Here is a 112,437-nt window from a genome sequence, read left to right as displayed (position 1 = left end):
CAGAACGCGGCGCGCGGGGTGGCCACCACCGCGAGGGTGAAGAGCACCATCGCGGCGATCTTCACCTCGGGCGGGAGGCGGTGCACCGCCGAGTCGGCGTCCCGGTGCAGCAGGTGGGCGTGACCGGCTCCCATCGGCGACGCGCCTACCGACCGTTGGTGACGGGAGTCGCGTCACCGTCGGCGCGGGGGCGCTGGCTGGCCGACCCCGGATCGCCGGTCTGCGGCCCGTCGCCCGGCTGCACTGCGTCGCCCGGCTGCGGGCCGTCGCCCGGCTGTGGGCCCCGGCGGCGCAGCAGCCAGAAGATGCCTCCGCCGACGGCGAAGGTGAGCAGCACCCCGAGGACGCCGGAGAGGCCGGTGGAGAGGAAGTCGTTGTCCAGCCCACGGACGCCGTAGTCGGCCAGCGGGCTGTCGCCCAGCTCGTGGTCCCGTTCCTGCTGGGCCGGGCAACTGCCGCCGGTGATCTCGCCCTCGGCGTCGACGGTGCAGCCCTCGCGGAGCGAGGAGTCCAGCCCGTCCGGGTGCGACGAGGCGTAGTTGCTGACCACCCCGGCCAGCAGCAGGGCCACCAGCAGCCCGCCGATCACGAAGGCCCAGGGACGCTTGCTCATCGGGCACCTCCGGCGACCGGGACGACGGGAGCCGGAGTGGCCGGCTTGCGGGCGCGCAGCGCGTACACCAGGTCGGGGCGGACCTTCGCGACGGTGAGCACGGTGGTCGCGGTGATCAGGCCCTCGCCGATGCCGATCAGCAGGTGCGCGCCGGCCATGGTGCCGGCCAGGCCGGTCAGGTTGCCGCCCAGGTCGGTGGTGCCGCCGAGCCAGTACTGCAGCACGAAGCCCTGGGCCGCGACGACGACGCTGACCAGCGCCGCGACGAAGGCCGTCGCGCCGAGGCCGGCCGGCGTGCGGGGCAGCACCCGCAGCAGCAGGGCGATCAGCAGGTACGCCACGGCGGTGCCGAGGATCGCCATGTTGGTGATGTTGAGCCCCAGCATGGCCACCCCGCCGTCGCCGAAGACCAGCGCCTGCACGACCAGCACGACCGCCACGCAGAGGGCACCGACCCACGGGCCGACGAGCAGCGCGGCCAGCGCGCCGCCGAGCAGGTGACCGCTCACCCCGGCGGTGAGGATCGGGAAGTTGAGCATCTGCACGGCGAAGATGAACGCGGCGACCAGGCCGGCCATCGGGGCGAGCCGGTCGTCCAGGTCGCGCCGGGCCCGCAGCACGCAGAGCGTCAGCACCATCAGCGCGAACGCGGCGAAGAGCGCGGCGACGGGACCGTTGATGATCCCGTTCGAGATGTGCATCGCCAGGGCTTCCACTCGACCTCCCGAGGCGCGGCGGGCAGGCCCACACCGACCAGGTCAGCTTATTTCCACGAAGACGTTGTTGCAAATACTTGGCAACAAGCTCATTGCCTGGTCCTGCCGCGGGACGGCGCGGCGGGGTGCGGCGGCGGGACGCGGCGGTAGGGTTCGGCCATGACCGCGCCAGCCCGCCTCAACCCCGGTGACCCCGCGCCCGAGTTCACCCTGCCGACCGACACCGGCGAGACCCTCTCCCTGGCCGCCCTGCGCGGTCGGAAGGTCATCCTGTACGCCTACCCCGCCGCGATGACCCCCGGCTGCACCAAGCAGGCGTGCGACTTCCGCGACTCCCTCGCCTCGCTCCAGGCGGCCGGCTACGAGGTGATCGGCATCTCCCCCGACAAGCCGGAGAAGCTGGCGAAGTTCCGCGAGCGGGACGCCATCACCTTCCCGCTGGTCGGCGACGCCGACCGGGCGGTGCTCACCGCGTACGGCGCGTACGGCGAGAAGCAGTCGTACGGGCGGACGGTGACCGGGGTGATCCGGTCCACCTTCGTCATCGACGGCGACGGCAAGATCGAGCGGGCGCTCTACAACGTCAAGGCCACCGGACACGTCGCCAAGCTGCGCCGCGACCTCGGTCTCGACTGAGCTGTCACACCCGGCCACTACGCTGCGCTGGTGGCTCGTTACAAGTATCCGCCGGAGGCGCTGGCCAGCGCGGCGGCACAGGCCCGCAGCGTCACCGAGGTGATGCGGCTGCTGGGCGTGCGCCTCAGTGGTGGCTCGCACGCCCACATCAGTCGGCAACTCAAGCGCTTTGGCATCGACACCTCGCACTTCACCGGGGGTGCCCACAACCGAGGACAACACAACATCCGGGTTCCGGCGGCGGCGCTCCTTGTCCAGCGACCCGAGGAATCGCGCCGGATCGCCGGTAGCCGGTTGAAGCGGGCACTGGCGCTCATCGGGCTGCCGGAGGAGTGCGAGGTGTGCGGCACCGGCCCAAGTTGGCAGGGGGCACCCCTGACCCTGCATGTCGATCACATCAACGGCGATTTTCTGGACAACCGGCCGCACAACCTGCGGCTACTGTGTCCCAACTGTCACAGTCAGACCGCTACCTATGCCGGGGCCCGCCGCCAGGCTGTGGTCGCACCCGACGTGGTCTACGATCCGAAGGCCGTGACACCAACGGGTTTCCCGATCGGCCGTCAGCTTCGTCGACCGCCTCAGTGGTCGTGGAAAATGACGGTCTACGCGGTTAAGGGGCCGTAGCCCAACTGGCAGGAGGCATACGGTTTAGGTCCGTACCAGTGCGGGTTCGAGTCCCGTCGGCCCTACTTATCCACATCTGACACCATCTATCGGGCATGGTGTCAGGCTCATCACGCTCAGGCGGTCGTCCGGTGGTGGCCGCGTCAGGATGAGGGCGTGAGTCTGCGTTTCGTCCTCGACCCCACCCTGACCCCCGAGCTGCGCGCCCAGATTGCCGCCCTCTGGGTCGACGCGACCAACGCCGGTGGCGCGGTCGGCTTCGTCGCGCCCGTCACCGCTGCCGAGGTCCGTCCCGTCGCGGAGGCCGCCTTCGCCGGGATCACCGACGGCCCGGACCGGCTGCTGGTCGGATACGACGGCGCGCGCCCGGTGGCCGTGCTGATCTTCGTCGACAACCGGTTCCACCTGGAGACGCACTGGTGCACGCTGAAGCGGGTGATGGTGCACCCCGACGCGCAGGGCCGGGGGCACGGGGTGGCGCTGCTGCGCCAGGCGGAGCGGCTCGGCCGCGAGCTGGGCCGGGAGGCGTTGCACATCACCGTGCGGGGCGGGTTGGGGCTGGAGCGGTTCTACGCGCGGCTCGGGTATCGGGAGGTGGGCCGGCTGCCGGGCGCGCTGCGGCTCGCCCCGGGCGACGACCGGGACGAGATCATCATGTGGCTCGACCTGACCGCCGCCGGGCACCCCGACCCCGCCCCGGCCACCTGAGCGCCGTCGCTCGACACGCCACCACCCAATAGGCCCGCGCCCCGACCGGTCAGTCCGGTGCCGTCAGCGGGTCGCCGACGCGCAGCTCACCCGGCCCGTCGGGGACCAGGTGCAGCCCGAACGGAAGCTTCCGGTCGACGGTGTGGTGCCGGCCGAGGGCGCGCAGCGGCTCGGATCCGCGTACCCCGGTCTCCTGGTCGGTGGTGGTGACCACGCAGCGGCCGCAGGGGCCGGCGGCGCGGAACCGGACCGCGCCGATGCGCACGGCACGGCCGGCCCAGCCCTCCTCGGCCCAGGCGGGGGTGCCGTCGACGACCAGGTTGGGCCGGAATCGGCTCATCGGCACCGGCGCCTCGCCGGCCTCGGCGAGCCAGCCGTTGAGGGCGGCGAGGGAGGCGGTGGTGGTCAGCAGCAGGGGGTACTCGTCGGCGAAGCTGACCTGGTCGCCGGTGTCGTGGGCCCGGTCGCCGGGGGCCAGGTGCCGGGCGGGCCGGGCCAGGTGGACCAGGCGGGCCGGTCGGCCGAGCAGGGCGGTCAGCCAGTCGTCGGCGGCGGGCCCGGCGGGGAGCGCGGGGACGGCCAGCCGGCTGCGGAACACCCGCACGGGCAGCGGCTCCACGTCGGCCGGCTCGGCGACGTCCAGGTCGGGGCGGCCGGCGGCGCGCAGCAGCAGGCCGCCGTCGCGGGGCGCGGCCCGCAGCCGGACCAGCGCGGTGGTCTCCCGCTGGGTGACGCCGACGCCGTCGGCGTCGACCACCATCCAGCGCCGGTCGCCGGCCAGGCCCCACGGCTCGACGCGCGCGCCGTCGTGGTCGATGCGGTGGCAGCCCTTGACCGGGTACGTGTGCAGCGCCGCGAGCCTCATCGGAGGGTTGTACCAGGTTCGGGGCCGCGACGGGGGGCGGGACGGTTGCCAGTGAAATTTTTGATGCATAGAGTCTCGGCATGAATGGCAGCGGCACCGCAGCGGCGTCCGCCGAGCCGGTGCTCGACCTGTTCCGGGGGGTGCGGCTGACCCCGACGCAGCGCCGGATCGCGCACTGCCTGGTGCAGCACGCCGCCGCCGCGGCGTACCTCTCGGCCGCCGAGGTGGCGGAGCTGGCCGGGGTGAGCCAGCCCTCGGTGACCCGGTTCGCGGTGGCGCTCGGCCACGACGGCTACCCGGCGCTGCGCCGGCGGCTGCGCGAGCTGGTGGGCGCGTCCCCGGTGGGCACCGCCGACGGCGACAACGAGTTGCAGCGCGCCGTCCGGGCCGAGGCGGGCAACCTGGAACGGCTGGCCGGGCAGCTCGCCGACACCGGCCGGATCGCCGAGGCCGGCGCGCTGCTGGCCGCGAGCCGGCCGCTGCCGGTGGTCGGGCTGCGGGCCGCCGCGCCGCTGGCCGCGTACTTCGCGTACTTCGCGGCGAAGGTGCACCCGGACGTGCGGGTCCTCGACGATGGGGGGAGCCTGCTCACCGACCGCCTGGAGCAGGCCGCCTCGGCCGGAGCGAGCGCCCTGCTGGCGTTCGTGCTGCCCCGCTACCCCCGGGAGACCCTGGACGCGCTGCGCGCGGCGCGGGCCGCAGGCCTGACCGTGGTGGCCATCACCGACTCGCCGGTCAGCCCGGCGGGCGAGTACGCCGAGGTGACGCTCGCCGCCGCCGTCGGCACCGACCTGGTCTTCGACCTGCACACCGCGCCGATGACCCTGGCGATGGTGGTCCTGGAGGCCATCTGCGACGCCGCGCCCGCCGAGACCCAGCGTCGGCTGGAGGCGTTCGAGTCCTCCGCCGCCCGCCGTCAACTGTTCCTCGGCTGAGAGGAGAGACGAGATGTCCCAGCCCGTCCGCGCCCCGCGCGGCACCGCGCTCACCGCCCGGGGGTGGCCGCAGGAGGCCGCCCTGCGGATGCTGATGAACAACCTCGACCCGGAGGTGGCCGAGCGCCCCGACGACCTGGTCGTCTACGGCGGGACCGGGCGGGCGGCGCGGGACTGGCCGTCGTACCACGCGCTGGTGCGCACGCTGACCGACCTGCGCGACGACGAGACGATGCTGGTGCAGTCCGGCCGCCCGGTGGGGGTGCTGCGCACCCACGAGTGGGCGCCCCGGGTGCTGCTGGCCAACTCCAACCTGGTCGGTGACTGGGCCACCTGGCCGGAGTTCCGCCGCCTGGAGTCGCTGGGCCTGACCATGTACGGGCAGATGACCGCCGGGTCGTGGATCTACATCGGCACCCAGGGCATCCTGCAGGGCACGTACGAGACCTTCGCCGCCGTGGCCACCAAGAGGTTCGCCGGCACCCTGGCCGGCACACTGACGCTCACCGCGGGCTGCGGCGGGATGGGCGGCGCGCAGCCCCTCGCCGTCACCATGAACGGCGGCGTCTGCCTGATCGTGGACGTGGACCGGTCCCGGTTGGACCGCCGGGTGCGCGACCGCTACCTCGACGAGGTGGCCGACTCGCTGGACGACGCGGTGCGGCGGGTGCTCGCCGCGAAGCGGGACCGCCGGGCGTTGAGCGTGGGCGTGGTCGGCAACGCGGCGACCGTCTTCCCCGAGCTGCTCCGTCGGGGGGTTCCGGTCGACGTGGTCACCGACCAGACCAGCGCGCACGACCCGCTGTCGTACCTGCCGGAGGGGGTGGAGCCGGCCGACGCCCGGGAGTACGCGGGCGCGAAGCCGGCGGAGTTCACCGACCGGGCGCGGGCGTCGATGGCGAAGCACGTCGAGGCGATGGTGGGCTTCCTCGACGCGGGCGCGGAGGTATTCGACTACGGCAACTCGATCCGGGGCGAGGCGCTGCTCGGCGGGTACCAGCGGGCGTTCGACTTCCCCGGCTTCGTGCCGGCGTACATCCGGCCGTTGTTCTGCGAGGGCAAGGGGCCGTTCCGGTGGGCGGCGCTCTCCGGCGACCCGGCCGACATCGCCGCCACCGACCGGGCGATCCTCGACCTCTTCCCCGAGAACGAGTCGCTGGCCCGGTGGATCCGGTTGGCCGGCGAGCGGGTCGCCTTCCAGGGCCTGCCGGCCCGGATCTGCTGGCTCGGCTACGGCGAGCGGGACCGCGCCGGGGTGCGGTTCAACGAGATGGTCGCCTCCGGCGAGCTGAGCGCGCCCGTGGTCATCGGCCGGGACCACCTGGACTGCGGCAGCGTGGCCAGCCCGTACCGGGAGACCGAGGCGATGGCCGACGGCTCCGACGCGATCGCCGACTGGCCGCTGCTCAACGCGCTGGTCAACACGGCCAGCGGCGCGTCCTGGGTCTCGATCCACCACGGTGGCGGGGTGGGCATCGGCCGGTCGATCCACGCCGGTCAGGTCTGCGTGGCCGACGGCACCGCCCTGGCCGGGCAGAAGATCGAGCGGGTGCTGACCAACGACCCGGCGATGGGCGTCATCCGGCACGTCGACGCCGGCTACGACGCCGCCCGCGAGGTCGCCGACGGCACCGGCGTACGGGTGCCGATGGCCGAGGGCCGGCCGTGACCCCGGGGCGTGACGCCGAGGGCGAGCTCGCCGGCCGGTTCCGGGCGCTCTGGGACGAGATCGCCCCGATCGGCCGGGACCCGGACAGCGGCGGCTACCTGCGGTACGCGTTCACCGCGCCGGAGCTGGCCCTGCGCGACTGGTTCCGGGCGCAGGCCGCGAGCCGGGGCATGCCGGTCACCGCCGACGGCAACGGCAACCTCTTCGCCCGCTGGGGTGACCCGGAGGCCGGCGACGCCGTGCTGACCGGCAGCCACTTCGACTCGGTGCCGCACGGCGGCGCGTACGACGGGCCGCTCGGCATCGTCAGCGCCTTCCTCGCCGTGGACGAGCTGCGCGCCGCCGGGGTCACCCCGGCCCGGCCCCTGGTGGTGGCGGCGTTCGCCGAGGAGGAGGGGGCGCGCTTCGGCGTACCGTGTCTGGGGTCGCGGCTGTTCACCGGCGCGCTCGACGCCGACCGCGCGGCGGGCCTGCGCGACGCCGACGGGGTGCGTTTCGCCGAGGCGCTCGGCGACCGGCCGGCGGGCGCCCGCCCGGACCTGCTCGGCGGCCTGTCCTGCTTCGTGGAGCTGCACGTCGAGCAGGGCCGGGCGCTGGTCGAGGGCGACGCGCCGGTCGCGGTGGCCAGTGCCATCTGGCCGCACGGCCGCTGGCGCCTGGACTTCCACGGCGAGGGCAACCACGCCGGTACGACCCGGATGGCCGACCGCCGCGACCCCATGCTGACGTACGCGTTCACGGTCCTCGCGGCGAACAAGGAGGCCCGGCTGCGCGGCGCGCACGCCACCGTGGGCCGGGTCCGGGTCGCCCCGAACGCCACCAACGCGATCCCGTCGCGGGTGACGGGCTGGCTGGACGCCCGCGCCGCCGAGCCGGAGACGCTGGCCGCGCTGGTCGAGGCGGTACGCGCCAAGGCCGCCGACCGGGCCGACCGGGACGGCACGCGGCTCACCGTCACGGAGGAGTCGGTCACGCCGCTGGTCGCCTTCGACGACGGGCTCGGCGGCCGGCTGGCCCGGCTGCTGGACGCCCCGGTGCTGCCCACCGGGGCGGGCCACGACGCGGGGGTGCTGGCCGGTCACCTGCCGACCGCGATGCTCTTCGTGCGCAACCCGACGGGGGTGTCGCACTCCCCCGCCGAGGCGGCCACCGACGCCGACTGCGCCGCCGGGGTGCTCGCCCTGGCCCGGGTCCTGAAGGAGCTGACGTGCCCCCGCCCCTGATGTCGCAAACGAATCAGCTCCAAAGGGGGCGGAAGAGGTGACCGGGGGCCGCTGGCTCGCCGAGTACGCGTGGCTGCCCGGCCACGCCGAGCCCACCGCCGACGTGCTGATCGAGGCCGCCGACGGCCGGCTCACCGCCGTCACCCCACTCGCCGCCGCCGGGCGGGAGCCGACCGGCGACGTCGTGCGGCTGCCGGGGCTGACCCTGCCCGGGTTGGCCAACGCCCACTCGCACGCGTTCCACCGCGCCCTGCGCGGCCGCACCCACGCCGGCACCCACCCCGGCGGCCGCGCGGGCCGGGGCGACTTCTGGAGCTGGCGGGAGGCCATGTACGCCGTGGCGGCCCGCCTCGACCCCGACTCCTACCTGGCCCTGGCGCGGGCCGCGTACGCCGAGATGGCGCTGGCCGGCGTCACCTGCGTCGGGGAGTTCCACTACCTGCACCACGGCCCCGACGGCACGCCGTACGACGACCCGAACGCGATGGGTGTCGCGCTGATCGAGGCCGCCGCGCAGGCCGGCATCCGGATCACCCTGCTCGACGCCTGCTACCTGACGGCCACCGTAGACGGTGCGCCCCTGGCCGGGCCGCAGCGGCGCTTCGGCGACGGCGACGTCGACGGCTGGTCCGACCGGGCCGACCGGCTGACCGCCCGGCCGCACGCCCGGATCGGGGCGGCCCTGCACTCGGTGCGCGCGGTGCCGGCCGACCAGATCGCCACCTTCGCAGGCCGCAACGAGGGGCTGCCGCTGCACGTGCACCTCTCCGAGCAGCCCGCCGAGAACGACGCCTGCCGGGCCGTGCACGGCTGCACCCCGACCCGGCTGCTGGCCGACCGGGGGGTGCTGACGCCGACCGCGACGGCCGTGCACGGCACCCATCTGACCAGCGCCGACGTGTCGCTGCTCGGCGACGCCCGCACCGGGGTCTGTCTCTGCCCGACCACCGAGCGGGACCTGGCCGACGGCATCGGGCCGGCCCGGCGGCTGGCCGACGCGGGCGTACCGCTGAGCCTGGGCAGCGACAGCCACGCGGTGGTCGACCTCTTCGAGGAGGCCCGCGCGGTGGAGCTGGACGAGCGGCTGCGGACCCGCCGGCGCGGTCACTTCGCCCCGGCCGAGCTGCTGGCCGCCGCCACCGGCGCCGGGCACGCCGCGCTGGGCTGGCGCGACGCCGGCCGGCTCGCCGTGGGGGCCCGCGCCGACCTGGTCACCGTGCGGCTGGACAGCGCCCGCACGGCCGGGGTGCCGCCGGTGGGGGCGTTCTTCGCGGCGACCGCCGCCGACGTGGTCTCGGTCGTGGTGGACGGCCGGCAGGTCGTCGCCGACGGGCGGCACCGCAGCGTGGACGTGCCGTGCGAGCTGCGCGCCGCGATCGGGGCGGTGACCCGGTGAGCGGCAGCCTGCTGGTCGACAACATCGGTGAGCTGGTGACCAACGTCGCCGGCACCGGCGACGGCGGCCCGTTGGGGCTGCGCCGCGACGCGGCGGTGCTCGTCGAGGCGGGCCGCGTCGCCTGGGTGGGTGCCGCCCGGTACGCCCCCGCCGCCGACCGGCGCGTCGACGCCGAGCAGGCGGCGGTGCTGCCGGGCTTCGTGGACAGCCACGCGCACCTGGTCTTCGCCGGGGACCGGGCCGCCGAGTTCGCCGCCCGGATGGCCGGCCGGCCGTACACCGGCGGCGGCATCCGGACCACGGTCGGCGCGACCCGGGCGGCCGGCGACGACGCGCTGCGGGCCACCGTGCGCCGGCTGGTCGGCGAGGCCCTGCGGCAGGGCACCACCACCATCGAGATCAAGAGTGGGTACGGCCTCACCGTCGCCGACGAGGCCCGGTGCTTACGGATCGCCGCCGAGGCGACCGACGAGACCACCTTCCTCGGCGCGCACGTCGTCCCCGCCGAGTACGCCGACCGCCCCGACGACTACGTGGGTCTGGTGTGCGGGCCGATGCTCGCCGCCGCCGCCCCGTACGCCCGCTGGGTCGACGTGTTCTGCGAGCGGGGGGCGTTCGACGCCGACCACACCCGGGCCATCCTCACCGTCGGGCAGGCGGCCGGGCTGGGGGTACGGCTGCACGCCAACCAGCTCGGCCCCGGCCCGGGGGTGCGGCTCGGGGTGGAGCTGGGCGCGGCCAGCGTCGACCACTGCACCCACCTCGACGACGCCGACGTCGACGCGCTCGCCTCCGGGCAGACCGTGGCGACCCTGCTGCCCGGGGCGGAGTTCTCCACCCGCTCGCCGTACCCGGACGCGCGGCGGCTGCTCGACGCCGGTGTCACCGTGGCGCTGGCCACGGACTGCAACCCCGGGTCGTCGTACACCTCGTCGATGCCGTTCTGCGTGGCGCTGGCCGTACGCGAGATGCGGATGACCCCGGCGGAGGCCGTCTGGGCCGCGACCGCCGGGGGCGCGCGGGCGCTGCGCCGCGACGACATCGGGGTGCTGCGGCCCGGCGCGCGGGCCGACCTGACCATCCTCGACGCACCGTCGCACCTGCACCTGGCCTACCGGCCCGGTGTTCCCCTGATCCGCCAGGTCCTGCGCAACGGAGTGCCGCAATGTCGATCGTAGTAGTCCAGCCCACCGGGATCTCCCCCGCCGACGTGCTCGCCGTGGCCCGGGGGGCCGCCAAGGTCACCCTCGACCCCGCCACGATCGAGGCGATGGCGGCCAGCCGCGCCATCGTGGACGGCATCGAGGCCGCCGGCCGGCCCGTGTACGGCGTCTCCACCGGCTTCGGGGCGCTGGCCAACACCTTCGTCGCGCCGGAACGCAGGGCCGAGTTGCAGCACGCGCTGATCCGCTCGCACGCCGCCGGGGTGGGCGCACCGATGCCCCGGGAGGTGGTCCGGGCGATGATGCTGCTGCGGGTCCGCTCGCTGGCGCTGGGTCGCTCCGGGGTGCGCCCGCTGCTGGCCGAGGGCCTGATCGACCTGCTCAACCACGACGTCACCCCGTGGGTGCCGGAGCACGGCTCGCTCGGCGCGTCCGGCGACCTGGCCCCGCTGGCGCACTGCGCGCTGGTGCTGCTCGGCGAGGGTTGGGTGCTCGGCCCGGCCGGTGAGCGCCTCGACGCCGCCGCCGCGCTGCGCGACGCCGGGCTGACGCCGGTGGCGCTGGCCGCCAAGGAGGGGCTGGCGCTGATCAACGGCACCGACGGGATGCTGGGCATGCTGCTGCTGGCGATCCGCGACGCGGCGCACCTGTTCACCATGGCCGACGTGACCGCCGCCCTGGCCATCGAGGCGATGCTCGGCTCGGAGCGGCCGTTCCTGCCGGAGCTGCACGCGATCCGCCCGCATCCCGGGCAGTCGGTGTCGGCGGCGAACATCCACCGGCTGTTGCAGTCCTCGGCGGTGATGGACTCGCACCGCGACGACCTGGCGCACGCGGTGCAGGACGCGTACTCGATGCGCTGCGCGCCGCAGGTCGCCGGGGCCGCCCGGGACACCCTGGAGTTCGTGCGCACGGTGGCCGACCGGGAGCTGGTCTCCGTGGTGGACAACCCGGTGGTGCTGCCCGACGGCCGGGTCGAGTCGACGGGGAACTTCCACGGGGCGCCGTTGGGCTTCGCCGCCGACTTCCTGGCCATCGCCGCCGCCGAGGTGGGGGCGATTTCCGAGCGGCGGGTGGACCGGCTGCTCGACGTGGCCCGCAACCGGGAGCTGCCGGCGTTCCTCACCCCCGATCCGGGGGTGAACTCCGGGCTGATGATCGCCCAGTACACCGCCGCCGGGATCGTCGCGGAGAACCGCCGGCTGGCCGCCCCCGCCTCGGTGGACTCGCTGCCCACCAGCGGGATGCAGGAGGACCACGTCTCGATGGGCTGGGCGGCGACGAAGAAGCTGCGCACGGTGCTGGACAACCTGACCAGCCTGCTCGCGGTGGAGCTGCTGTCGGCCGTGCGGGGCCTGCAGCTGCGGGCCCCGCTGACGCCGTCGCCGGCCGGGCGGGCCGCCCTCGCCGCGCTCGGCGAGGCGGCCGGGGAACCCGGGCCGGACGTCTTCCTCGCCCCGCTGCTGGAGGCCGCGCGGGCGGTGGTGGCCGGGCCGCAGCTGCGGGCCGCGATCGAACGCGAAATCGGCCCGCTGGGCTGAGCCCGCACCGGCCGGGCCGCCGCGACCCAGGCGGCCGGCGCGGCCCTGCCCAGGCGGCCGGCCCTGCCGGCGCAGGCCGGGCCGGCCGCAGCCGGTCGGCCCGGCGTCGGCGGGTCAGGGCGTCGGCGGAAGGACCTTGGCCAGCAGCTTGGCCAGCTCGCGCAGCGCCTTGCCCCGGTGACTGATCGCGTCCTTGCCCTGGGGGGTCAGCTCCGCGTTGGTCTGCTCCTGCCCGTCACCGAGGAAGATCGGGTCGTAGCCGAAGCCGCCCTCGCCGCGCGGGGCGCGCAGCAGCCGGCCGGCCTGGCGGCCGTCGACCAGGTGCTCCTTGCCGCCGGGCAGCACCAGGGCCACGGTGCAGACGAAGGACGCGCCCCGGTGGGCGTCGGGCAGGTCGGCGATCTGGTCCAGCACCAACTGGAGGTTGGCGTGGTCGTCGCCGTGCCGGCCGGCCCAGCGGGCGCTGAACACCCCGGGCATGCCGTTGAGGGCGTCGACGGCCAGGCCGGAGTCGTCGGCGATGGTGGGCAGGCCGGTGCGCCGGCAGCCCTCCCGCGCCTTGATCAGCGCGTTCTCGCCGAAGGTCAGGCCGGTCTCCGGCAGCTCCGGATATTCCTCGACGTCGTCGAGGCCGAGCAGCGCGACCCGGTGCGCGCCGAGCGCCCCGTCGAGGATGCGCTGGAGCTCGACCAGCTTCTTGCGGTTCCGGGTGGCCAGCAGCACCTTGTTCACAGCAGCACCTTCCGCTGGGCCTCGGCCAGTTCCACGCAGCCGGCGACGGCGAGGTCGAGCAGGGCGTCGAGCTGGTCGCGGGCGAAGACCCCGGCCTCACCCGTCCCCTGCACCTCGACGAAGTCGCCGGTGCCGGTGCAGACCACGTTCATGTCGACCTCGGCGCTCACGTCCTCGTCGTAGCAGAGGTCCAGCCGGGCCTCGCCGGCGATGACGCCGACGCTCACCGCGGCGACGGAGCGGTGCATCACCTTCTCCGGCTTGCCGGCCAACGACTTGCGCCCGGCCAGCCAGGTCACCGCGTCGTGCAGCGCCACGTACGCGCCGGTGATGGCGGCGGTGCGGGTGCCGCCGTCGGCCTGCAACACGTCGCAGTCCAGCACGATCGAGTTCTCGCCGAGCGCCTTGAGGTCGATGCTGGCCCGCAGGCTGCGGCCGATCAGCCGGGAGATCTCGTGGGTCCGCCCGCCGACGCGGCCCTTGACGCTCTCCCGGTCCGAGCGGGTGTTCGTGGCCCGGGGCAGCATCGCGTACTCGGCGGTCACCCAGCCGAGCCCGGAGCCCTTGCGCCAGCGGGGCACCCCCTCGGTGACGCTGGCCGTGCAGAGCACCCGGGTCCCGCCGAACTCGACGAGCACGGAGCCCTCCGGGTGGGTGCTCCAGCCCCGGGTCAGGGTCACCGGTCGGAGTTGGTCGGGCTGCCGCCCATCAGGTCGCACCATCCCTGCACCCTATGCGGTGCCGGGTGCGGGCACCTCCGGGGTGCCCCGGTCGCCGCGCCGGGGCGTCAGACCTCGTAGCAGGCGCCCGCGCGGACCACCTCGAGCGGCCCGTCGTACGCGGCGCCCGCCGCCTCGAGGGTGACCGCCTCGCTGCCCCAGGCGGCGACGAGGTGGGTCAGCAGCAGCCGGCCCACGCCCGCCTTGGTGGCCGCCTCGCCGGCCTCCCGACCGGTCAGGTGCAGGTCCGGCGGGTTCTCCACCCCGTCGAGGTAGCTGGCCTCGCAGAGGAAGACGTCGGCGTCCTGGGCCAGCCGCAGCAGCGCGTCGCAGGGCGCGGTGTCGGAGGAGTAGCAGAGCACCCGGCCGTCGTGCTCCAGCCGCACCCCGTACGTCTCGACGGGGTGGTTCATCCGGTCGACGGTGACGCTGAACGGGCCGATGGGGAACGTGCCGGGCTGGAGGCCGTAGAACTGGTAGACGTCCTCGACCGTGTTCTCCCCCTGCCCGTAGGCCAGCGCCAGCCGGTCCGGGGCGCCGGACGGGGCGTACACGGGCATGACCGGGTAGGGCCCGTCGGGGGCGTACCGGCGCACCACGACGTACGTCGCCGCGTCGAGCATGTGGTCGCAGTGCAGGTGGGTCAGGAGGATGGCGTCGGGGGCGTGCAGCCCGGCGTAGCGCTGGAGGGTGGAGAGCGCGCCGGAGCCGAAGTCGACCAGGAGCCGGAAGCCGTCGGCCTCGACGAGGTAGGCCGAGCACGGCGAGTCGGGGCCGGGGAAGCTGCCCGCACAGCCGAGGACGGTCAGTCGCATGAGGTCGTCCCGCTGTCACGTACGGTAGTCGCCACGTCGGTCGCCGCGCTGTCGATGATCTCTACCGACGCGTACGACACGCTGCGCAGCCTACGCGCACGCGCGCCGGGCACGAATCATCTGTGGGAAGTTGTCACCAACGTGACACCCCACCGGCGTTGCGGGGCACCGGCCGACGCGACGGGCCGGCCCGGTCACCCCGGGCCGGCCCGCCTCGGGCGTCGGCGTCGACCCGACGGCTCGCCGTCAGGCCCAGAGCTGCCCCTCCAGGGACTCCTCGGCGTCGGCGAGCGTGCCGCCGTACGCCCCGGTGCTGAGGTACTTCCAGCCGCCGTCGCAGACCACGAACGCGACGTCGGCGCGGCGGCCGTCCCGGACCGCCTCGTGCGCCACGGCCAGGGCGGCGTGCAGGATCGCCCCGGTGGAGAAGCCGGCGAAGATCCCCTCCACCTCGACGAGCTGCCGGGTACGCAGCACCGCGTCGCGGGTGCCGACGGAGAACCGCCGGGACAGCACGGTGGCGTCGTAGAGCTCCGGGACGTACCCCTCGTCGATGTTGCGCAGCCCGTAGACGAGCTCGCCGTAGCGGGGCTCGGCGGCGACGATCTGGATGCCCTCGACCTTCTCCCGCAGGTAACGTCCGGTGCCCATGAGGGTGCCGGTGGTGCCGAGGCCGGCCACGAAGTGCGTGATCGTGGGCAGGTCCGCCAGCAGCTCCGGGCCGGTCGTCTCGTAATGCGCGCGGGCGTTGGCCTCGTTGCCGTACTGGTAGAGCATGACCCAGTCGGGGTGCTCGGCGGCGATCTGCTTGGCGGTGGCCACGGCCTGGTTGGAGCCACCGGCGGGCGGCGAGAAGATGATCTCCGCGCCGTACATCCGGAGCAGTTGCACCCGCTCGGTGGAGACGTTCTCCGGCATCACGCAGACCAGCCGGTAACCGCGCAGCTTGGCCACCATGGCCAGCGAGATGCCCGTGTTGCCGCTGGTCGGCTCCAGGATCGTGTCACCCGGCCGGAGCCGGCCGTCGGCCTCGGCCCGGCGGACCATGTACAGCGCCGCCCGGTCCTTGATGCTGCCGGTCGGGTTCCGGTCCTCCAGCTTCGCCCAGAGCCGCACCGGCGGCGCCCCCTCGGGCACCGCCGGCGAGAGCCGGGGCAGCCCGACCAGGGGGGTGCCGCCGCAGGCGTCGAGCAGGCTGTCGTGCCGCGCCATCGCCGCCGGGCCTCAGCGGGCGGCGGCGCGGGTGGCGACCGTGTGGGCGGCGATGGCGGCCGCCGCGGCGAAGCCGAACGCGCCCCCGGCCACGGCGGGCAGGACGGTCACGCTGTCGCCGTCGTTGAGCTTGGCGTCCAGCGCGCCGAGGAAGCGGACGTCCTCGTCGTTGACGTAGACGTTGACGAAGCGGTGCAGCGCTCCGGCGTCGGTGACCAGCCGGCCGCGCAGGCCGGCGTGCCGGGAGTCCAGGTCGGCCAGCAGGTCGGCGAGCGTGTCGCCGGTGCCCTCGACGACCTTCGCGCCGCCGGTGTAGCTGCGCAGGATGGTGGGGATGCGAACCTCGATGGCCATGGTGTCGTGCTCCTTGTCCGGGTGTGTGCGTGGGCTCGGTGACGGGAGAAGGGAATGTTGCGGTGCCGCTGGGGTCAGCGGTCGAAACACTCGTAGTCGACCGTCGCCGGGGCATGCCCGAACATGTAGGACTGGACGGCGTTCGGGTCCACGGCGGCGTCCAGGATCCGGACCGGCTCCTCGGTCACCACGCCGTCGACGATCCGGAAGGAGCGGATCTCCTCGGTGTCGGGCTCGCGGGTGGAGACGAGCAGGTAGTGCGCCCCCGGCTCACCGGCGAGGGAGACGTCCGTGCGGGACGGGTACGCCTCCGTGGCGGTGTGCGAGTGGTAGATGACGACGGGCTCCTCGTCCCGGTCGTCCATCTCCCGCCACACCCGCAACTGCTCCATCGAGTCGAGCTCGTAGAAGGTCATCGAGCGGGCGGCGTTCGCCATCGGGATGTGCCGGGTGGGGGTGTCGCTGCCGACGGAACCCGCGACCACGCCGCACGCCTCGTCCGGGTGGTCCCGACGCGCGTGGGCGACGATCGCGTCGATGATCGACCGGTCGATGCTCAGCACGTTGACCAGCCTAACGCCTGACCCGCACCACCCACAGGTGGCAACGGTCACGATCAGTCGATCATGGCGTTGAGCAGCGACTCCTGCAGGTACCCGAGGTAGGCGTAGACCGACAGCTGGAACACCCGGCTCGACGACGGGTCGGCGGCGACGGCCTCGTCCAGCTCCGCGCCGAGATCCATCTCGTCCCTGATCTCCAGCCGCACGCCCATCGCCAGGCGGGCGTCGTTGAGCGCCCGCAGCCACGCCTCGGCGGCCTCGGCATCGAGCTGGACCTCGCCGCCGGCCGACTCCGGCAGGGCGGCGAGGATCGCACCGGCCTGGTCGATCTTGCCGGTCTTCAGGTCGCCCTCGGTGTACTGGCGGAACTCCGCCGTGTCGGCCGAGTCGTCCGGGTAGACCTCGGGGAAGAGCCGCCCCACCACCGGGTCGGAGTGGTCGAAGCCGTCGGTGAGCAGCCCCACCACCTCGGAGGCCACCTTGCGCAGCACCCGGACCTCGTCCACCGCGAGGCTGGCCACGTACCGGTCGCCCCGGCGTCGGAACATGCTCACGACCGCTCCACCGTGGCCCAGAGCCCGTACGCGTGCAGCTGCGCCGCGTCGTGCTCCATCCGTTCCCGGGCGCCGGTGGAGACGGCCGCCCGGCCCTTGTGGTGCACGTCCAGCATGAGCTTCTCGGCCTTCTCCCGGCTGTAACCGAACAGCTTCTGAAAGACCCAGGTCACGTACGGCATCAAATTGACCGGATCGTCCCACACGATCGTCACCCATGGCCGGTCGGAGACCGGCACCTCTTCGGTGTCCGGCGTCTCGACCGGTGCAAGCTGCGGAGCCGCCATGCCCCCCATCGTGCCACCGGTGTCGGCGAAGCGAGGAACCGGAACGCCGTACGGCCCCGGATCACCGGCCCACACCCGCCCTCACGCCCGCAGGGTGCCGTGGTCGACCGCCTCGGCGAGCACCGTGCCGAGCGCGAGCCGCACGGCCTCGAACCGCCGGGACACCTCGCGGGTCAGCTCCAGCTCCACCTCGCGCAGGGCCCGCTGGGCCCAGTTCCGGGCACCGCCCTGGTCGTCGTCGGCCAGGCCGCCCGGGCTGTTCCAGCGCTGCCAGCACCCCCCGGAGAGCGCCACGCCGACCGGCGTGAGCACCTCGAACCGCTCGCCGCGCGGATAGCTGGAGAGCGGGTCCATGGCGCCGGCCCCGGTCACCTCGGTCACCCCGGCGGCGCTGGTGACCAGCAACACCCGATCCAGCTCCTGGGCGACCGACCCGTCGGTGATCTCCCAGCGGACGGCCCGGTCGATGCGCCGGCGCAGCCCCTCGGGGAGGGGAACCGGGGTCTCCAGCACCCGCCCGGCGACGTCGTCGACGATGCCCCGCACGGCCGCGTCGCACTGGGCGGTGGCCAGCACGGAGAGCGCCTCCAGCTCGCGGTCGAGCAGTTGCGGCAGGCTGGCGGGGCCGGCCCCGAAGACGACCTCCTGCACCGCCCGCAGGTGGGCCTTGGCCAGTTCCAGGGCGAGGTCCTGGCGGATCCGCTGCGCGCAGCAACGGGTCTGCCGGTCCAGCAGCCGCTGCCACCCGCGGTCGTCCGCGCGGGCCGAGACCGGCACCCGGCCGTGCCATCCGGGCAGCACCGGCGACTGGGCGCTGGACCGGCGCAGCCCCTCCTCGGCGGCCCAGCCCACCAGGGCCCGCCGCAGCGCGCCGGGGTCGCCCGGCCGAGCCCGGTACCACGGCGCGTCGACCAGCGCCGGCACGGCGGCCAGCAGGGTCGCGCGGTGCGCGGCGAGCACCAACTCGACCGGTTCCACCGTGCCGGCCGGGCCACCGGCGACGGCAGCCGGGTCCGGGGCGACGGCAGCCGGGTCCGGGACGGCGGCGGCCCCGTCGGGTGGCGCACCGCCCGGCGGTGCGGCCCAGCCCGTCCCGCCGGGCGTGACCACGAAGAAGACCTCGACCGCGGAGTCGGCGACCTCGGCCAGCAGCTTCAGCTCGGCGGCGCTGAGCGCCTGGTCGGCCGCGATCACGAAGAGCAGCGCGCCCGCCCGGCCGACCGCGTCGCGCAGCAGCCGCCCGCCGGCGGTGCCCAGCGTGTCGGTGTCGGGGGTGTCGACCACGGCGAAGTGCCGCAGCAGCGGCTCGGCGACGGCCAGTTCCACCCGGCGCGGCGGCCGGGCCAGCGCGGGGCCCGTCCCCGGGCGGTCCGGCGCGTACGAGTGCGGCTGTCGGTAGCCGGGCACGTAGGCGGCCCGGGTGGACACCTTGGCGTGGCTGAGCAGCAGCCAACTGCCGGCCGGGACGACGAGCAGCTGCGGGGCGAGGCCCAGCAGGTCGGCCAGCACCTCCCGCCGGGCGGCCCCGGCCGGGCCGACGGCGACCACGCCGAGCGGGTCGTCCGGCCCCGGCTCGGTCACCCCGACCCGCAGGGGCGTGGGAGCGCACCGCGGCGGGCCGGCCGGATCGTCGGACGGGTCGGCCGCGGGGAGAGGACCTGGCTGCATCAGGCGGCCTCCCGATGAGGGCGGCCGTGTTCGGACCCGGCCGCGTGGAGTCCGGCGGGACACCCCGGATGCGCAAAAGAGTACGACGGCCCGTCGAGACGCCCACGACCTTCGAATACTCAGCGCTAATCGGCGGATTACTCAACTTCACTGCGTGACGGCGCGCACACGCCCGGCTCCCGATCGATATGCTGCGCCGATGAGTCGGTGGGAGTTCGTCGGCCGCAGGGCCGAGCTCGACCGCCTGCTCGCGGCGGCGACGGGGGCCGACGAGCGGGGGCTGTTCTACGGCGGCTCCGCCGGCGTCGGCAAGAGCCGGCTGCTGCGCGAGGCCCTGGCCGCAGTCCCCACCGACGGGCACGCCGTCTGGTCGGTCTCGGCCAGCGCCACCACGGCGGCGCTGCCGTTCGGCGGGCTGGTCCAGGTGCTCCCCGCCGAGCAGCCGCAGGGGCTCTCCCCGGCGGGCGTGCTGCGCTGGGCGGTGGACCAGCTGCAACAGCGCGCCGCCGGGCGGCGCATCGTGCTGGCAGTCGACGACGCGCATCTGCTCGACCCGCCGTCGGCGGCGCTGGTGCACCTGATCTGCCGCGCCGAGAACGCCACCGTGATCGGGACGCTCCGCGACGGCGAGCAGCTCCCGCTGCCCATCCGGGCACTGTGGACCGACGGTCTGGTGGACCACGTCGAGTTGGCCCCGCTGGGGCTCGCCGACACCACCGACCTGCTCGCCGCGATCACCAAGGGCCCCGTGGACCCCTGTTCCGCCGACCGGCTGTGGCAGCTCTCCGGCGGCAATCCGCTGCTGCTGCGCGAGCTGGTCATGGCCGCCCCGCCGAGCGAGCTGAGCCGCCCGTACGGGATGTGGCGGTGGACCGGCCGGCTGACGTTGGCACCCACCCTCACCGAGCTGATCGACACCCGGATCGGGCAGCTCACGCCCGGGGTCCGCGCGGTGCTGGAGCTGGTCGCCTTCGGCGAGCCGCTCGGGCTGCACCTGCTCAACCAGGCGGTGGTGCCCTCCGACGTGGAGCTCGCCGAGGAACGCGGCCTGATCACGGTGGAGACCACCGACCGGCGCACGGACGTGCGGCTGGCCCACCCGCTCTACGGCGAGATGATGCGGCGGCGCTGCCCGGTCAGCCGCACCCGGCGGTTGCGGGCCCGGCTGGCCGAGCTGGCGCAGGCGGTGGGCACGCGCCGCCGCGACGACCTGCTGCGGGTGGCGGTGTGGCGGCTGGACTCCGGCACCGCGCAGGACGCGGCGCTGCTGCTCGGCGCGGCGGCGCAGGCGTTCACCCGCTACGACGTGCCGTTGGCGACCCGGCTGGCCCGCGCGGCGCTGGACGCCGACGGCGGCTTCGACGCCGCAGAGCTGCTGGCCACCATCCTGATGTTCGCCGACCGGCCGCAGGAGGCCCTCACGATGCTCGACGCGGTGGCCGGCGACGCGGCGGGGCCGGGCCGGCGCAGCCGGTGGCTCACGGTGCGGGGCATGGTCAGCTACTGGGGGCTCAGCGACGAGTCCACGGTGGACGAGATCGCGGCGCGGGGCGCCGAGCTGCCCGACGCCACCGACCAGGCCCGGGTGCACGCCTTCGAGGCGATCATGCGGCTGCACCGACTGGACGCCACGCGGGCGGCGCGGCTGGCCGAGGCGGTGCTGGACCGCCCCGCCGCCGGGCTGAGCGCCCGCGAGCTCGCCCGGTGCACGCTGGCCCATCTCCAGGCCGCCCAGGGGCAGCTCGACCGCAGCGGCGCGGCGATCGACCGGGTGCAGGCCGAGGTGACCCACTGGCGTGGCGACATGCCCTACCTGCAACTCGCCCTGGAGCTGGCCCGGGGCACGCGGCTCGCCCTCGTCGGCGACCTGGCCGGCATCGACGCGATCGTGGCTGACGAGTTCGCCGACCTGGCCGGGGCGGGCGACTTCCGGCTCGGCACCGGCTACCTGGCCATCCTCAGGGCGTACGCGGCACGGCTGCGCGGCCGCAGCGGCGCGGCGCTGAAGACGAGCCTCGGCGCGTGCGCGGTGCTGGCCACCAGCCGGGTGTACGCGGGCCTGGCGCACGCCGAGCGGGCCCAGGCGGCGGCGCTGCGGGGCGACAGCGGGCACGCCGCCGAGGCGATGGCCGAGGCGGACCGCACGCACGCACCGGGGATGGCGGTGCTCTACCCGTGGCTGGAGCAGGCCCGTGGCGCGGTGCTGGCCGCCGGCGGCGATTCGGGAGCAGCCGTCAAGCACCTGGTCGACCTGGCCGACCGGCTCCGCGACGACGGCTTCGCCGGCCACGAGGTGTTGGTCCTGCACGACCTGGTCCGGCTGGACGCCGCCGCCGCGCCGGTCGGGCCGACCTGCACCGACGGGGGCCGGCGGACGGTGGCCCAGCGGCTGACCGAGCTCTCCGAGCGGGTCGACGGCCCGCTGCCGCCGCTGCTGGCCCGGTACGCGCGGGCCTGCGTCGACGACCACACCGACGAGTTGTTCGCGGTGGCCGACGGCTTCGCCGAGCTGGACCTGCGGCTCTACGCCGCCGAGGCGACCGCGGCGGCGGCCCACCGGCTGCGGTTGCGCCGATCCGGCGCGGCGGCCGAGGCCCACGAGCGCCTCGGCGAACTGCTCGGCCGCTGCGACCACGTCGACACCCCGGCGCTGCGGCTGCGTCGGCCCGCCCTCAGCGACCGGGAGTGGGAGGTCGCCCGGCTCGCGGCGCGGGGCGTGACGAGCCGGGCCATCGGCGAGCGGCTCTTCCTGTCCAGCCGCACCGTGGAGAACCACCTGCAGCACGTCTACCGCAAGCTCGGGGTGACCGGGCGGGCCGAGCTGCGCTCCGCCCTGCGGTCGTTGCCGGGGCAGGAGGGCGGGTCGGGCCGCTGAACCCTAGGCTGGCCAGGTGAGCACCTTTCGCCCCGCACTGCTGACCGACCACTACGAGCTGACCATGGTCAGCGCCGCCCTGCGCGACGGCACCGCCGACCGTCCGTGCGTCTTCGAGGTCTTCAGCCGCCGGCTGCCCACCGGGCGTCGCTACGGCGTGGTCGCCGGCACCGGCCGGTTGATCGATCTGATCCGTGACTTCCGCTTCACCGCCGACGAGGTCGACTTCCTGCGCCGCACCGGCGTCGTCGACGACGCCGCCGCCGAGTGGCTGGCCGGCTACCGCTTCACCGGCGACCTCGACGGGTACGCCGAGGGCGAGCTGTTCTTCCCCGGCTCCCCCATCCTCACCGTCTCCGGCGGCTTCGCCGAGTGCGTGGTGCTGGAGACGCTGATCCTCTCGGTGCTCAACCACGACTGCGCGGTGGCCGCCGCCGCCGCCCGGATGGTCACCGCGGCCCGGGGCCGCGCGTTGATCGAGATGGGCTCCCGGCGGGCCCACGAGGAGGCGGCGGTCGCCGCGGCGCGGGCCGCCTACCTGGCCGGGTTCCGGTTCACCTCCAACCTCGCCGCCGGCGAACGGTACGGCGTGCCCACCGCCGGCACCGCCGCGCACGCGTTCACGCTGCTGCACGACGACGAGCGGGCGGCGTTCGCCTCGCAGGTCGCCACGCTGGGCAAGGAGACGACGCTGCTGGTCGACACGTACGACATCAGCCAGGGCATCCGCAACGCGATCGCCGTCGCCGGGCCGGAGCTGCGCGCGGTCCGGATCGACTCCGGCGACCTGACGGTCATCGCCCAGCAGTCCCGGGAGCTGCTCGACTCGCTCGGCGCCACCGAGACGAAGATCATCGTCTCGGGTGACCTCGACGAGTACGCCATCGCCACGCTCGCCGCCGAGCCGGTCGACATGTACGGCGCGGGCACGGCCGTGGTCACCGGCTCCGGCGCGCCCACCGCCGGCCTGGTCTACAAGCTGGTCGAGGTGGCGGGGCGGCCGGTGGTGAAGCGCTCCGAGCACAAGGCCACCATCGGCGGGCGCAAGGTCGCCGTCCGCCGGCACAAGCCGACCGGAACCGCCACCGAGGAGGTCGTCGTCTCGCAGGGCGTGCCGGAGCGCCGGCCGCACGACCGGCTGCTCCAGCGGTCGTACGTGGTCGGCGGCGAGCCGGTCGCGCTGCCGACGCTGGACGAGTCGCGGGAGCACCTGCGGCAGTGCCTGATCTCGATTCCGTGGGAGGGCCTGAAGCTCTCCGCCGGTGACCCGGCCGTCCCGGTGACCGTCGTCCCGGCCGGCTGACTATCCACCGCTCGCATCGCGAAGGAGCATCCCTGACATGGGCAACGCACTCATCATCGTCGACGTGCAGAACGACTTCTGCGAGGGCGGTTCCCTCGCGGTGGCCGGGGGCGCCGACGTCGCCGCCGGGGTCTCCCGGCTGCTGGCCACCGAGCCCGACCGCTGGGCGCACGTGGTGGCGACGAAGGACTACCACGTCGACCCGGGGGCGCACTTCGGCAACCCGCCGGACTACGTCGACTCCTGGCCGGTGCACTGCGTGGTGGGCACCCCCGGCTCCGAGTTCCACCCCCGGCTGGCCGTCGACCGGGTGGAGGCGATCTTCCACAAGGGCGAGCACGCGGCGGCGTACTCCGGCTTCGAGGGGCACACCGACGACGGCCAGTCCCTGGCCGAGTGGCTGCGCGCCCGGGGGGTGGAGCGGGTGGACGTGGTCGGGGTCGCCACCGACCACTGCGTCCGAGCCACCGCGCTGGACGCCGCCCGGGAGGGCTTCGCCACCACCGTGCTGCTGGACCTGACCGCCGCCGTGGCCCCGGCCACCCTGGACGTGGCGCTGCGCGCCATGGAGGGTGCCGGGGTGACCCTGGAAGGCGAGCCGGTGCTCCGGTCCGCCTGAGGGCGCTTGATCAACTTCGTGTGCGGACATCGCGCGAATCCCCGGCATACGATCCGCAACATGCCGCACATGGCAACGGGCGCCGTACCCCGGTGGGGTGCGGCGCCCGTCGTGCGGTCGATCAGTTTCTCAGCGCTGGTCGGCGTTGCTGGCGGTGTCCTCCTGGTAGCTGGCGCCACCGTTGGACTCGCTGGTCAGCGGCTTGGCACCACCCTCCGGCGGGCCGGCCAGGCTCTGCCCGCCGGCGGCCAGCTCCGGGAACTTCGCGTCGAAGGCCGGGCGCTCGGAGCGGATCCGGGGCATCCGGTCGAAGTTGCGCAGCGGGGGCGGCGAGCTGGTCGCCCACTCCAGCGAGTTGCCGTGGCCCCAGGGGTCGTCCACCTCGACCACCGGGCCGGTCTTGTACGACTTCCAGCAGTTCCAGATGAACGGCAGGGTCGAGATGCCGGTGATGAACGCGCCGACAGTGGAGATCATGTTCAGCGTGGTGAAGCCGTCGCTGGGCAGGTAGTCGGCGTACCGGCGGGGCATGCCCTCGTTGCCCAGCCAGTGCTGCACCAGGAACGTGGTGTGGAAGCCGATCATCGTCAGCCAGAAGTGGATCTTGCCGAGCCGCTCGTCGAGCATCCGACCGAACATCTTCGGGAACCAGAAGTAGATGCCGGAGAAGACGGCGAACACGATCGTGCCGAAGAGCACGTAGTGGAAGTGCGCCACCACGAAGTACGAGTCGTGCAGGTGGAAGTCCAGCGGCGGGCTGGCCAGCAGCACGCCGGTCAGGCCACCGAAGAGGAAGGTCACCAGGAAGCCGATGGCGAAGAGCATCGGCGTCTCGAAGGTGACCTGGCCCCGCCACATGGTGCCGATCCAGTTGAAGAACTTCATGCCGGTCGGCACGGCGATCAGGTAGCTCAGGAAGCTGAAGAACGGCAGCAGCACCTGGCCGGTGGCGAACATGTGGTGCGCCCAGACGCTCATCGACAGGGCGGCGATGGTGATGGTCGCGGCGACCAGACCCTTGTAGCCGAAGATCGGCTTGCGGGAGAAGACCGGGATGACCTCGGAGATGATGCCGAAGAACGGCAGCGCGATGACGTACACCTCGGGGTGGCCGAAGAACCAGAAGAGGTGCTGGAAGAGCATCGGCCCGCCGGTGGCCGGGTCGTACACGTGCGAGCCGAGCAGCCGGTCCGAGGCGACCGCGAGGAGCGCGGCGGCCAGCAGCGGGAACACCAAGATCACCAGCAGGCTGGTGACCAGCATGTTCCAGGTGAAGATCGGCATCCGGAACATGGTCATGCCGGGCGCGCGCAGGGTCAGGATCGTGGTGATCAGGTTGACCGCGCCGAGGATCGTGCCGAGGCCGGAGATGACCAGGCCGACGACCCACATGTTCGCGCCGACGCCCGGCGAGTGCTCGGCCAGGCTCAGCGGGGCGTACGCCGTCCAGCCGAAGTCGGCCGCGCCACCGGGGGTGAGGAACCCGGCGGTGGCGAGCGTGCCACCGAACAGGAACAGCCAGTAGGCGAAGGCGTTCAGCCGCGGGAACGACACGTCCGGGGCGCCGATCTGCAGCGGCACGATGTAGTTCGCGAAGGCGAACACGATCGGCGTCGCGAAGAACAGCAGCATGATCGTGCCGTGCATGGTGAAGAGCTGGTTGTACTGCTCCGGAGAGAGGAACTGCATCCCCGGGCGGGCCAGCTCGGCCCGCATGACCAGGGCCATCAGGCCACCGATCATGAAGAACACGAACGCGGTGACCATGTACATGATCCCGATCTGCTTCGCGTCCGTGGTGCGCAGCAGCCGCGCGAGTGCCGACCCCTTGACCGGCTCTCGGACCGGCCAGGGCCGGGTCACGACCGGCTTGGGTGCGACGGTGGTCACGAGTGGCCTCCGGTTCTGGGTTGTCCCGCTCGGCACGCGCGATTCAGCGGCGGGCCGTCATCCGTAGGGAGGATAGTCCCCGGCAGGTGGGGGTGCTGCGTGGGGTGGCGGGCTACGATGCCCGCCGCCGTGGTCCGGGCGCTCGCGCGCCCGTCGGAGCGGGTCGACCGACGCCGGTCAGAGCGGGTCCACCAGCAACCGGTAGTGCTCGCCGAAGATTCGCTCGCCGCGCCCGCGCAGCAGCGGGTCGCGCAGCGCCGGCGGCACGTCGCGGGTGCGGTTGCGGTCCCGGGTCCGGTCGCGCACCCAGCGGGTACGCGGCCGGCGGCGGCTCTCGTACGCGGCCAGGGCCGCCTCGACGCTCTCGGCCGCCTTCAGCGAGTCGGCCAGCACCACGGCGTCCTCCAGCGCCAGCGCCGCGCCCTGTGACAGCGTCGGGGCGGTGGCGTGCGCGGCGTCGCCGACGAGCAGCACCCGCCCGCGCGACCAGCGCCCCAGCTCCACCTCCTCGGTGGTGCCCACGTGCACCCGCTCCAGCGCCTCCAGCACCTCCGGCACGGGCCCGCCGTAGCCGCCGAAGAGCTCGCGGAGCCGGGCCTGCGGGTCGGCCGGCACCACGCTGCCCGCCTCGTCGGCGTAGCAGTGCAGCCTCCCCGCGCCGAGCGGCACGACGAGGAAGCCGGCCCGCTGGCCGAGCAGCGCGGTCCACTCGGCGACCCGGGGGCCGTCGCGGACGATGGCCCGGTAGACCACCTGACCGGCCGGCCGGGGCGGCCCGCCCAGCGCGGCCAGCGAGCGGACCGCCGAGCGGGGGCCGTCCGCGCCGACGACCAGGTCGTACTCGGCGGTGGTCCCGTCGGCGAAGGTGACGCCGACGGCGGCGGGCAGCAGCTCGACGCCGGAGACCTCCGCGCCGTGGCGGACCGCGCCGCCGGCGCCGGTGAGCAGCACCCGGTGCAGCTCCGACCAGGGCAGCGCGCGGCAGTCGCCGACGGTGCCCCAGAGCCCGTCGAGGTCGACCTCGCAGAGCGGCGCGCCGGCGGCGTCGAGGAAGCACTGCCGGTGGATGACCTGCCCGAGGGGGCGTACCGGGCCGTCGAGGTCCAGCCGGCGCAGCGCCCGCGCGGCGTTGCCGGGCAGGTAGAGGCCGGTGTCGACGAGGCCGGACGCGGGGCGCTTCTCGGTCACGTCGGGTCGGAAACCCGCCAGCCGCAGCGCCCGGGCCACGGCCAGGCCGGCGATGCCCGCGCCGACGACGAGGATGCGCAGGGGGGAGCCACCCATCGTGGTGTACGCCTCCGGAGGGGGGTGCGGCACGCGCTGGAGGCAAGACACTACTAGGTGCGATCGGCGCACGCCAGAGCCGTCCGCCCCGGGCGGGTCACCGGCCGCCGGGGCGCGGCGACGGGCGGGGGCCCGCCGGGCCGGGCGCGGGCCGGGCGCCGGAGCCCGTCGGGCGGGTGCAGGCCGGGGGGCGGTGCGGGCCGGCGAATGCGGCCCGGGGCGAAAAGGCGGCCGGCCCGGTTGCGGAAGAGTTTCAGGCATGTGAATGTGTTCGTGGTGCTTGGGAGCGCTCCCGCAGCACCTCCGGACCGTTCCGACGCCCGAAGCCAAGGAGCATCATGAAGCGTCCACTCCGCGCCCTGGCGGCCGCCGGCCTGCTCGCCGCCGGCACGCTCGTCGCCGTCGCCCTCGGCGGGACCGCCTCCGCCGACACCCAGATCTGCGAGCAGTACGGCTCGACCGTGATCGGCGGAAAGTACGTCGTGCAGAACAACCGCTGGGGCACCACCGAGCAGCAGTGCCTCAACGTCACCGGCAGCGGTTTCAGCATCACCAGCCAGCGCGGCTCGGCCCCGACCAACGGCGCCCCGGTGTCGTACCCGTCGATCTTCGTGGGTTGCCACTACACCAACTGCTCCCCCGGCACCAACCTGCCCGTGCAGGTGAGCCAGATCAGCAGCGCGCCCAGCAGCATCAACTACACCTACGTCGGCGGCGCGATCTACGACGCCGCGTACGACATCTGGCTGGACCCGTCGCCGAAGCGGGACGGGGTGAACCAGATGGAGATCATGATCTGGTTCAACCGGCAGGGCTCGATCCAGCCGATCGGCTCGCCGGTGGGCAACGCCAACATCGCCGGCCGCAGCTGGGAGGTCTGGCGCGGCAACAACGGCGGCAACAACGTCATCTCGTACGTGGCCCCGTCGGCGATCAGCAGCCTGAGCTTCGACGTGCTGGACTTCATCGCCGACACCCGCAACCGGGGCGCGATCACCAACTCGTGGTACCTGACCAGCATCCAGGCCGGCTTCGAGCCGTGGCAGGGCGGCGCGGGGCTGGCGGTCAACTCCTTCTCCCAGTCGGTGAACACCGGCGGTGGCGGCAACCCCACCACCCCGCCGCCGACCACCACTCCCCCGCCCGGGGGCAGCGGCTGCGCGGTGAAGTACACGCCGAGCTCGTGGAACAACGGCTTCACCGCCGACGTGCAGATCACCAACACCGGCTCGTCGACGATCAACGGGTGGACCCTGGCGTACACCCTGCCGTCCGGGCAGCAGATCACCGGCTCGTGGAACGCCACGGTGACCCAGAGCGGATCGGCGGTAACCGCGCGCAACATCGGCCACAACGGGACGCTCGCCCCGGGCGGCACGGCCAGCTTCGGCTACCAGGGGACGCTGAGCGGGACGTACTCGTCGCCGACCAACTTCACCCTCAACGGCCAGACCTGCACCCGACGCTGACCCCACCCGGCGCGGGGGTGGTGGCACGCCGGCCACCACCCCCGCCCGATCACCGATTGCTCGCCCCACCGGCGGCCCGGCTTCGGATTGCGGGAGCTCGCGGATCTGGTCGACGGCCCCGCTCGGAGTGGCTGAAGAGCGCTCTCTACACTGGCTCGACAAGCATCGACATTCGACTCTCCCGGCTGTTCATCCGTCGGATGAACGGCCGCTCGCGTTGCTGCCGCAGGCCGCCATCACCCGATCCCACAGACGGTAAGGACCCGCCGTGCGACACCGCCCTCGAACATGCACTCGCCCTCGGCGTCGGGCGTACGCGCCCGGGGCGGTCACGTGGTGACGCAGACAGCGCAGGCATTCTCGTATCTCCGGCCTTCCGAGGTGTACTCCGGGCGCGAGAGCAAGGTTGTCGGCCTGGAGACCTCCGGCGGTAGGACACCGAAGGGGGCCGAGGCGAATCCCGGTTTCTTCTCCGGCTTTCTCGCCGAGCCTCGGGTCGCCGCCTCCGGGCTGCTCGCCGTGGCCGACGTCGCCGCCACCCGCTATTACCAGCCGACGCTGAAGAGCTCCCTCGATCCTGTGGTCACCGGAAACGGCGACCGGCTGCGCTTCGAATCCTTCTCGGGCTGTTGCGGGGTGTATGCGCGACTGGACATCCTCGGCGAGGGTCTCGACGGCGGCGAAATCGGTGAAGGCACGACCAACGTCGACGTCAACACCCCGCTTCGCATCGCGCTGTCGCGGATCCAGGCCAATGACCCGCTGTACCTGCGGGTCGGCCCGGACGAGCTCGCCGTCACCACCCTCGACGGACCGCTCGTCGAGAAGAAGGTGCCCCTTCCGCAGCGCTGGCTGCGCGGCTTCGCGGAAACGCAGGTGATCGCCTCGGCGTTCGACCTGCGTGCGGAGGTGCCGGCCGGCGACGCGGCGCGGTTCCTGCGGTCCCTGCCGACCCGCGGCCGGGCACCCGACCTCTGGGTCCTACCCATCGGGCAGACCCTGAGAACGACGACCGGCCCGGCTCCGGGCGCCGTCTGCCTTCCCGGGCCCGGCCGGCTGGCGACACTCAATCGCGTACTACGACACGCTCGGACCCTCCGGCTGTACGGTCCGGCGGTCGCTGCGGGCAGCCCACCGGTGGCCAGCGCCTGGGAAGTGACGCTAACCGGCATGCGGCTGACGCTGATGCTGTCGCCGCAGGTGTCACGCGGATTCTCCGGCGAGGGCGCGGTGCTGGAGGCCCTGGCGGCGGACGAGGTGCAGGCCGATGCGGAGCTGATCTCCGTGCTGCTGGCCTGGGAGCCTCGGATCGACGTCGGTGATCTCGCGCAGCAGGCCGGGTTGACCACGCACCGGGTGCGTTCGGCGCTGACCCGGCTGGCGACCGCGGGCCGGGTGGGCTACGACGCCGCGGAGGCCGCGTACTTCCATCGCGAGCTGCCGTATCGCGTCGGTCAGGCGGAGCTGCACAACCCGCGCCTGCGCGACGCCCGGGAACTGGTGCGGGCAGGGGCCGTGACGATGGTCGGCGAGACGGCGTCGGTGCGCTCGGGAGACGACGTCTACCTCGTCGACCACCACCGCGCGGTCATGGGGTGCACGTGCCAGTGGTGGGTCAGACACCGCGGCGGCCGTGGCCCCTGCAAACACGCACTGGCGGTACGGATGACCACCCAGGGAGAGAACCGTTGACCATTGAGTGCGAGGCGCTGCTCGAAGCGATCCGGGCCGGCGACAGGGAACTGAGCCTCACTCTCATCGAGAAGATGGACGCCAGGGCGCGGAGCCAGTGTGTGCCCGCCATCAAGAAGTTCCTCCGCGGATTGCGCTTGGTGGAGACCACGTCGTTCCGCACGGGCCGGGACGCCGGCCTGGCCTGTCAGGACACCCCGGCCCAGGCGGCGCAGTGGGTGACCTGGTTCATTCGGCTTACGAGAGACTACTTCCCGCTGCATTTAGTGCAGACGCTGACCGACCGCGGCCCGGACTGGCTCGGCGAGCTGGCCCACCGGCTCGCCGCCAACATGGACAACGAAAGTGAGCGGGTCGCCGCGTATCTCTACAACACGGCGGAGAGCCTGGTGCGACTGTCGGGCTGTGCGACGCCGACCAGCTCCCGCTATGCCGCCCGGCGGCTCTGCTTCAAGGGCCCGACCGACCCGGACGCCCCGACGCTGGTGCCGATCGCCTTGGAGGTCGAGGGCTTCGGGGCTTATATAAGCCAATGGGGAACGGGCCTGGCAAGCATGGCAGAGTCCGGAAAGCTCGACCGTGCGGCGCTGATCGACCAGTGTGTGGGACGGTTGTTCCGCGGCGGACGACCGAGTGAAGTACGCGGCTTCCGGCTCGTGCTGGACCACCTGGCATTGACCGACGATGAACTCGCGGATCGGGCTGCCGATTGGGCCCGGCTGGCTGCGGACGCCGATGCGCCGACCGCCGGCGACGCCCTGAAGAGACTGCGCCGGTTGATCGACGCCGGCCGGCTCGGAACCGAAATCCTGGCGGACGCGTCGCGCGACGTGCTGGCGCGGCCGGAGAAGAACTTGGTGACCGGGCAGCTCAAGCATCTCGGTCAGGCCCTGAAGCTGGGCACGGAGGGCTCCGGTGAGCTGCTGACAGCGGTGACGGTGGCCTTCGGGCACGAGGACAACGCCGTGCAGGAGCAGGCCTGGAAGCTGGTCGCCCGGCACATCGGCGCCGCGGATCCGGTGGTTCGTGCCCAGATCGTCGAAGCGGTCGCCGTGCTCACCCCGGATTTGCGCGAGCAGGCGACTGCGGCGCTCGGCGCGAGCCGGCCCGACGGCGACCGGGCGGAAGCGCCGTACCAGGAGACGTTGCCCCCGGTGGCGGCGCCGCAACGCGCCGCGGCGCCGCCCGAGACCCTGCCGGAGCTGATCAACGAGATCGTCGCGATCGTCGCCGCGCACTACACGTCGACCATCGAGTCGGAACGCGCCCTCGACGGCCTGGTCCGTTTCGCCCACCGGGACCGGGCGGCCCTGGCCGCGGCGCTGCGGACCGTCCCCGCCAAACAGTGGCCCTGGCAGTACCGCGCGGAGCAGACGTCCCCCAGCTTTCCCGAAGGGCTGCCCTTCCCGGTTCCGGGGATCGGCGTCATCGTCGTCGCGATCCTCGTCGGCGGTCTGGACACCGACAGCCTTCCCGTCGTGCCTCCCGAGATGTCCCCCGACGACCCCGGCTTCGCACCCGACTGCGGGCACTGCGTGTTCCGCGCCGCCTGGCGGGCGCGGGTCTTCGAAGTCGCGCGCCGCATCACGACCGATCCGCCCCCGTTCCTGCTGTCCGCTCCGGGCTGGCGTACCGGCGTGGTGGATGCCGAGGTCCTGCTGGAGCGGCTGACCGAGTACGCGAGACTCGGGGTGACGGCCGGACCGGCCGACCTCGACCAGGCCCTGCTGCGGGTGCGGATCCCGCCCGGCCCGCAACGCCACCGGCTCTCCGGTGCCGCCGCCGGACTGGGCACCGCGGACGGCGGCAGATTCGCCGACTGGCTGTCCTCCGGAGGCCTCACGGTGGTCGAGGAGCCCTCCGGCCTGACCCTGCCCGCCCTGCGGAACGGCTTCACCGACCCCTTCCGGCGACTGGACGTCCTCCTGACCAAGCACCACAACGGCGGCCGGATCACCCAGGACCTGCCCGACCCGATGCTCTACTACCGTGCGGGCCGCCCCCTCGACCTGCCGCAATGGGTCGCCACGTTGCCACTGGTACGCGAGTACATCGCGGCACAGCTGCTCCACACGAAGGCCTGGCGAGAAGACTCCCACTACGACCCGGACGTGCCACTGCTGGCGGCGGCCGACGGTCCGACCGGGCCGGCGTTCTACCAGTTCCTGGCCACGGCACTGACAAGGGGTCACCTGGGCAGCCGGGTGGAAGCGCTGCTTCATCTCGTCGCCCGCAAGGATCTCGACGCAAGGCAGTGCGGCGAATATCTGGGCCGACTGCACCTGCAGAGGGAATGGTATCCGAAGGCGGACGTGCTCGACCTGCTCACCGAGGTCGCCCGCATCGGCGCCCACGCCACCGCCTGGAACATCCTGGCCGGCGCACTGCCCGGCCTGCTCAGTGGAGATGAGGTCCCCCGCCGGCTCGGAGCCCTGCTCTCCCTCGGCGCCGACTGCGCGAGCAGATCCGGCGCGACCGGTGCCATCCCCGAAGTAGACGCCATCGCCGACCGCAAAGGCAGCTCCCAGACCATCAAACAGGCACGACGCCTACGCCGAATCCTGACCGAAGCGGCCCGATGAACACCTGAGCGACCGTTCGATTCTCGTCATTGAAACATGGTGCGGGGGCCGGAGCCGATCAGCCGCCCAGGGCATCGATGTCGCGCATCTCCTCGGCGGTCAGCGCGAAACCCCAGACGTCGAAGTTGGCGCGGATCCGCTCCGGGGTGACCGACTTCGGGATCACCACGATCCCGTGGTCGATGTGCCAGCGCAGCACCACCTGGGCCGGTGACACCCCGTGCTCCGCGGCGATCCGGGTCAGCACCGGGTCCGACAGGTCGCTGGCCTTGAACGGGCTGTATCCCTCCAGCACCACGCCCCGCTCGGTGTGCTCGGTGTGCCGCTGCCGGTCGTAGAGCGCCGGGCTCCAGCGGATCTGGTTGACCGCCGGGGTCTCGCCGGTGGCCTCGGTCAGCTCGTCGAGCTGCGCGGTGCTGTAGTTGCTCACCCCGACCGCGCGGGTCAGCCCCTCGTCGCGGGCGGCCAGCAGTTCGCGCCAGACCGGGACGCTGTCGGCCGGCGAGGACGGCGGCCAGTGGATCAGCCAGAGGTCGACGTGGTCGGTGCCGAGCGCCCGCAGGCTCGCCTCGATCGTCTCCCGCTCCCGGCCCACCCGGTCCGGCGGGAGCTTCGTGGTGATGAAGAGGTCGTCCCGGCGCAGCCCGCTCTCCTTGACGGCCCGACCCACCTCCTCCTCGTTGCCGTACATGGTGGCGGTGTCGAGGTGCCGGTAGCCGGCGTCGAGGGCGGCGAGCACGGCGTCGTACCCGGCCTGGCCGGTGGCCTGCCAGGTGCCGAAGCCGAGCAGCGGCATCCGCACGTCGCCGGGGAGCAGGGCGGTGGGCTGGTCGAGGTCGTCCATGACGGCTGTTCTACCCCCGATCCCGCCGCCCATGCCCGCCGGGAGGCCGCCGTCGGACGACGCGGCGGGCTGCGTCGGCGGGCCGGTTCGACGGAGAATGCGGGCATGGCCGTCCGCCCGGGAAGCACCGCCGCCGGGGAGCCGCCCGGCGGGCCCCGGGGCGACCGACGACAGCGCGGGCCAGGCAACCGCGCGCAGACCCGAGGAGCAGCGTGTACCTGACCCACCTGGAGTGCCCGCGCTGCGGGCGGTCGTATCCGGCGACCGAGCCGCAGAACCTCTGCGGCTGCGGCTCGCCGCTGCTGGCCCGCTACGACCTCGCGGCGGTCGCCCACGCGGTCACCCCGGAGCGGTTCACCCTGCGCCCGGCCGACCTGTGGCGCTACCGGGAGTTGCTGCCGGTGGCCGACCCTCGCTACGTGACCACGCTGGGCGAGGGCTGGACGCCGCTGCTGCGCGCCCCGTCGTACGGCGCCCGGATCGGCATTCCCGACCTGATCGTCAAGGACGAGGGGCTGATCCCGACCGGGTCGTTCAAGGCGCGCGGGGCGGCGGTCGGGGTGAGCCGGGCCCGGGAGCTCGGCATCGCCCGCATCGCCATGCCGACCAACGGCAACGCGGGCGCGGCCTGGGCCACGTACGCGGCCCGGGGCGGGATCGGGTCGACCATCGTGATGCCGCTGGACGCGCCGAGCATCTGCCGGCGCGAGGTGCTGGCCGCCGGTGGCGACCTGCGGCTGGTCGACGGGCTGATCGGCGACGCCGGCCGGCACGTCGCGGCGCTGCTGGCCGACTCGGGCGGCGCGATCTTCGACGCCGGCACTCTGCGCGAGCCGTACCGACTCGAGGGCAAGAAGACCATGGGGTACGAGATCGTCGAGCAGCTCGGCTGGCAGGTGCCCGACGTGATCGTCTACCCGACCGGCGGCGGGGTGGGGCTGATCGGCATCCACAAGGCGATGCACGAGCTGCGCGAGCTGGGCTGGATCGGCGACAAGCTGCCCCGGCTGGTGGCGGTGCAGTCGACCGGCTGCGCGCCGATCGTCCGCGCCTTCGCCGCCGGGGAACCCCGGGCGGAGCCGTGGGCGGACGCGCGCACGGTGGCGTTCGGCATCACCGTTCCGGCCCCGCTCGGCGACGAGCTGATCCTGGCGGCCCTGCGGGCCAGCGCGGGCACCGCGCTCGCCGTCGACGACGCGGAGATCCTGGCGGACCTGCGCGACTTCGGCGCCGACGAGGGGCTGCTGCTCTGCCCGGAGGGGGCGGCCTGCCTGACCGCCGCCCGGCACCTGCGCGAGGGCGGGTGGATCCGGGCCGGCGAGCGGGTGGTGGTGCTCAACACCGGCGCGGGCCTGAAGTACCCGGAGACGGTGGACGTCTCGGCGGTCCCGGTGCTGTCCTGACCGTCCCCCCGGCCCGACCGGGCCGGGGCGATCGTCGATCGCCCCGGCCCGCCTTCGGAGGGGTCCCGCCGGTCGGCGGGGTCCGCCCGATTCAGGGTCCCGCCGGCCTTCGGCCGTCCCCTACCGGTAGGTGATGTCGGAGGCGGAGTAGAGGCAGTTGACGCCGTCGGCGCCCTCGCCGATCTCGGTCGGCTCGCTGCCCTTCGGCACGCCCTTGTACTTGACGCAGATGCGGGTGCTGCGGCTGGAGTCGTTGAGAATGGTGATCCTGGTGAACCGGGCGGTGTCGCCCCAGTTGGTGTTGATCCCGGCCAGGACCTTGGTGGAGGTGGCGGTGACGTTGTCCAGCACCACGTGCCGCTGGTACGACGTCGAGCAGTTGCCGCACGCCCGGTAGAGCTTGCCGGAGTTCTCCACCCGGAAGTTCTTGATGTAGACGGTGCCCGCGCCGTTGTGCTGGAACACCTTGTCGCTGCCGGAGCGCGCGCCGCCCCCGTCGACGGTGTACGTGGTGCCGCCCCGGAAGGTGGCCGCGTCCTCGCCCACGTCCTCCCACCAGACGTTGATCAGGGTGCAGTTGCCCTCGCAGTGCACGCCGTCGCCGGCCGGGGCGCCGATGATGACGTTCTTCAGGGTGGCGCCGGCGGCCAGCTCGAACATCGGGTCCTGGCTCTCGGACTGCCCGCCGTCGCCGATGCCGTAGTACCGCTTCAGCCCGCCGTCGAAGGTGCCGGAGACGGGGATGGTCGCGTCGACCTTCTGGCTGCTGGTGGGCGTCGGCCAGCTGGTCGGCGGCGGCGTGGTGGGGGGCGGGGTCGTCGGCGGCGGGGTATTGGGCGGCGGGGTGGTCGTCGGGGGCGGCGTGCTCGTCGGCGGCGGGGTGGTCGGGGTGCCGCCGCCGGAGTCCACCGCCACGTCGTCGAAGCTGCCGCTGGCGTACGCGGTGATCAGGCCGATGCGGCCGGAGCCGGCCAGGCCGTTGCTGCCGGCGGCGACCTGGGTGCCGTTGACGAACCCGCGGATGGTGCTGCCGCTGGTCTCGATCCGCAGCGTGTACCAGGTGCCGGCGGTGACCGGCAGCGACGCCGACCCGATGGCGGCGATCTGGCTGCCGTTGACCGCCTGGAGTTCCGCGCGGCCGGAGCCGAGCAGCGCCAGCCGGTACATCTTGGTGCTGCTGGTGGAGCGGGCGGCGATGCCGACCAGGCCGGCGGAGGAGCCGAAGCCGGTGGGCTTGACCCGGGCCTGCACCTGGTAGTCGGTCCAGCCGGTCTGGCCGGCGAACTGCCGGGCCAGCTCGCTGCCGGTGCTGGCCTGGTTGAGCACGCCGGAGCCGTCGGTGAGCACCGACCAGGTGCCGCCGGACTTGGACCAGCCGGAGGCCTCGCCGTCGTTGAAGTTGTCGGAGAAGACGCCGGCCGCGAGGGCGGAGGAGCCCATGCCGGCGGCGAGGGCGGCGGCGGTCGTCCCGGCCGCCACCGCCCAGAGCAGCGGGCGTCGAGTTCTGGCGCGTGGAATCTGCACTTCTGTCCTCCTTGAGGGGGGTGGTGGCGATCCTCGGGGGTGGCGGCGGGCACGCCTGGGTGGGTGCTCGCGCAGCCGGAACGGTCGGCCCACGCCCGAGGACCGTGCGCCCCGGCGGAATGCCCGATCTCCGCGCCGAGGGGCGGTGGGTCGGCACCTCTCAGGAAAGGGCTTTCCCAGACCTTGAGGCTAGGAGCACCCACACACCACCGTCAATGCCTACCGCTTGCAGACCTGTTGCAGCTTCACCCCTCCACACGCCGATCATGGAGCCGTGGTGCCCGAAAAGAGGCACTCGGCCCCTTCATCCCCCACCACAACTCCATGATCGACGGGGTGGGGGGTGGGGGTGGGGGGTGGGGTTAGTCCGTTGTTGGCTCGGTGAGGCGCCAGGCGGCGTTGATCAGGCCGATGTGGGACAGGGCCTGGGGGGTGTTGCCCAGGTGTGCGCCGGTGCGCGGGTCGATCTGCTCGGCGAAGAGGCCCAGGTCGTTGGCGTGCTCGTTGACCCGCTCGAACAACCGGGCGGCCCGCTCCGGCTCGCCGGCCAGCACCAGGCACTCCACCAGCCAGTACGAGCAGAGCAGGAAGCCGGCCGGGTCGGTGCTCCAGCGCCGCACCAGCCCGTCCTCGCTGCCCAGCTCGCGTTCGATCGCCGCGATGGTGGCCCGCATCCGGGGCTCGGTCGCCGCCTCGAAGCCGACCACCGGCAGGACCAGGACGGAGGCGTCCAGCTCCGCCGAGCCGAAGGCCCCGGTGTACGCGCCGACTTCGTCGTTCCAGCCCTCGCGGAGCACGGTCGCCCGGATCTCGTCGCGGATCGCCGCCCAGCGCTCGGGGTCGGCCCGGTCGCCGAGCTGCGGGGCCAGCACCACCGCCCGGTCCAGCGCCGCCCAGCAGTACACCTTCGACGACACGTAGTGCCGGTCGGCGTCGCGGGTCTCCCACATCCCCCGGTCCGGCTGCCGCCAGGTGGCGGCGACCTGCTCGGCGAGGCCCAGCACCATCTCCCGCAGCTCCTCGTCGAGGGTGTCGCCGAGGTACTCGTGCAGCCGCCAGACCGCCGAGAGGACCTCGCCGGGCACGTCGAGCTGGCGCTGCCGCCAGGCGTCGTTGCCGACCCGGACGGGCCGGCTGTCGGCGTACCCGCGCAGGTGGGCGCACTCGTGCTCGGAGAGGTCCCGCTCGCCCTCCAGGCCGAAGAGCACCGGCACCGGGTCGTTGCCGATCCGGCCGATCGAGCGGGCCGCCCAGGCGAAGAGCCGGGAGGCCTCCTCCGGGCAGGCGGCCACCCAGAGGGCGCGCATGGTCATCGAGAAGTCGCGCAGCCAGGAGAAGCGGTAGTCGTAGTTGCGGTCCCCGCCGACGGCCTCCGGCAGCGAGGTGGTCAGGGCCGCGGCGACCGCGCCGCTGCGGGCGTACGTCAGGCCGGTGAGCACCGTCGCGCTCTGCCGCACCTGCGGGGCGTACCGGCCGTCGTAGCGGTGCATCTCGCGGAACGCCTCCCACGCGAGCACCGTGTCGGCCAGCGCCGCCACCGGGTCGAGCCGCGCCGGCGGGTCGCCGTAGGCCGGGGCGTACGCCAGGTCGAAGCCGACGGTCTCGCCGGCCGCGACCTCGAACTCGTGCCGGACCCGGTCCCGGTCGGGTCGCAGGGCCGCGCCGACCGGGCCGGTGCCGCGCAGCACCAGCGTGACCGGCCCGGCGGTGGCCAGCACCGCGCCGCCGTCCTGGCCGTGCAGGTACGGGGTGAGCAGGCCGTACTCCGGGCGGGGGGTGAACTCCAGGCCCATCCGGACCCGGCCGGTGAGCCCCTCGACGACCCGCAGCAGCACGGCCGGGGAGCGCATCCCCAGCTCGTGCCCGCGCGCGCCGGGCTCGGCGGCCAAAGCGTCGGTGACCGCGACGCTCCCCGTGGCCGTCTCGTGGACGGTCCGCAGCACCAGCGTGTCCGGCCGGTACGCCCGCTGGACCCGGGCCGGCGCGAGCGGCGCGAGCCGCCAGTGCCCGGCGGCCCGGTCCAGCAGCCGGCCGAAGACCGACGGGCCGTCGAAGCGGTCCGGGCACCACCAGTCCACCGAGCCGTCCCGGCCGACCAGCGCGCCGGAGCGGCAGTCGGAGAGGAAGCCGTAGTCGGAGATCGGCGGCTGCTGCACCCGGCCGGGGTACCCACGTCGGCCGCGATCACGCAGGCGGGGGCCGGTGGACCCCCGCCTGCCGAGGCGGTCAGGAGGTCGGCGGCTCGTCCTTGCCGGCGGCCTCGGCCTCGTCGGCCTCCTCCTTGGTCTTGTGCACGGCCTTGTCGGCGTGCTCCGGCGGCCCGTAGACGGTGTAGAGGACCAGCGGGTTGGGGCCGGTGTTGACGAAGTTGTGCTTCGTCCCGGCCGGCACCACCACCAGGTCGCCCTGGGCGACCTCCTTCTTCTTGCCGGCGACGCGGGCCTCGCCGGTGCCGCTGACGAAGGTCAGGATCTGGTCGGTGTCCTCGTGGACCTCTTCGCCGATCTCACCGCCCGGCGGGATCGTCATGATCACCAGCTGGCTGTGCTCGCCGGTCCACAGCACCCGCCGGAAATCCGGGCTCTTCTCGGCAACGGTCGCGATCGTGAAATGCTCCATGACCCGCCCTTACCCGGTACCGCCCCCCGTCACGCCGGGAACGAGAAGTTGGGGGATTTTCCCCCGCCCGGAGGTTTGGCCACGCCGACAGCGGGCATCGAGGAGTCGACTGGCGCTTCTAGGCCGGTCGAGCCATGTCCCCGCCGGCGTACCGCCAACGGCTGCGGCGGTGGGAGACGGCCAGAGCGCGGCGACGTCACGGCCCTCGGGCCACGACGGCGCCGCGCGCTCGTGTCCGGCCGACTTTCCGAATGTCCGGCCGACTTCCCCGAGAACTTGGACGGTTGTCGTTGCGGGGGAAGTTGCCGGGGAACGGCAGGCGTCCAAGGCCCGACGCGCTCGCCGGCGACGAGCCGGCCCCCGCCGCGGTGGGGCGACGGGGCCGGGTTCCAGGGGCGGCCGGAGCGACGCGGCCGGAGCGACGCGGTCAGGACGAGATGGTCAGGTGGAACGACCGGTCGGCGGCCACCCCCGTCGAGGTGAACGTCTGGACGAAGACCCCGTTCGGCACGCCGAAGCGGCCGACCACCGCGATCTCGCCGCTGGGGGCGGAACCGACGGCACCGGTCAGGCCGATGCTGCCGACGTACCCCGACCGGGTCAGGTCGTGACTGAACACCACCTGGTACTGGCCGGTGGCGATGCGGGTGGCCGAGACGGCCCCGAAGCCGCGGACCAGGACGCCGGTGGACTCGACCACCGCCCAGAAGAGCTGCGCGGTGGGGGGCATCCCGACGTACGTGCCGGGGACGAGCTGCGCGCCCGCCTCGGCGATGTCCTTGGCGCTCGGGGCCGGCTGCTCGGCCGGTTTCTTGGACTCGGTGGACATGGTTGGCTCCTTGACTGCCGGCCCGACGGGCGCGGCACACCTAGAGGGATGTAAGGGGTGAAATATGATCAGATGCCAATGGATCTGATCAATGCCCCTTATTAGTCAAACCGTAAGCCGCGCACGCCGCCGGAGCCAGGGGGCGGAGCTGTCCAATCATGGACTCTCGACGATTTGATCATGCCTCTGAGCTGCGAAGATGCCCGTCGGATCGGCGACTGCGGGGCGCGACCGGGTCAGCCGTCGCGGTGCAGCCAGGCCAGCAGGTCCGGCGGGGCGAGGGCGGCGGTCCGCGCTTGGTAGCGCGCCAGCGTCCGCGCGTCGAGCAGTTCCCGGCCCTGCCCGGAACGGCCGCTGCGGAAGAAGGCCGCGCGATCGGCGAGCACACCACCCTGGTCCGGGGCGAGGCGATCGGCCTGCCGGCGCATCCGGTCGAAGGTGGCCGCCTCGACCAGTTCCGGCCAACGCTGCTCGGGCACCTCGATGCCGAACCGTCCGGCCAGGGCCCGCATCTGCCCGCCCAGGTCCGCGCTCAGGTCGTCGTAGTGCACCAGGGTCACGTTGGGTCGGTCGCGCCGCGCCCAGGCGTCGCGCAGGTGCCACAGCGTGCCCTGGAGGGTGTCCAGCTCCTCGCGCGGGTCGACCTCCCGCTCCACCCAGCGCCGCAACGACTCCACCAGCGGGGTACGCGGCCCGGCCGGCGCCGGCCGCCCGGTCAGCTGCGCCATCCGCTCCCGGTTGAGGTTCCCGCTCTGGTGCCAGAGCGAGACCGCCATGTCCAGCGGGTGACGGGCCACCACCACGTAGTGCGCCCGGTCGTCCAGCGGGATCCCGTCGAGCGGGGTGTGGGTCTTGACGAAGCGGCGATGGGGCTGGGCGGCCAGCCGCGCGTACACCTCGTCGCGAGGCTGGCCCAGCCAGTCCAGCCAGGGCGACAGCGTCGACAACGGCGCCGGCAGCTCGGGGGTGCCGAAGACCAGCAGGGCGCAGATCATCTGCATCCAGGTGGTGCCGTTCTTGGAGCGGGTGCTGATCACGATGTCGCCGTCGCGGAACGGGAAACCGGTCCAGCGGTCGCTGTCCTCGTCCGGGGAGCGGTAGCGGAAGGGGATCTCGGGCATCGTGGGATGATATCGACGCCCGACCGCCCCGCGCTCGGCATTTGCCCGTCGGGCCCTGTGACGGGCGCCGATGTCTGGCTACATTGAACTATGGTGCCCGCGCACGGGGGCCGCGCGGCGGATCCGGTCTACCGCCCCGTCCTCGCCAGCCGACGAAGCGAGCTGGAGGCACTGCGCCACCTCGACGCCGATCTGGCGCCCCGGCTCGCCCCCGTGCTCGAGGTGTCCACGGTGGACGCCGTCCTGCCGCAGAGCCTGGCCCGGCTGCCGACCGGGTTGTTGCCGGCGGTCGACGTGACCGCCCTGCCCGACGGGGCGGGCAGCGAGCTGCTCCGCTGGGGCGTACCGCTGCTGCCGGTGGCCGGGCTCGCGGAGAGCGACGCCCGGTTGGTGGGTCACGGCCTGGCGGCCCGGGCGTACGCCGGGCGGTTGGTGGTGCGGCTGCGGGCCGCCTCGGACCGGTCGGGCCCGGCCGCGACGACGGCCGAGGTGGAACGGATCTGGCGGCTCACCCGGCTGGTCCCGGAGCAGTGCGAGCTCCTCGTCGACGCCGGGGACGTCTGCTGCCGGGCCGACGTCCGGCTGGCGGAGCCGAGGGTACGGTGGCTGGCGGACTGGGCCCGGCGGCACGCCTGGCGGTCGGTGACCGTGGCGGCCGGCGGGCTGCCGCAGACGCTGTCGGGGCTGCCCACCGACGAGCCGGTCCGGCTGCAACGGTGGGACTGGTTGCTCTGGCAGCGCCTGGCCGACCTGGGCGTCGGGTACGGCGACTACGGGGTCGGTTCCGCGGTCCCCGGGGCCGACGCGGCCGGCGACCGGCTTCCCACCGTCCGGTACACGGCCGGCGGGGCGTGGTGGGTCTACCGCTGGTCGCGGCGCGGCGGCCGGGGCGACGAGCGGGTGGCGGACCTGTGCCGGACGCTGGTTGCGGCCCCGCACTGGCCGACGGAGGGGGCCGCCTTCTCCTGGGGCGACCACGAGATCCTGCGCCGGGCCCGGCGGGCGGCCGGAGCCGGGTCGACGACGAACTGGGCCGCCTGGAGCACCTCGCACCACCTGGCCCGGGTGCTGTTCGACCTGAGCAGGCCGGCCGGGGCCCGCCCCGAGGACGAGCAGCGGGTCGATCCGCGGCCGGGCCGGGGCGGCCGGGGCCGGGGGCCTACTCCTTGTCGGTGAAGCCGAACTGCACGACTCCCTCGTCGTCGACGCTGGCGTCGACCGAGGTGTCACCGAGCAGCTCGGCGGCGTCGGAGTCCAGGAAGATCCGGGCGCCCTGGTTGTCGACCACCTGGTCGCCCTGCACCGGCTCGGGGACCAACGCGATGGTGAGCGAGCCGGCGTCGGCGTCGGCCGCGATGCGCAGGCCGCCGTCCTGGGCGACGTCCTCCTGGGCGGCCAGGTCACGAATCACCAGCACGGCGTTGTCGGTCATGGTCAGCATGGCGAACTCCTCGTGGGTCTCGGGACGCGGTCGGCGCGCGGGCCGGGCCCAGCCGGGCGGGCAGCCGGGCAGCCGGGCGACGAAACGCCGTCACCGCGCGAAACGGGGCAGGACGCGGGCCCCCTCTCTGCCCACGGTGCCCGCTGGCCGGGGATCCGTCAAATAGAACGGCATCGACTCCGACCGGCGCGACGAAACCGCCTCCGAGCTGCCCCGATGCTCCCTAGGCTCGGGGCATGGGCGGACGCGAGGCGGACCCCTGACAATCCCGCGACCGGTCATGACTTCGGCTTCTGGGGTGCCCCGGCGCAGCCGCGCGTGACAGCATCGGCGCATGCCGGTGGGGCCCCTCCCTGGTGGTGCGGTCGAGCGGGCTCCGCCGCGAGGTGCAGCGGCGGGTCCGCCCGGACGGGACAACGGGCGGCCCTGCCGCGTACGCCCTCAGGCGCCGGGGCGGACCGGCGCGGTCGGGTCGCCCCGTTCGATCAGCGCGTCGATCTCGGCGGCCCGCAGGCCACGCAGCGCGAGCACCCGCCGGCCCCAACGGTGCAGCCGGCACGGGTGCGGGCTCGCGTCGTTGCGGCAGACCGTCCCGCCCGACCATCGGCGCGGCGCATGCACCACCACCGCCCGCACCGCGAACTGGGCGTCCTCCCCGGTCACGTACGGCGGCAGCGGGATCTCCCGAAGCGTCTCCCCCGACTCCTCGGCACCGAGGGGGGTGGCGGGACGGACGGTACGGGCGGTGCTGCTGCTCATCGGTGAAGCCTCCACAAGGGACGGACGAAGCGGGACAGCAGGAACCTACGACCGTTCCACGGCGACATGACGGACAAACTGTCCCGCTCGGGCCAGCTCGCCAGAAATCAGGCGAGCCGGAAGCCGAGCGCCTGGGCCAGCATCAGCGCCTGCTCCGCGTCGATCAGCGCGTCGCGCGCCTGCGCCGTCGTCGGGTCGAGCGCGGAGAGGTCGCTGCCGCGCAGGTCGGCGCGGGAGAGGCGGACACCGGAGAGCTGCGCGCCGGAGAGGTCGACGCCGGTGACCTCGGCGCCGGTGAGGTCGACGCCGGTCAGGTCCGCCTCGCGCATCCGCACGTCGGTGAGGCTCACCCCGCGCAGGTCCGCCCCGGGCAGGCTGACGAACGACCAGTCCCCGCCGCTGACCCGCAGCGGGCGCAGGTCGCACTGGAAGAAGCTGCTGCCGACCAGCTTGCAGCCGACGAACTCCGCCTCGAAGAGGTTGCACCGCTTGAAGACACAGCGGGTGAAGGCCGAGTCGACGTGCCGGGAGGAGTTGAAGGCGGTGTTGCCGAAGGTGCACTCGGTGAAGACCGCGCCCCGGGTCACCGCCTCGGTCAGGTCCACCTGGAAGAACTCGCACCGCACGAAGTGGCGGTCGACCAGCTCCTCGCCGTACCAGTCGTCGTGGCGGAAGATGGTGTCCTCGGTCTGCTCCAGCACCCGGCCAGCCTAGCGGCGGCCTGCGGAGGGCTTCCGTTCGCCGCGCACCGGCCAGTAGGTTCGACGGGTGAGCGTGGCGCGCAGCACCGACCCCGACCGCATCGGCTTCGACCCCGCCCGGCTGGCGCGGATCGACGAGCACTTCGGCCGGTACGTCGACGACGGGCGGCTCGCCGGCTGGCAGATCGTCGTCACCCGCCGGGGCGAGATCGCGCACTCCTCCACCTACGGCCTGCGCGACCGGGAGGCGGGCACACCCGTCGAGGCGGACACCCTCTGGCGGATCTACTCGATGACCAAGCCGATCACCTCCGTCGCGGCCATGATGCTCTGGGAGGAGGGCCGGTTCGAGCTGACCGACCCGATCAGCCGTTGGCTGCCGGAGTTCGCCGACGTCCGGGTCTACGAGAAGGGTTCGGCGCTCCAGCCGTACACGTCGCCGGCGGTCGAGCCGATCCGGGTCTGGCACCTGCTCACCCACACGGCCGGGCTGACGTACGGCTTCGCCCAGGTCTCCGTGGTCGACGGTCTCTACCGGGCCGCCGGCTTCAACTTCGGCGTGCCCGCCGGGGCGGACCTGGCCACCGCCGTGCGGGGGCTGGCCCGGCTGCCGCTGCTCTTCCAGCCCGGCAGCGGCTGGAACTACGGGGTCTCCACCGACGTGCTCGGCCGCCTCGTCGAGGTCGTCTCCGGCCAACCGCTGGACCGGTTCTTCGCCGACCGGATCCTGGGCCCGCTGGGCATGACCGACACCCGCTGGTGGGTCGACGAGCCGGACGCCAAGCGGCTGGCCGCCCTGTACACGCCGAACCCGGCTACCGGTCGGGCGTTCCGGGCCGACGCGATCGGCCGGGCGGCGCTGGCCGAGCCGCCGTGGCTCTCCGGCGGTGGCGGGCTGATCTCCACGGCCGCCGACTACCACCGCTTCACCCAGCTGCTGCTGCGCGGCGGCAAGCTGGACGGCGTACGCCTGCTCGGCCCCCGGACGGTGCGCTTCATGACCCGCAACCACCTGCCCGGCGGCCGGGACCTGGCCTCGTTCTCCCCGGCGGAGCTGACCGAGACGGTGCTGGACGGCGTCGGGTTCGGCCTCGGCTTCGCCGTGGTGGACGACCCGGTTCCGTCCCGGGTGCCCAGCAGCGTCGGCGAGTACCACTGGGGCGGCATGGCCTCCACCGCCTTCTGGGTGGACCCGGCGGAGGAGCTCACCGCGCTGCTGTTCACCCAGCTCATGCCGTCGGGCACCTACCCGCTGCGCTCCCAGCTCCGCCAGCTCGTCTACTCCGCCCTGGTCGACTGACCCCCGCCGCCGCCGCGACCACACGGCACCGGGGAATCGGGGCGAACGGCACCGGCGGGCGCGCTGGGCTCCCTAGCCTGGGGACGGACGGCGACGGCCGTTCCGACGGGTGCGGGGCGCGGAGGGTGGCGGGCGATGAGCGACATCGTGGTGTTCGGGGCCGGCGGCACGGCGGGTTCGCGGATCACCGTCGAGGCGGCGAACCGGGGCCACCGGGTGACTGCGGCGGTGCGCCGGCCGGAGGCCGTCGGCTACCTGCCGCCCGGGGTCGACGTGGTCACCGGCGACGTCACCTCGGCGCGCAGCGTACGGGAGCTGGCCCCGGGCGCGGACGCCGTCGTGGTGGCCGTCGGCGGCGGAGCGCGGGCGCTGTGGCGGGACGCGGCGCAGAACCTGATCACGGTGCTGCGGGACCTGCCGAACCCGCCTCGGGTGATCCACGTCGGCGGCGGGGCGACCCTGCTCACGCCGCAGGGCGTGCCGTTCCTCGAGGAGCCGGGCTTCCCCGAGGAGTACCGGGACGCCGCGTTGGGCCAGGCCGACGCCCTGGCCTGGTACCGCTCCAGCGCCGACGGGGTGACCTGGACGTACCTCTCCCCGCCGCCGGTGGAGTTCCACCCCGGCGAGCGCACCGGCCACTACCGCACCGGCACGGACGAGCCCGTCACCGACGAGCGGGGCCGGGCGGTGCTCAGCTACGAGGACCTGGCCGTCGCCGTGGTCGACGAGATCGAGCACCCGCGCTTCGAGAACATGCGCTTCACCGCCGGCTACTGAAGCCGCTCAGCCCCTCGGCGGCTCAGTCGGCCAGGCGGGCCGCTCCGGCCAGCCGCTCAGTCGGCCAGGCGGGCGGGGAAGCCGCCGGTGGCGATCGGGCCCCAGCCGTCGATGGTGACCCGGATCAGCGACTTGCCCTGCCGCAGCATCGCCGCGCGGTACTCGTCCCAGTCCGGGTGCTCGCCGGAGATGCTGCGGAAGTACTCCACCAGCGGCTCCAGCGCCGCCGGCAGGTCGAGCACCTCGGCGGTGCCGTCGAGCTGCACCCAGGGGCCGTTCCAGTCGTCGGAGAGCACGCAGGCCGAGACGCGGGGGTCCCGGCGGATGTTGCGGACCTTGGCCCGCTCGGGATAGGTGGAGATCACCAGTCGCCCCTCGGTGTCGACGCCGCAGGAGACGGGGGACGACTGGGGCCGGCCGTCGGGCCGGGTGGTCATCAGCACCACCCGGTGCCGGGGGCGCAGGAAGTCGATCAGGGCGGCCCGGTCGACCCGGGTGTTGGTCGCGATGTTGCGTGCCATCGTCCGTTTCTATCAGCAGGGCCGGCTCAGCGCGGCGGCCGGGCGGCGGTGCCCCGGGTGGGCTGGGCGGGCACCCGGGGGCGCGCGCTGGGCCGCCACGCCCGGCCGTTGGCGTAGATCACCCGAAAGCCCAGGTACGCCGCCAGGGGGGCCCAGTGCGCCGAGCCCATCCGCAGCTCGGCGGCGTTGTGCCGCTGCCCGTTGGCGAGCACGTCGAGCAGCACGGTCTCGAAGGCGGCGGACTCCACCCAGTCGACCTCCCGGGTGAAGCCGCAGATCAACGCGGCCCCGGTCTCGTCGAGGAAGTCGCGCAGCGCGGCGTCGGAGGCCCGCAGCACGGAGCAGCTGCCGAAGTAGAGCCGGCGGCCCTCGCATCGGCCGGCCATCCGCTCGGCGACGTCGGCGAGGTCGACGGATTCCCAGTCGGTCAGGCAGAGCCGGCTCGGCTCGCCGTGCATGGCGAAGAATCCGACCCGGTAGTCGGCGTACTGCTTGAGCAGCCAGCGGTCGAGGAAGTAGAACAGCTCGTTGCGGGTGGCCGCGCCCTTGTGGATGAACCGGATCTTGCCGAGCCGTTCGAGCAGCTCGAGGGTCGGCAGGACCGACCCACGCTCGTTGAGGTCGCGGTGCCACTGCCCCTCGACACAGAACACGCCACCCCGCGCCACGACCACCTCCCCGAACCTCCTGGTGACGGTACGCCGGCCGGTCCCGGCCCGCCCGACGCCCTCCCTGGCGGTTAGATCACCTTTCCGGCGTGCCGCGCGCCCCGCTCCGTTTCCGCCGTCCCGGCCGCGATCGGGGCCCGACGACCGCTTCACGAACCGCCCTTTTCCCAGCGGAATCCCAGCTCGAAGGAAAAGCGAGAACGATTCCCCTTATTTGCCGACAATCGGCTGCGGCGATGCGATGGTGAATCCGACGGGACGCCCCGTTCGGCGGGCGCGACCCACCCCACTGGCTCTGCTTTCGGGAGGATTCCGTGCGTGCCCAGACCATGAGACGGGTCGTCGTCGCGTTCGCCCTGGCGCTTCCGGGCGCGGCGGTCGCCACGGTGGCCGCCGCCCCGGCGGCACACGCCGACGGCTGCTACACCTGGAAACGCGACCTCTACCAGGGGCGCTCCGGCGACGACGTGCACCAGCTCCAGATCCGGGTGGCCGGTTGGGCGGGCCGCCGCGACATCGTCGAGATTGACGGCCGGTACGGCCCGAAGACCGCCGCCGCCGTCCGGCGTTTCCAGGCGGCGTACGGGCTGCGGGCCGACGGCATCGCCGGGTCGCAGACGTACGCCAGGCTCTACGCCCTCCAGGACAACGACTGCACGCCCGAGCACTTCAGCTACGGCGAGCTGGACGACGGCTGCGGGCGCAGCGGTTACCGCGGCGGGCCGGTCTCCGCCACGAAGACCAAGGAGAACGCCCTGCGGGCCATGTGGAAGCTGGAGGCGCTGCGCCGCGACCTCGGCGACCGGCCGCTGCGGGTCACCAGCGGCTACCGCAGCACGTCCTGCAACCGGCAGGTCGGGGGCGCGTCGAACAGCCAGCACCGCTACGGCACCGCCGCCGACCTGGCGGCCCCCGCCGGCAGGTCGCTCTGCGACGTGGCCCGCGACGCCCGCGACCACGGCTTCAGCGGGATCTACGGCCCCGGCTACCCCGACCACGACGACCACGTGCACGTGGACTCGCGCCGGGAGAACACCGACGACGGCCTGCCGAACACGACCTCCTGGTCCGCCCCGGACTGCGGCATCGGCGCGGGCGCGGACTGACCGCAGCCGTACGGCCCCCGGCGGGTCAGCCCTGCTACGCGGGCAGCACCGACACCCTCAGTCATGAAACAACCAAAAATGAGGGTACCAACTTCGGCAGTCTTCTCCGGTTGCCCCGAGCGGGGCGGCGCGCGGTTGTCCCGATCGGGCGGCGATGGCCCGGATCCGCCGGGCGGGACCGGCGGCCGGCTGTAGCGTGGGCGCGACGATGCCGGCGGGAGATGCCACAGGGGCGGCGATGACAGAGCAGCAGCCGTACCGGGTGGTGGCGCGGCAACGAGGGTTCGAACTGCGCCGCTACCCGGCCCACCTGGCCGCCGAGGTGCGGGTCGAGGGGAGCTTCTCCAGCACGGTCGACGAGGCGTTCCGGGCGCTGGCCGGCTACATCGGCGGGGCGAACCGGGCGCGGCGCGGCGGCGTCGCGAACGCGGCGGTGGAGCCGTTGCCGGCCGACTCCCGGAAGATCGCGATGACCTCCCCGGTGCTCCAGGAGGAGGGCGAGCGGCCGGGGGCGTACCTGGTGCGGTTCGTGATGCCGGCGGGGTCCACGGCCGAGTCGCTGCCCGAGCCGGACGACCCGCGGGTCGTCGTGCGGGAGATGCCGGAGCAGCTCGCCGCGGCCGTCCGGTTCTCCGGCCGGTGGACGCAGCGGGCGTTCGACGAGCGGGCCACCGTGTTGGGCCGGGCGGTCACCGCAGCCGGCCTGACCCCCAGCGGAGGCGTCCGCTACGCCCGCTTCGACCCGCCGTGGAAGCCCTGGTTCCTGCGCCGCAACGAGGTGGTGCTCCCCGTCGTGGAGTGAGCCCGCCCCCGCGCCCCGCGCGTCGGTCCCGCCGTCCAATGCCCGCGCCCCGCGCGTCGATCTTCTCCTGGACATTCACATGCGTCAGAATGCTTCAGGGGGATCACCCACCGGGCGGCAGCGTTGCCGGGCAGGAAAGGGTATCGACGATGACCTCTGTGGAACGTGCGCCCGGCGGGTCGGGCATCTTCCGGCGCAAGCCGGTCGAGGAGATCGCCGAGGAGACCGAGGAAGGGCTGTCCCGCTCCCTCGGGCTCTGGCAGCTCACCGCCATCGGGGTGGGCGGGATCATCGGCGCCGGCATCTTCGCCCTGGCCGGGGCGGTGGCGCACGAGACGGCCGGCCCGGCCGTACTGATCTCGTTCCTCATCGCCGGCCTGGCCAGCGCGGCGGCGGCCCTGTCGTACGCGGAGTTCGCCGGGATGATCCCGAAGGCCGGCTCGGCCTACACCTACGGCTACGCGGTGCTCGGCGAGGCGGTCGGCTGGTTCATCGGCTGGGACCTGCTGCTGGAGTACACGGCGATCGTGGCGGTGGTCGCCATCGGCATCTCCGGCTACTTCGGCTTCCTCCTCGGCGAGCTGGGCCTGACGCTGCCGGACTGGATGCTCGGCGCGCCGGGCACCGGCGACGGCCACGTGGTCGACCTCTTCGCGGTGCTGCTCTGCCTGCTCATCGCGTTCCTGCTCAACCAGGGGATCAAGTCGGCGGCACGGGTCGAGACGTTCGTGGTCGGGTTGAAGGTCGCCGTGGTGCTGCTGGTGATCGTGGTCGGTTTCTTCCACGTCAAGACGGCGAACTACTCGCCGTTCTTCCCGTTCGGTCTCGGCGGGGCGTTCACCGGCGCGGCCACCGTCTTCTTCGCCGTCTTCGGCTACGACGCGATGAGCACCGCGGCGGAGGAGGCGAAGGACTCCCGCCGGCACATGCCGAAGGCGATCGTCTGGTCGCTGGCCATCTCGATGGTGCTCTACGTCCTGGCCACGCTCGTGCTGACCGGCATGCAGAACTACCGGGACATCGACCCGGAGAGCGGCTTCTCCTCGGCGTTCGCCTCGGTGGGGCTCTCGGGGCTCGCCAGCGTCATCGCCGTCGGGGCGATCATCGGCATCCTGACGGTGATGTTCACGTTCATGCTCGGCGTGACGCGGGTGTGGTTCTCGATGAGCCGCGACGGGCTGCTGCCGGCCTGGTTCGCCAAGCTGCACCCGGTGCGGCGGGTGCCCAGCCGGGTCACCTGGATCGTCGGCGTCGGCTCGGCGCTGATCGCCGGGTTCCTGCCGATCCGACAGGCCGCCGAGCTGACCAACATCGGCATCCTGCTGGCGTTCGTGGTCGTCTGCGTCGCGGTGATCGTGCTGCGCTACCGCCGCCCGGACGCGCCCCGCACCTTCCGGCTGCCGGGGATGCCGGTGGTGCCGGCGCTCGGCGCGGTCTTCTCGCTCTGGCTGATCACCTATCTCGCCCCGGTGACCTGGCTGCGTTTCGGGGTGTGGTTCCTGCTCGGCGCGCTGGTCTACGCCGCCTACGGCTACCGCCGCTCGGCGCTGGCCCGCCGGGGCTGAGGGCGGCCCACCGAGGCCAGCAGCTCGTCCAGCGCGTCGAGCTGCGCCCAGCCGTTGACCGCGACCCGGCCGGTGACGTCGACGGTCACCTCGACCCGGTCGGGGGCGCGGCCCACCTCGTCGAGCAGCTCCGGGAAGCGGTCGTTGAGCAGCACGAACTCCTGGTTGGTGGAGCCCACCCAGGGCCGGTCGGCGTCGACCAGGTCGGCCCGGAACGGCCCGGCGACGAGCAGGTCGGTCTCGGCCAGCAGGGCGGCCACGTCGTCGCGGCCGCCGTCCACGGCGCGGCGCAGGCCGGCGCGGGTGTAGCCGGTGAAGGTCATCACCGACCGGCCGGCCCGGCGCACCCCGGCGGCCACCTCGGCCAGCGCGCCGGCCTGGTCGAACGGCTCCCCGCCGAGCAGCGTCACCCCCGGCGTGCCGGCGGCGAGGACCCGCTCGACCAGCTCGGCCGGCGCGACGAGTTCCCCACCCCGGAAGGTCCAGAGCTGCGGGTTGAAGCACCCCGGGCAGCGGATCGCGCAGCCCTGCACCCAGAGCGCGGTCCGCTCGCCGGGCCCCTCCGCCCGGGTCGAGGCGAGGAACCGGGCCAGCGCCACCCGCTGCGGCCCGATGGCGGAGCGCCGCGCCGGGCCGGCCTCAGACGTCGAGTACGCGTCCACCGGGCGTCCCCGGGTGGGCCGGCGGACCGGCGGGTGGCGCGCAGACCAGCAGGTCGCGCAGGCGGGCGTACTCGTGGGGGGCCAGCTCGGCGACGGCGGCGAACTCGGCGACGCTGCCGAACCCCCGGCGGGCCTGCCGGGCGGCGAGCACCCGCCGGGCGCGGCCGGCGTCGAAGCCGGGCAGCGCGGCGAACTGCTCCGCCCCGGCGGCGTTGACGTCCACCGGGGACGGCGCGGCGGCCGGCCCCCCGGTCGACGGCGACCCGCCGGCCGGACCGGACAGCGGCGGACCGGACAGCGGCGGACCGGGCGCCGGGCCGAGGTCCGGCGGCGCGGAGGCCGGGTCGACCTTCGTCGGCGGGTCGGCGGTCGGGTCGACCGTGGTCGCGGCCGGGCCGGTGGCCCAGTAACCGCCCTGCTGCCCGACGACGGGCAGGCCGGCGAGAGGGCTGCCGAAGGCGGGGCTGCCGAAGGCGCCGCCCGTCGGCGGGGCGAGGGCCCCGGGTGGGTACGCCGACCCGGGCGGGTACGCCGACCCGGGCCGCCCCGGCGCGGGCCGCAGCCGCCCGGCCCGGCGGTCGGCCTGCCACTGCAACCAGAAGACGTTGACCACGAGGGCGTGCAGGACGCTGAGCACCCAGGCCGAGAACCACACCCCGAAGAACCAGTTGTCGGTGGCCTGCTCGCCCTCCCTGACACCGAGCCCGATGAAGCCGCCCCAGCCGGCGATCAGGTAGACGATGCCGGGGATCCACCACGTCGCGCGCCGGGCCAGGACGCCGACGTAGATGAAGCCGATCCCGCCGAAGCAACTGGTGCCGAAGATCGGCAGCAGCACCCATGCGCTCTGCCCCAGCCGCCACCAGACGCCGCCGCCCCGGCGCGGGCGCCCCTTCTGTGCGCCACCGGCCCAGGCGGGCGCGGCGGCCGGCACCGGCTGCCCCGGCGCACCGAATCCGGGCGGCGACGGGTAGCCGGCCGGGCCGCGCGACGGCGGAAGACCGGTCCCGTCGGGCGGCGGCGGGTACGCATCGGGCGGCGGGTACGCATCGGGCGGCGGGTAGCCGTACGAGCCGGGGGCGGGCGGGCGGCCCGGAGGCCAACCGTCAGGCGCGGTCGACATCGCGCTGCTCGTCGGCGACGACCGTGGCCACCCGGTCCCGGTCGGCCGTGTACGCGCTGCGCACCGTCCGCGCGCCGAGCAGCTCCTCCAGCACGGCCACGTAGTCCAGGCAGCCCTCGCCGAGCACCCCCTGGGTCTCGGCGCTGACCGTGCCGTCGGGGTTGACGGTGACGACGACGCGCGGTCGCCCGGTCACCGGTCGCCCTCCCCCACGGCGAAGACCAGCCGGACCGAGGCGTCCTCGGTGACCTCCTCGGACTCCAGGCGCAGCCCGGCGGCGGGGGCCTGGGCGCGCAGCCGCTGCAACACCGCGCCCTGCACCTGCCGGCCGTACGCGGCGTCGACCGAGCGGACGATCTCCACCGCCCGCTCCTCGTCGACGTCCCCGCGCAGGTGCGCGGCCCAGATGCCGTCGGGGCCGCGCCGGAACTCGGCGCGTACCCCCGCCCAGTCGGCGGTGATCTCGTCGGTGCCGGCGGCGACCGCCGCACCGGTGTCCCGCAGCGCGGCGGCCAGCAGCGTCTCGTCGCGCATCCGGGTCTGCACCTGGCAGACCACCCGGCCCGCGTCGTCGCGGCGGCCGGCGGCGGTCGCGGCGGCCACGGTGGCCATCGCCAGCGGTACGAGTATCAGCGAGATGCTCACCGGCGCTCCCCTGTCGTCGTGGTTGTGGTTGTCGTTGTGGTGCGGTTGGCGGGGCGGTGCCTCAGAACTCCACCGCCCGCCCCCCGTTTCCGCCCCCCGGCCCGGCCAGCCGGCGGGGGTCGAGGTCCCAGTCCTCGGCGGCGGTCGCGGGGACCGCCCGGTGTTCCGCCCAGCTCCGCACGGCGGTGAGCCGCTCGGCCTGGGTGACGCTCAATGGCACCATGTTCACCAACGCGTGCAACAGGTCGTCGCGGCGCAGCGGCCGACGCTCCGCGTACGCGTCGAAGAGCCCACCGATCACGGCCTGCTCGATCTCCGCCCCGGAGTAGCCGTCGCTCAGCCCGGCCAGCTCGCTCAGCAGCGGCTCGTCGACGGTCAGCGCGCCGGCCACGGCCGGGTGGCGCAGCCGACGGGCGACGTGCATCGCCCAGATCGCGGCGCGTTCGGCCCGGGTCGGCAGGTCGACGAAGAAGATCTCGTCGAAGCGCCCCTTGCGCAGCAGCTCCGGCGGCAGGGCCGCGAAGTCGTTGGCGGTGGCGATGACGAAGACCGGGCGGCTCTTCTCCTGCATCCAGGTGAGGAACGAGCCGAAGACCCGGGCGGAGGTGCCCGAGTCCCCGCCGGTACCGCCGGCGAAGCCCTTCTCGATCTCGTCGAGCCAGAGCACGCAGGGGGCGGTGGCCTCCGCCGTGCGGATCGCCTCGCGCATGTTCTGCTCGCTGGAGCCGACCAGCCCGGAGAAGATCTTGCCGATGTCCAGCCGTAGCAGCGGCAGCTGCCAGGCGGCGGCGACCGCCTTCGCGGTGAGCGACTTGCCGCAGCCGGGGACGCCGGTGATCAGGACGCCGCGCGGGGCGGGCAGCCCGTAGGCGGCGGCCTCGGCCAGCCAGGAGCCGTCCCGCTTGGCCAGCCAGCGCTTGAGGTTCTCCAGCCCGCCGACGTCGGCGAGCGCCACCGGGTCGTCGACGAACTCCAGCAGGCCGCTGCGCCGGACGGTCTGCCGCTTCTCCTCGTGCACCAGCCGCAGGTCGTCGGCGTCGAGCACCCCGTTGTCCACCATGGCGCGGGCGAAGGCGTTCTCCGCCTCGTGCAGGGTGAGCCCGAGGGCGGCCTTGGCGAGGCGTTCCCGGCCGTGCTCGTCGAGGTTGATCCGGATCCGCCCGGTGGCCGCGTTGGCGGCGATGATGCCGTCCAGCACGGCGCGGATCTCCGGCTCGGTGGGCAGCGGGAAGTCGACGACCGTGACGTCCTTGGTCAGCTCGACCGGCAGGTCCGGCACCGGGGAGAGCAGGACCAAAGTGCGCGGGACGGGGCCGCTGCGGTAGGCGACGGCCAGCTCCCGCAGCCGGCGGACCACCCCCGGGTCGGCGGGCCGGCCGCCGACACCGAGGGCGGGGTGCAGGTCGGCCACCACGAGCAGGGCCGGCTCCTCGATGCGCCAGGCCGCGTCGAGGGCGGCGACCGGGTCGGTGGTGCCCTGCCGCCGGTTGCCGTCGGGCGAGACCAGGCCGCGGGTCGCCGACCAGGTCCAGATCCCGCGCGGGGTCCGCACCCGGGCCGCGTCGCGGGCGACGGCGGCGATCTCGGCGAGCACCCGCTGCTCCTCGTACGAGCAGATCTGCAGCACCGGGACGCGCGCCTTGAGCAGCTGGGAAAGCGTGTCGCGGAAGGCCCCCACCATCGCCGTTCCTCCCCCCGGGACACGCGAAGTGGCCAGACTTTAGCACCAGCGGCCGACCGGACGAGCGCGCGTCAGAAGCGGTACGCGGTGCCGTACTCCGGGATCAGCACCCGGGTGCGCGGTGCCGCCGCGCGCACCGCCGCGACCAGCGCGTCGAGCCGGGCGCGGTCGGCCGGCGCGACCGTCGGCGGGTTGACCAGCGGCGTCTCGAAGTTGTCCCAGTGCACCGGCACCACGATCCGCGGCTGGTCCAGGGCCGCCATCAGCCGGGGCACGTAGTCGGCGGTGGCGGCGCTGGACGGCAGGGCGACCATCGCCACGTCCGGGGCCAGCCCGGCGAGGTCGCGCTCGACGAAGTCGCTGGCACCCATGAAGAACACCGCCGGGCCGTCGGCGATGCGCAGCTGGTAGGCGAGGGTGTCGCCCTCCGGCAGGTCGGCGATGGTCGTCGGCGGCTGCGGGCGGGTCACCCGCACGCCGGGAAAGGCCATCGAGTACGACGAGTTGCGGCTGTGCAGCGAGCCGACCACCTCGACGGTGTGGTCGCCGAAGGAGAGCACCTCCCCACCCTTGACCGGGCTGAGCTGCCCGGCCGGCACCCCACAGGCCAGACCCAGGTGGTACGCGGTGAGCGTGCCGAACACCCGGGCGCCGGTGCGCTGGGCGATCCGGGGCACGTCGTTGAAGTGGTCCCAGTGGGTGTGGGTGACCAGGATCGTGGCGGCCCGGTCGACGTGCCGGTCGAGCACGTCCTCGGCGACGGTGAGCGGCGTGGCCTCGGAGAAGCTCCCGGTGAACAGCCCGGTGTCATACCGGCTGAGGTAGGGGTCGACCAGTACCGTGCGGTCGCCGATGTCGATCCGCCAGCCCGCCGTGCCCCACCAGCGGAAGCTGGCCGCTCCGGTGCGGCGGGCGCGAGTCGGGGTGGGCGCGGCGGCCCCCGCCGGGGCGGCCGGGGCGGCGGCGGCGAGGGCGCCGGTGGTGAGCAGGGCGGCGCCGGCGGCGGCGTCGCGCAGCAGGCGGCGGCGGTCGAGGTGGTTGTCGGACATGGTGGACTCTCCCCGTTTCGGTGGTGCGGAAGGGACCTCTCGACCTCACCACCGCCACCCTCGCCGCGTCCAAGATCGACGGCGGTCGCGGCCGATACGCGATCGGGTATCGGCCCAGCCCAGCGCGCCTGCCCCGGCGACGGAGGGCCAAAAATCCAGTCGCCGGGCCGAGAGAACCAGTCGCCGGGCCCGCCTTCGTCGCCGCGCTCCGACCTCACCCGCAGGGCCCCGCCGCCCTCACCCGCAGGACCCCGCCGTCCGCACCCGCAGGGCCTCGACGGCGATCCGGGCCGCCTCTCCCATGGCCAGGTCCACGTCGATGCGGCGGGTCGCCAACCGCTCGGTGCGGGCGAAGACCGCCATCGCGTACCGGCGGCCGTCGGGGTATTCGGCGACCCCCGCCTCCAGGTGCAGGCCGGGCAGGGTGCCGGTCTTGGCGCGGACCCGCACGCCGGGCGGGAAGCCGGAGGCGAGCCGGGTCCAGAAGAGCTGCCGGTCCATCAGCTCCCGGACCGTCGCGCAGGCCGGCGGCGGGCCGGCCTCGTCGCGCCAGATCAGGCCGAGCAGCCGGGTGATCTCCCGGGCGGTGCTCGACGTGGTGTGCGCCGGGTCGAGCACCCGCATGGCGCGGACCCGCCCGTCGGAGAGGGTGGGGAAGATCCGGGCGAACTCCGCCTCGGTGCGGGCGCCCACGTCGGCGAGCATCGTCTCCACCAGCTCGCGGGGCCCGCCGACGATCCGGGTACGCGCCAGCCCCAGCTCGGCGGCGAGCATCGGGAGCACGTCCCGGCCGACCCGGCGCAGCAGCAGGTCGGCGGCCGTGTTGTCGCTGACCGACATGGCGAAGTACGCGAGGTCGCGCAGCGACACCTCGACGTCGTCGGCGCAGCCGGCCACCCCCCAGCCGCCGAGCCGGTCCGCCGCCCGGACCAGCACCCGCTCGGTCGGGTCGAGCTGCCCGACGCTGGACTGCCGGGCGAACTCCAGCACCAGCAGGATCTTGAAGATCGACGCGATGACCACCTGCTCGTCGGCGCGCACCGCCACCTCCCGGACCGGACGGCCCACCCGCCCGGGGTCGGCCCTCACCCGGCCCGCGTCACCGCCGGTCTGTTCCGGGTCGGCGTCGACGTCAATCACGTGCAGGCTGGCGACCACCCCCGCCTGGCCGAAGACGCCCGCGATCCGCTCCTCCACCGTCACCCCGGCACCGTACCGGCGGGCGTGATCCGGCACGTCGACCCGCCACCGGCAGTCCCCGAACGCGTCGCTGGCGTAGGGTCGGCGGCCGTGGACCTGCTCCGGCACCTGCGGCACTTCGTGGTGGTCGCCCACGAGCTGCACTTCGGCCGAGCGGCGGAGGCGCTGGGCATGGCACAGCCACCGCTGAGCCAGTCGATCCAGCGGCTGGAGCGGGAGCTGACCGTCGAGCTGTTCGACCGGTCCCGCCGGCAGGTGCGGCTGACCACCGCCGGTCAGCTCCTGCTCGGCGAGGCCGAGGAGCTGCTCTCCGCCGAGCAGCGGATACGCAACCTGATGCGCCAGGTCCGGGCCGGGGCGCTCGGGGTGCTACGGGCCGGGGTGCCCCCGGAGACCCCGGCGGTGACACTGCGCGAGCTGCTGGACCGGCTCGCCGCGCGGGCCCCCGGGCTCGACGTCGACCTGCACGAGCTGACCAGCGCCGAACAGGTCCGGATGCTCGCCGAGGGGCGGCTGGACGTGGGGCTGCTGCACCACCCGGTCAGCGCCGACGGGCTGCGGTTCGGGCCGACGGCGGCCGTACCGCTGGGGGTGCTGCTGCCCCGCGCGTCGCCGCTGGCGCGGCCCCGCGACGTCGAGCTGGCGGCGCTGGCCGGCCTGGACCTGGTCGCCGCGCCCCGGGCGACCGCGCCGCAGTGGCACGATCATGTCCTGGACGTGTGCCGGCGGCACGGCTTCGCGCCTCGGCGGGTGCGGCCGGCGCGCAGCCCCGAGTTCCTGTTCGGGTTGGTGCTGGCCGGCGGGGCGGTGGCCGTCGAGCCGGCGGCGACGGCCCGCCGGGAGCCCCGCATCGCCTGGCGGCCGATCGCGGGGACGCCGATGGTGCGGCGCACCTCGGCGGCGTGGCCGCAGCGCGCCGGGCATCCCGCCGCCCCGGTGTTCGGGGAGGTCGCCGCCGAGGTGCTGGCCGACGCGGAGCCGTCGCCGCCGACCGACCCGCTCACCCCTACCCCGCGCCCGTGGCCGGTGCTGTTCGAACCCCGATCTGCGGACTCGTCCCGGTAAATTCATCCGGTGCTCTCCCGGCGGTGACACGCCGCCGCTAGCATCGCTGGACATGAATATGAAGAGCGTCACCCGCTCGCGCTCCGGGCGGTTGGTCATGGCGTTCGCGCTGGTCGCGACGCTGGTGACACCCGTCGCGGCCAGCACCTCCGCGTCGGCGGCGGCCACGCTGACCGTCGCGCAGGCGCTGGCCGCCCAGGACGGCCGCACGGCCACGGTGACCGGGTACGTCATCGGCCAGCCGACGGCGACCGCCACGGTGCTCACCTCCGGGTACACGGCCGACACGGCCATCGCCATCGCCGACACCGCCGCCGAGACCGGCACGGGCAGGATGCTCTACCTCCAGGTCACCGCCGCGTACCGCAGCGGCTTCGGCCTGCTGACCACCCCGAGCCTGCGGGGCCAGCAGGTCACCGCGACCGGGGCGCTGACCGCGTACTTCAGTCACGGCGGGTTGAAGAGCCCGACCGCGATGAGCCTCGGCGGCGGCACCGCCCCGACGCCGACGCCGACCGCGTCGCCCAGTCCGACGCCGACGGCGTCGCCCAGCCCGAGGCCGACCCCGTCGCCCAGCCCGACCGGCGGCAGCGGCGGCCCGTACGACACGACGTACTACGCCGGCGCGGTCGGCAAGACCGGCCCGGCGCTGCGCAGCTCCCTGCACACGATCATCAAGACCCAGACCAAGCTGAGCTACGACCGGGTGTGGGAGGCGTTGAAGGACACCGACCAGGACCCGGCGAACGCCAACAACGTCGTGCTGCTCTACTCCGGCCGCTCGCAGAGCAAGACCAGCAACGGCGGCGGGTCCAACGACTGGAACCGCGAGCACGTCTGGGCCAAGTCGCACGGCGACTTCGGCACCGCCACCGGCCCCGGCACCGACGTGCACCACCTGCGCCCCGAGGACGTCTCGGTCAACTCCACCCGGGGCAACAAGGACTTCGACAGCGGCGGCAGCGCCGTCTCCGAGGCCGCCGGCTGCTACAGCGACGCCGACTCGTTCGAGCCGCGCAACGCGGTCAAGGGCGACGTCGCCCGCATGATCATGTACATGGCGATCCGGTACGAGGGCGACGACGGCTGGCCGAACCTGGAAATGAACAACTCCGTGGCCAACGGCAGCGAGCCGTACCTGGGCAAGCTCTCGGTGCTGCTCTCCTGGCACCGGCTCGACCCGCCGGACGCCTTCGAACAGCGCCGCAACCAGGTCATCTTCGACCGCTGGCAGGGCAACCGCAACCCGTTCATCGACCACCCGGAGTGGGCCACCGCGATCTGGGGCTGACCCCGCCCGCCTGGGCCACCCGGTTGTCGTACGTCACCCTTGCCGGACCGTGAGGACCCCGGCCGGAAGGGGTACGACAATCGGGTGGCACGGCCGGAGCGCACGCGGGCGGGGGACGGCCCCCACCGCACCGGCCGGCCCCGGAAACTGGAAGAGGTGGCCGAATGGCGAACACGATTCCCGACATAACGCTCAACGACGGCAACACCATCCCCCAGCTCGGCTTCGGGGTGTTCCAGATCCCGCCGAAGGAGACCGCCGAGGCGGTCGGCCGGGCCCTCGAGGCCGGCTACCGGCACATCGACACCGCCGAGATGTACGGCAACGAGGCCGAGGTGGGCCAGGCGGTCCGCGCCTCCGGACTGGACCGCGCCGAGGTCTTCGTCACCAGCAAGCTGAACAACGCCTTCCACCGCCCGGACGACGCCCGCAGGGCGTTCGACTCCACCCTGGCGGCGCTGAAGATGGACCACGTCGACCTGTTCCTCATCCACTGGCCGCTGCCCACCCGCTACGACGGCGACTTCGTCTCCACGTGGAAGGTGCTGGAGGAGTTCCAGCGCGACGGTCGGGCCCGCTCGATCGGCGTGTCGAACTTCCAGGTCCCGCACCTGCAGCGGCTGGCCGCCGAGACGGAGACCGTGCCGGCGGTCAACCAGATCGAGGTGCACCCGTACCTGGGCAACGAGGAGGTGCGCGCGTACGGCGAGGCGCACGGCATCCGCACCGAGGCGTGGTCGCCGATCGCGCAGGGCAAGGTGCTCGACGACCCGACGCTGCTCGACATCGCCGGGCAGGCCGGCCGGACGGTGGCCCAGGTGGTGCTGCGCTGGCACGTGCAGCGCGGCGACATCGTCTTCCCCAAGTCGACCACCCCGAGCCGGATCGAGGAGAACTTCCGGATCTTCGACTTCGAGCTGGACGACGCGGCGATGGCCCGGATCAGCGGCCTGGACCGGGGCGAGGCGGGCCGGACGGGCCCGAACCCGGACACCTTCGACCTCATCCCCGCCTGACGGGTGACTGACAGCAAAGCGGCGGGCGGGCTGCGGCCCGCCCGCCGCTTCGTCGCGTACGGAATCGTTCTGGACCACCTGTCGAGATCCATCTCCCGACCGGTGGAAAAGGACGGGTTCGGATCGGCTGATCAACTCAATGTCGATGACATCGGCTGATCATGCCGCGTCGGTCAGGGCTTGCGGGCGACCGCGCCATAGATCGACGCCTCGGCCAGCGGCGGGCGCTCGGTCTCGGGCAGCTCGGCGCGCCACTGCGTGACCGGGACGATCCCGGGCTCGACCAGCTCCAGGCCGGCGAAGAACCGGGCGAACTCCGCCCGGGACCGGGTCACCGCGTCGTTGCTCATCCGGCCCGCCGCCACCTCGGCGGCCATCCGGGCGACGATCTCGGCGGGGATGAAGTCGGCGGTGACGTGGCTGACGACCAGATAGCTCCCCGACGGCAGCGCGTCGACCAGCCGGGCCACCACCTCGTACGGCCGGTCGGCGTCGGTCAGGAAGTGGGCGACGGCGACCAGGACCAGCGCCACCGGCCGGGACAGGTCAAGCGTGCGGCGCAGCTCGTCGGCGGCGAGGATCCGGTCCGGGTCGCGCAGGTCGGCGTCGAGGTACGCGGTCGCGCCGGCTTCGGAGCTGGTCAGCAGCGCCCGCGCGTGGACCAGGACCATCGGGTCGTTGTCGACGTAGAGGACCCGGGCGTCGGGGGCCACGGCCTGGGCGACCTCGTGGGTGTTGTCGGCGCTCGGGATGCCGGTGCCGATGTCGAGGAACTGGCGGATGCCGGCCTCGGCGGCCAGGTACCGGACCGCCCGCTGGAGGAAGGCCCGGTTCTCCCGGGCGACGGTGCGGATCGCCGGGTACACGGCGGCGATCTGATCGCCGGAGTGGCGGTCCACGGCGAAGTTGTCCTTGCCGCCGAGCCAGTAGTTGTAGCGCCGGGCGGGGTGGGGAACGCTGGCGTCGAGCCGGTCGGAGAGTCTGGGGTGGTGGTGGTCCGGAGGGGTTGCGGCACCCACGGGAATCCTCATCGGTCGTACGGCAGGGGTGGTGCCCACCCTCCGCTGATCACCCGGCTGGCCCGACACCTGCGCACAGCGTAGGCGTCGGACGGCCCGGCCGCTGACCCGCCGCAGAGGGGTGCTCGGCTCGTGCCGGCCGCCGACGCCGTCGTGCAGCTGCCGCGTCCAGCCTGCCGCGTCCAGGCTGCGCGGGCCGCAGCGCATTTCCACCGGCAACGACTTAGACGAATGCTTGGGTGGCAGGATTAAAGCCGCCGGTGGTCGGGTAATCGGTGACGTCCACTCTTCGCATCCGTGGGGCTGACGGTTCCTGGAAACCAACTACGGGTGAGCTAAACGAGCCCCGGCCGAACCATTTTCGGTTTGGCCGGGGCTCGTTGTTCAGTCGCTTTTTTGGTCAGCTCAGCAGTACACGCCGGCCTTGTGCCAACTCAGCTTCGTCACGGTCTGCGGCGCGTAGAAGATGTTGCCGCCGACACGGGCGCAGAACGTGCTGGTCCGGACCTCCCCGTCGGGGAACGTGTAGGAGTGGGTCACATCGACCTCACGCCCGGTGTAGTTGTAGAAGGTCTTCCCCGCAGCGCTGCCGGTCCACGCGGGAGTCGCCACGACGGACGGGGTCTCCGTCGGGCCGGTGTTCGGGGGCGCCCAGTTGGGCCAGACGCAGAAACTGCCCTGCGGGCAGTTCCCCGGCGGATAGGCTTCGTCCGCCGCAGCGGCGCTCGCCGACGCGGCGGGGGCGGTGACCATCAGGCCAGCCACAGATACAGCGAGGGCAATAGACTTCAGTTTCATAATTTGCCTTTCGGGGCAGGTTGATGATCCAACTCCGAAGTTACCAGCATGAAGTTGAACGGTCAAGCACTTGATTCGACACCACCTCAGCCTGATATCCTGCGGCGTCACCATTATTGTCGGCGCGGTGAGTACGGTGATTGTCCCGGCGGCCTCGTGGCGGCCCACGCGGTGTTCGTGATCCGCGCCGGGCGTCCGGGCTTCGGGCGCCCCGGTAAGTTGGCGAACGGTCAGCCGGGGCCGGTTGGCGGTGTCCACCGTGATGCCCGCCCCGGCCACGCCGAGGTGCGCACGGATCGCCGCGACCTGATCGCGGTGCGCGGCCCCGACGGCAATCACGTAGCGGGACCGGGACAGCCGCCGGTGCAGGGCGGCGAAGGTGTTCAGGCTGTGTTCCCGACCTGAGCAGGCGCGCGCCGACCGCAGCAATGCCGCTGTCCGACGTCGTGACCGGTCAGCGGTCACCGCGCCGAGCAGGCGAACCGCGCCGTAGACCACCGCCGGGTCCGTCGGTAGGTACTTGCCGAACACCGAGGAGACCAGCAGATGAGTACGTCGCGAGTTGTGTCGTAGGGCGAGGCCCACCAGATCGGTCAAGACCAGCGGGCCGAGGTGGGGCTCGGTGCTGTTCCGTGCGCCCAGCCGCTCGGCGACCCGGTGACCGTTTCAGGAGTCGTTCACCCGTCCCCGTCTCCCGCTCTCGATCGGTCGCGTCGACCGGTCAGCTCAACGCCGCGCACGCGTTCTGTCGCCAACCGGGGTGCGGCCGTCGATCCAGGTGATGCCGTCGAATCCGAATGCCCGGCAGGCGTCCCGGATCGAGCCCTCGACCGTTTCCAGCTCGTTGCGCAGGACGAACTCGCCCCCGACGCGATAGATCGACAGGGCCACCCGGACCCCGCGCGACGGCTCGGCGTCGAGCGGCAGCTCGATCCGGGAACCACCGAAGGTCGACACCCAGAGCACCCCGCCCCAGCGCAGCTCCAGGTCCCGTTCCGAGTAGGCGTAGATGATCAGTCGTACGAGCCGGCGGCACTGGCGCAGATCAAGCCTGATCCGATCGTGCCGGCCGCCCCGCTTGACGATCACCGGGATGGCCGAGTTCCCCTCCACCGACGCGCTGTCGCCGGTCTCCTGCACCGTTGACGATTGGCCATCGCCAAGCTGGTAGGCGCAGCCGAGCCGGAGATCGCCGACCTCCTTCGCCCGGAGCACGCCGATGTCGAGGGCTCCGATGCCCGACTGCAGCCTGGTCAGGGTCACCGTGGGCGCGGCGGGGGTGAGCACCGTGAGCGCCGTTCGCGTCCGGGCGACCCTGCGCGCCGGGCCGGGCGAGGGCGGCAGGGTCGCCACTTCCGCCGCCGAGGAGAGGTCCAGGGTTGTCGGCCGGGGCGGGACCGGCGTGATCGGGTTGGGCGGCGGCACGCCCCGGCCCCGCCGGTCGGGGCGGGGCCCGCGCGAGGCGAGGAAGTCGGCAACCGCGCCCCGGGCCCCATCTGGGGCGGACGGGGCAATGGGCCGGACTCGATGCCTGAGGAACGGCAGGTCGTCGCGGCGCGGCGCGGACCAGGGCTCGCGGCTGCTCACAGGGTGACGCCGTAGTCGGCGGCGACCTGGGCGACGCCGTCGGCATAGCCCTGGCCCACCACCTTGAACTTCCAGCCGCCGTCTCGCCGGTAGACCTCGGCGAGGGCGACGGCGGTCTCCTGGTCCAGCACCTGGGCCAGGTTTTCGGAGCGGACGAGTTCCCGGTTGTCGGCGAGGTCCAACACCCGGACCCCGCAGCGCTTCAGCCGTCCCAGGGCGCGCCGCTGCACCGACCCCTCGTTGAGGTAGAGCACGACGACAAGCCGGTGGATTTCCGCCGGCACTGCGGCGAGGTCGATCTCAATCTGCTCGTCGTCCTCGCCGAGGGCCTGGTCGAGCTGCCGCACGGAGAGATCCGGGGAGCTCAGCTGGTTGAAGAACACGAAGTGCTCGTCGGAGACGGCACGATCGGAGTCGTCACAGAGGATCGTCGCGGTGACCAGGCTCCTGGCCAGGGCGACCTCCGCCCCGGCGTCCCAGGAGACGCCGACGACGATGCCGGTGAGGGCGGGTATCTCGCGGGTGAGGGCCACGTTCGCACCCCGTTTGATCACCTTCATGGGATGTCCAGGTCCGATCGGGAGAACTTGGTACGCAGGAAGACTCCCTGCGCGATCAGGGCGTTGGCGTCGTCGCGCCGGAGCGCGGCGCGCACCTCCCAGGCCGAGTCGAGCAACGACTCGAGCTGCTCCCGCAGGCACTGCGCTGCGGTTGCGCCCAGGCCCTGCGGCGCGTCGAACTGACTCGGGTCGAGCGCCAGGTAGCTCGTCAGGCTGGTGGGAAGGTAGTCGTCGACCATCCCCTGGACGGAGCTCGCGGCGTAGGCGTCGATCGGGTGCGTCTGCCACCTCTCGACGATCTCGCCGAGCAGGTCGGTGATCTGGCGGGCGGTCACCACCGCGTCGACGGGGAGCCGCCCCGCGTTCCGGTTGATGAGCCGGACGAGTTGGCGGAGTTGGTCACCGAGTTGGTGGGGCTCCACCCCGCCGGTGGGGGGCCCTCCCGGTGGAGGGCCGGCCCGGTCCCTGCGAAACCACGCCATGTGAGGTGTCCAGTGCCTCGTCGTCGAGGGTCAGGATGCCTGCGGGCCGGCGCCGCGTTCGCTGCGTCGGGTGCGTTCCAGGTAGGGCTTGGCCCGCTCGATCTGCCCCTCCAACGCCCGCACCGTCTCCGCCATGCTGTTCACGGCCTGGCCGCGAAAGGCATCGAGGGCATCCATCGTCTGGAAGACGTTGTCGAACGCCGCCTGGAGCCGGCCCAGATCCAGCGTCGCGTCGGCGGCCTGCTGGCTGATCTGCGCCCCCTGCATGCGCAACTGCGCCGAGGTCGACTCGATCAACGTCGACGTCACCGTGTTCAACGCGGTGACCTGGTCGAGCACCAGCTTCTGCCGGGCCAACGCCTGGGCCACGATGACCGCCGTACGCAGAGCAGTGACGGTCGTGGTCCGGGCCCGGTCCACGCCCTTGATCAATTCGATGTTGTTCTTGCGGATCAGGTCCAGCGCCAGGTAGCCCTGAACCGCGACCGCGAGCTGGGTCAGGAGGTCCTGTTGGCGCTGCCGGACCGGGAACAGCGCGTCGGCGCGGAGCGTCTGGGCGTCCTCGGTGTCGCCGGTCGCCTCGAGGTCCGCCACCTTCGCCTCGATGGCGACGTCGAGGGCAGCCGCGAGTTCGTTGTACTCGCGGAGCTTGCCCATCGTGGCCCACAGCCCGGCCTTCTCGGTCTCGATGCTGGCGTTGTCCTTGCGCAGCTCGTCCTGGCCCGACTCCAGGGCCCTGATGATGGTGTTGAGGTGGCTCTGCGCCGACTCGAATCGCGCGAAGTAGCGTCGGGCCCGGTCGGCGCCCGGCAGGAACCGCAGGACCTTGCGCGCCCCGCTCAGATCGGCCCGGCCCGGGTCCAGTTCGGCGACGGTCGAGCGCAGGTCGGCAAGCGTGTTCGCGACCCGGGTCTGCGCGTCCTCGCCCCCCGGCCTCCGCCCGGAGCGAAGCGCCGCGGCGGGGCGCTCCAGCATCCGGTTCGACGCCACCGCTGACGCCCGCATCTCGCGCTCGCCCATGGTGGTGACCGCGCCGATCTTCTCGCTGAACGCGGGCGAGCGCAGGTCCAGCGCGGAGAGCTCCGAGACGAACGCCTGCGCCTTCGCCTGCAGTGCCCGCTGCGTCGCGGCGTCGACCGGAACAGCGCCCGCCGCCTGCTCCCGCTCGACCACGACGACGGGGGCGGGCGGGGTGAGAACCAGCGATGCGCCCGGTTCACCCCCGGTGGCCGGTGTCACGGAGACGCCGAGGTCCAGTTCGGACATGTGCACAACTCCCTGTCTTACCTCGATCGGTCCATGCCGGGGCGGAGCGGGTCACAGATGCGCGGCGACCGCCGGGAGGAGGTCGCGGAAGGTCTGGCCGGACGCCGCAGCGCCGATCGCCGCCATGGCCCAGCCCTGCCCGTCGCGGACGAGCTTCGCCATGATCTGGGCGGTGTTCCGGCCGGACCCGGTCAGGTCGTACCGGGCGACCTCGCGGTCGGTCGCCTCGTCGATCAACCGGCAGAACGCCTTCTCGATCTGGGAGAAGTCCTGACCGGTGAACGAGTTCACGGTGAAGACGAGCGTGGTAACGGCTGCGGAGACCCGCGACAGGTCCACCCGGATCGACTCGTCGTCGCCGTCCCCCTCGCCGGTGAGGTTGTCGCCGGTGTGCCGGACCGATCCGTCGCGGCTGGTCAACTGCCGGAACCACACCTGGTCGACCAGGCTGCCACCGGCGTCGAAGAGCAGGCAGGACGCGTCCAGGTCGATCGTCTGGCGGCGAAGCCCGAACAGACCCCGCTTCGGCGCGGCGTCCCAGCCCAGACCCATCCGTACCCGGGTCAGGGATTCCCCGCCGGCCTTGACGAGGGAGACCCGCTGCCCCTTGGTCAGACTTACCGTCATATGTCCTCCTCCGTTTTCGGACGGGTGCCACGACCGTCCGGGTCCAGGCCCGCCTCGGCGCGGCTACTTTCGGCCGGTCGTCCAGCGCAGGCCCCAGCCGTAGGCCCGGTCCAGGTCCGACTGGCCACCGTTGACGTATCGGTTTTCGCGGCGGACCGACAGGTCGCCGCCCGTCGACTCCAGCATGGCGATGGCGCAGATCGCCGCCCCGGGACGCGACTCGTCGAGCCGCACCTCCACCTGCGGTCCCCCGACCGGGAAGAGGGTGACCACGCCGTCCGCCGCCGCCCAGTTCGGAACTCCGTCGTAGATCAGCGCGAAGACCAGGACGCGTCGGATCCGGTCGGCGTAACGCAGATCGACGAAGAGGTTCTCGCCGCCGGATCGGGCCCCCGTGCGATCATCGCCGTCCAGCCAGATCACCCGTTTTCCGGAGTCGACCAGCTCGGCCTGGAAGCTCCTGCCCAGGGCCTGGACGACACCCTTCGCGCCGTCGGTGAACTCGTAGAGGCAACCGAGGTCCAGGTCGATGGCCCGGGCGGCACGCGATCCGAAGAGGCCGCCCCGCCCGGTCGGACGGGCGTTCCAGTTGAGGTTGACCCGCATGACCCCGGCGACGCCGCCCCGCTTGGTGAGCGATACCGTCGGAGCCGCCTTGGTCAGCGTCACCTTCGACGGTGGAGGCGACGACGGTCCCCGCTGCGTCGGCGCGGCCGGGTCCTTGGGCCGCTTGGTGTAGTCGATTGCCATGACTGCCTTCTCCCGTGGACGGCTGGGACGCAGCAGGTGCTGGGCGGAGCCTGCGGCTGCGGTCAGACCGGGGTTAGTTGTTCGCGGTAGTTGACGTCCTGGCCGGCACTGCGGCGGTTACGCACGATCGAGGAGACCAGGGCCGACGCGATGAGACCGACTCCGATCAGGCCGGTAACGATCTCCGGTATCTCGACCCTGATGGTGCAGAGCAGCAGGACGGCCAGCGCGCCGATGGCCCACTGGGCCCCGTGCTCCAGGTAGACGAACTCACTGAGGGTGCCCTGTCGCACCAGGAAGACCGTCAACGAACGGACGAAGAGGGCGCCGACGCCGAGGCCGATGGCCATCACGATCGGGTCGGCGGTGATGGCGAAGGCGCCGATCACCCCGTCGAAGCTGAACGACGCGTCGAGCAGTTCCAGGTAGAGGAAGGAGAAGAACGCGGCCTTACCGGTGCGGACGGCGAGTTGGCCGATCGTTCCCCGGCTCACGGCACGCTCTAGCCGCTCCGAGCCGCCGTGGATTCCGGGCAGATTCTGCACCTCGGCACCATCGTCGTCGGCCTCGAACAGCTCGCCGAGCCCGTTGACCAAGACATAGGTGACCATGCCCAGGATGCCTGCGACCAGCACCGTGGCGGTCTTGCCCTCCGGGGCCAGGGTGTACGCGACCACCGTGGTGGTGATCATCGCGACCACGACGGAGAGCTGATCGAGCTTGCCGATCCGCGCCAACGGACGTTCCAGCCACGACAGCCAGGTGATCTCGCGGTCCTCGAAGACGAAGTCCAAGAACAACATAAGCAGGAAGATCCCACCGAACGCCGCGATCGCCGGGTGCGCCTCGCGCAGCAGGAACCCGTACGTCCCGGCCACGTCCGGGTCGCCCTTGTCGAGAGCCAGGGTGACGGCCTCGATCGGGGACAACCGCGCGGTGATTCCGACGACGGCCAGCGGAAAGAGCATCCGCATGCCGAAGACGGCGATCGCCACGCCGAGCGTTAGGAAGAGCTTCTGCCAGAAAGGGCTCATCCGCTCCAACACGGTCGCGTTGACGACGGCGTTGTCGAAGGACAGCGAGATTTCCAGAACGACCAGGATCGCGGCGATCGCCAGACCGGCGGGGCCGCCGTACAGCAGCGCCGCGGCGAGGCCGACGACGGCGAGGGCGACAGAACCCCCGAAGGTTCTCAACAGCACGTCTTGTCCTTACGTCGGGCCGGGTTGCTGAGCGCGGCATTGCCGGAGGATCGGGCTGCGGCATCGCGACGCCCGACCCCCGGCCGCAAAACTGTCAACCGAGGTTGACGCCGAAGTCCCGGGCGATTCCCGCCAGGCCCGAGGCGTACCCCTGACCGACCGCCCGGAACTTCCAGTCCCCACCATGGCGGTAGAGCTCCCCGAAGATCATCGCCGTCTCGGTCGAGGCGTCCTCAGAGAGGTCGTAGCGGGTCAGCTCGGCCCCGTCCGCCTGGTTAACCACCCGGATGTAGGCGTTGCGCACCTGCCCGAAGGACTGCCTGCGGGCTTCCGCTTCGTAGATCGAGACGGTGACAACGATCTTGTCGGCCTCTGCCGGCACGGCGACGAAGTTCACCTTGATCGACTCGTCGTCCCCATCGCCGTCGCCGGTCAGATTGTCGCCGGTGTGCTCGACCGAGCCGTCCGGGCTGACCAGGTTGTTGAAGAAGACGAAGTGCGCGTCCGAGAGGACCTTGCCGGAGGTGTCGAGCAGCAACGCGCTCGCGTCCAGGTCGAAGGCCGCCCCGCTGGTGGTACGCGCATCCCAGCCGAGACCCACGATCACTGCGGTCAGCCCGGGGGCCTGCTTGGAGAGGGAGACGTTGCCGCCCTTGCTGAGACTGACGCCCATGTTGTTCCTCCTGCTGTTCGTGACGGTCGCCTGCTACCCGCAGACCGGGCCATGCCCTACCGGCTCAGGGCACGGGCCGGCACGGCCCACCCGCGTGAGTCGGCCTTTCTGCTACCGATTCGGGAAGATATTTCTCCGGCGGCCATGGAGGCCGCCGAAAAGGGGGAAGATTCACCCTGGCCTAATCGTCATAGCCGATCCGGTTGTCGCCGGTGCGCTCGACGGCACAGTGCGGGATGACCAGGACGCTGAAGAGGACGAATCGTTTATCCAGGGCGCCGCCCTTGATAAGGGAGGTGCTGGCACCCTCGCCCAGGCTGACACCCACGCACCCTCTCCAAGTTCTCTTGCTGACACCATTAACTGCCGCCCGGTTGACCACACTCGCGGATCGCACTGAAATCGATGCTACGCCCGGGACGCAACATTCTCTTCATCGGTTACGCGGACGACCACGGATGAGGAACGCGTCCGTTTGAGCGGGCAATAAGCACGATCCCGCCCGGTGGTGTCCACGTCGGACTTCGCCACACTACCGGCAGAGGTTCGATCCACCACACCTGCCCAGTTCAACCTTTTGGCTAGCCTGGACCACCCCTTACGAGCCGCCAGCCCTCTTCGATGCCGGTAAGGGCTCGGCCGGCCACCTACCCGATCGGACGATAAAGTGCTGGTCATCGCGGGAGCCGATGCCAACCGCCATCCGCGTTCCCGGGAAGGGTCATCGAAAGGCCGCCCCACCCGCACCGAGTTACTGTCGGCAATCGAACAATTTAGGTCCACCTCCGTTGATCGCTCATTGCGGCTACCCGCCCAGTCGGCGAGGATCGCGGCCGAGCACCTCGTCAGCGAGCTGGCGGTTGTGGTGGCGGGCGTGGTTGGTGGTGCCGGTCAGCAGGGAAGCGGCCAGCTCTCTCGCGGCAGTGGCGAAGTGCTCGTCCCGCAGCGCGGCGATCAGGCGGTCGTGCCTTCCCCAGACCCGGATCTGGTCCTCTCCGGCATCCCGATAGGGGCGCTTCGCGTCGAACGCCAAGTCAGGAAAGACCTCCTCGACGGAGTCCTGCCACCCGGGTCGGTCAAGGAGAGAGCGTCGTACGACGACGAATCCGTCGACCACCCCTCGGGCCTCCCCCTCCGCTTCGCCGAAGAGGACGAAGACCTCCATCCTTCGCATGTTCACGGTGGACAGCCGATGGCCCCGATTGGTGCTGGGCAGACAGGAGAGCGCCCAACCCCTCATCTCGGTCTCGTCGGGAGCGGGGACGGCGGCCTGCAGGTAGGCGCGGTTGGCCTCGACGACTGCCGCGAACTCCACCCGGGCACGCAACCGGTCGAACTTCTGCCGCTGGCTCAGGTCGTCGTCGCGCGGCTCAACCTCGCTGTTGGTTTCGGTCATCACGCCACTGTAGACACCCGACCGAAACTACCCTGGCCCGACCCATTCGGGGTCGAACCAGGGCTCGTAATTCGTTGTCGGCGCGCTCAGTTCAGCAGTATTCGCCAGTCTTCTGCCCACGCAGCTTCGTCACGGTCTGGGCGACATAGAAAACGGTCAAGGACTTTATTCACGGCCATCTAGGGCTAATACCCTCCGGCGCCGTTACCGTCGTTGACCGTTGTCGTTGCGGTGATTGTTCTGCCTCCGTCATGGCAGACCGCACGGTGTGCGTCGTCCCGACCGGGTGTCCGGGCGTCCGGGTCAGCCGGGGAGCTGCGGGGCGGCCAGCCGTGCCAGCAGGAGCTGGTGGGCCTCCCAGCCGTCGGGGAACTTCACCGGCACGTCGAGGTGCACCGGCTCGGTCGACGGGTGGGCGTCCAACAGCTCCGCGATCCCGGCCCGCGCCACCACCACGCACGCGTGCCGGTGCCGGGACGTCAGCACGCACAACCGCCCCGACTCCAGGTGGAACGCCGTCGCGTCCCGCCGACCCGACAGCGGGTGCAGCACGATCGTCACGTCGTACTCCCGGCCCTGGAGCCGGTTGGCGGTGTCCACCGTGATGCCCGCCCCGGCCACGCCGAGGTGCGCACGGATCGCCGCGACCTGGTCGCGGTGCGCGGCCCCGACGGCGATCCGGTCCGCGGTGACCGGCGCCCCGGCCGGCGCGTGCTCGGAGACCGCGACCGCGCCGCGCCGCAACACCCGCAACGCCAGCGCCGCGCAGACTGCGGCGGCCTCCGCATCGGTACGCAGGGTGTGCCGCTGCGGCAACTCGTACAGCGCCCACCCCGAGGACGCCGCCAGCTCCACCGCCGCGTCGACGGCGTCCCCCGGGCCCGCCTCGGTGAACGTCAACACCCGGTCGCCGTGCCCCGTGCCCGCCCGGAACCCGGTGAACGGGTAGAACGCCGCCGCGACCACCGACGCCGCCGACGCCGGCAGCCGCCACGACACCGGCAGCCGGTGCACCGGCAGGTGCGGGTTGTGCCGCAGCAGCACCGCCACCGCCGACTGCATCGGATCCCAGGTCAAGCCCGTCCACCGCGCGGTCTCGACCGTCGAGAACGGGTCGAGCTGCCCCGGGTCCCCCACGAAGAGGGCCCGCTCGAACCTGCCGGCCACCCGCAACAGGGCGTCCGACCGCATCTGGTACGCCTCGTCGACGATCGCCCACGGCCAGGAGCCCTCGCCGACCATGGCCCACTTCGCGGCCGTACCGATGATGACGCCCGACTCGCCCAGCTCGGTGACCTTCGCGGCGACCCGGACGGTGTCGTGGCCCGTCACCCGCTCGGTCGGCCGGTAGTCGGTGGCCGAGAGCCGGCCGATGCGCAGCTCGGGGGCCTTGCGGGCGAGGCGGTCGATCAGGTCGTCGACCTGCTCGTTGGTCTGCGCGATGATGATCAGCGGCTCGCCGGCGGCGGCCAGCTCGGCGGCGGCGCGGACCACGAGGGTCGACTTGCCGGCACCCGGCGGCGAGTCGACCACCACGCCCCGGTGCTCGCCCGAGCGCAGGTCGGCCAGCACGGCGGTGATGACCCGCTCCGCCTCGACGGCCGGCGGCACCTCCAGCCAGAGCATCGACGCCCCCTCCCCAGCGATGACCTTCGGGACACTACCGGCGACCGGTGACATGGCGGCCGTTGGCGTGGCGACAGCGACTTGGTCCGGACAGTCACCGCACGACTTGGCGACAGCACTCCGCATGGAGGAGGCCGGCATCACCGGGTTGTTGACCCAGACGCTGAGGCGAGGCAGCCACAACGCATACCTGCCGACCGATTAGAACAGGCGCCCGTTCGGTTCGCTGCGGGGCGAGAGGTCGGCCCGACCTGGTCGTGCAGCACCGCCGAGCCGCGGTTGCCGGCCAGGTGTGGCCGCGAGCGTCGCCGCAGGTTTCTGGCAACCGCCCAAGGTATAGATCAGGCCGCGTCTGCCCGAGGAGCGAACGTGACGTCCAGTCTCATGTTCAACGCCCTGGCCAGCCGTTCGAGCACCGTCAGGGTCGGCACCGTCCCGCCCGCCTCGAAGCGGGCCACCGCCGATTGGGTCATCCCCGCGCCGCGAGCAAGTTGTGCCTGGCTCCAACCGTTGCGTTCACGCAGTTCCCGTACCGTCTGCCCGAGCTCGAAAGCGATCCGCGCCGCCTCGTAGGCGTCTGTAGCCCCCGGCTCCGCCAGGCGCCGCTCACGTAGTTCGGTCCAGTCAGTGCGATCACTCATCGCTGCGCCCTCTCGTTCACGCTGTGTCGCTCTGCCACGCATCCCTCCAGTGCTCGCCGGGCCCGCTCGATTTCGCGATACTCCCGCATCCGGGTCTTGCGGAAGATCGTCAGCAGGACGATGCGACGATCGGGTGCGACCCAGTACGTCACTCTCACCGGGTCGCGCTCCAGGTAGAAGCGCAGTTCCCGCAGCTTGCCGTCGAGTTGCTTTGTATATGGTTCGCCGAGAAGCGGCCCTCGACCAGCGAGCAGATCGATGTAGAAGGCGGCTTTCGCAAAATGCGCTGTCGAAAGTCCCTCCAGCCAGTCTCGGACTTCAGGCTCAAGCTCCACACTACCCCACGTCATAGCACAGATGCTATGGAATCCCAGGCATCCGACGCTTCAAGCTCGGCTTGCGTGTTGCAGCGCTGGCTGAACCACAAAAACTCCCGCTGCATCGCCGCGTTGGCCTGCCGCGCTTCAGCCAATTCGGTCCGGACAGCTCGATGAAGGTGCGGGCACCGACGATCAGGGTGACCCGGCGGCCGTCGGGGGCGGCGGCGACCTGCTCGACCAGGGCGCGCAGCGGGGCCAGCCCGGTGCCGCCGGCCACCAGCAGCAGGTCACCGTCGCGCAGGTGCAGGCCGGTGTCGCGGGGCGGGCCGAGGTGTAGCAGCTCGCCGGGGCGTACCTCATTCACGAGGCTGCCCGAGACGGTGCCGGTGGCCACGGCGCGGACGTGCAGCTCGATGGTGCCGTCGGGGCGCGGCGCGTTGGCCGGGGAGTACCAGCGCCACTGGCCGGGGGTGGCGGGGTGTCTGGACGGGGACGGCCTGGCCGGGGCGGTACCGCAGCCGCGCCCACGGACGGAGGGTCAGGATGGCGATACCGGCGCAGGGCCGGTCTCGATCGATGACCCTGGCCGGCACGCCGTCACCGGCCCACCCCGCCGCGGCGGCGGCGCTCATCGGGCCACCGCCCGGCGCACCTGGGCGATCCGCTCGGCGGACAGGTCCGCCGCCCAACACACCCCGACCAGGTAGTCACCGATGCGCCGATGCTGCTCCTCGGAGAGGCCGAGCCCACCCCAGGCGTCCGCCGGCTCCCCGGCGAACGCGGCGGTCACGCTCGCCGTCAGGTGCGCGGCGAGCCGACCCCGATCCACCCCGACGAGGCACGGCGACAGCTCCGCGTCCGCCGTCACCAGCCGCAGCCACCGACGGACGATCTCGGCCGGCGTCAACGCCTGGTCACCGCGCTCGGGCGTGACCTGCCGTCGGCCCGACAGCAGGCACGGGTACGGGGCGTGTTCGCTGGGACACTGCGCTTCGGGGGCGTTGGCGGGGGGTGCTCCTCGTCGGGGGGTGGACGGGATGGGGCGGTCTGTTGCGGCGGTGTTCATGGTCTCGGCGGCCCCTGTACGTCGGCGGAAGTGGCGGGCGCCGGGGCGGGCGGGGACGAGGTCGCGTCATTCGGTCGACGCACCCCGGAGCCCAGCACCCGCCCCGGGCCATGCATCCACCCTGGCGGCGTGATCCGTGGCCGGTCATGCCTGGATCTTCGCGCCGGTCATGCGCCCTGGGCATACGCAGAGAGACTGTGCCAGCACGCCGAGTCCTCGGAGGTCGGCTCCGGCTATACACACTGCGTATACCGACCGCCCACGTAGCGGGTTCAATGGATAGGCTCGACTTCGGATACAGCCGCCCGGGATTTGGCGAGGTTGCCGGTGACTCAGACCAACTGCCCCAGGTGCGGCGGACGGCTGGCCCGCGACAACGACAGTGGACGGTGTGCGCCCTGCCAGGCCGTCGAGCGCGACCGGTTGAGCGCGCCCCCGGCAGTGCCGGCATCCTTCTGGGAGCACGAGCCGGTACGGCAGGCGCTCGCGTCGCGTCACCTGGGCCGGGCCATCCGGGCGTATCGGTTCCACCCGTACCACGGGCGGTCGGCGTTGCCGCAGACCGTGGTGGCCGGTTGGCTGGGCATGACGCAGGCACAGCTGAGCCGGGTGGAGAACGGATCGCCGGTGGTCCACCTGGATCGGCTGACGCACTGGGCGAAGGTCCTCGGGATACCGAACGCCCTGCTGTGGTTCACCCTGCCCGAGGCCTGGCTCAGTTCGTTCCGCGAAGCAGCCACAAGGACGGGCGTGCCAGAGCCTGATTGCCACGACCATAAAAACCTCGTGGGGTCACCCGCGACAGCACCGTCATTCGAGGTATCGACGAAGGAGGTGGTCACGACGGATCGCCGGCAGTTCCACGCGCTGGCAGCTTTGGCGGGGCTTGGTTCCGTGGGCGAGCTGGGATTCCTCGCCACGCTCGCGGACGAGTCTCCGTCCATCGGTCTCGAACACGTCCGCCTGACCAGCTCACTGGTGAAGGAGTTTCGGCAGGCCGACGCGGCAGCCGGCGCCAATCAGCTCTGTGACATCGCCATCCACGTCCATGGTCGCCTCGCAAGCTGGGCCGCTAAGGCGCGCTACAGCCGAGATGTCGGCGAGGCCCTCCAGGCATCGCTCGCCGACCTTGCGGCACAGACGGCGTGGCTGGCGATCGACGCCGGCCGCAGGGCCGCTGCGCGCCCGTATCTGAATGAGGCAATCACCAGGGCACGCCTCGTGGACGATGCTCAGGTCGAGGTGCGTGCGCTCGCGCAGCTTGCCCTCCTCACCCGGGACTCCCAACCAACCGAATCGCTGCACTGTGCGGACGCCGCGCTCCGGATCTCCGCCGGCTGGGCCACCCCACGTCTGCGGACGCTCCTGCACCTACGCCGGGCATGTGCATTCGCCGCGCTTCAGGACCGCAGCGCATTCGAGCGCGAGATGCGCAAGGCACGGCAAGAGTTCGAACGAGGCCCGCACCAGAGTGACCCGGAGTTCATCCACTTCGTCACCTTTCAGGAGGTGCAGGGCCTGGAAGCACTGTCGTTCCTCGCACTCGACCAGCCGAGGCGCGCGGCCGAGGCGTTCCGCGACGCCATCGCCAACCCCTCCCCCGCCCACCGGCGCAATCAGCTCTACTACCGCGTGCAACTGGCCGAGGCGACCCACCGGGAAGGGGACGTCAACCAGGCTGCCCGGATGGCGCTGGACCTCCTACCTGAGGTGAGGCAGATGAACTCCCGACGCGTAACTCAGTACCTGACCGACATCCGATCGACGTTGGGTCAGAGGCCACGGCCGGCTGCCCCCGTCCGGAACTTCATCGAAGCCTTCGACGGCGAGGCCGATCGATGATCGATAAGCTGGCCCTCCGCCACCACAGCGCGGCCGAATCCGAGGCAATCACCGAGCAACTGGTTGCCCTCTACCTGGAGATTCACGCGGGCGACGGCGGGTTCTACAGTGCGGACCGCTACCATCGCCAGCTTTCGGCGCATCGACAGCGCCCGGGGTGGGTGTTGGTCACCGCGACGCTGGACGATGAGTTGATCGGCTACATGTACGGGTTCCCACTCGCACCGGACACCCGGTGGTGGGAGGGCGTCCAGGAACCCGTACCGGCCGGCTTCACCGAGGAGGACGGACGCCGCACCTTTGCCATCTGTGAACTGCTGGTACGGGCCGCCTGGCGGCGGCAAGGCGTAGCCCGAGCGCTGCATGACGATCTTGTCCGCAGCCGGCGCGAGGAGCGGATGACTCTGCTCGCGCGGCCGGACAACGGGCCGGCTCAGGCCGCCTACCGATCCTGGGGGTGGCAGACCGTCACCCGTCTTCGACCCGGCTGGCCTGACGCGCCGCTCTTCGACGTCCTCACCCGCGCCTCGCCCGCGACAAAGTGATAGAAGCGAGCGTGGTCGACCTCCCTCGCTCAGTCGAGACGCATTCGTTAATTTCGAGAGTAAATCCATCCCCCAGACCATGATGTCGGAGGTGACCCACACCGGCATAGCGGGACCTCGTCGCGCACCCTGCCAGACAGCTCTTTCCTGTCTTAAATCTGACAGGCATAAGCCGTCTGGAATTTGACACGCATAAGCCACTAAAGCCGCTCATTAACCAACCTGTGTCGAGAACACCGTTGCGCAGGGCGTTCGGCCCGACGCGTAGTGGCTATGGTGTCGACTCCGCCATCCCTCGCGACACATAGGACCGACGTGGGCATCCTCAAGGAGATGCAGCGGGCACACGCACGACAGGTGCGCGCCCAGACGCAGGCTCAAGCCGCCGCAAACCGGCATCACCAACAACTTCGCCGCGAGGCCGAGCGCGCCATGAAGGCCGCTCAGCGGACCGCAGCTGCCAACGAGCGCGAGCGCAAGCGGTTGTACGTTGAGGCGCGTGTCGCCGAGGTCGCCGCCGACAACTCAGGCTTGCAAGCCCACCTCGATGAGTTGGACACCCTACTGTCGGCCACACTCGACATAGACGATCACATTGACCTGAGAAAGCTCCGGAAGTCGGCCCAGCACAAGCCGTTCACCCCCGGCACCCTCGGCACCCCTTTGACGCCGCCCGACTGGCGGCGATTCGAGCCGCCTGCCCCCAGCGGCCTCAGCAAGGTTTTCGGCGGTCAGGCAAGGCACCAACAGCAACTCGCTGCGGCTCGACAAGCCTTCTCCCAGGCGCAGGCCCAACACGCCGCAGCCGAGGCCGACCGGCAGCGGCGGCTTTCCGCAGCCCGCCAGCGTTACCAGCAGCAGTGCGCCAAGGTCGATGCCGAGATCAACGCGCACAACGCGGAGATCGACCACTTCGCGGCGGCCTTCGCCGCTGCCGATCCCGCCGTCGTCGTCGAGTATTTCGGCATGGTGCTGGGCAACTCGGTCTACCCGGACGACTTCCCGCAGCACTACCGCCTGGCATACGTTCCGGAATCGCGGCAACTGGTGGTGGAATACCATCTACCGACCCTGGACGTCATTCCCACGGTCCGCGAGTACCGCTACGTCAAGGCGCGCGACGAGGTCACCACCACCGCCCGCCCCGCAAAGGAGATCAAGGAGCGGTACGCCACGCTTGTCGCACAGGTCACCCTGCGGACTGTGCACGAACTGTTCGAGGCTGATCGGACGGGGCTCGTCGACACGGTGGTGTTCAACGGCATCGTCGATACGACGGATCCACGCACTGGTGTATCCATTCAGCCGTGCCTGGTGACACTGCGAACCACGCGTGCCGTATTCACCAAGCTGAACCTGCGCATGGTCGAGCCCCTCGCCTGTCTGGCGCACCTCAACGCCTCGGTGTCGAAGCGCCCCGCCGAGCTGGCACCGGTTCGGCCAGTGCTGGAGTTCGACATGGTCGACAAGCGGTTCGTCGACGAGGTCGACGTGCTGGCCGACCTCGATCAACGACCGAACCTGCTGAAGCTCACCCCGACCGAGTTCGAGAGCCTAATCCAGAACCTATTCGCGAAAATGGGCCTGGACACCAAGCAGACCCGGCCGTCACGTGATGGCGGGGTCGACTGCGTCGCCTTCGACCCACGGCCGATCTTCGGCGGCAAAGTTGTCATCCAGGCTAAGCGTTACCGCAACACGGTTGACGTGTCCTCGGTCCGGGACCTGTTCGGCACGTTACAGAACGAGGGCGCGTCCAAGGGCATCCTGGTCACCACAAGCGGCTACGGACCCGCCTCGTACGAGTTCGCTTCCGGGAAGCCACTGGAGCTCATCGACGGCTCCAACCTGCTGTACCTCCTCGCCGAACACACGGATGTGAAGGCCCGGATCGACCCGAGCGACCTGGACTGAGCCATGGCGGGAACGTCCGGGCCGGCAAAGCAGCACCTGATCATGCACTTCACCCATATCGACAACTTGCCGGCCGTCCTCACCGCCGGCCGACTCTTCGCCGACAACATGGTCGGCGACCGGCTGGCCACGAACGTTGGTGCCGTCGAGATCAAGGCAAGCCGACGGGCGAGGATGGTCCCCTGCCCGCCCGGCGGTGTCGTCGCTGATTATGTGCCGTTCTACTTCGCCCCGCAGTCACCCATGATGTTCCGGATCGCCTGCGAGCACAGGGACGGCAAGGTGAACTGCTATCCGGGCGGAGACGATCCGCTGGTCTACCTCGTGAGTTCCGTGGAGCGGGTTCACGCCGCCAAGCTGCGATGGGTCGCAAGCGACGGCAACTGCGCCGCCGCCCTCTCTCGGTTTTCTCCCTTCCTCAACGACCTGGCCGACCTGGTCGACTGGCCGCTACTTGAGGAGCAAATCTGGAGAAACACCCCAGAGGACCCGGACCGTGTGCGCAGAAGGATGGCCGAGTTCCTGATCCACCGTGAGTTTCCCCTCGGCCTGCTGACCGGGTACGCCGTACGGACACCAGCACGGCAGGAACAGTTGACGCAGGTCCTCCGCGCTGCTGGCATCATCGACGCGTACGTTGGTGTCAGACCGGACTGGTACTACGGCTACCAACGGAGGGAGGTGCGCGGATGATCATCGTCAGCCACGGCAACCTGCTGACCGCTGACGCCGAAGCGCTGGTCAACACGGTCAACACCGTAGGTGTCATGGGCAAAGGGATCGCTCTTCAGTTCAAGCGCGCCTACCCCGCCAACTACGCGGCCTACCATGCGGCATGTGCTGCGAAAAGGGTTCGTTTGGGCGAGATGTTCCTGTTCGACTCCGCCCGCCTTGGCCCTCGCCGATATGTGATCAACTTTCCTACCAAGGGCCATTGGCGGGCACCGTCGAAGCTGGAGGCCATCGAGGCTGGCCTCACCGACCTCATCCGAGTCATACGCGAACAGGAAATCTCCTCGGTCGCGGTGCCGGCCCTCGGCTGCGGTAACGGCGGCCTCGACTGGGGGCAGATCCGACCGCTAATCGAACGAGCCTTCGCCGAACTGCCCGACGTCCGGGTGCTGTTGTTCCCCCCAGAGGGCGCCCCCGACCCGTCCAATATGCCGGTCGCTACTACGAAGCCTGCCCTGACCCCTGGACGCGCCACCTTGCTACGGGCCATCGATCGGTATCTCGAACAGTCCCGTGCTCTTGAACCGCGAGAAGGCGTCACGACGCTGGAGATTCAGAAGATCGCGTACTTTCTCCAGGTACTCGGGGAACCGCTCCGCCTCTCCTTCACTCGGGGGCGGTATGGGCCATACGCGGAGAGCCTGAATCACGTCCTTGATCGCCTGGAGGGGCACTATCTGGTCGGATTCGGTGACCGTTCATCCCGCGTCGAGGAGCTACGTCCCATTCGTTTGACCGAAGGGACGGTCGAGGCCGTCGACGCCTGGTTCGACTCGCCCAGCCAGCCATTTCCGGCCACTCCCGAACGACTTGCCACGCTTGTTCAGGGGTTTGAGGCACCGTACAGCCTTGAACTACTCGCGACCGTGCACTACGCCGCGCAGGCGCACCCGCCGACTCATGACATCGAAGAGTTAATCGAGCGGGTCAGGGCCTGGAGCGGACGTAAGGCCCGCCTCTTCACCCCGGCGCACGTCACAACGGCCTACGAACGATTGGCGTCGGCCGGACTCTTGCCGAGCAAGGTAACGTCCTCAGCTTGACCGGGTCAGATTTCGACCGACCGGGCAACGCGGATCAGCGGGTTGGGGTCAGCGGTATCACTCCGGTCCCATGGCCCCGGCCCTGACGACTCGCCGCTGATGAAACGTCGGAGGGCAGTATTCCTCGCCTTCGCTCGCTAGGTTGCCAGAGTGACGGATCTTGAGCGGGGCATCCACGAGCACCTCATCACCCGACAGCTCGCCGGCTATCTCCGCCATCTCGACCCCGCCCTCATCCAGCACCGCCCCCTGGACCCCGCCGACTCCCACGACTACCTGACCCGTCACCTCGCCACCCTCATCAGCCGCGCCCTGCAGGCCGTCCCCAACGACGACGACAAGCTGCACCGCCAGGTCGACCTGGCCAACCGCATCGCGCAGGCCATCACCGAGCTCGACCCGGACGCCGCCACCCACGGCGACCAGATCGCCGACGCCCGCAACCTGCTGCACGCCATCGCCGCCCCGCCCACCCCACCGGCGCAGCCGACCTTCCCGGATCGTCCGACCACCCCGCTCTCCACCGGCGCGCTGCTGGTCAACGGCCGCCACCAGCCCCGCATCGGCCACGAGGTCAACCATGAGATGGCCTCTGCCGACTCCGTGGACCTGCTCTGCGCGTTCATCAAGTGGTACGGGCTGCGCGTCGTCGAGCCCGCCATCGAGAGGCTGATCGCCCGGGGCGGCAAGCTGCGGGTCATCACCACCACCTACCTGGGGGCCACCGACCAGCGCGCCCTCGATCGGCTCGTCGAGCTGGGCGCCGACGTCAAGGTCTCCTACGAGACGCGTACGACCCGGTTGCATGCCAAGGCGTGGCTGTTCCGCCGGGGCAACGGCCTGACCACCGCGTACGTCGGCTCGTCGAACCTGTCGAAGACCGCGCTCATCGACGGGGTGGAGTGGAACGTCCGGATCTCGAACGTCGAGCAGCCGCACGTCATCGACACCTTCACCGCCACCTTCGAGGACTACTGGAACGATCCGGCGTTCGAGGGCTACGACACCCACCGCGACGGCGAGCGGCTGCGCCACGCACTGCGCGGAGAGAAGGCCGACGACGGCGTCACGCAGATCTCCAACCTGGACGTGCGGCCGTACCCGTACCAGGCGGAGATCCTGGCCGACCTGGACGCCGAGCGGCAGGTGCACGGCCGGCACCGGAACCTGGTGGTGATGGCGACCGGCACCGGCAAGACGGTGGTGGCGGCGCTCGACTACCGCCGCCTACACAAGAACAAGACCGTCGATTCGCTGCTCTTCGTGGCCCATCAGGAGCAGATCCTGCGGCAGAGCCTGTCGACGTTCCGGCAGGTGATGGGGGACGGCAGCTTCGGCGAGATCCTGGTCGCAGGCGAAGAACCGCGACAGTGGCGGCACGTCTTCGGCTCGATCCAGTCGCTGCACCGGCGGAATATCAACCCCGAGGCGTACGACATGGTGATCGTCGACGAGTTCCACCACGCGGAGGCGCCGACGTACGCCCGGCTGCTGGAGCGGCTGCGTCCGCGCGTACTGCTGGGGCTGACGGCGACCCCCGACCGGGCCGACGGCGGCGACGTGCGACGGTGGTTCGACGGCCGCGCCGCCGTGGAGCTGCACCTGTGGGAGGCCCTGGAGCGGCAGTTGCTGGCACCGTTCCAGTACTTCGGGGTGCACGATGACGTGGACCTGTCGCACCTGCGGTGGCGGCGCGGGCAGGGGTACGACCAGGGCGAGCTGAGCGGCGTCTACACCGGCAACGACGCGCGGGCGCGGCTGGTGCTGCGCACGGTGCGGGACGCGGTCGACGTCGGCCGGATGCGGGCGCTGGGGTTCTGCGTGAGCATCGCGCACGCGGAGTTCATGGCGGGCTGGTTCACCCGACACGGCGTGCCGTCGGCGGCGGTGACCTCGCAGCTCAACAGGGCGGCGCAACACGAGCTGCTGCGGGAGTTCAAGGCCGGCAAGCTGCGGGTGCTCTTCACCGTGGACCTGTTCAACGAGGGCGTCGACCTGCCGATGGTCGACACGATCATGCTGCTGCGGCCCACCGAGAGCGCGACGATCTTCCTGCAGCAGCTCGGCCGTGGCTTGCGCCTGGACGACGACAAGCCCTGCCTGACGGTGCTGGACTTCATCGGCGGGCAGCACGCCAACTTCCGCTTCGACCTGCGCTGGCGGGCGCTGACCGGGGTGAGTCGGCGGGCGATCAAGGAGGCGGTCGAGCAGGGCTTCCCGTCCCTGCCGAGCGGCTGCCACGTCCAGTTGGACCGGGTGGCGAAGAATGTGGTGCTCGACAACCTCAAAACCGCCCTGCCCACCTCGAAGCGGGGCCTGGTCGCGGAGCTGCGGCAGCTCGGCGACGTCACCCTGGCGGAGTTCCTGCGGGAGACCGGTCTGGAGATCGAGGACGTGTACCGGTCGGCGACGATCGGCGGGTGGGCCGGGCTGCGGCGGCTCGCCGGACTCGGCGCGTCGACGCCCGACGCGGACGACCGCGAGTTGGGGCGGGCGATCGGGCGGATGCTGCACCTCGACGACACCGACCGGCTGGACCTGCTGGTCCGGGTCGCGGCCGGCGAGCGGCCGCCCGCCGGCCGGCTGTGGAACATGCTGCACTTCGACCTGTGGGGGCCGAACGCGTCCCTGTCCTCGCGGGACGAGCGGTTGGCGCGGCTGTGGGCGCAGCCGGCGCGCCGGGCCGAGCTGGGCCAGGTCGCCGAGGTGCTGCGGGACCGGATCCACCGGGTGACGACGCCGCTCGGGGCGCTGCGGGTGCACGCCCGGTACAGCCGCAACGAGGCGTGCGCGGCGTTCGGAATGGCGAACCCGGGGTCGCTGCGCGAGGGCGTGAAGTGGCTGCCGGACGAGCGGGCGGACCTCTTCTTCGTCACGCTGGTCAAGTCGGAGCGGCACTACTCCCCCACCACCATGTACGCCGACCGGGCGATCACCGAGCGGCTGTTCCAGTGGGAGTCGCAGAGCACCACCTCGGTGGCGTCGGCGACCGGGCAGCGGTACGTCAACCACGAGGAGCAGGGCTCCACGGTGCACCTGTTCGTGCGCCAGACCCGGGTGCCGGACCGGGACCTCGGCGCGCCGACCTACCTGTACGCGGGGCCGATGACGTACCGCAGCCACAGCGGGGACCGACCGATGCGGATCGTCTGGGAGCTGGCCCACCCGCTGCCCGGCGACATGTACTCGGCCGCGCGGACGATCGCCGCCTGATCGGCCGAGCGGCTCGATACGCCGCAGGACCGATCAGCGCCACGGCGAGCCGGGACGGAGGTCACGGCCGAACTGCTGCTCCGGCTCCGGCCGCTGCTGGACGCGCCCGCCCCGGCTTAGACCCCGACGGGCAGGGCCGCGCGGATCAGCGAGTCGTAGGTCTCGGTGAGACGTTCCAGGCCGACGCCGAGGGACCGGGCGAACCGATCCAGCTCCTGCTGGACCTGCGTCGCCGGCTGTTCGCCGCTGGTCATTGTCTCGATCTCGAAGAACGCGCCGAGCCCTTCGACCTCGTCCAGGCAAAGCAGCATCCGGTCGAGCCGTGCGGTGCGCCGCGTCTTCACGATCCGCATGGTGGGGTGGAAGCCCATGGCGAGAATCGCGGCGTGCATCTCGCCTCGGTCGTGGACCTCGGTCTCGTGCTCGGCACAGGCCAACTCGTTGTCGAGTGGCCGCTTGACGCAGAACGTGTGCCGCCCGTTCTCCGTACGCAGCCGCGCGAAGGCCGCCCCGGTCTTGCTCTGCCCGTAGCTCCAGCCGTTGGCTGCGTACGCCTGGTCGTCCTGTCGGACCGGCGCGGAGAAGGCGGTTCCCCTGCTCTCCAGGGCTCGGACCAGCGCGGCCGGGTCGCCGACCCGGTACTTGACCTCGATCTCCCGCACGTCACCGCACCTCCAGGCCCAGCCGGTCGTGGACCCGGCCACTCAACCACAGCCGCAGCGACCGCGCCCCGAGACACACTGCGTCTAGACACGAATTGTCGAGCGTGGAATTCCCAGGCGGATCGCAGAGGCCGGAGCGGCAGTCCTGCCGCGCGCCGATGGGCGAGCCAACCCCGGACGGGGGCTACCGTACGCGGATGGAGCAGCGCCTCAGCCTGGTCACCCTCGGCGTCGTCGACCTGCCCCGCGCCCGTGCCTTCTACGAGCGGCTCGGTTGGCGCGGCCAGGAGGTCGAGCAGACCGTCTTCTTCCAGGCCGGCGGCCTGGCCGTCGTGCTCTGGGCGCGCGACAAGCTGGCCGCCGACGCGGGCATCACCGACGCGGGGATTCCCGACGCCGGCACCGACGGCTTCGGCGGGCTGAGCCTGGCGCAGAACGTCCGGTCCCGCGAGGAGGTCGACGCCGTGCTGGCCGAGGCGTCGGCGGCGGGCGCAACCGTCACCCGGCCCGCCCGGAACACCTTCTACGGCGGTTACGCCGGTTGCTTCACCGACCCCGACGGGCACGTCTGGGAGATCGCCTGGAACCCCGGCTTCCCGCTCGCCGCCGACGGCACCATCACGCTCCCCACCTTCTGACGACCCGGGCGACACCCCACACCGTGATTCTTGGACGGTTTCCGTCCTGGCCGACGGAGACCGTCCAAAGTCCGGGCGCGGTGCCGCCATCGTGACGGGCGGCGGGACGGACACCGTCGTCGTGACGACCGGGGGTCCCGACTGGGGACGATCAAAAAGGTAACGGGCGGATGCCGGCGGTACCCGTCGTCAGCGGACCGGGTCGTGGGTGCCCCGCGGCACGTGGGGCTTGCAGCGACGCAGCCGCTCGGCGGCCATCCGACCGCCGACGGCCAAGCCGTGCCGCTCGACGGCGGCGAGCCCGTACGCGCTGCACGTCGGGGTGTAGCGGCACTGGCCCGGCCAGCGGTGCGACAGCCAGCGCCGGTAGCCGAGGATTGCCGCCCGGCCGGCCCGGTCGACCACCGGCGCCCGGGTCACCCCGGCGGCCATCGAGCCGAGGGTGAGCATGAACGAGAAGACTCCGAAGTCGCAGCAGGATGCACCGTCACAGTCGCAGTCGGTACAGGAGTCACCACGCTTCTTCTTGCGCCGCTTGGGCTTGAGGTTGATCACGCGTACATGATGCGACGGCCGCGCCAGTCACCGTGACGGCCCTGCGGGCCCGTCACCGTCGCAGAGGCCGGCGGGGTCAGGCCCAGACGGTGCGGCGCAGGCCGTCGTGACCGGCGCAGACGTCGGGGCGGCCGCCGGTGAGGCTGACCGTGCCGTCGCGGCACTGCACCAGGTAACCCTGCCCCGCCCAGAAGTCCGGCCCGCAGTCGAAGACGTCGCAGACCCGCACGTCGGGCCGGCGGACGCGGGTGCCGTCGCAGTAGTCGTACCCGAACGGGTTGGCCGGGGCGCCGCAGCGGCCGGGGCGCGGCGCGGCGGGTGACGCGGTCGGCCGGCGCGGTTTGCGGGCAGCCCGCTCGGTGGCACCGGCCGTGGGGGCGGCGGTGGCGGCGGAGGCGACGTCCGAGCCGGGGCGCACCGGCGGGTCCGATTCGAGCAGCGCCACCGGGATCAGCAGCGCCGCGGCGGCGGCGACCGCGACGGCACGCCGGCCGCCCGGCACGGCGGCGGCGAGCCGGGCCTGGGCGGGGGTGGCGATCGACGGGCGGAACGGCCGGAGCTGGTCGTGCTCGGCGATCAGCTCGTCGAGCTGGGCGAGGATCGTCCCCCGCTGCTCGATGGCCTCGGCGAAGGCGAGGGTGAGGGTGAACCGGAACTCGGCGGCGGCGTCGGCGGGCAGCAGCAGCCCGGACGCGCCCCGCCGGTCGAGTACCTGGATCAGCGTCACCGGGGCCGCCGGGTCGTGGGCCAGCCCGGTCATCTTCCCGTACGCCCAGTCGCGCCGGCCGTGCCCGCCGAGCAGGACCAACCGGCGGTCGGTGAGCACGGCGATCCCGGCGTCGACCACCTTGACCCCGTCGGGCCGCCGGTGGCGCAGCGCCGGCCGGCCGGCCTCGACGGTCAGGTCGGGGGCGGGGAGCACGGCGGTGTGCCGCAGCTCGACGAGCTGCGCGGCCGGCAGCGCCCAGAAGACCACCTCGCCGGGGGCGAGTTCGAGGGGCAGGCCGGCGTCGGTCGTCGCGGTGCGGCCGAAGTCGGCCGCCGTGGCGCGCAGCCGGCGCAGCTCGTCGTCGCGCCGCCGCCAGGCCCGCTCCGCGGCGCGGTACGCCCGCCGACGCCGTTCGTTCTGCCGGTGCGCCCACCGGTACCGCCACGTGTAACCCGTCGAATCAGTCTTCGCCACGCCGACTCCTCCGCCGCGCGAGCCACCAACCGGGGTGTCGTGAGGATCAACGGTCGCCGCGTGTCGGGCGGACCGGGAACGCTCCCGATTCACCCGATCGGTGGACACGGCGCGGCGCCCCGGCCGTCGCCGGCCGGTGAACCTCGGTCGCGGTGCGGACCGGGCGGTCTCTGGGTAACGTCAGCCGCAGCCGGGTCGCGACGCCGCGCCGGCCACCGCGATGCGACGCGACGCGAAGGGGGACCCGTGCCCGGCCCGGACCAGCGCCCGCGCGTCGTGATCGGCGTCGACATCGGCACCACCAGCACCAAGAGCGTGGCGTACGACAGCGAGGGGCGGCAGCTGGCCAGCCACTCGGTCGGCTACCCGCTGGACGAGCCGCACCCCGGCTACGCCGAGCAGGACCCACTGCTGATCTTCGACGCGGTGGTGGAGACGCTCCGCACGGTGGTGGCGCAGCTGCCCGACCCGGTCGCCGGGTTGTCGTTCAGCACCGCGATGCACAGCCTGATCGGGCTGGACGCCGACGGCGTGCCGCTGACCGCGTCGGTGACCTGGGCGGACTCGCGATCCAGTCGGCAGGCCGAGCGGCTGCGCAGCGTCCCCTCGGGGCTGGCGCTGCACCGGCGCACCGGCACCCCGGTGCACCCGATGGCCCCGCTGCCGAAGCTCGTCTGGTTCGCCGAGCAGGAGCCGAGCCTCTTCGGGCGGGTGGCGCACTGGGTCGGCATCAAGGACTACGTGCTGCTGCGGCTGGTCGGCGAGCTGGTCACCGACCACTCGGTGGCCTCGGCCAGCGGCCTCATGAACATCCACACCCTGAACTGGGACGCCCAGGCGCTGCGGATCGCCGGGATCACCGAGGAGCAACTGCCCCGGCTCGTGCCCACCACCACCGTGCTGCCGGGGCTCACCGCGTCGGCCGCCGCCGCGACCGGGCTGCCGGCGCAGACCCCGATCGTGGTCGGCGCGGGCGACGGCCCGCTGGCCAACCTGGGCCTCGGCGCGGTACACCCCGGCGTGGTGGCCTGCTCGATCGGCACCAGCGGGGCGATGCGGGTGATGGTGGAACGGCCCGCCGTCGACCCGCTGGGCGGGGTGTTCTGCTACGCGTTGACGCAGGACCGCTGGGTGGTCGGGGGCGCGATCAACAACGGCGGGGTGGTGTTGCAGTGGGCCGGCGATGCCCTCGCCCCCGAGCTGGGCGAGGAGTCCGAGGAGAAGCTGCTCGACCTGGCCGCCCAGGCGCCGGTGGGCTCGGGTGGGCTGATCATGCTGCCGTACCTGCTCAGCGAGCGCGCCCCGCACTGGAGCGCGCTGCCGCGCGGGGCGTACGTCGGGTTGACCCACGGTCACCGCCGCGAGCATCTGGTGCGGGCGGCGCTGGAGGGGGTCTGCCAGCAGCTCGCCCTGGTGTTGTCGTCGGTGCGGGCGGCCGGCAACGAGGTGCGGGAGGTGCGGGCCAGCGGCGGTTTCGCCCGCAGCCCGCTGTGGCGGCAGATCCTCGCCGACGCCCTCGGCATGCCCGTGCGCTTCCCCGCCGGCCACGAGGGCTCCAGTTTCGGCGCGGCGCTGCTGGGCATGCAGGCCCTCGGCCTGATCGCGTCCGTCGACGTCGCCGCCGACCTGGTCAAGATCGACGAGACGGTACGCCCCGACCCGGCCGCCGCCGCCGTCTACGCCGCCCTCCTGCCGTTGCACTCCGAGCTCTACGACGCGCTCGTCCCGACGTTCTCGTCGCTGCGCCGGCTCTCCCCGAGCCTGCCGGCCGAGCCACCGCCCACTCCCGCACCCATGTGATCGCCCGTGCCCTGCCCACACGGGCACCGTCCTAAGGTCGTGATGCCGTGCTGACTCTGCTCGCCGCACCGGCGGAGCCGCTCACCGTGCCGACTCTGCTCGCCGCACCGGCGGAGCCGCTCACCGACGCCGGTGACGCCCAACTGATCGTCGCGGCCCTGCTGGGCATCGCCGCGGTGGTGGTCCTCATCGCCTGGGCCAAGGTCCACCCGTTCCTGGCGCTGATCCTCGGCGCGGCCGTGCTCGGTGTCGCCGCGGGGGTGTCGCCCGAGCCCATGATCGAGTCGTTCAGCGGCGGCGTCGGCTCCACCGTCGGCGGGGTCGGCCTGCTGATCGCCCTCGGGGCGATGATCGGCGGGCTGCTCGCCGAGTCCGGTGGCGCGGACGGCATCGTCACCCGGATCGTCGACCGCGTCTCCGGCGGGGCGCTGCCCTGGGCGATGGCGGGGGTGGCCGCGCTGATCGGCCTGCCGCTCTTCTTCGAGGTCGGCGTGGTGCTGCTGGTGCCGATCGTGCTGCTGGTCGCCAAGCGCACCGGCGTACCGCTGATGAAGCTCGGCATCCCGGCGCTGGCCGGCCTGTCGGTGCTGCACGGCCTGGTGCCGCCGCACCCGGGCCCGCTGGTGGCGATCTCCTCGCTCAACGCGGACCTGGGCCTGACGCTCGGGCTGGGCCTGCTGGTCGCCATCCCGACCGTGATCATCTCCGGGCCGGTCTTCGGCAACCTGATCGCCCGGTACGTCCCCGCCACCATCCCCGAGTCGCTGCTGCCGACCCGCGCGCCGGCGCGTGCGGGCGCGGGTGCCGGCACCGGCCGGGGCGCGGGTGGGGCGGACGGGACCGGTCCGGGCGCGGGCGGCGCGGACAGCTCCGACCGGGGTCCCGCCGGTCGTGGGCCGAACGACGTCGACGGCGACCTGCTCACCGACGACGACCTGCTCAACCCGGGCACCGGCCGCCCCGGTGCCCCGGTCGACGACTCCGGCACCGAGACCGCCCGCCGGGCCCCGAAGTTCTGGCCCGCGGTGATCACGGTGCTGCTGCCGGTGGTGCTGATGCTGCTGCGGGCCGTCGGCGAGCTGACCCTGGCCGAGGGGAACGCCGGCCGCCGGGCCCTGGACATCGTGGGCACCCCCATCGTGGCCCTGCTGGCCGGGGTCATCCTGGCCATGTTCACCCTCGGCTACCAGGCCGGCTTCAGCCGCAGCCAGGTCTCGTCGGTGCTCGGCGGGTCGCTGCCGCCGATCGCGGGCATCCTGCTGATCGTCGCCGCCGGCGGTGGGTTCAAGCAGGTGCTGGTCGACGCCGGGGTGGGCAACCTGGTCGCCGACGCCGCCAAGGACGCCAGCCTTTCCCCGCTGGTACTGGGCTGGCTGGTCGCGGTCGGCATCCGGGTGGCCACCGGCTCGGCGACGGTCGCGACCATCACCGCCGCCGGCATCGTCGCCCCGCTCGCGGCGAGCCTCGACCAGCCGGGGGTGGCCCTGCTGGCCCTCGCCATCGGCTGCGGCTCGCTGTTCTTCTCGCACGTCAACGACGCCGGCTTCTGGCTGGTGAAGGAGTACTTCGGGCTGACCGTCGGGCAGACCATCAAGAGCTGGTCGGTGATGGAGACGATCATCTCGGTGGTCGGTTTCCTCGGCGTGCTCCTGCTCGACCTGCTGCTATGACGCCCCTGCCCCTCCCGCCTGCCCACTCGCCCCGCTCCATCCTCCGCTCGCCGCGCCTTGGATTCGCCTTGCCTCGGACTTCGCCGCCCCGCCTTCGCCCAGCCCTGCCCTCGCCCAGCCCTGCCCTCGCCCAGCCCTGCCCTCGCCCAGCCCTCGCCCCGCCCCGGACTAGCCCTTGTCAAGCGAGCAAGCGGGCAAGCGGGCAAGCGGGCAAGCGGGCAAGCGGGGGCATGGTCTGACGCGCCCCCTTTGGAGCTGATGTCGCAGGCGAATCGCGGGTGGCTGGGCCCTCAAGCCGAAAACCTCAAGATCAACTCAATGTCAATGACATGGCGGCCTCACTTCCACGGGATGCCCCAATGTCAATGACACGGTGTTGATCATGAAGTCCCGCACCGGGCACAGGCGGGGAACTCACCGCTTGCACGTCTGACTCATCCCGACTTGTCGGCTTTATGGTCGGCCTGTTGCCCGAAGCGTCGGCACTCGACACCCGACCACCGAAGCGTCGGCCACTCGACACCCGACCACGGAAGCGTCGCCGCTAGACCACCACCCGACCAGCCGGCCACCGCACCAGGGTGCGCGGACTGTCGGCTGTCGGGTGGTCGGACGGCCCGGTGATGTCGTAGACGATTCAGCTCCATAGGACTCGCAGGGGTATAGGTCCAGGCCTGCCGGCCCGCGTCGGCAAGACCAGCCACGCCGGTCGCCTGCCACCCGGCACCACCCAGCCGGCCCTGGATCGACCGGCCCCGAGACCAGCCGCGAAGACCAGCCAGGACCGGTCCCTGGACCAGCCGGCCGAGACCAAGGCGAGCAGAGACCAAAGGCAAGCAGAGACCAAAGGCCACCGGCCCCGGCCGGCCCGGGTCGATCAGGCCGGGCCGGGGCGCGGCACCGTCGATCAGGCGCGGCTGATCGCGTTGGCGTGGATCGCCTCGTTCAGGTAGGCGGTCAGGCCGGGGTGGATGTTCTCGTAGTGAGCGGTGAACCGGTCGTCGGCCAGGTACATGTCGGCCAGCCCGGTGTGGATCTCGTACGAGCAGTCGTAGAACCAGCGGCTGATGAGCTGCCGGTGCTCCTCTGCCAGCGCCATCGCCTCCGGGCCGTCGGCCGGGGCGCCGGAGTCGAGCACGGCACCGATCCGCCGCCCCCAGTCCTCGTTGTCGGCCTTGATGCGCAGCCAGTCCTCCTTGGCGTAGCCGGCGGTGCGCCGGCTGGACTCCCGGTACGCCTCGCCGTCGCCCCAGCGCTGCTGCGCCTCCGCGGAGTGCGCGTCGGGGTCGAAGTCGCCGAAGACCTCGAACCGCTCCTGCGGGGTCAGTCTGATGTTCATTCTTCTCGCCTCCATCGCCAGTTCGATCGCCGCGACCATCTCCTGCAACCGGCCGATCCGCCCGTTGAGCAGCTCGTGCTGCCGGCGCAGGTGCGCCGCCGGGTCGGCGGCCGGGTCGTCGAGGATCGCGGTGATCTCCTCCAGAGGGAAGTCCAGCTCACGGTAGTACCGGACGAGTTGCAGCCGGTCCAGGTCCGCGTCGTCGTAGCGGCGGTAACCGGCCGAGGTGCGCCCGCTCGGCGAGAGCAGGCCGATCTCGTCGTAGTGGTGCAGGGTCCGCACCGTCACCCCGGCGGCCTTCGCCACCTGTCCCACCGTGTACGCCATGGCTCCCTCCCTTTCGAAGACCAGGCTGCCGCCTGCCGTCGCGTGAGGGTCAAGCCTGATTCTGCGGCACCTGGGTGAGGGCGGCGCGCAGATCCGCCAGCGGGCCGGGGCGGCCGTACCGCCAGCCCTGGCCGTGGACGCAGCCGATCGCGGTGACCGCCGCGTGCTGGGCGTCGGTCTCCACCCCCTCGGCGACCACGGTCAGGTCGAACGCCCCGGCCAGCCGGGTCACCATCTCCACCGTGGCGTACGCGCGGGTGTCCTCACCGAGGCGGGCCACGAACGAGCGGTCGATCTTCAGGTCGGTGGCGGGGATGTCGTGCAGGTAGCTCAGCGACGAGTACCCGGTGCCGAAGTCGTCGATGGCGATCCGGATGCCCAGCTCGCGGAGCTGGCGCAGCCGCTCCAGCACCCGGTCGCTGCCGTCGATGAGCGCCGACTCGGTCAGCTCCAGGGTGAGCGCGCGGGGGGCCAGGCCCGCGCCGGCGGTGGCCGCGGTGACGGTGGCGATCAGGTCGGCGCGGCGCAGGTGGGCGGCGGCGATGTTCACCGCGACGGTCGCCTCGGGGGCCCGGTCCCGCCAGGTGGCGGCGGCGCGGCATGCCTCGTGGATCACCCACCGGTCGATCGGCAGGATCAGCCCGGTCTCCTCGGCCAGCGGCAGGAACTTCGCCGGGGTGAGCAGCCCCAGCCGGGGGTGCCGCCAGCGCACCAGCGCCTCGGCGCTGCGCACCTCGCCGGTGGCCAGGTCGACGATCGGCTGGTACTCCAGGTGGAACTGCTCCTCGTCGACGGCGCGGCGCAGGTCGGCGATCAGCTCCGCGCGGCCCACCACCGCCTCCCGCAGCGCCGGCGTGCAGGTGCGGTACGCGGACTTCCCGGCCGCCTTGGCCGCGTACATGGCGATGTCGGCGTCGCGCAGCAGGTCGGTGTGGGAGGTGTGCTGCGGGCCGTACTCGGCGATGCCGATGCTGGCCGAGGGGTGCACCCCCACGTCCTCCTCGCCCGCCGAGGGTTGCAGGGCGGCGAGGATCCGCTCGGCCACCCGCTCGGGGCGGGCCTGCCGGTTGCCGTCGACGATGACGGCGAACTCGTCGCCGCCGAGTCGGGCGATGCTGCCGTCGTCGGCCACGACCCGCTCCATCCGGGCGGCGATGCTGGTCAGCAGGTCGTCGCCGGCACCGTGCCCGAACCGGTCGTTGACCTGCTTGAAGCCGTCCAGGTCGAGCAGCAGCACCGACACGGGGGTCTCGTCGCGCAGCGCCCGGCGCAGCCGGCGGGTGAACATCAGCCGGTTCGGCAGGCCGGTGAGCTGGTCGGTGTAGGCGAGCTGGCGCAGCCGGGCGACCAGTCGCAGGTTCTCGTTGGCGGCCAGCCCCTGCCGCAGCGCCAGGACGCCGAGCAGCGCCATCATCCCGACGAAGACCAGCTGCGGGGTCTGCCCGGTGGGCCGGCGGGCCAGCACGACCGCGACGATCGCCCCGCCCACCGGCAGGTACGGCAGGGCGACCCGCCACCAGGGCGGCAGGGGCGACTCGGTGGCCTCGTCGGCGTCGGCGGGCGGCGGGGGCAGCGGGTAACCGCTGGCGAGCCCGATCAGCAGGTAGCTCAGCGGCCAGTAGAGGTCGACGAGGTGGCCGGGGGTGTAGTCGTGGTGCACGACCAGGGAGATGTACGTGGCGTCGGCGATCGCCCGGATGACCAGGCTCGCCCCGATCAGGGTCAGCGGCTGCCACACCGGGCGGCTCGGGCCGGCCACCGCCACGAGGATGGTCAGCTGCATCAGGTCGAGGATCGGGTAGAGCACCCCGAAGGTGTGCAGCGGATCGGCCAGGTCGGCGGCGGCCACGTCGCGGAAGACCAGCACCCAGCCGATCGGGATGAGCGAGAGCCCGACGATGACCCCGTCCAGCACGGTGCGGGCCCGGCCGATGGCGCTGCGCGGGGCGGCCAGGGAACAGAGCAGCGCGGCGGTGCCGGTGAGGATGCCGAGGGTGAACAGCGCCCCGATCAGCGGGGTGTGCGGCAGCCCGTCCCTGCTCAGCCGCTGCACGGTCCACAGCACGCGGCCGAGGGCCGCGAGCCACGCGGTGGCCGCGAGCAGCGCCCAGAGCCGGTGCAGCGGTGTCGGGTGTCGACGCGCCGCCCACAGGCAGGCGAAGCCGGCCCAGCTCGCCACGGCGACCGCGCCGAGGTCGCTGACCAGGGCCGCGCCGGGCAGGCGGGCGAAGAGCCAGATCGCCTCGGTCAGCAGGATCGCCACGGCCACGACAAGGCCGCGCCGGCCGGACCGGTACGCCCTGAAGGGGGCCGCGAAGGCGTGAGGTGCGTCGTGGGGCAGCACAGTGGTCGCTCCGGCTTCCTCTCCTTCGCGCACCTCGACGGTGAGGACCGGTCGTCGACGGCGAACCACGAAAGACTAGCCAGCCGCCGGGCGGCCCGCCAGAGCCGGCCGGTTCTCGTTGGCGCACCCGGCGTACCCGTTCGGCTGCGCCGGGCCGGCGGTCAGGCCCATTCCTCGGCCGGGTCGCCGTCGACCGGCCCGCCCACCGGCGCGAAGGGGTTCGCGGCGGCAGCTCCGGAGGGGACCGCCTGGCCGGCAAGGGCGGCAGCTCCGAAGGGGACCGCCGGGCCGGCGGGAGCGACGGGAACGACGGGAGCGACGGGAGCGACAGGAGCGACGGGAGCGACGGGAGCGACAGGGGGCTGGTCGGGGACGAACCGGTCCGGGGGGCCGCCGTGGGTCCACGGGGTCTGCGCCGGGTCGGGGAACGCACCCGCCGGCATGAACGCCTCCGACAGGGTGGTGAGGCAGAGCCGCTCCCCCACCTCCGGCACGGTGCCCGGCGGGGCGGTCAGCCCGCGCCCCATGCCGCCGGAGAGCTCCAGCACCACCTCGGTCTTGCCGTCGGCCGCCGGGGTCAGGAAGACCACCTTCGCCTTCTGCGTCGGGCGGGTCGGCGAGTAGAGGGTCGCGCCGACCGGCACCGTCACCGGCTCGGTGGTGACCACCTGGATGCGGGGGCGCAGCACCGGCCGCTTGCCGGTGTCGTCGATCCGCCTCGGGTCGGCCAGGGTCACGTCGCCGACGAACGCCTCCCCGGTCAGCCGGTGCTCCGCCATCACCAGCGGGTCGTCGTAGGCGCGCTGCACCGCGTATGAGGTGGCGGCCCGTTCCAGCCGGTGCAGGCGCACGGCCGCGGCCACCGCGCCGTCGCGGCGCGGCTGCGGGCCGCCGTCGGCGTCGACGTGCTCGGCGTACGCGGTGAAGGCGTCCCGGTCGCCGGCCCAGCGCGCGGCCACCCGCGCGCCGGGCGGCAGCGCCGAGAGCAGCCCCACGCCGCGCCACATCAGCTCCCAGGTGGGCGCGAGCTGACCGCGCAGCGCCCGCTCCAGCTCCGCGTACGCGCACTCGCGGGCCGCCGCGTCGTCGGCCGCCTCGGTGTACGCGGCGATGGCCGGGGCGAGGACCTTGTTGTCGAACTCGGGGTCGGTGGCCGGGCCGGCGGGCGGGCAGCGCGTCGGGTCCTCGGCCAGGGCCGCCGCCCGCGCGCCGTCGAGCCCCGGCGGCGGGTCGAGCCAGCCGAGCACTGCCGGCAGGTGCTGGTCCTCCACCGCGCTCTGCCCGGTGGCCCAGTGCAGGGTCAGCGCCTCGGTCAGCGCCACCAGCGCCGCCGAGCCGGGGTGCTCGGCCCGGTCGGCGAAGAACGTCAGCCAGCGCCCGAGCAGCGGCACCGCCGGGTGCACCGGGTAGTCGCCGTCGGTGCGGCGGAACCGGGTGGAGCGGCCGAGCAGCCGCAGGAAGGTGATCCCGGCCGGGTTCGGCACCAGCAGCTGCGGGGCGTCGACGTAGCGGTACCGCACGTCGCGGCCCCGGTCCACGGCGACGGCCTCGGCGACCCCCCGGAAGGACTCCAGGTGGGGCAGCACGATCCCGGCGAGTTCGGCGGCGAACGCGAAGCGCTGGTCCCGGTTGCGGGGCTGCGGCACGATCAGCAGCCGGGCGTCGTCCGGTGCGGTGCCGACCATTGCCGCGAGCGGGGCGTTGGCCTCGCCGGCCATGGCCAGCGGCACCAGCACCAGCGGCCGGGTCGACAGGTGCAGGTGCGCGACGGTGGCCACCGGCTGGGCCACCCCGGCGGCGAGCGCCTGCGCCTTGGCGAGCGCGCGCAGCGTACTCATGCGCTCTGCCCGGCCAGGGCGTCGGCGCGCAGCCGGGCGGCGGCCCGCAGCAGCGCGGCGGCCTCCGCCTGTTCCGGCTCGCCGGCGTGCTCCCCGGTGGCCAGCGCGAGGACCTCGGCGACGGTCGCCACCCCGCCGAGGGCCTCGCGGACCGGCCGGCCCAGGGTGGCGGTCTCGGCGCGGGTGGCGTCGCGGCAGAAGTACGCCAGCTCGCAGGCGGCCAGGCAGTCGGGGGCGTAGCGGGCGGGCACGGAGAGCAGGGAGCGGCGCACGTCGGCGGGGTCGGCCGCCGGGTCGGCGGTGAAGTCGGCGGGGACCCGGGTCAGCAGGTCGTCGATGCGGGCCATCCGGTCGAGCTGGCGGCGCAGCACCAGCAGTTGCCGGCGCACGTCGACGATGCTGGCCACCGGCTGGTTGGCGAAGTCGCGCGGGCAGACCAGCACCACGTCCGCCGAGACCAGCTCGGGGTCGTGCCCCTCGGCGGCCAGCAGCTGGCGCAGGGCCAGCACGTAGACGGCGGACTGGATCGCGGCGGCGGCCACCTTGGCCGGGTCGGCCTGCCCGTCGATGACCGGGAACGACTTGACCTCCACGACGTGGAAGCGGCCGGCGAGGCGGGCGGCGACCAGGTCCGGTTCCAGGTACACCCGCTGGCCGGCCACGTCGAGGCCGAGCAGCGGGTGGTCGAAGAGGGCGGCGGGGGCGTCGTCGCCGGTCGGCGCGGCGGCGGTCAGCGCGGCCCGGGACCGGGCGGAGCGGTCGGACTGGCCGGCCCGGTCGTCGGCCGAGAGGTCGGTCCAGGTCGCCGGGCCGGGGTCGGCGACGCCGAGCCGCTCGGCGACCAGCCGCAGCAGCTCGGCCCCGCCGTCGGCCTTGACCTGCGCCTCGAAGGCGTTGCCCCGGGTGATCGCGAAGCGGGACTGGCCGAACCGGGCGGGGAAGCCGACCCGCGCGGCCAGCTTCGTCTTGTCCGCCCCCGCGCTGTCCAGCACGGCCCGCCGGTCGCAGCCGGGGTTGCCGGTCAGCGCGGCGATCGTCCGGGCGTTGTGCCGCCGCGCCGGGGCGTCACCCCGGATCCCGGCCAGTCGCTCTTCGGTGCTCGTCACGACAGGTCACCTTAGGCGGTCGGCGTCGCGACGGCGCGGGCCGCGCCGCGCCGCACCAGCACGGTGACCGCGCCGGCGGCGGCGAGCGCCGTCGCGGCCATCACCCAGAGCACCGTACGCAGGCCGGAGGTGAAGCCCGGGTCGGCGAGCCGCCCGGCGGTGGTGCTGGCCAGCACCGCGCCGACCACCGCGATGGCGATGGTCTCGCTGGCCAGCCGGGCGGTGTTGATCATGCCGGCGCCGGTGGCGGCCCGGCCGGGGGCGACGCTGCCCACGGCGATGGCGTCGAGCAGCCCGATCGACAGGCCGATCCCCACCCCCATGGTGAGCAGCGGCCCCGCCAGGGCGGCGGCGTCGCTGCCCGGGGCGAGCACGGTGGCCCAGGCCGCGCCCACGCCGACCACCGCCACGGAGAAGACGATCACCGCCGAGGCCGGCACCAGCCGGGTCAGCGCGCCGGTGAGCAGCGGCAGGACCAGGGTGGGCGCGGTGAGCAGGATGAGGGTGCCGCCGGCCGCGCCGGGGGTCATCCCGACCACCGTGGTCAGGTACGACGGCAGGTAGACCAGCAGCGGCACCATGACGGCGACGATGGTGCCCGCCGCCAGGCAGACGCCGAGGAAGCGGGGGCTCGCCAGCAGGGTCAGGTCGAACATCGGCTCGGCGCGGCGGCGCTCCACCCGCACGAAGATCGCCAGCAGGGCCGCCGCCCCGCCGAAGGCGGCCACGATCACCGGGTCGGCCCAGCCGAACTCGGGGCCCTGCACGAAGCCGAAGATGAGCAGCAGCAGCGCCCCGGTGAAGGTGACGGTGCCCGGCCGGTCGACCCGGCCGGCGCGCGCCGGGCGGGACTCGGGCAGCAGCGGGACCAGGGCGAGCACCGCGCAGGCGGCCAGCGCCGGGGCGGCGAAGACGGCCCGCCAGCCGAACGCCTCGATCAGCAGCCCGGAGATCGACGGGCCGAACGCCAGGCCCGCGCCGATGGCCGTGCCGAAGAGGCTGAACGCGCGGGCGCGGGCCGGGCCGGTGAACGCGTCGGCCAGCAGCGCCGCGGCGCTGGTCGCGGCGGCGGCGGCGCCCACGCCGGCGACCGCGCGCAGGGCGTCGAGCAGCACGATGTTCCCGGCGAACGCGCCGGCCAGCCCGGCGGCGGCGAAGATCGCCAGCCCGGCGGCGTAGACGCGGCGGCGGCCGAAGATGTCGGCGAGCGCGCCGCTGGCGAGCATGAAGCTGGCGAAGGTGGCGTTGTAGGCGTTCACCACCCACTGCACCCCGGCCAGCCCGGCGTCGAGGTCGCGGCCGATGTCCGGCAGCGCGACGGACGCGCCGGTCAGCGACAGCGGCAGCGACACTGTGGACAGCAGGACGGCGACCAGCACGACGGCCGGATGGTTGCGCACGACTCTCCCCGTTCCTCGCGGCCGTCCCAGCGTAGTGGGGGTGGGTCAGCGGCCGGCGGAGCGGTTCCAGGGTGAGCGGGGCAGGGTGGTGCCGGCCGAGGGGCGGCGGGCGCGGCGGCGCGGGCGGCGACGCGGGGTGCAGGGCGGGCGGGACGCGGTGGGGGCGGGGGGCTCCGACGTCAGGGCGGGCTGACAGCCGATCAGCCAACTGAGGAAACGGGCCATCGACGGCTCAGCCGACCGGGAGGCGACGCGCCTCGGCCCGGTCGATGTCGTACTGGACCCCGCAGAAGCTGCACTGCTGCACGTAGCGGGTGCGCACCGGGATCAGCGGGATGAAGAAGAGGGTGAACTTCGTGGACCGCCGGCTGATCACCTGGGCGGCGTGGTTGCCGCAGTTGCGGCACACCTGCTGCACCACGCCCGAGCGGTCGACCTTGGTGCGGAGCCCGAATATGAAGAACATCGCCCCGCTATACCCACCCGGGTCCGTCTTCACCCTCGAATCGGCGATCCGGCCCGCCGGGCACCGGCGCCCGATGCCCGACGGAGCCGCGCCGTCACCGCTCGGGGAGCCAGATCGGCTGCCAGTCGGGCATCTCGTGGTAGCGGACCAGCTCGCCGAGGCCGGCGACCGAGCCGCTCCACGCCGCGTACGGGGGGTGCCGCTCGTCGAAGCCGCTCTGCACGAAGGTGAGCCTGGTCTTCCCGTCGGACTCGGCCAGCTCCCAGGTGGTGACGCCCGACGGGCTGCCCCAGTCGACCGACATCCGCCGGCCCGGCTCCAGGTCCACGACCTTGGCGGTGTAGCCGGTGTCGAAGCCGCCCATGGCGTACCGGCCGCCGACCCGGGGCTCGATGCCGATGGGGTAGCCGAACCAGGCGCTGGCCTGCTCCGAGTCGGTCAGCGACTCGTACACCCGGTCGGTCGGGGCGTCGATGAGCAGCTCGCCGCGCAGCCGCGCGGAGGTGAAGTCGGTGCGCGGCAGCAGCGGGCGGCCCTCCAGCCGGGCGGCCAGGTTGGTGATCGCCAGCGACCAGTACGTCTGGAGCACCCCCCGGACGCTGCTCTCGGCGATCGCCTCGGCGAAGTCGAAGTGGCTCTGCCGCAGCGTGAGGATCGTCGACTCCCCCTCGGGGGTCAGGGATATCTCGGTGCTGGTCTCCACCCCGTCGAGCAGCCAGGCGAAGCGCAGGGTCCGGTCGTCGACGTGCAGCAGCCGCTGGTGCGGGGCGTCACCGGAGGGGGTGTAGCGCCCCCAGAACGCGTACCGGTGCGGCAGCTCGACCTCGGCGTGCTCGGCCAGCCAGACGCGCAGCTCGGCCGGGTCGGTCAGGGCCCGGTGGACCGCGTCGGCGGGCGCGGCGAGCCGGGCGCGCAGGGTCATCGGTTCAGTCATCGTTCTCCCCCTTGGGGTAACAGGCCACGGCGAGCTTGAAGGCGTCGCCCTCGGCGCCCCCGTAGCGGGTGAACAGGTCCTGCAGGGTGCCGCGCAGGTCGGCGAGGAACTCCTGCCGGCGCTCGGCCGGCACCCGGATCTCCCCGGAGACCCCGATCGAGGGCAGCTCGGGGGCCGCCCGGTCCAGGGCGGCGACGTCGGCCTGGACCTCCTCCATCAGGTCGAGCAGGTGGCCGAGGCTGAGCTCGTCGCGGGCCCGGCGCAGCCCGCCGATGCGGCCGACGAGCCGGGGCGAGAGCCAGTACGACCGGGCGACGGCCTGGTAGCTGCCCTCGCTGATGCCGCGCACCTGCCGCTGCGAGACCTGCTCGGCCAGGCCGGCCGCGACGAGCTGCTTGACGTGGTAGTAGACCCGCTGCGGGGTCTGGCCGAGCCGGGCGGCGACCTCGGTGCAGGTGCGGGGCTCGGCCAGTTGCCGCAGCACCTCGATGCGGCGCGGCTTGAGCAGGCTCTCCGCCTGCCCCATCTCTTCCAGGTACAGGACGTCTCTCATAACAAAATCAGTTTGTACGTACAAAACTTCTTTGTCAATCGGTTCGGGAAAAGGGACGGCCGACGCGGCCGTCCCTTTTCGTCAGCGTCGGCTCAGGCCGGCCAGTCCGGGCGCAGCGGGTAGCCGCTGACCCCGCGCGGGTCGGTGCGGGTGGCCAGCACCTGGTGCAACTGGATCTCGTTGCGCTCGAACGCCAGCCGCGACCCGGCCATGTACAGGCCCCACACCCGGGCGGTGCCCTCGCCGACCTCGGCCACGCAGGCGTCCCAGTTCGCCACCAGGTTGCGGCACCAGCCGGCCAGGGTCAGCGCGTAGTGCGCCCGCAGGTTCTCCTCGTGCTGCACCTCCAGCCCGACGTCGTGGATCTCGCCGATCAGCCGGCCGGGACCGGCCAGCTCCCCGTCGGGGAAGACGTACCGGTCGATGAACGCGCCGGAGCGGTGCGGCGCGCGGTTGTCGGCCCGGGTGATGCAGTGGTTGAGCAGCCGGCCACCGGGGCGCAACCGGCCCCCCAGGGCGCGGAAGTAGCCCGGGTAGTTGCGCACCCCGATGTGCTCGGTGAGGCCGATCGAGGAGATCGCGTCGAACTGCTCGCGCGGGGCGTCCCGGTAGTCCAGGTGCCGCACCTCGGCCAGCCCGCCCAGCCCCTCCCGCTCGATCGCCGCCTGCGCCCACTGCGCCTGCGCCTTCGACAGGGTCACCCCGAGCGCCCGCACCCCGTACTCGCGGGCCGCGTGCCGGACCATGCCGCCCCAGCCGCAGCCCACGTCGAGCAGCCGCATCCCCGGCCGCAGCGCGAGCTTCCCGGCGACCAGCTCGTACTTGGCGGCCTGGGCCTGCTCCAGCGTGTCGCCAGGGCTGCGGAACAACGCGCACGTGTACGTCATCGACTCGCCGAGCACCAACTCGTAGAAGGCGTTCGAGACGTCGTAGTGGTGGGAGATGACGCTGCTGTCCCGGGACCGGGAGTGGCGCAGCCCGTTGACGACCCGCTTCCAGCGCGGCGCGGACTCCTGCGGCGGGGGCGGCGGCGGCATCAGCCGCTCCCGGCCCAGCCCGCGCAGCAGGGCCAGCCCCTCGGCCAGCGCCGGCGGGCGCAGCCGCAACTGCTCCTTGAGCACCCGCAACGCCTCGTACGGGTCGCCCGGGTGCACCCCGCCCAGGGTCAGGTCGCCCCGCACGTACGCCCGGACCATGCCCAGGTCGCCGGGGGCCGTGAGCAGGTACGACAAGCCCCGCTCGGAGTTGATGCCCATGGTGATCCCGGCGTCGGCGGGGCCGACGGCGGTGCCGTCGTACCCGGTGACCCGCACCGGCAGGGGCTCGGCCGTGACGGCGCGGACCACGTCGGCCACGGTCGGGGTCGGGCGCCGGGTCTCGGCCGGCGGGACGGGCGACGGACCAGCCGCCCCCTGTTCACGTTCGGTCAGGCTCATTGTCGTGCTACCGCCTTCTCGTAGAGTCCGGTGAGCCGGTGGTCCGGGTCGTAACGCTCCTTCACCGCCCGCCAGGTGTCCCCGCCGTAGAGCCGGTCGAACGCCTCGCGGTCGTAATACGCGTCCGAGTAGAGCGACTTGTGGCCGCCCGCCTCGGACACCGCGTGCTCGACCAGCCGGTTGACGTCGCCGTCGGCGGCGCCCTCGGCGATCGGCACGGTCCCCCAGAAGCCGATGTTGACGTAGGTTTGCCCCGGTTCCAGGGGGTAGAGCGGCCAGGCCCGTGCCGATCCGGGGCCGGCGGGCTCGCGCAGCCGCAGCGGGCAGAGCCAGACCGGCGACATCCGCACCCGCCGGGCGAACCAGCGCAGGAACTCGGCGGTGCCCGCCAGCGGGACCTCCACGTCCTGCACCACCCGTTCCCGGGCCGGCCGCCCGCGCAGCCGGTCGACCCGGGCGACCACCTGATGCCGGTGCTCCAGCCGGACCAGGCGGTGATAGACGTCGCTGCGCCGCAGACGCGCCGGCCAGAGCCGCCGCACCACCGGGTGCTGCGCCCCGAACGCCCCCGAGCACCAGAACCAGTCGGTGTCCCACCGCCAGAGGTAGTCGTAGGCGCTCAGCCAGTCGCGGGGCAGCCGGCGCAGCGAGCGGTAGTAGATCTCCTCGCCGGTGTAGTCGCCGACCTTCGGCGCGGTGTCGGTGAAGGTGGCCAGCACCAGGTACGCCTCGCCGGGGCTGAACATCACCCCGTCCATCGCGTCCACCGGCTCGCCGCCCCAGGATCGGGTGGCGGTGACCTCGCCGATCGCCTCGACCAACGCGTCCAGGTCGGTGAAGCGCACGTTGCGCAGCGCCACGTACCGCCGCACCGGCGCCAGCTCGATGCGCAGCCGGGTCGCGTACCCCAGGCTGCCCAGCGAGTTGGGGAAGGCCGCGAAGAGGTCGGCGTGCTCCCCCTCCGGGCGGACGGTGACGATCTCCCCCGCGCCGGTGAGCACGTCCATCTCCAGCACCGACTCGTGCGGCAGGCCGTGCCGGAACGAGGTGGACTCGATGCCGAGCCCGGTCACCGCGCCGCCCAGGGTGATGGTGCGCAACTGCGGCACCACCAGCGGCATCAGCCCGTGCGGCAGGGTCGCGTCGACCAGCCGCTCGTAGGTGCACATGCCCTGCACGTCGGCGGTGCGGGCGACCGGGTCGACGCCGAGCACCGAGCCGAGGCCGCTGACGTCCAGGCCGGGGGCGCTCGGCGTCGACCTCGGGCGGAACAGGTTCGAGGTGCGTTTCGCCAGTCGCACGGTCTCGCCGGCGGGCACCGCGGCGTACGACCGCCGCAGCAGCTCCACCGCTCCGTCGTGGTCAACCTGATGATCCACACGGACAGCACACATGACGAGCACTTTACGCGCACGGGCGTCGATCCCGCGGGTATCGCCACGGCGGCATTCGCCAGGTCAGCGACCGTGACCGCCGCTCACGCGGGGCGCAACGCCCGGAGCTGGGCGAGGTGCTTGGGCAGGTGGACCCGGGTGTGCAGGTCGAGGGCCCGGCCCCAGGGCAGCGCCTCGTCCACCCGCAGGTCGACGTCCTCGTGCAGCCGCGTCCGCACCGGCGTCTGCGCCGCCGGCCCCAGCCGGTCCACCAGCGCGCAGAGCCCCTCGCTGGTCGCGCGCAGCAGGGTGGCCAGCCCGGTCAGCCCGCCGTGCTCGGCGGCCAGCGCGTCGAGCTGCGGCCGGTGCACGGTCTCCAGGTCGTAGTACGCGAACGGCGACCCGTTCAACACCGCCTCGGTGGCCTCGCTCATCAGTTCGTCGTTGACCGCCAGGTGCGCCACGATCTGCTCGGCGCTCAACCCCCCGTCGTCCGGCGGCGCGAACCCGCCCGCCTCCACCTCGGCGAGCACCTCGTCGTACGCCCGCCGCAACCCCGCGCTCTCCACGCCCCCAGTCAATCGCGCGGCCGGGCGGGCGGCGGCGCGCTACCGCACCCGGTTCACCCGGACGGGGACGCCGGGCGGGGCCGGTTCAGCGGCCCCGGCGGGCGCGCAGGTAGTCGCTGACCACGTACTCGCCGAGGTCGCCCAGGTCCGGGGTGAACATCCGGCCCCCGCAGCGGCGGGCCACCGCGTCGACGAAGCTGTGCAGGCCCGGATCGTCGCCGAGCATGAAGAGGTTGAGCGTCGCGCCGGCCCGGCTGAGCCGGTCGACCTCCCGGATCGTCGCCTCGACGGTCTCCGGCAGCGACGGCCAGTGGAAGTACGCCGCCCCGTCGTCCGGGTCCAGGTGGGCGGTCGGCTCGCCGTCGGTGACCACGAGGACCACCTGCTCCGCGCCCGGGTGCCGGCGCAGGTGCCGGCCCGCCAGCCGCAGGGCGTGCTGGAGGTTGGTGCCCTGTTGCAGATCCGGCTCCACCGCCGCCAACTCCGCCTGGGTCAGCGTCGCCGCCTCCAGGCCGAAGCCGATGATCTGCAACGCGTCCTGCGGGAACCGGGTGGCCATCAGGTGCGACAGGGCCAGCGCCGTCTGCTTCATCGGCCCCCAGCGCTGCTGCGAGTACATCGAGTACGACAGGTCCACGCAGAGCGCCACCGCCGCCGACGCCCGGCGCTCGGTCTCGACCACCTCGAAGTCGGCGGCCACCAGCGCAACGGGCACCCTCGGGCCGGCGCGACCCACCGCCCGGGTGAGGGTGCGCACCACGTCGACCGGCTGCTCGTCGCCGTACTCCCACGGCCGCGACGCCCCGCTCACCTCGCCGGCGGCACCGGCGGAGCGCAGGTCGTGCCGGCCGCGCGGCCCGGCGGTCAGGTCGGCGAAGACCCGGCGCAGGGCGCTGTCCGCGAGCCGGCGCAGCGCCTTCGGGCTCAGCGTCAGCCCGTCGGCGTCGCGGGTCACCCAGCCCTGCCGGCGCAGCTCCCCCTCCAGCTCGCGCAGCCGCAGCAGGTCGTCGGCGGCGTCGCGGCCCAGGGTGCGGGAGACCGCCTCGACGTCCACGTCGTCGAGGGTGCCGCCCGGTTGCTCCGGGTCGAGGCCGTCCAGCAGCGCGTCCAGCTCGGCGATCTCGTCGAGCGCGCCGGCCGCCTCGCCGTATCCGAGGGGTTGCTGGCCGCGGACCTGCTCGCCGCGGTTCCAGTTCAGCTCCGGGCGCAGCGCCCGCAGGTTGGCGTCCAGCGCCGACAGCTCGCCGGCCAGCCGGTCGCCGAGGGACTGCCCCATCAGCCCGGCCAGCTCCTCGCGCTGGCGCTCCGACAGCGACCGCATCAGCCGCTGTCCGGCCGCCGCGCGGCGGGCCAGCACGTCGACCAGCTCGTCGACGTCGGCCGGGCGCTCGGGGAAGAACTCGCCGTGGCGGCGCATGAACTCCGCGAACGCGTCGGTGGTCTCCTCCGACCGGGCGTGCCGGGCCAGCAGGTCGTTGAGGTCGCGCATCATCTCGGCGAGCTGCCGCTGCACGGCCGGGTCGGCGGTGGCCCGCGCCGCGTCCCGCAGCCCCGCGAAGCGCTGCTCCAGCACGTCACCGCGCAGCCCGTCGAGGATCTTCTGGTACGCCTGCCGGGCCTCGTCGCTGACCCAGGGGTAGCCGGCGAGCTCCTGCACCGCGCGGGCGGTGGAGCGGGGCAGGTTGTCGAGCACCGCCTCGGCGAACCGGGCCGCCTCGTCGGCCCGCCCGCGCAGCTCGTCGCGCTCGGCGGCGAGAGCCTGGTCGAGCAGGGCGCGGGCGCGGGTGACCGCCCCGTCCAGGCCGCCCCGGCGCAACGCCTCGCGGCGCAGTCGCCGGGCGCGGTCGGCGAGGCCGTCCAGGCCGTCGCGCCCCTGCGGGCCGCGCCGCAGCAGGCCGCGCAGCGCCTCCCGCAGGCTCCCCCCGGCCAGCACCTCCGCGCCGACCGCGTCCACGGCGGCCCGCACGTCGTACGGCGGGGCGAGCGGGTCGGGGCCGCCGCGCCACTGCCCGTACCGGAACCGGTTGCCGGCCATCTCAGCCCCGGCCGCCGTAGACGGTGCGCCCGGTCTCGTCGACGTCCTTGCCGAGCCGGCGGGTCAGGTGCAGCCCTTCGAGGACGAACTCGATGCCGGCCGCCGCCTGGGCCGGGGTCGGTGCGTCGCCCATCCCGAGCCGGTCGAGCGCCTTGGCCAGCCCCGGCACGGTGCCGACCTGACGCAGCAGCTCGGCCGAGGAGACCAGCTCGCCGGTCTCGATCACCTTGCCGTCGTCCACCAGCGCGGTGAAGCCGGAGGTGTCCAGCCCGGCCAGCCGGGCCCGGTACGTCTCGGCGGTGGCCGCCCGCAGCAGGTGGGCGAGGATCTCCACCTCGCGGCCGTCCTCGCCGCTTTCGAACTCGACCTTGCCGCGCAGCGTGGAGGTCACCGAGAGGGCGTCGCCCACCCGGGCCACGGGCTCCTCGAAGACCCCGTCGGGGCCGGCGGCCAGCAGCCCGGAGCGGCGCAGCGCGGCGGCGGCGACCGTCTCGGCGGCGGCGATGGCGAAGCGGGCGGAGACGCCGGAGCGCTGGTCCACCGAGGGCGACTCGCGCACCGCGCGGGCGAACCGGGCGAGCACCTCCAGCACGTGCTCCGGCACCTCGGCGACCGGCTCGGCCTCCTGCCGGATCAGCGCCAGCTCCAGCTCCAGCTCGATCGGGTAGTGGGTGTGCACCTCGGCGCCGAAGCGGTCCTTGAGCGGGGTGATGATCCGGCCCCGGTTGGTGTAGTCCTCCGGGTTGGCGCTGGCCACCAGGAAGAGGTCCAGCGGCAGCCGCAGCTGGTAGCCGCGGATCTGGATGTCGCGCTCCTCCAGCACGTTGAGCAGCGCCACCTGGATCCGCTCGGCCAGGTCGGGCAGCTCGTTGACGGCGAAGATGCCCCGGTTGGTGCGGGGCACCAGCCCGAAGTGGATCGTCTCGGGGTCGCCGAGGGTGCGCCCCTGGGCGACCCGGATCGGGTCGACGTCGCCGATCAGGTCGCCGACGCTGGTGTCCGGGGTGGCGAGCTTCTCGCCGTATCGCATGCTGCGGTGCAGCCAGGCCACCGGCAGGTCGTCGCCGGCTGCCTCGGCCTGGGCGCGGGAGGCCGGGGTGAGGGGGCGCATCGGGTGCTCGTTGAGCACCGAGCCGGCGATGACGGGCGTCCACTCGTCGAGCAGCCCCACCAGCGCCCGGATCAGCCGGGTCTTGCCCTGGCCGCGCTCGCCGAGCAGCACCATGTCGTGGCCGGCCAGGAGCGCCCGCTCGACCTCGGGCAGCACCGTGTCGTCGTACCCGACGATGCCGGGGAAGCGCTCCTCGCCCGCGCGCATCCGGGCGAGGAGGTTGTCGCGGAGCTCCTGTTTGACCGTGCGGTGTCGGTGCCCGGCCGCCCGGAGCGCGCCGAGGGTGGCGGGCAGGTCGGCGGGCGGGACCGGAACAACGTGGTTGGGCTCAGTCACCCGACCTACGCTAGCGCGGCCGGCACCGAGGCGGGGGATGCCGGCGGGTCGCCCGCCGGCCGGATCACCGGCGGGCGGGCGCCCCGCAGCCGCGCCCTACCCGCCGAAGCGGGCGCGGAGCAGCTTCGGCGCCGCCGCCAGGCCGGTTACCGGCCGGAACGCGCGGGCGGCGGCGGCCAGCGCCGCGTACTCGTCGGCGGCCAGATCGATGTCGGCGGCGGCGGCGTTGCGCTCCATCTGCTCGACCCCGGACGCGCCGGGGATGGCCACCACGTTCGGGTGCCGCAGCAGGTACGCCAGGGCGATCTGGCTGGGCGTGGCGTCGTGCGCGTCGGCGACCTCGCGCAGCGTGCCGATGAGCGCCGCGCCGCGCTCCAGGTTTACCGGCAGGAAGTACGGGTTGGCCCGGCGCACCGCCCCGCTCGGCGGGTTCTGCGCGTCGTAGCGGCCGGAGAGGAAGCCCTGGGCGAGCGGGCTGTAGGCGATGACGATCCGGCCGGCCTGCTCCGCGTACGGCAGCAGGTCGTCCTCCGGGGCGCGGTCGACCATGCTGTAGCGGACCTGGTTGCTCAGCACCCGCCGGCCCAGCGCGGCCTCGGCGAACCGCCAGCGGCGCAGGCCGTAGTTGCTCACCCCGACCTCGCCGACCAGGCCGACGTCCTGCAACGCGCGCATCCCGCGCATGGTGGTGGTGTCGGCGACCACGGGGTTGGCCTGGTGCACCTGGTACAGGTCGATGGTGCGCACGCCGAGCCGGGCCGCCGAGGCGACCGCCCGCTGCTGCACCACCGGGGCGATCGGCAGCACCGGGAGGATCTTGCTGGCCACCACGGCCTTCTCCCGCTGGTCGCCGAGGGCCGCGCCGAGGATCCGCTCGCTGCGGCCGAAGCCGTACAGCTCGGCGGTGTCGAAGAGGGTGACCCCGAGGTCGAGCGCCCGCCGGACGATGTCGGCGGCGCGGCGCTCGTAGTCGGGACCGTAGCCCCACTCCTTGGAGCCGAACTGCCAGGTACCGAGGCCGATCTTGGAGATGGGCTTGGGGGTGTCGAGATCAACGAAGCGCATTTTCCAACGCTACTCGCCCTCTTGTGCTTCCACGGGGTGTCATGCGGTTGCCGACGCCCGGCGGCCCCGCAGTGCTCGTCACATTCCTCTGCGGCGGTTCGTCGTACCCCCGGTGGCCACCACCCCCGGCGGCCGTGTGGACTCCGCCGCTTGGCTGGCGGCCCGATCCGTCGTGGCCGCCGGCCCCGGAGGGGTGGCAGTTCTGGGCTCAGGGGTAAGAGCGGGCCACTCGGTGAGCAAACCGGGTGACCCGGCATCCCGCCAGGCCGCCGAGGATGTTGTCGACGGTCAGTCTCGGTCGCCCACCCCTCCCCGTAGCCTCCGCTTGCTGCGTGATGATCTCCACGACCTGATCCGGGACGGCGTCCAGCAGGGCACAGAGGAAGTCATCCGGATGCAGTGCTTCGATGCCGTAAGGCGCGAGTGCGTCTTCGGGAAAGTCGCGGAGGTTCGCGGTGACGATTGCCTCCGCGTCTGCCGCTACAGCGGCGGCGAGCACATGGCGGTCCTTGGGATCGTTGCTCATCTGATTGATAAGTCGCTCGTACCCAGAGGCCAGCGCCTCCGGAAAATTTTCCCGCATGACGTCGATCCGACGCTCAGCCTTCGCGCCGCGAACCGAAGGCGGCAGGTTTCGGCGTACCTCGTCGAGAATCGTTTCAGACCAGACCGGGCGATACAGGTCCTGCTCGGCGCAACGCAGAAGGGTGTCCGCGAGGACGCTGGGTACGAGAACGCAGGCATCCAGCACGGCTACGATCATCGGTCGCCGCCACGCCCCGGCTGCTCGTCCGACAGTTCGCGCCCGCGCCGAATCGCCTCGTCGTAGACGCCCATGTCGATCGCGTCCCCAGTGAGCTCGTCCAACGCCTCGCGCCGGGCCCTCGAGCGCTGCTCCTTGTAGGACAACACGTCGTGCAGGGCAACGCGGCGACTCGAGTTTGGGCGGGTGTAGGGCAACGCACCGTCATTCATCAGCTTGACCACGGTCGGCCTCGTCACCCCGAGGATCGCGGCAGCCTCTCCGGTAGAGAGTTCGGTGTTCTCCTGCATCACCCGCACCGGTCGCCCGCGCCCCAAGATCGAAACCACCTCGGCCAGCGCTTCGCCCACCACGGGCGGCACGTCCACCGGCTCTGATCCATCGATGATCAGCTGCAATCGCCGCCCGCCGAGAAACCGTCCGGCAAAACGCCTGAGTTCCTCGCCGTCGGGTTCCACTCCGCCTGCGGGCAACACGGTCACAACATCACCCTCCGGACACCTCTAAGTTACCCATCGTACTCCCTGATACGAAAAAAACGATAGCAAGGACCAGGCAAAGCAGACCAGACGTTTGTCGCGCCGGCAAGGGACGTCAGCTGCTCGCCTCGGCCTTGAGCCCGCTCAGGAAGGTGGCCCAGGAGCGACCGTCGAAGGCGAGCGCCGGGCCGGTGCGGTCCTTCGTGTCGCGGACGCCCACCGAGCCATCGACGAACCGCACCTCGACGCAGGCCGCGTTGTTGGCGCTGCGGGAAGACTTGAACCAGCCACGATCGGGGGTGAGGCGAGGGGCCATCACGTCATCTCCTTGGCGATCCGCCGGATCAGCACCAGCGACTCCGCCGAGCTTAACGCCCGCTCCCGCGCCTCGGCGAAGGTCATGGTGTAGTCCGCGACCCGGCTGGACTGGTCGATGATGTCGCTGGAGGTGAGCACCTCCTGCCAGACCAGCTCGGGCAGCCGGGGCGACGGAAACGACAGGATCTGGAACGGACTGCCGAGCGCGGGGTGCGCCCCGGCGGAAAACGGCATCACCCGGAGCTCGATCTGCTCCGGGCGCTCGGTCAACAGCCGGTCGAGGTGGTCGAGCTGGGCGCGCATCACCTCCGGACCGCCCACCTGCTGCCGCAGCGCGCCCTCGGTGATCACGGCAGTCAGGCGCAGCGGGTGGTCACCGTCGAGCCGCCGCTGCCGCGCCAGCCGCACCGCGACCCGCCGGTCCATCTCGGTCAGCCGGACGTAGGTGTTACCGCCCCGGATGACCGCGCGGGCGTACTCCTCGGTCTGCAACAGCCCGTCCACCAACTCGTTCTGATAGCTGCGGACGTGCTCGGCGCCCGCCTCGTAGCCGAGGAAGCGGAGGAAGTCGGCGGGGAAGAGCTGCGAGTACTGGTGCCACCAGGCCCGCTGCATGGCACCGACCCGCAGCTCCTCCAGCTCGCCAGCATCGGCAGAGTCGATCTCGTAGATCTTGACGAGCTGGGCCAGCCGGTCGGCGGGCAGCTTGACCCGCCCGGCCTCCACCCCCGAGATGTACGCCTGCGTGATGCCGCTGGCGCGGCCCGCCGCGACGGCCGTCATGCCCACCTCTTCGCGACGCTCGCGCAGCCGCATCCCGAGCTCCCACGCCTGCACGGTGGGCGACGCGGGCGGCGGTGTCGACCTACGGCGTGTCCTTGAAGCGCTCGATGCCATCTCAACTCCATTCGGTAGTTGTCGGTGCCACGTTGCTGACCATAGTCGAACGACACGCGAGTATATATCCTCTTGATATAAGCGTCGTGGTCGGCAATGCTGCTTCGTGAAGCCCTTCCAAGCAGCAGGAGGCGACATGTTCAACCAGGTCACCTGGATCTCCAAGGAACCGCAGGTACGGCACGCGTTCTCGCTCTGCCGGGTCGTCAACGCCGGCACCCCGGACGAGTGGTACGACCTGCTCGGCGTCATCCGGGTGCCGATCAACCGGCTGGCCCCGGACAAGCTGCGCGACCAGCTCCGGCCCTGGGCGCTGGCCACCCTGGCGGCCGGTGGATACAGCTTCGGCCGCTACACCGCGAGCTACTCGACTTTGGACGAGGAGGACGAGCCCTACAAGGCCTTCGTCAACGAGGTCATCGACTGGTCCGGCAGCACCGTCCTGGTCCCCGCAGAACAGCCGCTGGGCGGATGAGCCACGCTGCCGCCACCGGCACGCGGGGGCGTTTCGGCACGCCCCCAACCCCCGGCCGTCAGACCCGCTTGCCACCGATGTAGGCGATCACGAGTTGCTGCTGGGACCGTTCCATCCGGAAGTGCAGCCGGCCCGCACCCGGCGTGAGCCGCGCGTGCCACTCGAAGAGCCGCGACACGCCGTCGGTGTCGTTGAAGTAGCAGAGCGCTTTACGGCTCTCGCTCTCCGGCGTTACCTTGCTCCGCCAGTGCGGGGTCCCATCCTTGGTCGTTTCCCAGTCGGCGGTCGCCAACTCAAGCTCGGCCAGTCGCTCCTTGACCTGGTAGAGCCGCCCAGCGCTCACGTCGCCGCTTGGGCCCGCCTACTGACCACGTGGACGCCCCCCGCCGGGCGACGTTCTGGCACTGGCCCGCCGCACGACGGGCCGCCGGCGGAACCCATCCGCCGCCCTGCACGCGAAGTTCATCGCCGCCGACACGGAGGTGGCGCTGATCAGCAGCGCCAATCTCACCAACCGGGCCGCTGGTGCGGGTCTCCTGATCAGCCGAGGGCGGCCAGCAGGTTCTCCACGGCGGCGTCGGAGGCCCGGCGGACGCTCTCGGCCGTCGCCGCGCCCAGGTGCGGGGTGGGCACCACCCGGGGGTGGGCGAGCAGGGCCGACGGCTCCGGCGGCTCCCGGTCGAAGGCGTCCACCGAGTAGAGCGCGATCCGGCCGGCGTTCAGCTCCGCCAGCAGCGCTGCCTCGTCGACCAACGTCGACCGGGCGGTGTTGAGCAGCACCGCGTCGTCGCGGAGCAGGGCCAACTCGGCGGCCCCGAGCAGCGGCCCGGCCGGCGACGGCGGGACGTGCAGCGACACGATCTCGCTGCCGCGCAGCAGCTCCGCCAGCGGCAGCAGCGGCACGTCGCCGCCGTCGGTGACGAAGGGGTCGTGCGCCACGACCCGCATGCCCAGGCCGCGCGCCAGGCCGGCGAGCCGGCGGCCGATCGCCCCGAAACCGACCACCCCGAGGGTACGGCCGGCGGCCTCCCGGCCGACGCC

109 protein-coding genes, 1 tRNA gene and 2 pseudogenes (2 of these 112 cut by a window edge) are annotated in these 112,437 nt (G+C 72.8%); 38 read left to right on the top strand and 74 right to left on the bottom strand.

Going from position 1 to position 112,437, the window contains the following annotated elements:
• The 3 genes in view from cbiQ to ACLQ2V_RS09045 are tightly spaced (at most 11 nt apart) and all read right to left on the bottom strand, a layout consistent with a single transcriptional unit that may run on beyond the window.
• A protein-coding gene (gene cbiQ / locus ACLQ2V_RS09055) for a cobalt ECF transporter T component CbiQ (RefSeq protein ID WP_425717945.1) crosses the window boundary here: on the bottom strand, positions 1-134 show its start. The gene continues 637 nt to the left of window position 1, outside the view; the window shows 134 of its 771 coding nt (coding positions 1-134); it begins with the start codon at positions 132-134; its stop codon lies beyond the left edge, outside the window.
• Positions 135-145: 11 nt separating this feature from the next.
• A complete protein-coding gene (locus ACLQ2V_RS09050; RefSeq protein WP_425717944.1) occupies positions 146-613 on the bottom strand; it encodes a PDGLE domain-containing protein in 468 nt (155 codons plus the stop codon).
• On the bottom strand, positions 610-1,329 hold the full coding sequence (locus ACLQ2V_RS09045) for an energy-coupling factor ABC transporter permease (protein ID WP_425717943.1): 720 nt from the start codon (positions 1,327-1,329) through the stop codon (positions 610-612). The genes ACLQ2V_RS09050 and ACLQ2V_RS09045 overlap by 4 nt, the downstream gene beginning before the upstream one ends.
• A 159-nt stretch (positions 1,330-1,488) precedes the next feature.
• Here ACLQ2V_RS09045 and bcp point away from each other — a divergent pair, with 159 nt between their 5' ends.
• The 4 genes from bcp to ACLQ2V_RS09025 all read left to right on the top strand — a co-directional run bounded on the left by bcp (position 1,489) and on the right by ACLQ2V_RS09025 (position 3,300).
• Entirely contained in the window at positions 1,489-1,965 is a 477-nt protein-coding gene (gene bcp, locus ACLQ2V_RS09040; RefSeq protein WP_425717942.1) for a thioredoxin-dependent thiol peroxidase, read from the top strand.
• A gap of 30 nt (positions 1,966-1,995) precedes the next feature.
• A complete protein-coding gene (locus ACLQ2V_RS09035) occupies positions 1,996-2,592 on the top strand; it encodes an HNH endonuclease signature motif containing protein (RefSeq protein ID WP_425717941.1) in 597 nt (198 codons plus the stop codon).
• Positions 2,583-2,657: transfer RNA gene (locus ACLQ2V_RS09030), tRNA-Leu, on the top strand. The genes ACLQ2V_RS09035 and ACLQ2V_RS09030 overlap by 10 nt, the downstream gene beginning before the upstream one ends.
• A 91-nt stretch (positions 2,658-2,748) precedes the next feature.
• Complete coding sequence (locus ACLQ2V_RS09025; RefSeq protein WP_425717940.1) at positions 2,749-3,300, top strand: GNAT family N-acetyltransferase; 552 nt, start codon at positions 2,749-2,751, stop codon at positions 3,298-3,300.
• A gap of 49 nt (positions 3,301-3,349) precedes the next feature.
• Here the strand turns inward: ACLQ2V_RS09025 and ACLQ2V_RS09020 are convergent, their stop codons facing one another.
• A complete protein-coding gene (locus ACLQ2V_RS09020) occupies positions 3,350-4,165 on the bottom strand; it encodes an MOSC domain-containing protein (protein WP_425717939.1) in 816 nt (271 codons plus the stop codon).
• Positions 4,166-4,245: 80 nt separating this feature from the next.
• Here ACLQ2V_RS09020 and ACLQ2V_RS09015 point away from each other — a divergent pair, with 80 nt between their 5' ends.
• Genes ACLQ2V_RS09015 through hutH form a run of 6 tightly spaced genes read left to right on the top strand, consistent with a single transcriptional unit; the run spans position 4,246 to position 12,092 of the window.
• Positions 4,246-5,100 (top strand): MurR/RpiR family transcriptional regulator, encoded by an 855-nt coding sequence (locus tag ACLQ2V_RS09015; protein ID WP_425717938.1) that lies wholly within the window; start codon positions 4,246-4,248, stop codon positions 5,098-5,100.
• Between the two features lie 13 nt (positions 5,101-5,113).
• Positions 5,114-6,769, top strand: a complete 1,656-nt coding sequence (hutU, locus tag ACLQ2V_RS09010; protein WP_425717937.1) for a urocanate hydratase — start codon at positions 5,114-5,116, stop codon at positions 6,767-6,769.
• Positions 6,766-7,992 carry an allantoate amidohydrolase gene (locus tag ACLQ2V_RS09005; RefSeq protein WP_425717936.1) on the top strand — a complete coding sequence of 409 codons (1,227 nt, stop codon included), beginning with the start codon at positions 6,766-6,768 and terminating at the stop codon, positions 7,990-7,992. Before hutU ends, ACLQ2V_RS09005 begins: the two co-directional genes overlap by 4 nt.
• Before the next feature lie 37 nt (positions 7,993-8,029).
• Entirely contained in the window at positions 8,030-9,388 is a 1,359-nt protein-coding gene (locus ACLQ2V_RS09000; RefSeq protein ID WP_425717935.1) for a formimidoylglutamate deiminase, read from the top strand.
• Positions 9,385-10,566 (top strand): imidazolonepropionase, encoded by a 1,182-nt coding sequence (hutI, locus tag ACLQ2V_RS08995; protein ID WP_425717934.1) that lies wholly within the window; start codon positions 9,385-9,387, stop codon positions 10,564-10,566. Before ACLQ2V_RS09000 ends, hutI begins: the two co-directional genes overlap by 4 nt.
• Positions 10,554-12,092, top strand: a complete 1,539-nt coding sequence (hutH, locus tag ACLQ2V_RS08990) for a histidine ammonia-lyase (RefSeq protein WP_425717933.1) — start codon at positions 10,554-10,556, stop codon at positions 12,090-12,092. The genes hutI and hutH overlap by 13 nt, the downstream gene beginning before the upstream one ends.
• Before the next feature lie 114 nt (positions 12,093-12,206).
• Here the strand turns inward: hutH and rdgB are convergent, their stop codons facing one another.
• The 9 genes from rdgB to ACLQ2V_RS08945 all read right to left on the bottom strand — a co-directional run bounded on the left by rdgB (position 12,207) and on the right by ACLQ2V_RS08945 (position 18,996).
• The gene (gene rdgB, locus ACLQ2V_RS08985) at positions 12,207-12,824 is read right to left on the bottom strand and encodes an RdgB/HAM1 family non-canonical purine NTP pyrophosphatase (RefSeq protein ID WP_425717932.1); all 618 of its coding nucleotides are present in this window, start codon (positions 12,822-12,824) and stop codon (positions 12,207-12,209) included.
• Positions 12,821-13,546: a ribonuclease PH gene (gene rph / locus ACLQ2V_RS08980; RefSeq protein ID WP_425717931.1), complete on the bottom strand. Its 726-nt coding sequence runs from the start codon at positions 13,544-13,546 to the stop codon at positions 12,821-12,823. Before rph ends, rdgB begins: the two co-directional genes overlap by 4 nt.
• Positions 13,547-13,611: 65 nt before the next feature.
• Positions 13,612-14,358 (bottom strand): MBL fold metallo-hydrolase, encoded by a 747-nt coding sequence (locus tag ACLQ2V_RS08975; RefSeq protein ID WP_425717930.1) that lies wholly within the window; start codon positions 14,356-14,358, stop codon positions 13,612-13,614.
• A gap of 246 nt (positions 14,359-14,604) precedes the next feature.
• Positions 14,605-15,570 carry a PLP-dependent cysteine synthase family protein gene (locus ACLQ2V_RS08970; protein WP_425717929.1) on the bottom strand — a complete coding sequence of 322 codons (966 nt, stop codon included), beginning with the start codon at positions 15,568-15,570 and terminating at the stop codon, positions 14,605-14,607.
• 12 nt (positions 15,571-15,582) lie between these two features.
• Positions 15,583-15,924: a MoaD/ThiS family protein gene (locus ACLQ2V_RS08965; protein ID WP_425717928.1), complete on the bottom strand. Its 342-nt coding sequence runs from the start codon at positions 15,922-15,924 to the stop codon at positions 15,583-15,585.
• A gap of 74 nt (positions 15,925-15,998) precedes the next feature.
• Positions 15,999-16,487 (bottom strand): Mov34/MPN/PAD-1 family protein, encoded by a 489-nt coding sequence (locus ACLQ2V_RS08960; RefSeq protein WP_425717927.1) that lies wholly within the window; start codon positions 16,485-16,487, stop codon positions 15,999-16,001.
• Between the two features lie 53 nt (positions 16,488-16,540).
• Positions 16,541-17,035, bottom strand: coding sequence for a DUF2017 domain-containing protein (locus tag ACLQ2V_RS08955; RefSeq protein ID WP_425718317.1), 495 nt, complete (start codon positions 17,033-17,035; stop codon positions 16,541-16,543).
• 2 nt (positions 17,036-17,037) lie between these two features.
• Positions 17,038-17,328 carry an ATP-dependent Clp protease adapter ClpS gene (gene clpS, locus ACLQ2V_RS08950; RefSeq protein WP_425717926.1) on the bottom strand — a complete coding sequence of 97 codons (291 nt, stop codon included), beginning with the start codon at positions 17,326-17,328 and terminating at the stop codon, positions 17,038-17,040.
• An 81-nt stretch (positions 17,329-17,409) separates the two neighbouring features.
• Positions 17,410-18,996: a hypothetical protein gene (locus ACLQ2V_RS08945; protein ID WP_425717925.1), complete on the bottom strand. Its 1,587-nt coding sequence runs from the start codon at positions 18,994-18,996 to the stop codon at positions 17,410-17,412.
• 199 nt (positions 18,997-19,195) lie between these two features.
• On the opposite strand from ACLQ2V_RS08945, the gene ACLQ2V_RS08940 reads away from it, so the two are divergent.
• From ACLQ2V_RS08940 to ACLQ2V_RS08930, 3 genes are read left to right on the top strand one after another with little or no spacing between them, the layout of a single operon-like run.
• Entirely contained in the window at positions 19,196-21,871 is a 2,676-nt protein-coding gene (locus tag ACLQ2V_RS08940; protein ID WP_425717924.1) for a LuxR C-terminal-related transcriptional regulator, read from the top strand.
• A gap of 16 nt (positions 21,872-21,887) precedes the next feature.
• Positions 21,888-23,174 (top strand): nicotinate phosphoribosyltransferase, encoded by a 1,287-nt coding sequence (locus ACLQ2V_RS08935; RefSeq protein ID WP_425717923.1) that lies wholly within the window; start codon positions 21,888-21,890, stop codon positions 23,172-23,174.
• Positions 23,175-23,211: 37 nt separating this feature from the next.
• Positions 23,212-23,793, top strand: coding sequence for an isochorismatase family protein (locus tag ACLQ2V_RS08930; RefSeq protein ID WP_425717922.1), 582 nt, complete (start codon positions 23,212-23,214; stop codon positions 23,791-23,793).
• A 129-nt stretch (positions 23,794-23,922) separates the two neighbouring features.
• Here ACLQ2V_RS08930 and ctaD read toward each other — a convergent pair whose 3' ends face one another.
• Both ctaD and ACLQ2V_RS08920 read right to left on the bottom strand, forming a co-directional pair.
• Complete coding sequence (gene ctaD / locus ACLQ2V_RS08925; RefSeq protein ID WP_425717921.1) at positions 23,923-25,683, bottom strand: cytochrome c oxidase subunit I; 1,761 nt, start codon at positions 25,681-25,683, stop codon at positions 23,923-23,925.
• 177 nt (positions 25,684-25,860) lie between these two features.
• Positions 25,861-26,967, bottom strand: coding sequence for an FAD-dependent monooxygenase (locus ACLQ2V_RS08920; RefSeq protein ID WP_425718316.1), 1,107 nt, complete (start codon positions 26,965-26,967; stop codon positions 25,861-25,863).
• Positions 26,968-27,305: 338 nt separating this feature from the next.
• Here ACLQ2V_RS08920 and ACLQ2V_RS08915 point away from each other — a divergent pair, with 338 nt between their 5' ends.
• The 3 genes from ACLQ2V_RS08915 (at position 27,306) to ACLQ2V_RS08905 (ending at position 32,710) form a co-directional block, all read left to right on the top strand.
• On the top strand, positions 27,306-28,436 hold the full coding sequence (locus ACLQ2V_RS08915) for a GH12 family glycosyl hydrolase domain-containing protein (RefSeq protein WP_425717920.1): 1,131 nt from the start codon (positions 27,306-27,308) through the stop codon (positions 28,434-28,436).
• Positions 28,437-28,769: 333 nt separating this feature from the next.
• The gene (locus tag ACLQ2V_RS08910) at positions 28,770-30,128 is read left to right on the top strand and encodes an SWIM zinc finger family protein (RefSeq protein WP_425717919.1); all 1,359 of its coding nucleotides are present in this window, start codon (positions 28,770-28,772) and stop codon (positions 30,126-30,128) included.
• Positions 30,125-32,710: a DUF6493 family protein gene (locus ACLQ2V_RS08905; protein ID WP_425717918.1), complete on the top strand. Its 2,586-nt coding sequence runs from the start codon at positions 30,125-30,127 to the stop codon at positions 32,708-32,710. Before ACLQ2V_RS08910 ends, ACLQ2V_RS08905 begins: the two co-directional genes overlap by 4 nt.
• Before the next feature lie 58 nt (positions 32,711-32,768).
• Here ACLQ2V_RS08905 and ACLQ2V_RS08900 read toward each other — a convergent pair whose 3' ends face one another.
• Positions 32,769-33,554, bottom strand: coding sequence for an aldo/keto reductase (locus tag ACLQ2V_RS08900; protein WP_425717917.1), 786 nt, complete (start codon positions 33,552-33,554; stop codon positions 32,769-32,771).
• A gap of 212 nt (positions 33,555-33,766) precedes the next feature.
• Between ACLQ2V_RS08900 and ACLQ2V_RS08895 the strand changes: the two genes are divergently transcribed.
• Positions 33,767-34,957 (top strand): threonine synthase, encoded by a 1,191-nt coding sequence (locus ACLQ2V_RS08895; RefSeq protein WP_425717916.1) that lies wholly within the window; start codon positions 33,767-33,769, stop codon positions 34,955-34,957.
• A 120-nt stretch (positions 34,958-35,077) separates the two neighbouring features.
• Here ACLQ2V_RS08895 and ACLQ2V_RS08890 read toward each other — a convergent pair whose 3' ends face one another.
• The 5 genes from ACLQ2V_RS08890 to ACLQ2V_RS08870 form a co-directional block, all read right to left on the bottom strand.
• Positions 35,078-36,481, bottom strand: coding sequence for a pectate lyase (locus ACLQ2V_RS08890; protein WP_425717915.1), 1,404 nt, complete (start codon positions 36,479-36,481; stop codon positions 35,078-35,080).
• A 362-nt stretch (positions 36,482-36,843) separates the two neighbouring features.
• Entirely contained in the window at positions 36,844-38,637 is a 1,794-nt protein-coding gene (locus ACLQ2V_RS08885; protein ID WP_425717914.1) for a glycoside hydrolase family 15 protein, read from the bottom strand.
• A gap of 70 nt (positions 38,638-38,707) precedes the next feature.
• The gene (locus ACLQ2V_RS08880) at positions 38,708-39,100 is read right to left on the bottom strand and encodes a cupin domain-containing protein (protein ID WP_425717913.1); all 393 of its coding nucleotides are present in this window, start codon (positions 39,098-39,100) and stop codon (positions 38,708-38,710) included.
• Between the two features lie 427 nt (positions 39,101-39,527).
• Positions 39,528-39,929, bottom strand: a complete 402-nt coding sequence (locus ACLQ2V_RS08875; RefSeq protein ID WP_425717912.1) for a hypothetical protein — start codon at positions 39,927-39,929, stop codon at positions 39,528-39,530.
• Between the two features lie 236 nt (positions 39,930-40,165).
• The gene (locus ACLQ2V_RS08870) at positions 40,166-41,050 is read right to left on the bottom strand and encodes a sulfotransferase domain-containing protein (RefSeq protein ID WP_425717911.1); all 885 of its coding nucleotides are present in this window, start codon (positions 41,048-41,050) and stop codon (positions 40,166-40,168) included.
• Between the two features lie 90 nt (positions 41,051-41,140).
• Here ACLQ2V_RS08870 and ACLQ2V_RS08865 point away from each other — a divergent pair, with 90 nt between their 5' ends.
• Positions 41,141-42,226 (top strand): beta family protein, encoded by a 1,086-nt coding sequence (locus ACLQ2V_RS08865; RefSeq protein WP_425717910.1) that lies wholly within the window; start codon positions 41,141-41,143, stop codon positions 42,224-42,226.
• Here the strand turns inward: ACLQ2V_RS08865 and ACLQ2V_RS08860 are convergent.
• From ACLQ2V_RS08860 to ACLQ2V_RS08850, 3 genes are all read right to left on the bottom strand, one after another.
• Positions 42,210-42,491 (bottom strand): adhesin, encoded by a 282-nt coding sequence (locus tag ACLQ2V_RS08860; protein ID WP_425717909.1) that lies wholly within the window; start codon positions 42,489-42,491, stop codon positions 42,210-42,212. The genes ACLQ2V_RS08865 and ACLQ2V_RS08860 overlap by 17 nt on opposite strands.
• Before the next feature lie 441 nt (positions 42,492-42,932).
• Entirely contained in the window at positions 42,933-43,250 is a 318-nt protein-coding gene (locus ACLQ2V_RS08855) for a hypothetical protein (RefSeq protein ID WP_425717908.1), read from the bottom strand.
• 107 nt (positions 43,251-43,357) lie between these two features.
• Positions 43,358-43,951, bottom strand: a complete 594-nt coding sequence (locus ACLQ2V_RS08850; RefSeq protein WP_425717907.1) for a pentapeptide repeat-containing protein — start codon at positions 43,949-43,951, stop codon at positions 43,358-43,360.
• Positions 43,952-44,018: 67 nt separating this feature from the next.
• On the opposite strand from ACLQ2V_RS08850, the gene ACLQ2V_RS08845 reads away from it, so the two are divergent.
• Entirely contained in the window at positions 44,019-45,251 is a 1,233-nt protein-coding gene (locus ACLQ2V_RS08845) for a serine hydrolase domain-containing protein (protein ID WP_425717906.1), read from the top strand.
• A 135-nt stretch (positions 45,252-45,386) separates the two neighbouring features.
• Positions 45,387-46,028, top strand: a complete 642-nt coding sequence (locus ACLQ2V_RS08840; protein WP_425717905.1) for an NAD(P)-dependent oxidoreductase — start codon at positions 45,387-45,389, stop codon at positions 46,026-46,028.
• Positions 46,029-46,084: 56 nt separating this feature from the next.
• On the opposite strand, the gene ACLQ2V_RS08835 is transcribed toward ACLQ2V_RS08840, so the two are convergent.
• A complete protein-coding gene (locus ACLQ2V_RS08835) occupies positions 46,085-46,549 on the bottom strand; it encodes a PPOX class F420-dependent oxidoreductase (RefSeq protein ID WP_425717904.1) in 465 nt (154 codons plus the stop codon).
• Positions 46,550-46,575: 26 nt separating this feature from the next.
• Positions 46,576-47,217, bottom strand: coding sequence for a DUF6642 family protein (locus ACLQ2V_RS08830; RefSeq protein ID WP_425717903.1), 642 nt, complete (start codon positions 47,215-47,217; stop codon positions 46,576-46,578).
• 329 nt (positions 47,218-47,546) lie between these two features.
• Here ACLQ2V_RS08830 and ACLQ2V_RS08825 point away from each other — a divergent pair, with 329 nt between their 5' ends.
• From ACLQ2V_RS08825 to ACLQ2V_RS08815, 3 genes are all read left to right on the top strand, one after another.
• On the top strand, positions 47,547-48,323 hold the full coding sequence (locus ACLQ2V_RS08825; protein WP_425718315.1) for a D-Ala-D-Ala carboxypeptidase family metallohydrolase: 777 nt from the start codon (positions 47,547-47,549) through the stop codon (positions 48,321-48,323).
• 238 nt (positions 48,324-48,561) lie between these two features.
• Positions 48,562-49,125 carry an SOUL family heme-binding protein gene (locus ACLQ2V_RS08820; protein WP_425717902.1) on the top strand — a complete coding sequence of 188 codons (564 nt, stop codon included), beginning with the start codon at positions 48,562-48,564 and terminating at the stop codon, positions 49,123-49,125.
• A gap of 149 nt (positions 49,126-49,274) precedes the next feature.
• A complete protein-coding gene (locus ACLQ2V_RS08815) occupies positions 49,275-50,690 on the top strand; it encodes an amino acid permease (protein ID WP_425717901.1) in 1,416 nt (471 codons plus the stop codon).
• Here ACLQ2V_RS08815 and ACLQ2V_RS08810 read toward each other — a convergent pair.
• From ACLQ2V_RS08810 to ACLQ2V_RS08780, 7 genes are all read right to left on the bottom strand, one after another.
• On the bottom strand, positions 50,657-51,352 hold the full coding sequence (locus tag ACLQ2V_RS08810; protein WP_425717900.1) for a 4Fe-4S single cluster domain-containing protein: 696 nt from the start codon (positions 51,350-51,352) through the stop codon (positions 50,657-50,659). The genes ACLQ2V_RS08815 and ACLQ2V_RS08810 overlap by 34 nt on opposite strands.
• Complete coding sequence (locus tag ACLQ2V_RS08805; protein WP_425717899.1) at positions 51,330-52,475, bottom strand: helix-hairpin-helix domain-containing protein; 1,146 nt, start codon at positions 52,473-52,475, stop codon at positions 51,330-51,332. The genes ACLQ2V_RS08810 and ACLQ2V_RS08805 overlap by 23 nt, the downstream gene beginning before the upstream one ends.
• Positions 52,459-52,671, bottom strand: a complete 213-nt coding sequence (locus ACLQ2V_RS08800) for a DUF2997 domain-containing protein (protein ID WP_425717898.1) — start codon at positions 52,669-52,671, stop codon at positions 52,459-52,461. Before ACLQ2V_RS08800 ends, ACLQ2V_RS08805 begins: the two co-directional genes overlap by 17 nt.
• Positions 52,668-53,120 (bottom strand): hypothetical protein, encoded by a 453-nt coding sequence (locus tag ACLQ2V_RS08795; RefSeq protein ID WP_425717897.1) that lies wholly within the window; start codon positions 53,118-53,120, stop codon positions 52,668-52,670. The genes ACLQ2V_RS08800 and ACLQ2V_RS08795 overlap by 4 nt, the downstream gene beginning before the upstream one ends.
• A gap of 61 nt (positions 53,121-53,181) precedes the next feature.
• Positions 53,182-54,801: an AAA family ATPase gene (locus tag ACLQ2V_RS08790; RefSeq protein WP_425717896.1), complete on the bottom strand. Its 1,620-nt coding sequence runs from the start codon at positions 54,799-54,801 to the stop codon at positions 53,182-53,184.
• A 71-nt stretch (positions 54,802-54,872) separates the two neighbouring features.
• Entirely contained in the window at positions 54,873-55,850 is a 978-nt protein-coding gene (locus ACLQ2V_RS08785) for an MBL fold metallo-hydrolase (RefSeq protein ID WP_425717895.1), read from the bottom strand.
• A 237-nt stretch (positions 55,851-56,087) separates the two neighbouring features.
• A complete protein-coding gene (locus tag ACLQ2V_RS08780) occupies positions 56,088-57,158 on the bottom strand; it encodes a serine hydrolase (protein ID WP_425717894.1) in 1,071 nt (356 codons plus the stop codon).
• Between ACLQ2V_RS08780 and ACLQ2V_RS08775 the strand changes: the two genes are divergently transcribed.
• The 4 genes from ACLQ2V_RS08775 to ACLQ2V_RS08760 all read left to right on the top strand — a co-directional run bounded on the left by ACLQ2V_RS08775 (position 57,141) and on the right by ACLQ2V_RS08760 (position 60,581).
• Entirely contained in the window at positions 57,141-58,115 is a 975-nt protein-coding gene (locus ACLQ2V_RS08775; protein ID WP_425717893.1) for a LysR family transcriptional regulator, read from the top strand. The genes ACLQ2V_RS08780 and ACLQ2V_RS08775 overlap by 18 nt on opposite strands.
• 52 nt (positions 58,116-58,167) lie before the next feature.
• Positions 58,168-59,406: an endonuclease gene (locus ACLQ2V_RS08770; RefSeq protein ID WP_425717892.1), complete on the top strand. Its 1,239-nt coding sequence runs from the start codon at positions 58,168-58,170 to the stop codon at positions 59,404-59,406.
• 164 nt (positions 59,407-59,570) lie between these two features.
• Entirely contained in the window at positions 59,571-60,422 is an 852-nt protein-coding gene (locus tag ACLQ2V_RS08765) for an aldo/keto reductase (protein WP_425717891.1), read from the top strand.
• A 3-nt stretch (positions 60,423-60,425) separates the two neighbouring features.
• On the top strand, positions 60,426-60,581 hold the full coding sequence (locus ACLQ2V_RS08760; protein WP_425717890.1) for a hypothetical protein: 156 nt from the start codon (positions 60,426-60,428) through the stop codon (positions 60,579-60,581).
• A 14-nt stretch (positions 60,582-60,595) separates the two neighbouring features.
• Here ACLQ2V_RS08760 and ACLQ2V_RS08755 read toward each other — a convergent pair whose 3' ends face one another.
• From ACLQ2V_RS08755 to ACLQ2V_RS08675, 17 genes and pseudogenes are all read right to left on the bottom strand, one after another.
• The gene (locus tag ACLQ2V_RS08755; protein ID WP_425717889.1) at positions 60,596-61,453 is read right to left on the bottom strand and encodes an SAM-dependent methyltransferase; all 858 of its coding nucleotides are present in this window, start codon (positions 61,451-61,453) and stop codon (positions 60,596-60,598) included.
• 393 nt (positions 61,454-61,846) lie between these two features.
• The gene (locus ACLQ2V_RS08750; protein WP_425717888.1) at positions 61,847-62,836 is read right to left on the bottom strand and encodes a phosphoribosyltransferase domain-containing protein; all 990 of its coding nucleotides are present in this window, start codon (positions 62,834-62,836) and stop codon (positions 61,847-61,849) included.
• 129 nt (positions 62,837-62,965) lie between these two features.
• Positions 62,966-63,526, bottom strand: coding sequence for a hypothetical protein (locus ACLQ2V_RS08745; protein ID WP_425717887.1), 561 nt, complete (start codon positions 63,524-63,526; stop codon positions 62,966-62,968).
• 296 nt (positions 63,527-63,822) lie between these two features.
• The gene (locus tag ACLQ2V_RS08740; RefSeq protein WP_425717886.1) at positions 63,823-64,386 is read right to left on the bottom strand and encodes a TerD family protein; all 564 of its coding nucleotides are present in this window, start codon (positions 64,384-64,386) and stop codon (positions 63,823-63,825) included.
• On the bottom strand, positions 64,383-64,808 hold the full coding sequence (locus ACLQ2V_RS08735) for a hypothetical protein (RefSeq protein ID WP_425717885.1): 426 nt from the start codon (positions 64,806-64,808) through the stop codon (positions 64,383-64,385). The genes ACLQ2V_RS08740 and ACLQ2V_RS08735 overlap by 4 nt, the downstream gene beginning before the upstream one ends.
• Positions 64,809-64,898: 90 nt before the next feature.
• Positions 64,899-66,134, bottom strand: a complete 1,236-nt coding sequence (locus tag ACLQ2V_RS08730; RefSeq protein WP_425717884.1) for a toxic anion resistance protein — start codon at positions 66,132-66,134, stop codon at positions 64,899-64,901.
• Positions 66,135-66,185: 51 nt separating this feature from the next.
• Positions 66,186-66,761, bottom strand: a complete 576-nt coding sequence (locus tag ACLQ2V_RS08725; protein ID WP_425717883.1) for a TerD family protein — start codon at positions 66,759-66,761, stop codon at positions 66,186-66,188.
• A gap of 63 nt (positions 66,762-66,824) precedes the next feature.
• Positions 66,825-67,511 carry a TerD family protein gene (locus ACLQ2V_RS08720; protein ID WP_425717882.1) on the bottom strand — a complete coding sequence of 229 codons (687 nt, stop codon included), beginning with the start codon at positions 67,509-67,511 and terminating at the stop codon, positions 66,825-66,827.
• Between the two features lie 62 nt (positions 67,512-67,573).
• The gene (locus ACLQ2V_RS08715) at positions 67,574-68,713 is read right to left on the bottom strand and encodes a DUF475 domain-containing protein (protein ID WP_425717881.1); all 1,140 of its coding nucleotides are present in this window, start codon (positions 68,711-68,713) and stop codon (positions 67,574-67,576) included.
• A gap of 94 nt (positions 68,714-68,807) precedes the next feature.
• A complete protein-coding gene (locus tag ACLQ2V_RS08710) occupies positions 68,808-69,386 on the bottom strand; it encodes a TerD family protein (RefSeq protein WP_425717880.1) in 579 nt (192 codons plus the stop codon).
• 181 nt (positions 69,387-69,567) lie between these two features.
• Positions 69,568-69,714 carry a hypothetical protein gene (locus ACLQ2V_RS08705; RefSeq protein ID WP_425717879.1) on the bottom strand — a complete coding sequence of 49 codons (147 nt, stop codon included), beginning with the start codon at positions 69,712-69,714 and terminating at the stop codon, positions 69,568-69,570.
• A gap of 477 nt (positions 69,715-70,191) precedes the next feature.
• Positions 70,192-70,782, bottom strand: coding sequence for a hypothetical protein (locus ACLQ2V_RS08700; protein WP_425717878.1), 591 nt, complete (start codon positions 70,780-70,782; stop codon positions 70,192-70,194).
• A gap of 303 nt (positions 70,783-71,085) precedes the next feature.
• The gene (locus ACLQ2V_RS08695; protein ID WP_425717877.1) at positions 71,086-72,408 is read right to left on the bottom strand and encodes an AAA family ATPase; all 1,323 of its coding nucleotides are present in this window, start codon (positions 72,406-72,408) and stop codon (positions 71,086-71,088) included.
• Between the two features lie 341 nt (positions 72,409-72,749).
• Positions 72,750-73,049 (bottom strand): helix-turn-helix domain-containing protein, encoded by a 300-nt coding sequence (locus tag ACLQ2V_RS08690; RefSeq protein ID WP_425717876.1) that lies wholly within the window; start codon positions 73,047-73,049, stop codon positions 72,750-72,752.
• The gene (locus ACLQ2V_RS08685) at positions 73,046-73,399 is read right to left on the bottom strand and encodes a type II toxin-antitoxin system RelE/ParE family toxin (RefSeq protein WP_425717875.1); all 354 of its coding nucleotides are present in this window, start codon (positions 73,397-73,399) and stop codon (positions 73,046-73,048) included. The genes ACLQ2V_RS08690 and ACLQ2V_RS08685 overlap by 4 nt, the downstream gene beginning before the upstream one ends.
• Before the next feature lie 133 nt (positions 73,400-73,532).
• Positions 73,533-73,832, bottom strand: a pseudogene (locus ACLQ2V_RS08680) (FAD-binding oxidoreductase); the annotation flags it as partial.
• A 165-nt stretch (positions 73,833-73,997) separates the two neighbouring features.
• On the bottom strand, positions 73,998-74,276 hold the full coding sequence (locus ACLQ2V_RS08675; protein WP_425717874.1) for a hypothetical protein: 279 nt from the start codon (positions 74,274-74,276) through the stop codon (positions 73,998-74,000).
• Between the two features lie 486 nt (positions 74,277-74,762).
• Between ACLQ2V_RS08675 and ACLQ2V_RS08670 the strand changes: the two genes are divergently transcribed.
• From ACLQ2V_RS08670 to ACLQ2V_RS08645, 6 genes are all read left to right on the top strand, one after another.
• Positions 74,763-76,277, top strand: coding sequence for a helix-turn-helix domain-containing protein (locus ACLQ2V_RS08670; RefSeq protein WP_425717873.1), 1,515 nt, complete (start codon positions 74,763-74,765; stop codon positions 76,275-76,277).
• Complete coding sequence (locus ACLQ2V_RS08665; protein ID WP_425717872.1) at positions 76,274-76,822, top strand: GNAT family N-acetyltransferase; 549 nt, start codon at positions 76,274-76,276, stop codon at positions 76,820-76,822. Before ACLQ2V_RS08670 ends, ACLQ2V_RS08665 begins: the two co-directional genes overlap by 4 nt.
• A gap of 315 nt (positions 76,823-77,137) precedes the next feature.
• Positions 77,138-78,736, top strand: a complete 1,599-nt coding sequence (locus tag ACLQ2V_RS08660; RefSeq protein ID WP_425717871.1) for a restriction endonuclease — start codon at positions 77,138-77,140, stop codon at positions 78,734-78,736.
• A 3-nt stretch (positions 78,737-78,739) separates the two neighbouring features.
• Positions 78,740-79,429 (top strand): type II toxin-antitoxin system toxin DNA ADP-ribosyl transferase DarT, encoded by a 690-nt coding sequence (gene darT, locus ACLQ2V_RS08655; RefSeq protein WP_425717870.1) that lies wholly within the window; start codon positions 78,740-78,742, stop codon positions 79,427-79,429.
• Positions 79,426-80,511, top strand: coding sequence for a type II toxin-antitoxin system antitoxin DNA ADP-ribosyl glycohydrolase DarG (gene darG, locus ACLQ2V_RS08650; protein WP_425717869.1), 1,086 nt, complete (start codon positions 79,426-79,428; stop codon positions 80,509-80,511). The genes darT and darG overlap by 4 nt, the downstream gene beginning before the upstream one ends.
• Before the next feature lie 150 nt (positions 80,512-80,661).
• Positions 80,662-83,724 (top strand): DUF3427 domain-containing protein, encoded by a 3,063-nt coding sequence (locus ACLQ2V_RS08645; RefSeq protein WP_425717868.1) that lies wholly within the window; start codon positions 80,662-80,664, stop codon positions 83,722-83,724.
• 116 nt (positions 83,725-83,840) lie between these two features.
• On the opposite strand, the gene ACLQ2V_RS08640 is transcribed toward ACLQ2V_RS08645, so the two are convergent.
• Positions 83,841-84,386, bottom strand: coding sequence for a class IV adenylate cyclase (locus tag ACLQ2V_RS08640; protein WP_425717867.1), 546 nt, complete (start codon positions 84,384-84,386; stop codon positions 83,841-83,843).
• Between the two features lie 197 nt (positions 84,387-84,583).
• On the opposite strand from ACLQ2V_RS08640, the gene ACLQ2V_RS08635 reads away from it, so the two are divergent.
• Positions 84,584-85,024, top strand: coding sequence for a VOC family protein (locus ACLQ2V_RS08635; RefSeq protein WP_425717866.1), 441 nt, complete (start codon positions 84,584-84,586; stop codon positions 85,022-85,024).
• Positions 85,025-85,213: 189 nt separating this feature from the next.
• Here the strand turns inward: ACLQ2V_RS08635 and yidD are convergent, their stop codons facing one another.
• Both yidD and ACLQ2V_RS08625 read right to left on the bottom strand, forming a co-directional pair.
• Positions 85,214-85,579 carry a membrane protein insertion efficiency factor YidD gene (gene yidD, locus ACLQ2V_RS08630; protein ID WP_425717865.1) on the bottom strand — a complete coding sequence of 122 codons (366 nt, stop codon included), beginning with the start codon at positions 85,577-85,579 and terminating at the stop codon, positions 85,214-85,216.
• Positions 85,580-85,655: 76 nt separating this feature from the next.
• On the bottom strand, positions 85,656-86,762 hold the full coding sequence (locus tag ACLQ2V_RS08625; RefSeq protein WP_425717864.1) for a hypothetical protein: 1,107 nt from the start codon (positions 86,760-86,762) through the stop codon (positions 85,656-85,658).
• A 246-nt stretch (positions 86,763-87,008) separates the two neighbouring features.
• Between ACLQ2V_RS08625 and ACLQ2V_RS08620 the strand changes: the two genes are divergently transcribed.
• Both ACLQ2V_RS08620 and ACLQ2V_RS08615 read left to right on the top strand, forming a co-directional pair.
• Positions 87,009-88,562, top strand: a complete 1,554-nt coding sequence (locus tag ACLQ2V_RS08620) for a gluconokinase (protein ID WP_425717863.1) — start codon at positions 87,009-87,011, stop codon at positions 88,560-88,562.
• Between the two features lie 86 nt (positions 88,563-88,648).
• Positions 88,649-90,232 (top strand): GntP family permease, encoded by a 1,584-nt coding sequence (locus tag ACLQ2V_RS08615; RefSeq protein ID WP_425718314.1) that lies wholly within the window; start codon positions 88,649-88,651, stop codon positions 90,230-90,232.
• Between the two features lie 907 nt (positions 90,233-91,139).
• On the opposite strand, the gene ACLQ2V_RS08610 is transcribed toward ACLQ2V_RS08615, so the two are convergent.
• From ACLQ2V_RS08610 to ACLQ2V_RS08520, 19 genes are all read right to left on the bottom strand, one after another.
• Positions 91,140-91,898: a MerR family transcriptional regulator gene (locus ACLQ2V_RS08610; RefSeq protein WP_425717862.1), complete on the bottom strand. Its 759-nt coding sequence runs from the start codon at positions 91,896-91,898 to the stop codon at positions 91,140-91,142.
• A 49-nt stretch (positions 91,899-91,947) separates the two neighbouring features.
• Positions 91,948-94,161: a putative bifunctional diguanylate cyclase/phosphodiesterase gene (locus tag ACLQ2V_RS08605; RefSeq protein WP_425717861.1), complete on the bottom strand. Its 2,214-nt coding sequence runs from the start codon at positions 94,159-94,161 to the stop codon at positions 91,948-91,950.
• 242 nt (positions 94,162-94,403) lie between these two features.
• Positions 94,404-96,080, bottom strand: a complete 1,677-nt coding sequence (locus ACLQ2V_RS08600) for a hypothetical protein (protein WP_425717860.1) — start codon at positions 96,078-96,080, stop codon at positions 94,404-94,406.
• Positions 96,077-97,186, bottom strand: a complete 1,110-nt coding sequence (locus ACLQ2V_RS08595; RefSeq protein ID WP_425717859.1) for a hypothetical protein — start codon at positions 97,184-97,186, stop codon at positions 96,077-96,079. Before ACLQ2V_RS08595 ends, ACLQ2V_RS08600 begins: the two co-directional genes overlap by 4 nt.
• Before the next feature lie 11 nt (positions 97,187-97,197).
• The gene (locus ACLQ2V_RS08590) at positions 97,198-98,586 is read right to left on the bottom strand and encodes an MFS transporter (RefSeq protein ID WP_425717858.1); all 1,389 of its coding nucleotides are present in this window, start codon (positions 98,584-98,586) and stop codon (positions 97,198-97,200) included.
• Between the two features lie 45 nt (positions 98,587-98,631).
• Complete coding sequence (locus ACLQ2V_RS08585; protein WP_425717857.1) at positions 98,632-98,811, bottom strand: hypothetical protein; 180 nt, start codon at positions 98,809-98,811, stop codon at positions 98,632-98,634.
• Between the two features lie 7 nt (positions 98,812-98,818).
• Positions 98,819-99,052, bottom strand: coding sequence for a zinc-ribbon domain-containing protein (locus ACLQ2V_RS08580; protein ID WP_425717856.1), 234 nt, complete (start codon positions 99,050-99,052; stop codon positions 98,819-98,821).
• A gap of 94 nt (positions 99,053-99,146) precedes the next feature.
• The gene (locus ACLQ2V_RS08575) at positions 99,147-99,986 is read right to left on the bottom strand and encodes an SRPBCC domain-containing protein (protein WP_425717855.1); all 840 of its coding nucleotides are present in this window, start codon (positions 99,984-99,986) and stop codon (positions 99,147-99,149) included.
• The gene (locus ACLQ2V_RS08570) at positions 99,979-100,539 is read right to left on the bottom strand and encodes a helix-turn-helix domain-containing protein (protein ID WP_425717854.1); all 561 of its coding nucleotides are present in this window, start codon (positions 100,537-100,539) and stop codon (positions 99,979-99,981) included. The genes ACLQ2V_RS08575 and ACLQ2V_RS08570 overlap by 8 nt, the downstream gene beginning before the upstream one ends.
• A gap of 92 nt (positions 100,540-100,631) precedes the next feature.
• Positions 100,632-101,975: a class I SAM-dependent methyltransferase gene (locus tag ACLQ2V_RS08565; RefSeq protein ID WP_425717853.1), complete on the bottom strand. Its 1,344-nt coding sequence runs from the start codon at positions 101,973-101,975 to the stop codon at positions 100,632-100,634.
• Positions 101,972-103,369, bottom strand: a complete 1,398-nt coding sequence (locus tag ACLQ2V_RS08560; protein ID WP_425717852.1) for an FAD-binding oxidoreductase — start codon at positions 103,367-103,369, stop codon at positions 101,972-101,974. Before ACLQ2V_RS08560 ends, ACLQ2V_RS08565 begins: the two co-directional genes overlap by 4 nt.
• 83 nt (positions 103,370-103,452) lie before the next feature.
• On the bottom strand, positions 103,453-103,917 hold the full coding sequence (locus tag ACLQ2V_RS08555) for a hypothetical protein (RefSeq protein ID WP_425717851.1): 465 nt from the start codon (positions 103,915-103,917) through the stop codon (positions 103,453-103,455).
• An 85-nt stretch (positions 103,918-104,002) separates the two neighbouring features.
• The gene (locus ACLQ2V_RS08550) at positions 104,003-105,952 is read right to left on the bottom strand and encodes a VWA domain-containing protein (RefSeq protein ID WP_425717850.1); all 1,950 of its coding nucleotides are present in this window, start codon (positions 105,950-105,952) and stop codon (positions 104,003-104,005) included.
• A 1-nt stretch (position 105,953) separates the two neighbouring features.
• Entirely contained in the window at positions 105,954-107,399 is a 1,446-nt protein-coding gene (locus tag ACLQ2V_RS08545; RefSeq protein WP_425717849.1) for a magnesium chelatase, read from the bottom strand.
• A 96-nt stretch (positions 107,400-107,495) separates the two neighbouring features.
• Positions 107,496-108,464, bottom strand: a complete 969-nt coding sequence (locus ACLQ2V_RS08540; RefSeq protein ID WP_425717848.1) for an aldo/keto reductase — start codon at positions 108,462-108,464, stop codon at positions 107,496-107,498.
• 208 nt (positions 108,465-108,672) lie between these two features.
• Positions 108,673-109,227 (bottom strand): PIN domain-containing protein, encoded by a 555-nt coding sequence (locus ACLQ2V_RS08535; RefSeq protein WP_425717847.1) that lies wholly within the window; start codon positions 109,225-109,227, stop codon positions 108,673-108,675.
• Complete coding sequence (locus ACLQ2V_RS08530; protein WP_425717846.1) at positions 109,224-109,709, bottom strand: helix-turn-helix domain-containing protein; 486 nt, start codon at positions 109,707-109,709, stop codon at positions 109,224-109,226. Before ACLQ2V_RS08530 ends, ACLQ2V_RS08535 begins: the two co-directional genes overlap by 4 nt.
• A gap of 112 nt (positions 109,710-109,821) precedes the next feature.
• A complete protein-coding gene (locus tag ACLQ2V_RS08525) occupies positions 109,822-110,022 on the bottom strand; it encodes a DUF397 domain-containing protein (protein WP_425718313.1) in 201 nt (66 codons plus the stop codon).
• Positions 110,022-110,840, bottom strand: coding sequence for a helix-turn-helix domain-containing protein (locus ACLQ2V_RS08520; RefSeq protein WP_425717845.1), 819 nt, complete (start codon positions 110,838-110,840; stop codon positions 110,022-110,024). The genes ACLQ2V_RS08525 and ACLQ2V_RS08520 overlap by 1 nt, the downstream gene beginning before the upstream one ends.
• A 217-nt stretch (positions 110,841-111,057) precedes the next feature.
• On the opposite strand from ACLQ2V_RS08520, the gene ACLQ2V_RS08515 reads away from it, so the two are divergent.
• Entirely contained in the window at positions 111,058-111,396 is a 339-nt protein-coding gene (locus ACLQ2V_RS08515) for a hypothetical protein (RefSeq protein WP_425717844.1), read from the top strand.
• Between the two features lie 58 nt (positions 111,397-111,454).
• On the opposite strand, the gene ACLQ2V_RS08510 is transcribed toward ACLQ2V_RS08515, so the two are convergent.
• A complete protein-coding gene (locus ACLQ2V_RS08510; RefSeq protein ID WP_425717843.1) occupies positions 111,455-111,739 on the bottom strand; it encodes a hypothetical protein in 285 nt (94 codons plus the stop codon).
• A 55-nt stretch (positions 111,740-111,794) separates the two neighbouring features.
• Here ACLQ2V_RS08510 and ACLQ2V_RS08505 point away from each other — a divergent pair.
• Positions 111,795-111,908: pseudogene (locus ACLQ2V_RS08505) on the top strand (hypothetical protein); the annotation flags it as partial.
• Between the two features lie 28 nt (positions 111,909-111,936).
• Here ACLQ2V_RS08505 and ACLQ2V_RS08500 read toward each other — a convergent pair.
• Positions 111,937-112,437, bottom strand: the 3' portion of a protein-coding gene (locus ACLQ2V_RS08500; RefSeq protein WP_425717842.1) for an NAD(P)-dependent oxidoreductase. It continues 414 nt past the right edge of the window; the window shows 501 of its 915 coding nt (coding positions 415-915); its start codon lies beyond the right edge, outside the window; the stop codon is at positions 111,937-111,939.

Source organism: Micromonospora sp. DT233 (genome assembly GCF_049841815.1).
In the GTDB taxonomy this organism is placed as follows: domain Bacteria; phylum Actinomycetota; class Actinomycetes; order Mycobacteriales; family Micromonosporaceae; genus Micromonospora.
Note: the sequence above shows the minus strand (reverse complement) of the source record. Positions and strands in the feature narration are given on the sequence as shown.

Excerpts from the sequence above, each read along its gene's own strand:
- ACLQ2V_RS09050 (WP_425717944.1), bottom strand. The coding sequence starts at position 613 with ATGAGCAAGCGTCCCTGGGCCTTCGTGATCGGCGGGCTGCTGGTGGCC.
- bcp (WP_425717942.1), top strand. The coding sequence starts at position 1,489 with ATGACCGCGCCAGCCCGCCTCAACCCCGGTGACCCCGCGCCCGAGTTC.
- ACLQ2V_RS09020 (WP_425717939.1), bottom strand. The coding sequence starts at position 4,165 with ATGAGGCTCGCGGCGCTGCACACGTACCCGGTCAAGGGCTGCCACCGC.
- ACLQ2V_RS09015 (WP_425717938.1), top strand. The coding sequence starts at position 4,246 with ATGAATGGCAGCGGCACCGCAGCGGCGTCCGCCGAGCCGGTGCTCGAC.
- hutU (WP_425717937.1), top strand. The coding sequence starts at position 5,114 with ATGTCCCAGCCCGTCCGCGCCCCGCGCGGCACCGCGCTCACCGCCCGG.
- hutH (WP_425717933.1), top strand. The coding sequence starts at position 10,554 with ATGTCGATCGTAGTAGTCCAGCCCACCGGGATCTCCCCCGCCGACGTG.
- rph (WP_425717931.1), bottom strand. The coding sequence starts at position 13,546 with ATGGTGCGACCTGATGGGCGGCAGCCCGACCAACTCCGACCGGTGACC.
- ACLQ2V_RS08975 (WP_425717930.1), bottom strand. The coding sequence starts at position 14,358 with ATGCGACTGACCGTCCTCGGCTGTGCGGGCAGCTTCCCCGGCCCCGAC.
- ACLQ2V_RS08970 (WP_425717929.1), bottom strand. The coding sequence starts at position 15,570 with ATGGCGCGGCACGACAGCCTGCTCGACGCCTGCGGCGGCACCCCCCTG.
- ACLQ2V_RS08965 (WP_425717928.1), bottom strand. The coding sequence starts at position 15,924 with ATGGCCATCGAGGTTCGCATCCCCACCATCCTGCGCAGCTACACCGGC.
- ACLQ2V_RS08955 (WP_425718317.1), bottom strand. The coding sequence starts at position 17,035 with ATGTTCCGACGCCGGGGCGACCGGTACGTGGCCAGCCTCGCGGTGGAC.
- clpS (WP_425717926.1), bottom strand. The coding sequence starts at position 17,328 with ATGGCGGCTCCGCAGCTTGCACCGGTCGAGACGCCGGACACCGAAGAG.
- ACLQ2V_RS08945 (WP_425717925.1), bottom strand. The coding sequence starts at position 18,996 with ATGCAGCCAGGTCCTCTCCCCGCGGCCGACCCGTCCGACGATCCGGCC.
- ACLQ2V_RS08940 (WP_425717924.1), top strand. The coding sequence starts at position 19,196 with ATGAGTCGGTGGGAGTTCGTCGGCCGCAGGGCCGAGCTCGACCGCCTG.
- ACLQ2V_RS08930 (WP_425717922.1), top strand. The coding sequence starts at position 23,212 with ATGGGCAACGCACTCATCATCGTCGACGTGCAGAACGACTTCTGCGAG.
- ACLQ2V_RS08920 (WP_425718316.1), bottom strand. The coding sequence starts at position 26,967 with ATGGGTGGCTCCCCCCTGCGCATCCTCGTCGTCGGCGCGGGCATCGCC.
- ACLQ2V_RS08915 (WP_425717920.1), top strand. The coding sequence starts at position 27,306 with ATGAAGCGTCCACTCCGCGCCCTGGCGGCCGCCGGCCTGCTCGCCGCC.
- ACLQ2V_RS08900 (WP_425717917.1), bottom strand. The coding sequence starts at position 33,554 with ATGGACGACCTCGACCAGCCCACCGCCCTGCTCCCCGGCGACGTGCGG.
- ACLQ2V_RS08880 (WP_425717913.1), bottom strand. The coding sequence starts at position 39,100 with ATGGAGCATTTCACGATCGCGACCGTTGCCGAGAAGAGCCCGGATTTC.
- ACLQ2V_RS08875 (WP_425717912.1), bottom strand. The coding sequence starts at position 39,929 with ATGTCCACCGAGTCCAAGAAACCGGCCGAGCAGCCGGCCCCGAGCGCC.
- ACLQ2V_RS08870 (WP_425717911.1), bottom strand. The coding sequence starts at position 41,050 with ATGCCCGAGATCCCCTTCCGCTACCGCTCCCCGGACGAGGACAGCGAC.
- ACLQ2V_RS08865 (WP_425717910.1), top strand. The coding sequence starts at position 41,141 with ATGGTGCCCGCGCACGGGGGCCGCGCGGCGGATCCGGTCTACCGCCCC.
- ACLQ2V_RS08860 (WP_425717909.1), bottom strand. The coding sequence starts at position 42,491 with ATGCTGACCATGACCGACAACGCCGTGCTGGTGATTCGTGACCTGGCC.
- ACLQ2V_RS08855 (WP_425717908.1), bottom strand. The coding sequence starts at position 43,250 with ATGAGCAGCAGCACCGCCCGTACCGTCCGTCCCGCCACCCCCCTCGGT.
- ACLQ2V_RS08840 (WP_425717905.1), top strand. The coding sequence starts at position 45,387 with ATGAGCGACATCGTGGTGTTCGGGGCCGGCGGCACGGCGGGTTCGCGG.
- ACLQ2V_RS08835 (WP_425717904.1), bottom strand. The coding sequence starts at position 46,549 with ATGGCACGCAACATCGCGACCAACACCCGGGTCGACCGGGCCGCCCTG.
- ACLQ2V_RS08825 (WP_425718315.1), top strand. The coding sequence starts at position 47,547 with ATGAGACGGGTCGTCGTCGCGTTCGCCCTGGCGCTTCCGGGCGCGGCG.
- ACLQ2V_RS08820 (WP_425717902.1), top strand. The coding sequence starts at position 48,562 with ATGACAGAGCAGCAGCCGTACCGGGTGGTGGCGCGGCAACGAGGGTTC.
- ACLQ2V_RS08815 (WP_425717901.1), top strand. The coding sequence starts at position 49,275 with ATGACCTCTGTGGAACGTGCGCCCGGCGGGTCGGGCATCTTCCGGCGC.
- ACLQ2V_RS08805 (WP_425717899.1), bottom strand. The coding sequence starts at position 52,475 with ATGTCGACCGCGCCTGACGGTTGGCCTCCGGGCCGCCCGCCCGCCCCC.
- ACLQ2V_RS08790 (WP_425717896.1), bottom strand. The coding sequence starts at position 54,801 with ATGGTGGGGGCCTTCCGCGACACGCTTTCCCAGCTGCTCAAGGCGCGC.
- ACLQ2V_RS08785 (WP_425717895.1), bottom strand. The coding sequence starts at position 55,850 with ATGTCCGACAACCACCTCGACCGCCGCCGCCTGCTGCGCGACGCCGCC.
- ACLQ2V_RS08770 (WP_425717892.1), top strand. The coding sequence starts at position 58,168 with ATGAATATGAAGAGCGTCACCCGCTCGCGCTCCGGGCGGTTGGTCATG.
- ACLQ2V_RS08765 (WP_425717891.1), top strand. The coding sequence starts at position 59,571 with ATGGCGAACACGATTCCCGACATAACGCTCAACGACGGCAACACCATC.
- ACLQ2V_RS08755 (WP_425717889.1), bottom strand. The coding sequence starts at position 61,453 with ATGAGGATTCCCGTGGGTGCCGCAACCCCTCCGGACCACCACCACCCC.
- ACLQ2V_RS08740 (WP_425717886.1), bottom strand. The coding sequence starts at position 64,386 with ATGAAGGTGATCAAACGGGGTGCGAACGTGGCCCTCACCCGCGAGATA.
- ACLQ2V_RS08730 (WP_425717884.1), bottom strand. The coding sequence starts at position 66,134 with ATGTCCGAACTGGACCTCGGCGTCTCCGTGACACCGGCCACCGGGGGT.
- ACLQ2V_RS08725 (WP_425717883.1), bottom strand. The coding sequence starts at position 66,761 with ATGACGGTAAGTCTGACCAAGGGGCAGCGGGTCTCCCTCGTCAAGGCC.
- ACLQ2V_RS08720 (WP_425717882.1), bottom strand. The coding sequence starts at position 67,511 with ATGGCAATCGACTACACCAAGCGGCCCAAGGACCCGGCCGCGCCGACG.
- ACLQ2V_RS08710 (WP_425717880.1), bottom strand. The coding sequence starts at position 69,386 with ATGGGCGTCAGTCTCAGCAAGGGCGGCAACGTCTCCCTCTCCAAGCAG.
- ACLQ2V_RS08700 (WP_425717878.1), bottom strand. The coding sequence starts at position 70,782 with ATGACCGAAACCAACAGCGAGGTTGAGCCGCGCGACGACGACCTGAGC.
- ACLQ2V_RS08695 (WP_425717877.1), bottom strand. The coding sequence starts at position 72,408 with ATGCTCTGGCTGGAGGTGCCGCCGGCCGTCGAGGCGGAGCGGGTCATC.
- ACLQ2V_RS08690 (WP_425717876.1), bottom strand. The coding sequence starts at position 73,049 with ATGAGTGATCGCACTGACTGGACCGAACTACGTGAGCGGCGCCTGGCG.
- ACLQ2V_RS08685 (WP_425717875.1), bottom strand. The coding sequence starts at position 73,399 with ATGACGTGGGGTAGTGTGGAGCTTGAGCCTGAAGTCCGAGACTGGCTG.
- ACLQ2V_RS08665 (WP_425717872.1), top strand. The coding sequence starts at position 76,274 with ATGATCGATAAGCTGGCCCTCCGCCACCACAGCGCGGCCGAATCCGAG.
- darT (WP_425717870.1), top strand. The coding sequence starts at position 78,740 with ATGGCGGGAACGTCCGGGCCGGCAAAGCAGCACCTGATCATGCACTTC.
- darG (WP_425717869.1), top strand. The coding sequence starts at position 79,426 with ATGATCATCGTCAGCCACGGCAACCTGCTGACCGCTGACGCCGAAGCG.
- ACLQ2V_RS08635 (WP_425717866.1), top strand. The coding sequence starts at position 84,584 with ATGGAGCAGCGCCTCAGCCTGGTCACCCTCGGCGTCGTCGACCTGCCC.
- ACLQ2V_RS08610 (WP_425717862.1), bottom strand. The coding sequence starts at position 91,898 with ATGGCGTACACGGTGGGACAGGTGGCGAAGGCCGCCGGGGTGACGGTG.
- ACLQ2V_RS08600 (WP_425717860.1), bottom strand. The coding sequence starts at position 96,080 with ATGAGTACGCTGCGCGCGCTCGCCAAGGCGCAGGCGCTCGCCGCCGGG.
- ACLQ2V_RS08585 (WP_425717857.1), bottom strand. The coding sequence starts at position 98,811 with ATGGCCCGTTTCCTCAGTTGGCTGATCGGCTGTCAGCCCGCCCTGACG.
- ACLQ2V_RS08580 (WP_425717856.1), bottom strand. The coding sequence starts at position 99,052 with ATGTTCTTCATATTCGGGCTCCGCACCAAGGTCGACCGCTCGGGCGTG.
- ACLQ2V_RS08575 (WP_425717855.1), bottom strand. The coding sequence starts at position 99,986 with ATGACTGAACCGATGACCCTGCGCGCCCGGCTCGCCGCGCCCGCCGAC.
- ACLQ2V_RS08570 (WP_425717854.1), bottom strand. The coding sequence starts at position 100,539 with ATGAGAGACGTCCTGTACCTGGAAGAGATGGGGCAGGCGGAGAGCCTG.
- ACLQ2V_RS08565 (WP_425717853.1), bottom strand. The coding sequence starts at position 101,975 with ATGAGCCTGACCGAACGTGAACAGGGGGCGGCTGGTCCGTCGCCCGTC.
- ACLQ2V_RS08560 (WP_425717852.1), bottom strand. The coding sequence starts at position 103,369 with ATGTGTGCTGTCCGTGTGGATCATCAGGTTGACCACGACGGAGCGGTG.
- ACLQ2V_RS08550 (WP_425717850.1), bottom strand. The coding sequence starts at position 105,952 with ATGGCCGGCAACCGGTTCCGGTACGGGCAGTGGCGCGGCGGCCCCGAC.
- ACLQ2V_RS08540 (WP_425717848.1), bottom strand. The coding sequence starts at position 108,464 with ATGCGCTTCGTTGATCTCGACACCCCCAAGCCCATCTCCAAGATCGGC.
- ACLQ2V_RS08535 (WP_425717847.1), bottom strand. The coding sequence starts at position 109,227 with ATGATCGTAGCCGTGCTGGATGCCTGCGTTCTCGTACCCAGCGTCCTC.
- ACLQ2V_RS08525 (WP_425718313.1), bottom strand. The coding sequence starts at position 110,022 with ATGGCCCCTCGCCTCACCCCCGATCGTGGCTGGTTCAAGTCTTCCCGC.
- ACLQ2V_RS08520 (WP_425717845.1), bottom strand. The coding sequence starts at position 110,840 with ATGCGGCTGCGCGAGCGTCGCGAAGAGGTGGGCATGACGGCCGTCGCG.
- ACLQ2V_RS08515 (WP_425717844.1), top strand. The coding sequence starts at position 111,058 with ATGTTCAACCAGGTCACCTGGATCTCCAAGGAACCGCAGGTACGGCAC.